The sequence below is a fragment of the Streptomyces sp. NPDC006296 genome (assembly GCF_040613235.1).
Classification (GTDB): domain Bacteria; phylum Actinomycetota; class Actinomycetes; order Streptomycetales; family Streptomycetaceae; genus Streptomyces.
In genome coordinates this window covers 57672-170302 of record NZ_JBEXRT010000004.1, presented here as the reverse complement: position 1 = coordinate 170302, position 112631 = coordinate 57672, and the positions used below count along the sequence as shown (strand labels likewise).

At 72.9% G+C, this 112631-nt stretch carries 99 protein-coding genes, 2 pseudogenes and 1 riboswitch (1 of these 102 only partly in view); of the genes and pseudogenes, 44 read left to right on the top strand and 57 right to left on the bottom strand.

Annotated elements, in window-relative coordinates:
• From ABZ172_RS04475 to ABZ172_RS04455, 5 genes are all read right to left on the bottom strand, one after another.
• Positions 1-351, bottom strand: partial view of an undecaprenyl-diphosphate phosphatase gene (locus ABZ172_RS04475; RefSeq protein WP_356880102.1) — the 5' end (the start) only. Its footprint begins 522 nt before the window's first position; 351 of the gene's 873 nt are visible here — the first part of the coding sequence; its start codon is at positions 349-351; its stop codon lies off the left edge, out of view.
• Positions 352-522: 171 nt separating this feature from the next.
• Positions 523-1266: a TVP38/TMEM64 family protein gene (locus tag ABZ172_RS04470; RefSeq protein WP_356880100.1), complete on the bottom strand. Its 744-nt coding sequence runs from the start codon at positions 1264-1266 to the stop codon at positions 523-525.
• Positions 1267-1472: 206 nt separating this feature from the next.
• Positions 1473-1685 (bottom strand): DUF397 domain-containing protein, encoded by a 213-nt coding sequence (locus ABZ172_RS04465; protein ID WP_356880098.1) that lies wholly within the window; start codon positions 1683-1685, stop codon positions 1473-1475.
• Positions 1682-2521 carry a helix-turn-helix transcriptional regulator gene (locus ABZ172_RS04460; RefSeq protein ID WP_356880231.1) on the bottom strand — a complete coding sequence of 280 codons (840 nt, stop codon included), beginning with the start codon at positions 2519-2521 and terminating at the stop codon, positions 1682-1684. Before ABZ172_RS04460 ends, ABZ172_RS04465 begins: the two co-directional genes overlap by 4 nt.
• A gap of 176 nt (positions 2522-2697) precedes the next feature.
• Positions 2698-3705, bottom strand: coding sequence for a MarR family transcriptional regulator (locus ABZ172_RS04455; RefSeq protein WP_356880096.1), 1008 nt, complete (start codon positions 3703-3705; stop codon positions 2698-2700).
• A 627-nt stretch (positions 3706-4332) separates the two neighbouring features.
• Between ABZ172_RS04455 and tuf the strand changes: the two genes are divergently transcribed.
• Complete coding sequence (gene tuf / locus ABZ172_RS04450) at positions 4333-5502, top strand: elongation factor Tu (protein WP_356880094.1); 1170 nt, start codon at positions 4333-4335, stop codon at positions 5500-5502.
• A gap of 100 nt (positions 5503-5602) precedes the next feature.
• Positions 5603-6448 carry a fused MFS/spermidine synthase gene (locus tag ABZ172_RS04445; protein WP_356880092.1) on the top strand — a complete coding sequence of 282 codons (846 nt, stop codon included), beginning with the start codon at positions 5603-5605 and terminating at the stop codon, positions 6446-6448.
• Here ABZ172_RS04445 and ABZ172_RS04440 read toward each other — a convergent pair.
• The gene (locus ABZ172_RS04440; protein WP_356880090.1) at positions 6410-7720 is read right to left on the bottom strand and encodes an MFS transporter; all 1311 of its coding nucleotides are present in this window, start codon (positions 7718-7720) and stop codon (positions 6410-6412) included. The genes ABZ172_RS04445 and ABZ172_RS04440 overlap by 39 nt on opposite strands.
• A 67-nt stretch (positions 7721-7787) precedes the next feature.
• Positions 7788-8819, bottom strand: coding sequence for a hypothetical protein (locus ABZ172_RS04435; RefSeq protein WP_356880088.1), 1032 nt, complete (start codon positions 8817-8819; stop codon positions 7788-7790).
• A gap of 109 nt (positions 8820-8928) precedes the next feature.
• Here ABZ172_RS04435 and ABZ172_RS04430 point away from each other — a divergent pair, with 109 nt between their 5' ends.
• Both ABZ172_RS04430 and ABZ172_RS04425 read left to right on the top strand, forming a co-directional pair.
• Positions 8929-9366 carry a DUF4442 domain-containing protein gene (locus ABZ172_RS04430; RefSeq protein ID WP_356880229.1) on the top strand — a complete coding sequence of 146 codons (438 nt, stop codon included), beginning with the start codon at positions 8929-8931 and terminating at the stop codon, positions 9364-9366.
• 128 nt (positions 9367-9494) lie between these two features.
• Positions 9495-10343, top strand: coding sequence for a DedA family protein (locus ABZ172_RS04425; protein ID WP_356880086.1), 849 nt, complete (start codon positions 9495-9497; stop codon positions 10341-10343).
• Positions 10344-10532: 189 nt separating this feature from the next.
• Here the strand turns inward: ABZ172_RS04425 and ABZ172_RS04420 are convergent, their stop codons facing one another.
• Entirely contained in the window at positions 10533-11066 is a 534-nt protein-coding gene (locus ABZ172_RS04420) for a gamma carbonic anhydrase family protein (protein ID WP_356880084.1), read from the bottom strand.
• Between the two features lie 151 nt (positions 11067-11217).
• On the opposite strand from ABZ172_RS04420, the gene ABZ172_RS04415 reads away from it, so the two are divergent.
• Positions 11218-11967, top strand: coding sequence for an acyltransferase (locus ABZ172_RS04415; protein WP_356880082.1), 750 nt, complete (start codon positions 11218-11220; stop codon positions 11965-11967).
• A 191-nt stretch (positions 11968-12158) separates the two neighbouring features.
• On the top strand, positions 12159-12743 hold the full coding sequence (locus ABZ172_RS04410; RefSeq protein WP_356880227.1) for an XRE family transcriptional regulator: 585 nt from the start codon (positions 12159-12161) through the stop codon (positions 12741-12743).
• A gap of 490 nt (positions 12744-13233) precedes the next feature.
• Here the strand turns inward: ABZ172_RS04410 and ABZ172_RS04405 are convergent, their stop codons facing one another.
• Positions 13234-14043 (bottom strand): AAC(3) family N-acetyltransferase, encoded by an 810-nt coding sequence (locus ABZ172_RS04405; protein WP_356880080.1) that lies wholly within the window; start codon positions 14041-14043, stop codon positions 13234-13236.
• A 46-nt stretch (positions 14044-14089) separates the two neighbouring features.
• Positions 14090-14506, bottom strand: coding sequence for a CoA-binding protein (locus ABZ172_RS04400; RefSeq protein WP_356880078.1), 417 nt, complete (start codon positions 14504-14506; stop codon positions 14090-14092).
• 82 nt (positions 14507-14588) lie between these two features.
• Between ABZ172_RS04400 and ABZ172_RS04395 the strand changes: the two genes are divergently transcribed.
• The 3 genes from ABZ172_RS04395 to ABZ172_RS04385 all read left to right on the top strand — a co-directional run bounded on the left by ABZ172_RS04395 (position 14589) and on the right by ABZ172_RS04385 (position 19561).
• Positions 14589-15215 carry a YigZ family protein gene (locus ABZ172_RS04395; protein WP_356880076.1) on the top strand — a complete coding sequence of 209 codons (627 nt, stop codon included), beginning with the start codon at positions 14589-14591 and terminating at the stop codon, positions 15213-15215.
• A 144-nt stretch (positions 15216-15359) separates the two neighbouring features.
• On the top strand, positions 15360-16526 hold the full coding sequence (locus ABZ172_RS04390; protein ID WP_356880074.1) for an exonuclease SbcCD subunit D: 1167 nt from the start codon (positions 15360-15362) through the stop codon (positions 16524-16526).
• Positions 16523-19561 carry an SMC family ATPase gene (locus ABZ172_RS04385; RefSeq protein WP_356880072.1) on the top strand — a complete coding sequence of 1013 codons (3039 nt, stop codon included), beginning with the start codon at positions 16523-16525 and terminating at the stop codon, positions 19559-19561. The genes ABZ172_RS04390 and ABZ172_RS04385 overlap by 4 nt, the downstream gene beginning before the upstream one ends.
• 75 nt (positions 19562-19636) lie before the next feature.
• Here ABZ172_RS04385 and ABZ172_RS04380 read toward each other — a convergent pair whose 3' ends face one another.
• The 3 genes from ABZ172_RS04380 to ABZ172_RS04370 form a co-directional block, all read right to left on the bottom strand.
• Positions 19637-20506: an ATP-grasp domain-containing protein gene (locus tag ABZ172_RS04380; RefSeq protein ID WP_356880070.1), complete on the bottom strand. Its 870-nt coding sequence runs from the start codon at positions 20504-20506 to the stop codon at positions 19637-19639.
• An 82-nt stretch (positions 20507-20588) separates the two neighbouring features.
• The gene (locus ABZ172_RS04375; protein WP_356880068.1) at positions 20589-22277 is read right to left on the bottom strand and encodes a DUF885 domain-containing protein; all 1689 of its coding nucleotides are present in this window, start codon (positions 22275-22277) and stop codon (positions 20589-20591) included.
• A 67-nt stretch (positions 22278-22344) separates the two neighbouring features.
• The gene (locus ABZ172_RS04370; RefSeq protein ID WP_356880066.1) at positions 22345-22872 is read right to left on the bottom strand and encodes an Lrp/AsnC family transcriptional regulator; all 528 of its coding nucleotides are present in this window, start codon (positions 22870-22872) and stop codon (positions 22345-22347) included.
• 59 nt (positions 22873-22931) lie between these two features.
• Here ABZ172_RS04370 and ABZ172_RS04365 point away from each other — a divergent pair, with 59 nt between their 5' ends.
• The gene (locus tag ABZ172_RS04365) at positions 22932-24149 is read left to right on the top strand and encodes a PLP-dependent transferase (RefSeq protein WP_356880064.1); all 1218 of its coding nucleotides are present in this window, start codon (positions 22932-22934) and stop codon (positions 24147-24149) included.
• Here the strand turns inward: ABZ172_RS04365 and ABZ172_RS04360 are convergent.
• Together ABZ172_RS04360 and ABZ172_RS04355 are read right to left on the bottom strand one after the other, a co-directional pair.
• Positions 24076-25578, bottom strand: coding sequence for a GNAT family N-acetyltransferase (locus ABZ172_RS04360; RefSeq protein ID WP_356880225.1), 1503 nt, complete (start codon positions 25576-25578; stop codon positions 24076-24078). The genes ABZ172_RS04365 and ABZ172_RS04360 overlap by 74 nt on opposite strands.
• A gap of 158 nt (positions 25579-25736) precedes the next feature.
• Positions 25737-27317 (bottom strand): alkaline phosphatase D family protein, encoded by a 1581-nt coding sequence (locus ABZ172_RS04355; protein WP_356880062.1) that lies wholly within the window; start codon positions 27315-27317, stop codon positions 25737-25739.
• A 277-nt stretch (positions 27318-27594) separates the two neighbouring features.
• On the opposite strand from ABZ172_RS04355, the gene sigJ reads away from it, so the two are divergent.
• Entirely contained in the window at positions 27595-28512 is a 918-nt protein-coding gene (sigJ, locus tag ABZ172_RS04350) for an RNA polymerase sigma factor SigJ (protein WP_356880060.1), read from the top strand.
• A gap of 324 nt (positions 28513-28836) precedes the next feature.
• Positions 28837-29604: a GntR family transcriptional regulator gene (locus ABZ172_RS04345; RefSeq protein WP_356880058.1), complete on the top strand. Its 768-nt coding sequence runs from the start codon at positions 28837-28839 to the stop codon at positions 29602-29604.
• An 88-nt stretch (positions 29605-29692) separates the two neighbouring features.
• Here the strand turns inward: ABZ172_RS04345 and ABZ172_RS04340 are convergent, their stop codons facing one another.
• A complete protein-coding gene (locus ABZ172_RS04340; RefSeq protein WP_356880056.1) occupies positions 29693-30850 on the bottom strand; it encodes an ROK family protein in 1158 nt (385 codons plus the stop codon).
• Positions 30851-31263: 413 nt separating this feature from the next.
• Between ABZ172_RS04340 and ABZ172_RS04335 the strand changes: the two genes are divergently transcribed.
• Entirely contained in the window at positions 31264-31701 is a 438-nt protein-coding gene (locus ABZ172_RS04335) for a hypothetical protein (protein WP_356880054.1), read from the top strand.
• Positions 31702-31764: 63 nt separating this feature from the next.
• Here ABZ172_RS04335 and mug read toward each other — a convergent pair whose 3' ends face one another.
• From mug to ABZ172_RS04305, 6 genes are all read right to left on the bottom strand, one after another.
• Positions 31765-32319, bottom strand: coding sequence for a G/U mismatch-specific DNA glycosylase (mug, locus tag ABZ172_RS04330; RefSeq protein ID WP_356880052.1), 555 nt, complete (start codon positions 32317-32319; stop codon positions 31765-31767).
• 19 nt (positions 32320-32338) lie between these two features.
• Positions 32339-33781, bottom strand: a complete 1443-nt coding sequence (purB, locus tag ABZ172_RS04325; RefSeq protein WP_356880050.1) for an adenylosuccinate lyase — start codon at positions 33779-33781, stop codon at positions 32339-32341.
• Between the two features lie 72 nt (positions 33782-33853).
• Complete coding sequence (locus ABZ172_RS04320; RefSeq protein ID WP_356880048.1) at positions 33854-34690, bottom strand: SGNH/GDSL hydrolase family protein; 837 nt, start codon at positions 34688-34690, stop codon at positions 33854-33856.
• A gap of 200 nt (positions 34691-34890) precedes the next feature.
• Positions 34891-35910, bottom strand: a complete 1020-nt coding sequence (locus ABZ172_RS04315) for a hemolysin family protein (RefSeq protein ID WP_356880046.1) — start codon at positions 35908-35910, stop codon at positions 34891-34893.
• Positions 35907-37244, bottom strand: coding sequence for a hemolysin family protein (locus ABZ172_RS04310; protein WP_356880044.1), 1338 nt, complete (start codon positions 37242-37244; stop codon positions 35907-35909). Before ABZ172_RS04310 ends, ABZ172_RS04315 begins: the two co-directional genes overlap by 4 nt.
• A 182-nt stretch (positions 37245-37426) precedes the next feature.
• Positions 37427-37873, bottom strand: coding sequence for a GNAT family N-acetyltransferase (locus tag ABZ172_RS04305; RefSeq protein WP_356880041.1), 447 nt, complete (start codon positions 37871-37873; stop codon positions 37427-37429).
• Between the two features lie 122 nt (positions 37874-37995).
• On the opposite strand from ABZ172_RS04305, the gene ABZ172_RS04300 reads away from it, so the two are divergent.
• On the top strand, positions 37996-38223 hold the full coding sequence (locus ABZ172_RS04300) for an antitoxin (RefSeq protein ID WP_356880039.1): 228 nt from the start codon (positions 37996-37998) through the stop codon (positions 38221-38223).
• Positions 38220-38591: a fic family toxin-antitoxin system, toxin component gene (locus ABZ172_RS04295; protein WP_356880037.1), complete on the top strand. Its 372-nt coding sequence runs from the start codon at positions 38220-38222 to the stop codon at positions 38589-38591. The genes ABZ172_RS04300 and ABZ172_RS04295 overlap by 4 nt, the downstream gene beginning before the upstream one ends.
• A 229-nt stretch (positions 38592-38820) precedes the next feature.
• Here ABZ172_RS04295 and bioD read toward each other — a convergent pair whose 3' ends face one another.
• The 3 genes from bioD to bioB are packed head-to-tail and all read right to left on the bottom strand — an operon-like array spanning position 38821 to position 42044.
• Positions 38821-39510, bottom strand: coding sequence for a dethiobiotin synthase (bioD, locus tag ABZ172_RS04290; protein WP_356880035.1), 690 nt, complete (start codon positions 39508-39510; stop codon positions 38821-38823).
• Between the two features lies 1 nt (position 39511).
• Positions 39512-40816, bottom strand: a complete 1305-nt coding sequence (locus tag ABZ172_RS04285) for an adenosylmethionine--8-amino-7-oxononanoate transaminase (RefSeq protein WP_356880033.1) — start codon at positions 40814-40816, stop codon at positions 39512-39514.
• Positions 40809-42044 (bottom strand): biotin synthase BioB, encoded by a 1236-nt coding sequence (gene bioB / locus ABZ172_RS04280; protein WP_356880223.1) that lies wholly within the window; start codon positions 42042-42044, stop codon positions 40809-40811. The genes ABZ172_RS04285 and bioB overlap by 8 nt, the downstream gene beginning before the upstream one ends.
• A 145-nt stretch (positions 42045-42189) precedes the next feature.
• Here bioB and ABZ172_RS04275 point away from each other — a divergent pair, with 145 nt between their 5' ends.
• Together ABZ172_RS04275 and ABZ172_RS04270 are read left to right on the top strand one after the other, a co-directional pair.
• A complete protein-coding gene (locus ABZ172_RS04275) occupies positions 42190-43338 on the top strand; it encodes an 8-amino-7-oxononanoate synthase (protein ID WP_356880031.1) in 1149 nt (382 codons plus the stop codon).
• Positions 43339-43600: 262 nt separating this feature from the next.
• Positions 43601-44032: an ATP-binding protein gene (locus ABZ172_RS04270; protein WP_356880029.1), complete on the top strand. Its 432-nt coding sequence runs from the start codon at positions 43601-43603 to the stop codon at positions 44030-44032.
• Positions 44033-44093: 61 nt separating this feature from the next.
• Here ABZ172_RS04270 and ABZ172_RS04265 read toward each other — a convergent pair whose 3' ends face one another.
• The 4 genes and pseudogenes from ABZ172_RS04265 to ABZ172_RS04250 form a co-directional block, all read right to left on the bottom strand.
• On the bottom strand, positions 44094-44564 hold the full coding sequence (locus ABZ172_RS04265) for a C40 family peptidase (RefSeq protein ID WP_356880027.1): 471 nt from the start codon (positions 44562-44564) through the stop codon (positions 44094-44096).
• Between the two features lie 3 nt (positions 44565-44567).
• Positions 44568-44764: riboswitch (cyclic di-AMP (ydaO/yuaA leader) on the bottom strand.
• A 341-nt stretch (positions 44765-45105) separates the two neighbouring features.
• On the bottom strand, positions 45106-45414 hold the full coding sequence (locus ABZ172_RS04260) for a hypothetical protein (protein ID WP_356880025.1): 309 nt from the start codon (positions 45412-45414) through the stop codon (positions 45106-45108).
• Positions 45415-45421: 7 nt separating this feature from the next.
• A pseudogene (locus ABZ172_RS04255) lies at positions 45422-45709 on the bottom strand (ATP-dependent Clp protease proteolytic subunit); the annotation flags it as partial.
• An 88-nt stretch (positions 45710-45797) separates the two neighbouring features.
• Entirely contained in the window at positions 45798-46790 is a 993-nt protein-coding gene (locus ABZ172_RS04250) for an ABC transporter permease (RefSeq protein ID WP_356880023.1), read from the bottom strand.
• A gap of 112 nt (positions 46791-46902) precedes the next feature.
• On the opposite strand from ABZ172_RS04250, the gene ABZ172_RS04245 reads away from it, so the two are divergent.
• From ABZ172_RS04245 to ABZ172_RS04210, 8 genes are all read left to right on the top strand, one after another.
• Positions 46903-47523: a TetR/AcrR family transcriptional regulator gene (locus tag ABZ172_RS04245; protein ID WP_356880021.1), complete on the top strand. Its 621-nt coding sequence runs from the start codon at positions 46903-46905 to the stop codon at positions 47521-47523.
• 139 nt (positions 47524-47662) lie between these two features.
• Entirely contained in the window at positions 47663-47965 is a 303-nt protein-coding gene (locus ABZ172_RS04240) for an urease subunit gamma (RefSeq protein WP_356880019.1), read from the top strand.
• A gap of 15 nt (positions 47966-47980) precedes the next feature.
• Positions 47981-48292 (top strand): urease subunit beta, encoded by a 312-nt coding sequence (locus ABZ172_RS04235; protein ID WP_356880017.1) that lies wholly within the window; start codon positions 47981-47983, stop codon positions 48290-48292.
• On the top strand, positions 48285-50006 hold the full coding sequence (locus ABZ172_RS04230; protein ID WP_356880015.1) for an urease subunit alpha: 1722 nt from the start codon (positions 48285-48287) through the stop codon (positions 50004-50006). Before ABZ172_RS04235 ends, ABZ172_RS04230 begins: the two co-directional genes overlap by 8 nt.
• 17 nt (positions 50007-50023) lie before the next feature.
• A complete protein-coding gene (locus tag ABZ172_RS04225; protein ID WP_356880013.1) occupies positions 50024-50689 on the top strand; it encodes an urease accessory UreF family protein in 666 nt (221 codons plus the stop codon).
• Positions 50690-50848: 159 nt separating this feature from the next.
• The gene (gene ureG, locus ABZ172_RS04220; RefSeq protein ID WP_356880011.1) at positions 50849-51526 is read left to right on the top strand and encodes an urease accessory protein UreG; all 678 of its coding nucleotides are present in this window, start codon (positions 50849-50851) and stop codon (positions 51524-51526) included.
• Entirely contained in the window at positions 51523-52305 is a 783-nt protein-coding gene (locus ABZ172_RS04215; RefSeq protein WP_356880009.1) for an urease accessory protein UreD, read from the top strand. The genes ureG and ABZ172_RS04215 overlap by 4 nt, the downstream gene beginning before the upstream one ends.
• A 151-nt stretch (positions 52306-52456) precedes the next feature.
• Positions 52457-54034, top strand: a complete 1578-nt coding sequence (locus tag ABZ172_RS04210; RefSeq protein ID WP_356880007.1) for an alpha/beta hydrolase — start codon at positions 52457-52459, stop codon at positions 54032-54034.
• Positions 54035-54272: 238 nt separating this feature from the next.
• Here ABZ172_RS04210 and ABZ172_RS04205 read toward each other — a convergent pair whose 3' ends face one another.
• From ABZ172_RS04205 to ABZ172_RS04195, 3 genes are all read right to left on the bottom strand, one after another.
• The gene (locus tag ABZ172_RS04205) at positions 54273-54983 is read right to left on the bottom strand and encodes a lysophospholipid acyltransferase family protein (RefSeq protein ID WP_356880005.1); all 711 of its coding nucleotides are present in this window, start codon (positions 54981-54983) and stop codon (positions 54273-54275) included.
• A 429-nt stretch (positions 54984-55412) separates the two neighbouring features.
• Positions 55413-55790 (bottom strand): polyketide cyclase/dehydrase, encoded by a 378-nt coding sequence (locus tag ABZ172_RS04200; protein ID WP_356880221.1) that lies wholly within the window; start codon positions 55788-55790, stop codon positions 55413-55415.
• A 16-nt stretch (positions 55791-55806) separates the two neighbouring features.
• Positions 55807-56070 carry an HU family DNA-binding protein gene (locus ABZ172_RS04195; protein ID WP_356880003.1) on the bottom strand — a complete coding sequence of 88 codons (264 nt, stop codon included), beginning with the start codon at positions 56068-56070 and terminating at the stop codon, positions 55807-55809.
• 158 nt (positions 56071-56228) lie between these two features.
• On the opposite strand from ABZ172_RS04195, the gene ABZ172_RS04190 reads away from it, so the two are divergent.
• On the top strand, positions 56229-56768 hold the full coding sequence (locus ABZ172_RS04190; protein ID WP_356880001.1) for a 2'-5' RNA ligase family protein: 540 nt from the start codon (positions 56229-56231) through the stop codon (positions 56766-56768).
• A gap of 23 nt (positions 56769-56791) precedes the next feature.
• On the opposite strand, the gene ABZ172_RS04185 is transcribed toward ABZ172_RS04190, so the two are convergent.
• The 5 genes from ABZ172_RS04185 to ABZ172_RS04165 form a co-directional block, all read right to left on the bottom strand.
• Complete coding sequence (locus ABZ172_RS04185) at positions 56792-56950, bottom strand: hypothetical protein (RefSeq protein WP_107103313.1); 159 nt, start codon at positions 56948-56950, stop codon at positions 56792-56794.
• A 67-nt stretch (positions 56951-57017) separates the two neighbouring features.
• Complete coding sequence (locus tag ABZ172_RS04180; RefSeq protein WP_356879999.1) at positions 57018-57968, bottom strand: cytochrome c oxidase assembly protein; 951 nt, start codon at positions 57966-57968, stop codon at positions 57018-57020.
• A 111-nt stretch (positions 57969-58079) separates the two neighbouring features.
• Positions 58080-59105, bottom strand: coding sequence for a 6-phosphofructokinase (locus tag ABZ172_RS04175; protein WP_356879997.1), 1026 nt, complete (start codon positions 59103-59105; stop codon positions 58080-58082).
• A 182-nt stretch (positions 59106-59287) separates the two neighbouring features.
• Positions 59288-60016, bottom strand: coding sequence for a glutamine amidotransferase (locus tag ABZ172_RS04170; protein ID WP_356879995.1), 729 nt, complete (start codon positions 60014-60016; stop codon positions 59288-59290).
• 34 nt (positions 60017-60050) lie between these two features.
• Entirely contained in the window at positions 60051-61289 is a 1239-nt protein-coding gene (locus ABZ172_RS04165; RefSeq protein WP_356879993.1) for a MurT ligase domain-containing protein, read from the bottom strand.
• Between the two features lie 114 nt (positions 61290-61403).
• Here ABZ172_RS04165 and def point away from each other — a divergent pair, with 114 nt between their 5' ends.
• Positions 61404-61955 carry a peptide deformylase gene (gene def, locus ABZ172_RS04160; protein ID WP_356879991.1) on the top strand — a complete coding sequence of 184 codons (552 nt, stop codon included), beginning with the start codon at positions 61404-61406 and terminating at the stop codon, positions 61953-61955.
• A 23-nt stretch (positions 61956-61978) separates the two neighbouring features.
• Here def and ABZ172_RS04155 read toward each other — a convergent pair whose 3' ends face one another.
• Positions 61979-62629, bottom strand: a complete 651-nt coding sequence (locus ABZ172_RS04155; protein ID WP_356879989.1) for a TetR family transcriptional regulator — start codon at positions 62627-62629, stop codon at positions 61979-61981.
• A 174-nt stretch (positions 62630-62803) separates the two neighbouring features.
• On the opposite strand from ABZ172_RS04155, the gene ABZ172_RS04150 reads away from it, so the two are divergent.
• A complete protein-coding gene (locus ABZ172_RS04150) occupies positions 62804-64030 on the top strand; it encodes an acyl-CoA dehydrogenase family protein (protein ID WP_356879987.1) in 1227 nt (408 codons plus the stop codon).
• A 94-nt stretch (positions 64031-64124) separates the two neighbouring features.
• Here the strand turns inward: ABZ172_RS04150 and ABZ172_RS04145 are convergent, their stop codons facing one another.
• From ABZ172_RS04145 to ABZ172_RS04135, 3 genes are read right to left on the bottom strand one after another with little or no spacing between them, the layout of a single operon-like run.
• Entirely contained in the window at positions 64125-64613 is a 489-nt protein-coding gene (locus ABZ172_RS04145) for a glutathione peroxidase (RefSeq protein ID WP_356879985.1), read from the bottom strand.
• A 44-nt stretch (positions 64614-64657) separates the two neighbouring features.
• Complete coding sequence (locus ABZ172_RS04140; RefSeq protein ID WP_356879983.1) at positions 64658-65197, bottom strand: GNAT family N-acetyltransferase; 540 nt, start codon at positions 65195-65197, stop codon at positions 64658-64660.
• A gap of 19 nt (positions 65198-65216) precedes the next feature.
• Positions 65217-65792, bottom strand: coding sequence for an XRE family transcriptional regulator (locus ABZ172_RS04135; RefSeq protein WP_356879981.1), 576 nt, complete (start codon positions 65790-65792; stop codon positions 65217-65219).
• Between the two features lie 146 nt (positions 65793-65938).
• Between ABZ172_RS04135 and ABZ172_RS04130 the strand changes: the two genes are divergently transcribed.
• Positions 65939-66370 (top strand): hypothetical protein, encoded by a 432-nt coding sequence (locus ABZ172_RS04130; protein ID WP_356879979.1) that lies wholly within the window; start codon positions 65939-65941, stop codon positions 66368-66370.
• On the opposite strand, the gene ABZ172_RS04125 is transcribed toward ABZ172_RS04130, so the two are convergent.
• The 3 genes from ABZ172_RS04125 to ABZ172_RS04115 all read right to left on the bottom strand — a co-directional run bounded on the left by ABZ172_RS04125 (position 66327) and on the right by ABZ172_RS04115 (position 70328).
• Positions 66327-67661: a chloride channel protein gene (locus ABZ172_RS04125; protein WP_356879977.1), complete on the bottom strand. Its 1335-nt coding sequence runs from the start codon at positions 67659-67661 to the stop codon at positions 66327-66329. The two genes, ABZ172_RS04130 and ABZ172_RS04125, sit on opposite strands and share 44 nt — an antisense overlap.
• A 130-nt stretch (positions 67662-67791) precedes the next feature.
• Positions 67792-69231, bottom strand: a complete 1440-nt coding sequence (locus tag ABZ172_RS04120; RefSeq protein WP_356879975.1) for a DUF2252 domain-containing protein — start codon at positions 69229-69231, stop codon at positions 67792-67794.
• Positions 69232-69368: 137 nt separating this feature from the next.
• On the bottom strand, positions 69369-70328 hold the full coding sequence (locus ABZ172_RS04115) for a DUF389 domain-containing protein (RefSeq protein WP_356879973.1): 960 nt from the start codon (positions 70326-70328) through the stop codon (positions 69369-69371).
• A 252-nt stretch (positions 70329-70580) separates the two neighbouring features.
• Here ABZ172_RS04115 and ABZ172_RS04110 point away from each other — a divergent pair, with 252 nt between their 5' ends.
• Positions 70581-70811 carry a DUF6011 domain-containing protein gene (locus tag ABZ172_RS04110; RefSeq protein ID WP_356879971.1) on the top strand — a complete coding sequence of 77 codons (231 nt, stop codon included), beginning with the start codon at positions 70581-70583 and terminating at the stop codon, positions 70809-70811.
• Between the two features lie 312 nt (positions 70812-71123).
• On the opposite strand, the gene ABZ172_RS04105 is transcribed toward ABZ172_RS04110, so the two are convergent.
• The gene (locus tag ABZ172_RS04105) at positions 71124-71999 is read right to left on the bottom strand and encodes an acyl-CoA thioesterase II (RefSeq protein WP_356879969.1); all 876 of its coding nucleotides are present in this window, start codon (positions 71997-71999) and stop codon (positions 71124-71126) included.
• A gap of 34 nt (positions 72000-72033) precedes the next feature.
• Positions 72034-74547, bottom strand: coding sequence for a DUF3516 domain-containing protein (locus tag ABZ172_RS04100; RefSeq protein ID WP_356879967.1), 2514 nt, complete (start codon positions 74545-74547; stop codon positions 72034-72036).
• Between the two features lie 157 nt (positions 74548-74704).
• Here ABZ172_RS04100 and ABZ172_RS04095 point away from each other — a divergent pair, with 157 nt between their 5' ends.
• Both ABZ172_RS04095 and ABZ172_RS04090 read left to right on the top strand, forming a co-directional pair.
• Positions 74705-75496, top strand: a complete 792-nt coding sequence (locus ABZ172_RS04095; protein WP_356879965.1) for a metal-dependent hydrolase — start codon at positions 74705-74707, stop codon at positions 75494-75496.
• 56 nt (positions 75497-75552) lie between these two features.
• Positions 75553-77088 (top strand): ATP-dependent DNA ligase, encoded by a 1536-nt coding sequence (locus tag ABZ172_RS04090; protein WP_356879963.1) that lies wholly within the window; start codon positions 75553-75555, stop codon positions 77086-77088.
• 52 nt (positions 77089-77140) lie between these two features.
• Here ABZ172_RS04090 and ABZ172_RS04085 read toward each other — a convergent pair whose 3' ends face one another.
• The 5 genes from ABZ172_RS04085 to ABZ172_RS04065 all read right to left on the bottom strand — a co-directional run bounded on the left by ABZ172_RS04085 (position 77141) and on the right by ABZ172_RS04065 (position 84726).
• Positions 77141-78496, bottom strand: coding sequence for an NAD(P)/FAD-dependent oxidoreductase (locus ABZ172_RS04085; protein ID WP_356879961.1), 1356 nt, complete (start codon positions 78494-78496; stop codon positions 77141-77143).
• A 145-nt stretch (positions 78497-78641) separates the two neighbouring features.
• Positions 78642-80423, bottom strand: coding sequence for an ABC transporter ATP-binding protein (locus ABZ172_RS04080; RefSeq protein ID WP_356879959.1), 1782 nt, complete (start codon positions 80421-80423; stop codon positions 78642-78644).
• Positions 80420-82357, bottom strand: a complete 1938-nt coding sequence (locus tag ABZ172_RS04075; protein ID WP_356879957.1) for an ABC transporter ATP-binding protein — start codon at positions 82355-82357, stop codon at positions 80420-80422. The genes ABZ172_RS04080 and ABZ172_RS04075 overlap by 4 nt, the downstream gene beginning before the upstream one ends.
• A 190-nt stretch (positions 82358-82547) precedes the next feature.
• Positions 82548-84002 (bottom strand): Gfo/Idh/MocA family oxidoreductase, encoded by a 1455-nt coding sequence (locus ABZ172_RS04070; protein WP_356879955.1) that lies wholly within the window; start codon positions 84000-84002, stop codon positions 82548-82550.
• A 277-nt stretch (positions 84003-84279) separates the two neighbouring features.
• Positions 84280-84726, bottom strand: a complete 447-nt coding sequence (locus tag ABZ172_RS04065) for a MarR family transcriptional regulator (RefSeq protein ID WP_356879953.1) — start codon at positions 84724-84726, stop codon at positions 84280-84282.
• A gap of 166 nt (positions 84727-84892) precedes the next feature.
• Between ABZ172_RS04065 and ABZ172_RS04060 the strand changes: the two genes are divergently transcribed.
• Complete coding sequence (locus ABZ172_RS04060) at positions 84893-86698, top strand: ABC transporter ATP-binding protein (RefSeq protein WP_356879951.1); 1806 nt, start codon at positions 84893-84895, stop codon at positions 86696-86698.
• Positions 86699-86722: 24 nt separating this feature from the next.
• Here the strand turns inward: ABZ172_RS04060 and ABZ172_RS04055 are convergent, their stop codons facing one another.
• Complete coding sequence (locus ABZ172_RS04055; RefSeq protein WP_356880219.1) at positions 86723-87784, bottom strand: NAD(P)-binding domain-containing protein; 1062 nt, start codon at positions 87782-87784, stop codon at positions 86723-86725.
• Positions 87785-87872: 88 nt separating this feature from the next.
• Between ABZ172_RS04055 and ABZ172_RS04050 the strand changes: the two genes are divergently transcribed.
• Positions 87873-88295, top strand: coding sequence for a YjbQ family protein (locus tag ABZ172_RS04050; RefSeq protein WP_356879949.1), 423 nt, complete (start codon positions 87873-87875; stop codon positions 88293-88295).
• 68 nt (positions 88296-88363) lie between these two features.
• Positions 88364-88699, top strand: a pseudogene (locus ABZ172_RS04045) (recombinase family protein); the annotation flags it as partial.
• Between the two features lie 67 nt (positions 88700-88766).
• Here ABZ172_RS04045 and ABZ172_RS04040 read toward each other — a convergent pair.
• The gene (locus ABZ172_RS04040) at positions 88767-89285 is read right to left on the bottom strand and encodes an RNA polymerase sigma factor (RefSeq protein ID WP_356879947.1); all 519 of its coding nucleotides are present in this window, start codon (positions 89283-89285) and stop codon (positions 88767-88769) included.
• A 93-nt stretch (positions 89286-89378) separates the two neighbouring features.
• Positions 89379-90755 (bottom strand): condensation domain-containing protein, encoded by a 1377-nt coding sequence (locus ABZ172_RS04035; RefSeq protein ID WP_356879945.1) that lies wholly within the window; start codon positions 90753-90755, stop codon positions 89379-89381.
• Between the two features lie 373 nt (positions 90756-91128).
• Between ABZ172_RS04035 and ABZ172_RS04030 the strand changes: the two genes are divergently transcribed.
• The 3 genes from ABZ172_RS04030 to ccrA are packed head-to-tail and all read left to right on the top strand — an operon-like array spanning position 91129 to position 105040.
• Positions 91129-99933, top strand: coding sequence for an amino acid adenylation domain-containing protein (locus ABZ172_RS04030; RefSeq protein WP_356879943.1), 8805 nt, complete (start codon positions 91129-91131; stop codon positions 99931-99933).
• Positions 99926-103759, top strand: a complete 3834-nt coding sequence (locus tag ABZ172_RS04025) for an alpha/beta fold hydrolase (RefSeq protein WP_356879941.1) — start codon at positions 99926-99928, stop codon at positions 103757-103759. Before ABZ172_RS04030 ends, ABZ172_RS04025 begins: the two co-directional genes overlap by 8 nt.
• Before the next feature lie 54 nt (positions 103760-103813).
• A complete protein-coding gene (gene ccrA, locus ABZ172_RS04020) occupies positions 103814-105040 on the top strand; it encodes a crotonyl-CoA carboxylase/reductase (protein WP_356879939.1) in 1227 nt (408 codons plus the stop codon).
• A gap of 75 nt (positions 105041-105115) precedes the next feature.
• Here the strand turns inward: ccrA and ABZ172_RS04015 are convergent, their stop codons facing one another.
• The 3 genes from ABZ172_RS04015 to ABZ172_RS04005 are packed head-to-tail and all read right to left on the bottom strand — an operon-like array spanning position 105116 to position 107521.
• Positions 105116-105784 carry a 4'-phosphopantetheinyl transferase superfamily protein gene (locus ABZ172_RS04015; RefSeq protein WP_356879937.1) on the bottom strand — a complete coding sequence of 223 codons (669 nt, stop codon included), beginning with the start codon at positions 105782-105784 and terminating at the stop codon, positions 105116-105118.
• A gap of 4 nt (positions 105785-105788) precedes the next feature.
• Positions 105789-107267, bottom strand: a complete 1479-nt coding sequence (locus tag ABZ172_RS04010; protein ID WP_356879935.1) for an AMP-binding protein — start codon at positions 107265-107267, stop codon at positions 105789-105791.
• Positions 107267-107521, bottom strand: a complete 255-nt coding sequence (locus ABZ172_RS04005; protein WP_356879933.1) for an acyl carrier protein — start codon at positions 107519-107521, stop codon at positions 107267-107269. The genes ABZ172_RS04010 and ABZ172_RS04005 overlap by 1 nt, the downstream gene beginning before the upstream one ends.
• A 407-nt stretch (positions 107522-107928) precedes the next feature.
• Here ABZ172_RS04005 and paaA point away from each other — a divergent pair, with 407 nt between their 5' ends.
• Genes paaA through ABZ172_RS03975 form a run of 6 tightly spaced genes read left to right on the top strand, consistent with a single transcriptional unit; the run spans position 107929 to position 112604 of the window.
• Positions 107929-108984: a 1,2-phenylacetyl-CoA epoxidase subunit PaaA gene (gene paaA / locus ABZ172_RS04000; RefSeq protein ID WP_356879931.1), complete on the top strand. Its 1056-nt coding sequence runs from the start codon at positions 107929-107931 to the stop codon at positions 108982-108984.
• The gene (gene paaB / locus ABZ172_RS03995) at positions 108981-109322 is read left to right on the top strand and encodes a 1,2-phenylacetyl-CoA epoxidase subunit PaaB (protein ID WP_356879929.1); all 342 of its coding nucleotides are present in this window, start codon (positions 108981-108983) and stop codon (positions 109320-109322) included. Before paaA ends, paaB begins: the two co-directional genes overlap by 4 nt.
• Positions 109306-110103 (top strand): 1,2-phenylacetyl-CoA epoxidase subunit PaaC, encoded by a 798-nt coding sequence (paaC, locus tag ABZ172_RS03990; protein ID WP_356879927.1) that lies wholly within the window; start codon positions 109306-109308, stop codon positions 110101-110103. Before paaB ends, paaC begins: the two co-directional genes overlap by 17 nt.
• Positions 110100-110600, top strand: a complete 501-nt coding sequence (gene paaD, locus ABZ172_RS03985; RefSeq protein ID WP_356879925.1) for a 1,2-phenylacetyl-CoA epoxidase subunit PaaD — start codon at positions 110100-110102, stop codon at positions 110598-110600. The genes paaC and paaD overlap by 4 nt, the downstream gene beginning before the upstream one ends.
• The gene (locus ABZ172_RS03980) at positions 110597-111772 is read left to right on the top strand and encodes a 2Fe-2S iron-sulfur cluster-binding protein (RefSeq protein WP_356879923.1); all 1176 of its coding nucleotides are present in this window, start codon (positions 110597-110599) and stop codon (positions 111770-111772) included. The genes paaD and ABZ172_RS03980 overlap by 4 nt, the downstream gene beginning before the upstream one ends.
• 43 nt (positions 111773-111815) lie before the next feature.
• The gene (locus ABZ172_RS03975; RefSeq protein WP_356879921.1) at positions 111816-112604 is read left to right on the top strand and encodes an SDR family oxidoreductase; all 789 of its coding nucleotides are present in this window, start codon (positions 111816-111818) and stop codon (positions 112602-112604) included.
• Positions 112605-112631: the final 27 nt, after the last annotated feature.

The following is a 112631-nucleotide window of genomic DNA, read 5'->3' as shown; positions in this document are numbered from 1 at the left end:
ACGCAGGTCGCGGAACGGGCCCTCGATCTGGTCCTTGAACGTCACGCCCAGCACGCCGATGGGGATCGAACCGATGATGACCAGCCATCCCATCTGCGCGTCGTGATCGCTGCGCATCGAGGAATTGGTCAGCGACCGGAACCAGGCCGAGAGGATCCGCGCGATGTCCTTGCGGAAGTAGATGAGGACGGCGGCCTCCGTGCCGATCTGGGTGATCGCGGTGAACGCGGCCCCCGGGTCGTGCCAGCCCGCGAAGGCCGCGGTCAGCCGCAGGTGCGCGCTGGAGGAGATCGGCAGGAACTCGGTCAGTCCCTGAACGAGGCCCAGGACGAATGATTCGAACCAGCTCATGGGGCTTAGGCCATCCCGGAGGTACTCATGCAACGGCCGACGGACGCGAAGGCCGTCGGCAACGTGCGGATGCGGTCAGAAAGGGAGACGGGACGCCACGGCCCCGGACATCCTCTGTCGGTTGCGCGCAGCGTATCGTCTGCGGGTGAACGGACTGCGGCCTGCCCCTGGCTAGGCCGCGCCGCCGGCCTCCGACCGGGCGGTTTCCGCTCCGGCCAGCCGGTGCCGCCTGCGCCAGGCGACCAGCGCCGCACCCACGCCGGACAGCACGATGAACGCCGTCGCCGCCAGGAACACCGGTGACGTCGGCGAGGCTGCCGAGCTCCCCGCGATCACGTACGCCGCCGTGTTCGGGATCGAGCCGATCCCGGTGGCCAGCAAGAACGGCGGGTACCCCATGCGGGAGGTCGCCGCACAGTAGTTCGCCGCGGCGAACGGCACGCCCGGGAACAGCCGCAGCGCCAGCATGGACCGGAACCCGTGCCTGCTGAGCAGCCCGTCCGCCGCCTTCAGGTACTTGCCGCGCACCAGCGTCCGGAGCGCGTCCTGCCCCAGCACCCTGCCGAGCAGGAAGGACACACCCGCACCCAGCACGGTGCCGGCCAGCGCCGCCGCCAGCCCGGCCTGGGTGCCGAACAGCGCCCCCGCGGCCAGATTGAGCAGCGGCCGCGGTACGAAGGCCACGGTGCACACGCCGTACGCGAGCCCGAACAGCATCGCCGCCGCGGACCCCGTCAGCTGAGGTGGCCAGCCGGAGGCCAGCAGCCGCTGTGGTTCGAACATCAGCATCGTGACGGCGGCGGCCAGCAGAACCGCCACGAGCAGGGAGAACCGGGACCAGGGGGAGAGCAGCGCCCTCGTACAGCGCACTGCGAGGCCACCGGAGGACCGTGTTGCGGGGACGGGGTCGAACATCTGGGGAGCGTAACCGAAACGTGTGTGTGATCGCCGTAATGTGCGGGCGGCGGACGACGGGTCACCCGGCCTCCGGCGGGGGACATCGGGCACGTTGCGTCGCCGGCCGGCTCGCCGCGAAGAGGCGGTCGCTTGGGGGCGGGCGAGGGCCCTGCCGCCTTCTGGGAAGCAGCAGGGCTCTCACTCGCAGTGGTGTGACACCGATGTCAGTGCGTTGGCCCCGACGCGAGGGCGACGAAGCCGCTCCAGGCTTCCGGGCTCAGCGTGAGAACCGGCCCGGCGAGGTCTTTCGAGTCCCGGACGAGCACGGCTGTGGGTGCGCTCGCCACCTCGACACAGTCGCCCCCTTCGGCACCGCTGTAGCTGCTCTTGAACCAGGCCAGTTCGCGAGCGGCAGCCGCAGTCTCCGCGATTTTCATAGCTCTCCCAGCAGTGTCTCGATGAAGCTCAAAGTCTCTCGCGGGGCGAGAGCCTGCGACCGGATAATTCCATAGCGGGCCGCTGCGAGACGGGCCTCGTCCCGGTTGGTCACCAGGCTGCTGCGCCCCTGGACCTCCGCGTACACCACCTGGTCGCCACCCTTGCGCGTGATCACCGTGAACGGCCCGTCCACGCCTGCGTTGTCCTCGCGATCCATCGGGATCACCTGGATCTCGACATTGCGTTGCCGGCCGGTCAGGAGCAGATGTTCCAGTTGGCCGCGCAGTACGGCTCGGCCGCCGAGGGGCTTGCGCAGGATCGACTCCTCAAGCACGAAGCTCATCAAGGGCGCAGGCCAGCGATTGAAGATCTTCTGCCGCGCCAGCCGTGCCGTCACGCGCTGCTCGATGGTTTCCACGTCCAGCAGAGGGCGCCGCATCCCGAGGAGCGCCCGTGTGTACTCCTCGGTCTGCAACAGACCCTTGACCACGTGGCTGTCGTACGCCAGGAGCTCCACCGCCTCCGACTCCAGCTTCGCCGCGTCGCGGAAGAACGCCGGGTACTGGGCTCGCGCCACTTCCTCCTTCAGCTCCTTGAGGACTCCCCGAGCGCCCAGCACCTCGTCGGCGCGGTCGATGAACGTGGCCGGTGGGATGCGCCGTCCCAGCTCGTACGAGGCGATCGTCGACGCCGCGTACCCCAGCTGGGCTCCCAGGTCCGCGCGCTCCACGCCCGCCGTCGTGCGGACCAGCTTCAGCAGCCGGCCGAACGCCATGACCATGCCTGTCCCAGGCTCGTCGTCCGGCTGCATCCCGGTCGTCCCGTCCGCACCCATGTCCGCGTCCATCGTCCCGCCCCGTAGGTTCCGTACCACTGGTCACCGCCTCCCGGACCAACGCCCGGCTTCGCTCCGCAGGCACGTCGCACCTCGTGTACAGGTCCGTCGCCCCGGTGTACAAGCGATGTGCTGTCTTCGCCCGGCGCACCCCGGCACCCCCCGGCGCGCCGGGTTCACGGGGCTCTCAACAGGTCCCGGAGACCGCCGACCAGCGCATGGACGTCGCGTTCGGCGGGAGCGCAGGCCGGGGCGGCGGGCGGCGCGCCCGCTGCCTCCGTGCGGCAGGAGCGGCACAGCCCGTCCGGAAATGCTTCGGGCTGCCCGGGCGCCCTGCACCGGGTGCACTCCATCAGCACACGGCGGACCTCGGTTCCGGGAGCCGGCGGTTCCGGGGGAGCGGGCAGCCGGGGCGGGATCTTGTCGACGAGGCGGCGGCGTACGAGGCCGACGGGCGAGCCGACCTGGGCGGGAAGGCCGGACACCAGGGCCTGGGTGAGGTAGTCCGTGCTGACGCCCCGCTCCAGCCATGCGGAGGCCAGTCCCTCCAGCACGGCGCAGTCGGCGGCGGAGAGGGCCAGGCGCGGATCGGTCCGGCCGAGCCGGGCGAGAGCGAGGTACGCGGGCGAGGGCCCGGTCGGCTCCGGTGCGGCGCTCCGCTGCTGCGGGACCGTGTGCGCGGGCTCGGGGTGCACCGTCGGCGCCGGAGTCTCCGCCGGAGCGGGCATGGCAACTGCGCCGGTGGCAGCCGGGGTTGTCCCGGTCTCCTGGGCGGTCCGCCGGTCCTCCGCCCGGGTGAAGGCGTCCCACCACTCATGGTCGCGGGCGGTGCGGGACCAGTAGGTCCGGGTGATCCAACGGCTCTGACCGCCGTCGGTGACCTGGCACCGTACGCGCCGCAGGTGACCGGCCACGCCCAGGGCCCGCAAGGCGGTGCCGACAGCCATCTGCCCGTACAACGGCAGTGCTTTCGCCAGTGACTTGACGTCCATGGCGCAGCCCTCGGGCAGGCGGTCGACGTATCCGGCGATGTACCGCTCCCGCCGCGGCAGGAGCGCGAAGTCGTCCGTGCGGGAGGGGCGTTGGTCCGGGGCCGAGCGTTTGCCGTAGCCGCGTCGGGCTCTGTCGTACGGGAGGGAGGATGCGGGCGTGCGCAGGGCGGAGCTAATGTTCTCGGCAGCCACGAGATCGGGTCCGTTCGATCTTGGGGTGAGACCCCGGCCCGGTGTTGATCGCACCGCGTCGGGGTCGTTTCGTCGTGGGCACCGTAAGCAGCCGCGACACTGAGCCGCAAGCCGGTCACGATTAGTCATACTTGCTGGCCGTGACGGGTCGGGGAGGGTGGGGAGGTCTGCCCAACCACCCTTGTTTCCCTACCGGACACCCACACCGCTCGAATCCCGGAGCCCGCGTCCCGACCCCCGGTTCCCGAAGCTCAAGCGTCGGGCGCCCGCCCCTCGGCAGGTCCCCACGAACGAGTGAGGCGCCCCCTCCCGATCCTCGAAGCTCGGGTGCCGGTACCCCGGGCGAAAACCGTTCGACGCCGTCGTGCCGCTCCGCCATCATCAGGGGCATGTTCCGGTACGCCTTCCTCGCAGCGCAGTCCGCAGTCGCGGACACGCCGAAGGCTGCCGTGAGCCCTGCGACCGCATGCGCGGCAGCAGCCGCCGACGCAGCGTTCGCCGCTGCCGCAGCGCCCTTCGGCGGCGCCCGAAGCTGACCCTCCCCCGACTGTCCGGCGGACCCCGCAAGGGGAGGGTCGGCGGGGCCCCGGGGTCTTCTCTCTCAGCTTCGAACACCAAGGACGAGCCATGCCCAAGACGGCATACGTGCGCACCAAGCCGCACCTCAACATCGGCACCATGGGCCACGTCGACCACGGCAAGACCACCCTGACCGCCGCCATCACCAAGGTGCTCAGCGACCGCGGCAGCGGCACCTTCGTGCCGTTCGACCGGATCGACCGGGCGCCCGAGGAGGCGCAGCGCGGCATCACCATCAACATCGCGCACGTCGAGTACGAGACCGACACCCGCCACTACGCGCACGTCGACATGCCCGGCCACGCCGACTACATCAAGAACATGGTGACCGGAGCGGCGCAGCTCGACGGGGCGATCCTCGTCGTGTCCGCGCTCGACGGCATCATGCCGCAGACCGCGGAGCACGTCCTGCTGGCCCGTCAGGTGGGCGTCGACCACATCGTCGTCGCCCTCAACAAGGCCGACGCGGGAGACCCCGAGCTCACCGACCTGGTCGAGCTGGAGGTCCGCGAGCTGCTCTCCGCGCACGGGTACGGCGGGGACACCGTGCCCGTCGTGCGGGTGTCGGGGCTCGGCGCGCTCCAGGGGGACCCGCGCTGGACGGCGTCCGTCGAGGGACTGCTGGACGCCGTCGACACGTACGTACCGATGCCGGTGCGCTACACCGACGCGCCGTTCCTCCTGTCCGTGGAGAACGTGCTCACCATCACCGGCCGCGGCACCGTCGTCACCGGCGCCGTGGAGCGCGGCACGGTGCGCGTCGGGGACCGTGTGTCGGTGCTCGGCGCGGACGTGGAGACCGTCGTCACCGGTCTGGAGACCTTCGGGAAGCCGATGGAGTCCGCCGAGGCCGGGGACAACGTCGCGCTGCTGCTGCGCGGGGTCGAGCGCGACCGGGTCCGCCGCGGCCACGTAGTCGCGGCGCCGGACAGCGTCACACCCAGCCGGCGCTTCACCGCGCAGGTGTACGTCCTGTCGGCCCGGGAGGGAGGCCGGACCACACCGGTGACCACCGGCTACCGGCCGCAGTTCTACATCCGCACGGCGGACGTCGTCGGGGACGTGGACCTCGGCGGGACGGCGGTCGCCCGGCCCGGCGACACGGTCACCATGACCGTCGAGCTCGGCCGTGACGTCCCGCTGGAGTCCGGTCTCGGCTTCGCGATCCGCGAGGGCGGACGCACGGTCGGCGCCGGTACGGTCACCGGCCTGCTCTGACGGACCACCCGTCCGCACCGCCCCGGGCCCCGGGGCGGTGCGGACGGCACCTCCCGCGGCGACGGCACGCCGCCGGTCCCGGGCCCGTCACAATGGGGGAGTGAACGAGCCGATACCCGTCATCCGCGACACCGACCACGGCACCGCCCGGCTGCTGCCCGACGTCGACCGGGAACGGGCGTGGCTGCTCACGGTCGACGGCGCCCCGCAGTCGTACGTCGACCTCGACGCGCCGGAACACCTCGAATTCGAGTACGTACGGCGGCTCGGTCACGTCGTGGACCGGGCCGGAGCGCCCGGTGCGCCGCTGGACGTGGTGCACCTCGGGGGCGGCGCACTCACCCTGCCCCGCTACGTCGCGGCGACCCGCCCCGGCTCACGGCAGAACGTCGCCGAGGCCGACCGCGGGCTCGCCGAACTGGTCGGCGCGCACCTGCCGCTGCCCGGGGGCGCCGACGTCACCGTGCACACCACCGACGCCCGGGCCTGGCTCGAAGGGGCGCCCGAGGACTCCGCCGATCTGCTGATCGCCGACGTCTTCGGCGGCTCACGGGTGCCGGCCCACCTCACCTCGGTCGAGTACGCGCGAGCCGTCGGGCGGGTCCTGCGCACGGACGGCCTCTACGCCGCCAACCTCGCCGACGGTGCTCCCTTCACCTTCCTGCGGTCCCAACTGGCCACCTTCGCTGAGGTGTTCGACGAGCTCGCCCTCATCGCCGAGCCGGCCGTGCTGCGCGGCCGGCGCTTCGGCAACGCCGTGCTGCTGGCCTCGCGCGCCCCCCTCGACCTCGCACCGCTCACCCGGCTCTGCGCCGCCGACGCGTTTCCGGCGCGGATCGAGCACGGTGCGGCGCTCACCCGGTTCACCGGTAGCGCCCGGCCGGTGTCGGACGGCGAGGCGGTGGCCTCACCCGAGCCCCCCGACGGAGCCTTCGGTATCGGCTGACGGGCGGGCCTGCTCGGGCACACCGACCCGCTTCACGCTGCTGCGGCGCGTCAGGTTCCGTACGTCCGGGACGAACAGGACGCCCGCGGTCACCAGCACGATCAGGGCGGCGCAGCCCCAGAGGGCCTCGCTGCGGCCGACGAGGTTCTCCACCGGGCCGGCCGCCGCCGTGGCCAGCGGCACCATCGCGACCGAACCGAACCAGTCGTACGCCGCGACCCGGGACAGCTTCTCCTCCGGGATCTCCTGGTGCAGGGCCGTCATCCAGGACACCCCGAACACCTCGATGGCGACACCGGTCACGAACATCACCGCACAGAGCGCGGTCACCGGCAGCGGGATCGCGAGGCCCGCTGACGGCAGGGCCAGCGGGAACACGCAGAGCGTCCCGGCCAGCAGCAGCCGCCGGGGCTTCCACCGCATCATCAGCAGCGCCCCGCCCAGCGTGCCCACACCGAAGGAGGCCAGGGCGAAGCCCCAGGGGCGGGCACCTCCGAGCTCGTCCCGCGCCACCAGCGGCCCGTACACCGCCTCCGCCGCCCCGACGACGGCCACGACCACGGAGAACTGCAGCACCACGGCCCACAGCCAGGGACGCCCGACGACCTCCTGCCAGCCCTCGCGGAGATCGGCGAGCAGCCCTCCGCCCGGCGTCCGGGCGGGGACGTGGCTCACGTCCAGGAAGGCCCGCAGCGCCCCGGCGACGGCGAACGCCGCCGCGTCGACCGCCAGCACCCAGCCCGGGTCCATGGCCGCGATCATGGCCCCGCCGAGTGCCGCGCCGCCGATGGCGGCGCCGTGCATCGACATCCGGAAGAAGGCGAAGACACGGGCCGCCTGCTCGGCGCTGACGCTGGACATCAGCATGCCCTCGGCGGCCGGAGCGAAGAAGGCCTGCCCGGTGCCGCAGAGCGCCGTCAGCAGCATCATCTGCCACAGCTGGGCGTCACCGGCGAGCACCAGCCAGGCGAACACCGCCTGCGAGACGCAGTTGAGGGTGTTCGCGGCCACCATCACCCGGTGGCGGGGCAGCCGGTCCGCGACCGCGCCGCCGATCAGCAGGAAGAGCACCAGCGGCGCCGTGCGCGCCGCGGCGACCAGCCCGACGTCGCCGCTGTCGCCGCCCGACTCCAGAACCGCGAACGCCGCCGCGATCAGCGCGCCGTTGCTGCCCAGGCTCGTGATGATCGCGGCGGCGGTCAGCAGACCGAAATTGCGTCCGGCCGGCAGCCGGCGCGGCGCGGGAGAAGGGGAGGGGGAGGCGGAGGTCACCAGGGGACTATCCCCGCCCCGGCCCCCTCCCGACAAATGGAATCTCCCGGTCCTGCGTGCCGGTGGCTCAGGAGGTGCCCTCCGCGGGCTCCGCCAGGCGTACCGTGCTCAGGATCTTCTGGATGGTGGCGTCCGGGAGTTCGTCGTCGACGCCGGCGTTCGCGTAGAGGATCCACGACGAGTAGTCGCCGTTGGAGTTCTTGAAGGTGAACGCGATCGACTTGCCGTCGGTGTCGCACTTGTTCTTGTTGGCGAGCCCGCTGGCGGTGGCCTTGACGACGCTGCCCGACAGACCCGACTTCGTCGTGTACTGCTCGGGCTCGCCCGTCTTGACCTTCGACTTCGGGTCCTCCTGGGCGTACGCGGCCCAGACCCAGTTGGCGGCCTCGTTCGTGGCGGCCTGGTCCGTGCTCTTGGCACCCTGGGCGCCCTTGGTGCCCACCCCGGCGAGGCTGGTGTCCTCCTGCTTGCCGTCCTTGTCGGTGTCGTCGCTGCACCACTTCGTCTTGAGGTGGGCAGGGGCGGAGAAGCCGACGGCCGGCGGACCCGTGGGGTCCTTCACGTCCTCGAAGCCCGAGATCACGCCGGTACCGGAGAGCTCCCAGTCACCCGGTACGTCGAACTGGGTGCCCCACTTGGGGTTGGTCACGACCTTCCAGCCCGGGACCGTGGGCGCGGCGTCCTCGCCGCCCCGCGGGTTCGCCGCGGGGGAGGACGCCGCCTCGGACGGCTCCGAGGACGGGGAGGCGGACGTCTTGCCGTCCGCCACGTCCGAGCCGCCCTGGTCGTCCTTCTTGTTCATGACGACGACACCGGTGACGACGGCCGCGATGACCACGGCGGTCGCCGCGAGGACCGCGACGATCGCCGTCTTCTTCTTGTCGTCCGGCTTGGGCCCGCCGGGCCCACCGGGTGCGGCGTACTGCGACACCGTGGGCTGCTGGTACGGATTGGGCTGCGGGTAGCCCGGCTGCCCCTGCTGCTGATATCCCGGCTGCTGATAGGGATTCGGCTGTTGGTACCCCGGCTGCTGGTACGGGTTCTGATTCTGGTCCTGCGGGTTCTGCTCGCCCCCGGGCGGCTGCTGTCCTGGCCACATGGCCAGTAACCATAGAGGTGAGGGGCGTCCTCTGCTACAGGCGCCCCTGTGAGGGGATGGTCAAAGCCTGCTACTGGCAAGTAACATCGCGGCCATGAGCACTGATGAGATGACGGTCGGCGAGATCCTGTCCGCGAGCGTCCCGATGGTCCGGACCCTTGGCATCACCTACCTGGAGACGACCGCCGAGCGCGCTGTCCTCTCGCTCCCCGACCACGCCGACTACCGCAACCACCTGGGCGGACCCCACGCCGGAGCGATGTTCACGCTCGCCGAGTCGGCGAGCGGCGCGATCGTCGTCGCCGCCTTCGGTGACCAGATGTCCCGGGCCGTCCCGCTGCCCGTCACGACGGAGATGTCCTTCAAGAAGGTTGCCATGGGCGAACTCACCGCCACCGCGGTCCTGGGACGTCCGGTGGCGGAGGTCGTCGCGGAGCTGGACGAGGGGAAGCGCCCGGAGTTCCCCGTGAGCGTCGAGATCCGTCGCGCCGACGGCGCCGTCACCAGCGAGATGAGCGTGGTCTGGACCCTGCGCCCGAACCGCTGACCGCACGGCGGCCGTCGCGGACCCCGGCCGGGGGCCGCGGCGGTCCCTCCGTCCGCCCGGCCCGGTAGGCTGCCCGCCGTGCACCCCGTGTGGTGTGCGGCGGCAGATTTCTCACGGGAGGACCGGCGATGCACGTCCAGGAGTGGCTCGAGACCGTACCCGCGGTCAGCATCTATCTCCTGGTGGGGGTGGTCATCGGCCTCGAAAGCCTGGGCATCCCGCTGCCCGGCGAGATCGTCCTCGTGAGCTCGGCGCTGCTGGCCTCCCAGCACGGTGACATCGACCCGTGGGTGCTCGGCGCCTGTGCGTCGGCCGGCGCGATCATCGGTGACTCGATCGGCTACGCCATCGGTCGCCGCGGCGGGCGCCCGCTGCTCGCCTGGCTCGGCGACAGGTTCCCCAAGCACTTCGGGGCGCCCCAGATCGCCCTGGCGGAGCGGTCGTTCGAGAAGTGGGGCATGTGGGCGGTCTTCTTCGGCCGTTTCGTCGCCCTGCTCCGGATCTTCGCCGGACCGCTGGCCGGTGTGCTGCGCATGCCCTACTGGAAGTTCCTGATCGCCAACGTGCTCGGCGGGATCGTCTGGGCCGGCGGCACCACCGCCGTCATCTACTCGGTGGGAGTCGTCGCCGAGGCCTGGCTCAAGCGGTTCTCCTGGCTGGGACTCCTGGCCGCCGTGCTCATCGGTGTGATCTCCATGCTGGTGCTGAAGAGCCGCGCCAAGAAGGCCGCGGACCAGGCCGAGGGCTCTGCGGCGGGGACCGGGCCGGAGGCCGCTCCGGCGGCGGAGGCCGAGGGGGCTTCGGCGGCTGGGGCTGGGGCGGCTCCGGCGGCTGGGGCCGATGCGGGCACCGAGGCCGTACCGGCGACGGGCGCCGGGGGCGTTCCTGCGGCTCCGGCCGAGGCCGGGGCTGACGCCGAGGCGGTTCCGACGGCGGCTCCCGGGGCCGTACCGTCGTCCGATCGTTCCGGGAGCTGACCGGGTCGGCGGGTTCGCCCCCGGCTGTCCGGGCGTCGTGTTCCTCGGGTAGTGGGCCCGTCCGCTCAGCCGTTGGGTGTGCGTGGTGGCCGGGGCCGTCCGGTCCTGCGGGTGACCGGCCCGGTGGGCCGTCGGCCGGGCTGCTGATCCGGCGGGTGCCGGGTGCCCGGCCCGTACCCGGCGGGGCCGTCAGCCCTTCCGGTGCGCCGCGCGGTGGGCCTTGGCCAGTTCCACGTAACCGGCCGCGTTGAAGGCGATGCCCTCGCGCTCCTCGGCGGTCAGCTCCCGCTTCACCTTCGCGGGCACGCCGGCGACGAGGGAGCCCGGCGGCACCTGCATCCCCTGCGGCACGAGGGCCTGCGCCGCGATCAGCGAACCCGCGCCGATACGCGCGCCGTTGAGCACGGTCGCCCCCATGCCGACCAGCACGTCGTCCTCGATCACGCAGCCGTGCAGGACGGCGTTGTGCCCGACGGAGACCCGGGCGCCCACCGTCAACGGGAAGCCCGGGTCGGTGTGCACGCTGCAGTTGTCCTGGATGTTGCTGTCCGGGCCCAGGGAGATCGGGCCGCAGTCGGCACGCAGCACCGCCTGGTACCAGAGGCTGGAGCCCGCGGCCATCGAGACCTCGCCGACGACGACGGAGGTCGGCGCGAGGAAGGCGTCCGGGTCGATGTCCGGCTCCTTGCCGCCGATGCCGGTGACCCATGCCTGCTCTGCCATCGCCTGCTCCTCCGGTGCGGTGTGGTGCGCGCTCGGCGCCCCGTACTCCGCACGAACCGTAGTGGACGGTCCCGGCAGCTCAGGCGGGTTGGGGTGAACATCACAGCGCACGCCGCCGGTGGGCTCCGGCCCGGCCGACTACCGTGAGCGGGTGGCGAAGAACCAGAACCTGCTCTCCTCCCTGGCCTTCCGGCGGCGTGAGCTCACGTCCCGCGCCGTCCACCGGGTCTGGGCGTGGGTGCAGGAGACCGGAGCGGTCACCGCACCGCACCCGGGGCGCCTCCGGTTCGGCCGCATCGGCACCGGAACCAGGCTCGCCTTCCCGCAGGGCACGGTCTTCGGCGAACGCTGGATCGAACTCGGCGACCACTGCATCATCGGCGAGCAGGTGACGCTCACGGCCGGGCTGATGCCCGACCTCGACCTCGGGGCCGACCCCATCCTGACGCTGGGCGACGGTGTGGTGCTGGGCCGGGGCAGCCACGTCATCGCCGACACCTCGGTGTCGATCGGGTCGGACACGTACTGCGGTCCGTACGTCTACATCACGTCCACGAACCACAGTTACGACGACACCGGCCGGCCGGTGGGCAAGCAGTGGCCGCGCATGGAACCCGTGGTGATCGGGCCCGGCTGCTGGATCGGCACCGGAGCGGTGATCCTCCCGGGGGCGCGGCTCGGCCGCAACGTCGTGGTGGCCGCCGGAGCCGTCGTGCGCGGGGAGGTTCCCGACCACGCGGTGGTGGCGGGAGCGCCGGCCAGGGTGGTCCGGAGCTGGGACCCGGAGAAGGGCTGGCAGCCGCCGCTCCGCACCCCCGCACCCGTGCCGATCCCCGACGGGGTCACCCCCGAGCAGCTGGCCGCCGTGGCGCTGCTGACCGAGGACCCGGCAGGAAGCTGACCGCCGCCGGGCGGTCCGACCGGGCGACCTCGGCGGCAGGCCCGTGTCCTGGACACCCGGTGCTGTCATCCCGGCTGTCATCGGGCGCCCCGCAGTACAGTGCGGTGTTCGGGCGGGTGCACCACACCGTAGTTCCCGATGCTCGACCTTCGCGTCGAAAATATTTGACCATCAAGGGTATGGGACGGAATGTGACCGACCTCGATCAGCTCACCCAGTCGCTCGCGCGGAACCTCAAGCGCTGGCGGGGAGAGCGCGGTTTCACCCTGGACGCCCTCGCGGCCCGCGCGGGGGTCAGCCGCGGCATGATCATCCAGATCGAGCAGGCGCGTACCAACCCGAGCGTCGGCACCACGGTCAAGCTCGCCGACGCCCTGGGGGTCAGCATCACCACCCTGCTCGACTACGAGCAGGGATCACAGGTGCGGCTGGTCCCGGCGAGCCAGGCGGTGCGCCTGTGGTCGACGGAGACCGGCAGCTCGAACACGCTGCTGGTCGGCACCGATGCCCGCGGCCCCGTCGAGCTCTGGTCCTGGCACCTGATGCCCGGCGACGGCAGCGCCTCCGACCCGCACCCCGAGGGCACGGTGGAGCTCCTCCACGTCACCTCGGGTGTGCTCACGCTGGTCGTCGACGGCGAGGCCCACACGGTGCCCGCCGGCACCTCGGCGACGTTCGAGGCCCATGTGCCGCACGTCTACCGCAACGACGGCACCGAGCCCGCCGATCTGACGATGGCGGTGTCGATCCCGCCGGTCCGCGCGGACGGCAGGTGAGCGGCACCCCAGCGGCAGCCTGAGCGGCCCCGTCGGACCGCCCGGGCAACTGGACGGCGTACGGGACGACGGGTGCGGGGCGCCCGCTCCCGAGACCGGGGGCGCGGGGGCGAGCCTGGGTGCCGGAAGACGGCTACCGCGAGCCGGAGTTCCGGAATACGCCTACCGCGATCCGGGGTTCCGGGTGATGGCTACCGCGATCCGGGGCTCCGGGCGACGGCTACCGCGAGCCGGGGTTCCGGGCGCAGGGAGTCGGCTGTCGAGCACCGGGCGCACCGGTGCACCGGGCGCACCGGCGTGCGCTGGCACGCGCCCGGACGGGCTGGCACCGCGCCCGGGACGGTCTGGCACCGCGCCCGGGACGAGCGCCGGTCCGCGCAGCAAGGGGCCGGGGTGCGGGGTCTGCGGCGCAAGGGGCCGGGGCGCCGGTCCGCGGCACAAGAATCCGGTGCGCAAAGGTCCGGGCCGCCGTGGTGACCCCGCGGGGCACTCAGCGAGCCTCGGGCCGGTGCTCCGCGAGCCAGCCCGTGGCGAAGTCCACGGCGGAGCGGAGCGGGAACAGCCGGCTGGGCGCCGCCCCCACCCGGCCCGAGGCCACCGCTCCGGTCCGGGCGCGGGCGAAGTCGTCCCCGAGACGCGCGAAGTCGCCGTCGTCCAGGGCGACGTCCTCGTACTCCCACCAGCGGCGCCCCCCGTCCGCCGCGACGACACAGCGGTAGCGGCGGCGGGGCGGGGACGGGCGTCGGTACTCCGCGAGGTGGAAGGCCGTGCAGCGGTCGAAGCCCGTGCCCAGCAGAAGGACCTGTGCGTCCGCGTCGTAGAGCCGGGCCAGCGGGGAGTCCTCGCCCAGGTGGCAGTCCGGCCGGTGCCCCGCGAGCAAGCGCGCGGCTGCCGGGCCGAGCGCGGCGAAGGAGGTCTGCGGATGGCCGCTGCGCCGCGCGCCCGGAGCCAGTCGCACCGCCTCCGCGAGCACCCCCATCGTCGGCGCGGGGGACACCCGGGGGTCGAAGGCCGGCATCGCCGCACGCACCGCGGCCCCGGCCTCCTCGTCCAGGCCGCGCACACGGTCCAGGTAGGCGCGCGAGGTGTCGGAATTCTCCGGGGTGAAGGAGGGGACCACCAGCGTCCCTCCCGACCCCAGAGCCCGGCTCAGCGCGTGCGCCATGTCCCCGGTGCCCCCGCCCGCGGCCCGCATCGAGGCGTGCACCATGAGGACACCGCCCCGGCGCACCCCCAGCGCGTGCAGCTGGGCGGCGAGATGCTCACCGCCGAGGGGGAGATGCCGTGCCACGGCGGACATTCTCCCCGCCGGGGGTGCCGGTGACACCCCGCCCCACGGACGGGGCTCAGCGCGCGGGGCTCAGCCTGGGTATCTCGATCGCCGGGCAGCGGTCCATGACCATGCTGAGGCCTGCCGCACGGGTGCGGTCGTACGCCTGCTCGTCGATGACACCGAGCTGGAACCAGACCGCCTTCGCCCCGGCCGCCACCGCCTCGTCGGCGACGGCGCCCGCCAGATCGCTGTTCACGAAGACGTCGACCACGTCGACGGGGAAGGGTATGTCCGCCAGCGAGGCGTACCCCTGCTCGCCGTGGACCGTCTCCGCCTTGGGGTGGACGGGCACCACCCGCTTGCCGAAGCGCTTGAGGACCCCGGCCACGCCGTAGGCCGCGCGGGAGGTGTTGCCGGACAGGCCGACCACCGCCCAGGTGTCGCCCGTGTCCTGGAGAATCCTGCGCACCGTCTCGTCGTCTGCGTACATGCCCGGACAACGGACGGCCCCGCCCGACCATTCCCCACGGGAGGGTGAACGTGCCGGACGGACCGGCGCATAGGGTGGTCGGATGCAGGAGGAGTACCGGACAGTCGCCGGGACGGGTGTGCACGAGACCGAGGTCAGCCGGTCCCGTTTCCTGTGCGCGCTCGCCCCCGCCGCCACCGAGCAGGAGGCGCAGGAGTTCATCGCGCGCGTCCGCGGGGAGCACCCCTCCGCCAACCACCACTGCTTCGCCTACGTCATCGGGGCCGACGCCTCCGTGCAGCGGGCGAGCGACGACGGGGAGCCCGGCGGAACGGCCGGCGTCCCCATGCTCCAGATGCTCATGCGCCGGGACGTGCGGTACGCCGTCGCCGTCGTCACCCGCTACTTCGGCGGTGTGAAGCTCGGCGCGGGCGGACTGATCCGGGCGTACGGAGGAGCGGTCGGCGAGGCGCTCGACGCGCTGGGCACGACCACCCGCCGCCGGTTCCGCCTCGCCGCCGTCACCGTCGACCACCAGCGCGCGGGCAGACTGGAGAACGACCTGCGGGCCACCGGAGTCGCCGTCCACGAGGTCACGTACGCCGAGGCGGTGACCCTCGCGATCGCGCTGCCGGACGCCGGGGTCGAGAGCTTCCGGGCCTGGCTGGCCGACGCCACCGCCGGGACGGCGACCCTCGAACTGGGCGGCGAGGCCTACGGGGATGTCTGAGACGGACGAGGGGCGCGGAGCGGCACCGCACCGGCGTGGCCGCGGGCGGCCCCGCGGACCGGTGGCGGACCGGGGAGCGGGTCCACGCCGGACCCGGGGGCGGAGGAGCGGGGACATGAGGATCGTGGCCACAGGAGCGGTGTCGTGAGGATTCTGCACACCTCGGACTGGCACCTGGGGAGGTCCCTCCACCGTGTCCCGATGCTGGACGCCCAGGCTGCCTTCCTCGACCACCTCGTCGCGACGGTGCGGGAGCAGGCCGTCGACGTGGTCGTCGTCGCGGGAGACGTCTACGACCGGGCCGTCCCGCCGCTGTCGGCCGTCCGGCTGTTCGACGACGCCCTGCACCGGCTCGCCGCCGCGGGGGTGCCGACCGTCATGATCTCCGGCAACCACGACTCGGCACGCAGGCTGGGTGTCGGCGCCGGGCTGATCGCCCGGGCCGGGATCCATCTGCGGACCGACCCCGACGACTGCGCCACACCGGTCGTGCTGTCCGACGCCCACGGCGACGTCGCGTTCTACGGGCTGCCCTATCTGGAGCCCGCACTCGTCAAGGACGCCCTCGGCGCGACCGGGACGGGACACGAGGCCGTCCTCAGCGCGGCGATGGACCGGGTACGGGCCGACCTCGCGGCCCGGCCCGACGGCACCCGGTCCGTCGTCCTGGCGCACGCGTTCGTGGCGGGCGGCGAACCCAGCGACAGCGAACGGGACATCACCGTCGGCGGGGTCGCCGCCGTCCCCGCGGGCGTCTTCGACGGCGTCGACTACGTGGCGCTCGGCCACCTGCACGGCTGCCAGCGGGTCACCGACCGCGTCCGCTACTCGGGCTCGCCGCTCGCGTACTCCTTCTCCGAGCACACGCACCGCAAGACGACGTGGCTGATCGATCTCGCCCCCGGCGGGGAGGTCTCCGCCGAACGCGTCGACTGCCCCGTACCGCGCCGGCTCGCCCGCCTCCGCGGCCCGCTGGACACCCTGCTGGAGGACCCGGCCCTGGAGGAGCACCGGGAGTCCTGGATCGAGGCCACCCTCACCGATCCGACGCGCCCGGACGAGCCGATGGCCCGCCTCCTCGAACGCTTCCCGCACACGCTCACCCTCGTGTTCGACCCCGAGCGCGCTCCCGACGACCCGCTCGCCTCGTACGCGCAGCGGCTCCGAGGACGCGACGACCAGCAGGTGGCGGAGGACTTCGTGGCCCATGTACGCGGCGGGAGCGGCCCCAGCGAGCCGGAGCGCACGGTGCTGCGCGCCGTCCTCGACGAGGTCCGGGTCGACGACGCCGCTGGGGAGGTGGCGCGTTGAGGCTGCACCGGCTCACCCTGACCGCGTTCGGCCCCTTCGGCGCCACCCAGGAGGTCGACTTCGACACGCTGTCCTCGGCCGGCATCTTCCTGCTGCACGGCCCCACCGGTGCGGGCAAGACGTCCGTGCTGGACGCCGTCTGCTACGGCCTCTACGGCACGGTGCCCGGAGCCCGGCAGGGACCCGGCACGTCGCTGCGCAGCGACCACGCCCCGGACGACCGGCCCACCGAGGTCCGCCTGGAACTCACGGTCGGAGGGCGCCGGCTGGAGATCACCAGGCGGCCCGCCCAGCCCCGCCCCAAGAAGCGGGGCGGCGGCTTCACGACCGAGAAGGCGCAGAGCTCGCTGCGGGAACACCACCCCGAGCACGGCTGGACGGCACTGAGCCGCTCCCACCAGGAGATCGGTGAGGAGATCGGCGGGCTCGTGGGCATGAGCCGGGACCAGTTCTGCCAGGTGGTGCTGCTGCCGCAGGGCGATTTCGCGCGGTTCCTGCGGGCCGACGCGGAGGCCCGCGGGAAGCTCCTGGGCCGGCTCTTCGACACCCGCCGGTTCGCCGCGGTCGAGGAGCGCCTGGCCGACCTGCGACGCACGGCCGAGGCCCGGGTGCGGGCGGGGGACGAGCAGATCCTCGCCCTGGCCCACCGCCTCGCGCAGGCCGCCGGTCCCGCGGCGGAGGAGCCGGTGCCCGAGGAACGCCCGGGCGAACCCGGGCTCGCCGAGGGGATCCTGGGCTGGGCCGCCGTCGCGCGCAGCGGCGCCGGTGAACGCCTCGACCTCGCCCGGTGCGAGCTGGCGGCGGCGGAGCGGCGCAACGACGCCGCACGCCAGGTGTTCGAGTCCGAACGCGAACGCGCCCGGCTCCAGCAGCGGTACGCGGAGACCCGCCGCCGTGCCGCCGTCCTGGAGGACCGCCGTGCGGAACGCGACCGCTGCCACGCGGAGCTGGCCCGTGCGCGCAAGGCCGACCTCGTCGCCCCGGCCCTCGACCTGCGCGAGGAGGCCGAACGGGCCCACCGCACCGCCGTCCGGGCGCTGGAGAACTCGCGGGCCGGCCTGCCCCCGGACCTCGCCGAGGCGGGACTCGACCAGCTGGCGGGCAGGGAGCGCGGACTCCGGGCGGAGCTGGGCGTGCTCGACGCCGCACGGGGCGCCGAGCGGCGCAGCCGGGAGATCGACGCCGAACGGGCCGGTCTGGAGCGGCAGTCCCGCGCGGACGACGAGCTGATCCAGGAGACGGCGCACTGGCTGGCCGGCTGGGACACCACCCACCGGAGCCTCAGGGAACGCGTCGAGACGGCCCAGGACGCCGCGACCCGCACGGAACAGCTGGCCGGCAGGCTCGACCCGGCCCGCAGAAGGCTGGAGGCCGCACGCCGGCGTGACGCGCTCGCCGTCCAGGAGGAGACCGCCGCCGCGGCCCTGACCACGGCACGCGAGGGCGCGGCGGACGCGCACGAGACCTGGCTGGCGCTGCGCGAACAGCGGCTGCGGGGCATCGCGGCGGAACTGGCGGCCCGGCTGGCCGACGGGGAGGCCTGCACGGTGTGCGGTTCGGCGGAGCACCCCGCCCCGGCCCGCGCCGAGGCCGGACACGTGGACCGGGCCACCGAGGAGGCGGCGCTCGCCGCCCACCAGCGGGCCGAACGGACCCGCGCGGAGGCCGAGGGCGGGCTGGGGGTCCTGCGCGAACGCCTCGCGGCGGCACGCGCCGAGGCCTCGGACCCGGGGGAGTCCGGGCCGGCCGGCGGGGCGCCCGCCACCGTCGACGGACTGCGGGACGCGGTGGACCGGCTGACCCGGGAGCACGCGGAGGCGCACCGGCTGGCCGCGGGGTCCCACGCGGCCCGGGAAGCCCTCGCCGCCGCGGAGCGAGAGCACCTCGGACGGCTCGACGACCGCCAACAGGCCGAGCGGCGCACGGCGGCCCGTACCTCGCAGCGGGAAGCGCTCGACCGTGAACAGGCCGCGCTGGAGGCCGAACTGGTCAAGGCACGGGGTGCCTGCGGCTCCGTCGCCGAGCACGCCGCGCTGCTGGAACGGCGGGCCGGACTGCTGGCCTCCGCCGCCGACGCCCTGCGCACCGAGAACACGACCGCCACACGTCTCAAGGACGCCGACGGCAGACTCTCCGACGCCGCCTTCCGGGCCGGGTTCGACACCCCGCAGGCCGCGGCGGCGCAGATCCTCGACGACACCGCGCAGCGGGAGCTCCAGCACCGCGTCGACGTCTGGCAGACGGAGGCGGCCACCGTCGCCGACCGACTCGCCGAGGAGGACGCGAAGGCCGCCGCCGGCCGCCCGCCCGCCGAACCGGACCGGGCGCGGGCGGCGTACGACCTGTCCGTACGGGCGCTGCGCGAGAGCGCCGCCGCGCACTCCGCCGCGCAGGAGCGCACCGCGGAGCTCGGCCGGCTCTCCCGCAGCGCGGAGGACCAGGTCCGCGCCCTGGGGCCGGTGCGCCAGGAGTACGAGCGGGTGGCCCGCCTCGCCGGCCTGACCGCGGGCACCTCCGCGGACAACGAGCGCAAGATGCGGCTGGAGGCGTACGTCCTGGCGGCCCGCCTCGAACAGGTGGCCGCTGCGGCGACGGTCCGGCTCCTGCGGATGTCGGCGGGGCGCTACACGCTGGTCCACTCCGACGACCGCAGCGGGGGCCGCAGGGCCGGACTCGGCCTGCACGTCGTGGACTCCTGGACGGGCCGGGAGCGCGACACCGCGACCCTGTCCGGCGGCGAGACCTTCTTCGCCTCGCTCGCCCTCGCCCTCGGTCTCGCCGACGTGGTGACGGACGAGGCCGGCGGTGTGCGGCTGGACACGCTCTTCATCGACGAGGGCTTCGGCAGCCTCGACGAACAGACGCTGGACGAGGTGCTCGACGTGCTGGACTCGCTGCGCGAACGCGACCGCAGCGTGGGCATCGTCAGCCACGTCGGCGACCTGCGCCGCCGCATCCCCGCCCAGCTCGAAGTGGTGAAGGAACGGGACGGGTCGGCCGTGGTCCACCGGACGGCCGGCGCCCTCGGCGGCTGACCGTCCGGCGGGGGAGACGGCGCGGACGCACGGCCGGTGCCCCCGCCGGACACGGGCCCTCCCGCCGAAGGCGGTTCAGCCGCCCGGGAGGCGGCGGAACAGGTCCTCGCCGTCGTCGCCGGCGGGCAGTCCGCTGACCTGGCCGTCGCCGACCTCCACCACCCGCCACGCCCCGTCCTCCCGGAGCGCCATGTCGGTGGTCACCCAGCGGCAGCCGAGCGCGCGCACGGCCTCACCGACGGCACCGAGGTCCGGTGCCGGAAGCCGGCCGGGAGTGTCCGGATGGGCGGTCACCCGCACGGCCTCGCCGTCCACCCACCACACCCGTGCCTCGCCGCCCGGCACGAACGGCTCGTACCCGCGCAGCACCACGCCGCCGGTCAGGAACTCGCCCTGCAACGCGAGGAACCGGCCGACGACGGCGGCCAGCCGCTCCGCGTCCGCCAGCTCCGGCACGAAGCACGCCTCGTGCCAGGCGTCCTTGCGGGACTTCACGAAGTCCTTGACGATGCCGGGGCCCGGCCCGAGCACCCCGACGAGGCGGGACCAGACGGCGGGATCCGCCACGGCGTCCTCCGCGGACACCGGACACCACACGCTGCGCGGCGTGAGCCCGCTGAACACCTCGTACCAGCCGGGGAGTTCATGGGCGGTGCGGTAGGCGCCGGCATCGGTCAGCAGCGCGCAGCCCCGGGCGGCGAGAGCCCGTCCGAGGTCCGCGTAACGGGCGCTCGGGATCATCCAGCCGCGGTACCAGTACGCCCCCGAGTCCCGCGGGACCCGGCCTACCGCGGCCCGCGCGTCCCCCGCGAGCAGCGCGTCGTGGTCGACCAGCACGGTCCGGGCGCCGACCCTCCGGGCCGCCGCCGCCTCCTCGGCGAAGACGGCGTCGGGACGCTTCGGACGCAGCGGATCGCAGCAGAACAGGAGACCGGGCGCCGTCATACCGACATTCTCCTCCGGACCGTGGGGAGGGACGGACCGGGGGGCCCGGTGACGGTGTCGACGGCCCCCCGGTCCGCGGTGGTCAGAGCGCGGACAGCTCGTCCACCAGGTCGTCCAGACCCAGCGAGCCCTGGGACAGGGCGGCCATGTGCCAGGCCTTCAGGTCGAACGCGTCACCGTGCGCCTTCCGGGCGTTCTCCCGGCCCAGCAGCCACGCCCGCTCACCCAGCTTGTAGCCGATGGCCTGTCCCGGCATCGACATGTAGCGGGTCAGCTCGCTCTCCACGAAGTCGGCGGGCCGGCCGCTGTGACTCCCGAAGAACTCCTGGGCCAGGGCCGGCGTCCACCGCTCGCCCGGGTGGAACGGCGAGTCCGCGGGGATCTCCAGCTCCAGGTGCATGCCGATGTCCACGATGACCCGGCAGGCACGCATCATCTGCGCGTCCAGATAGCCCAGGCGCCGCTCCGCGTCCGGCAGGTACCCCAGCTCGTCCATGAGCCGCTCGGCGTACAGCGCCCAGCCCTCGGAATTGGCGCTGACCTGCCCGACCGAGGCCTGGTAGCGCGACAGGCTCTCGGCCACGTGCGTCCACTGCGCGATCTGCAGGTGATGGCCCGGCACACCCTCGTGGTACCAGGTGGACACCAGGTCGTAGACCGGGAAGCGGGTCTCGCCCATGGTGGGGAGCCAGGTGCGGCCCGGCCGGGAGAAGTCCTCCGTGGGACCGGTGTAGTAGGGAGCGGCGGCACCGCCCGCGGGGGCGATCCGGGACTCCACCTTCCGCACCCGCTCCGCGAGTTCGAAGTGGGTGCCGTCGAGCGCCTCGATGGCCTCGTCCATCAGCCCCTGCAGCCAGACGCGCACCTCCTCCACGCCCTCGATGTGCTCACCGTGGACGTCGAGGTGGGCGAGCGCCTCCCAGGGCCCGGCGCCCGGCAGGATCTTGTCCGCCTCGGTCTTCATCTCGGCCAGCAGCCGGTGGTACTCGGACCAGCCGTAGGCGTACGCCTCGTCGAGGTCCAGATCCGTACCGTTGAACTGGCGGGCCCAGCGCGCGTAGCGCTCCCGGCCGACGGTGTCGGGCGCGCCCTCGATCGCCGGGGCGTAGACGTCCCGCATCCAGTCCCGGAGCGCCACCAGGGCGGCGGTCGCCTCCCCGGCGGCTCCGTCCAGCTCCGCGCGCAGCGAGCCGGGCCCCTCGGCCACGACGTCCTGGAAGAAGCCCGTGCCGCCGTCCTCACCGGCCCAGGCCCCGAGCTGACCGATGAACGTGGCCGTGGGGCGCGGGCCCCCGTACAGCTTCCGCTCCAGCCCCAGGGCGAGCGAGGCGCGGTACCCCTCCAGGGCGGCGGGCACCGCACGCAGCCGGTCCACGACCGCGGCCCAGTCCTCCTCCGTCGCCGTCGGCGTCGCCGTGAACACCTCACGGAGGCTGTGCGCGGGGGAGTGGATGTTGGAAACGGCCCGGAGGCCCTCCTCGGCCTCGATGACGGCGAGTTCGGCCGTGAGGCGCTCGCGCAGCAGCCGCGCGCACCGCCGCTCCTCCTCGGCCTCCGCGCCGGGCACCTGCTCCGCGGCGTCGAGCTCCGCGAGGGTCCGGCGGATCAGGGCGGCCGAGGCCGCATGGCCGGCGGGCGAGAAATCGGGCAGCCGGCGGGAGCTTTCCGCGACACCGAGATAGGTACCGGTGATCGGGTCGAGATCGATGTACGCGTCGACGTAGGCGTCGGCGACCTGGCGCGGGAGTGAGCTGCTCGATGTGTCTGACATGTGGACATCTTCCAACGCCGGGGCCCCTCACGTCACGGGGTACCGGACTTCGGTCCTGCGCGGTGCCTCAGGGCCCGCCGGAACCCGGCCGCGGCTCCGGCACCGAGGGACCCCGCGTGTCCGCGGCCGGCGGCATCAGCGGACCGCACTCCCACTGCTGGAAGATCAGCCTGGTCTCCACACGTGCCACCTCACGGCGGGAGGTGAACTCGTCCAGCACCAGCCGTTGCAGGTCCGTCGGGTCCGCGACCGCCACGTGCACCAGATAGTCGTCGGGGCCGGTCAGATGGAAGAACGCCCGGGACTCCGGAAGCGCCCTGATCCGTTCCACGAACGGCCCGATGAGCTCCCGGCGGTGCGGCCGGACCTGCACCAGCAGGAGCGCCTCCAGCCCGCGGCCGAGCCGCGCCGGGTCGAGCCGCAGCCGGTGCCCGAGGATCACACCGGACCGGCGCAGCCGCGCCACCCGGTCGAGACAGGTGGACGGAGCCACCCCGACCTCGGCGGCCAGCTCCCGGTACGTCGTCCGCGCATCGTTCTGCAGGAGCCGCAGAATATGCAGATCAACCGGATCGAGAGCGACGGAATCAGGCATCGGCCGAACGTAGCACGGCGTTCGAGCGCTACCGGCCGGTCACTGTTCAGTCTGACGCCATGGACTCCGAAGCCACCTCGCCCCGGTCCCCGTTCCGGTCCAGAGCGCTCGCCACCGAAGCCGTGCACGCCGGACGCGACGATCTCGCCGCCCAGGGCCTGCACGCCGCGCCGATCGACCTGTCCACCACCTACCCCTCCTACGACTCCCGGGACGAGGCGGCGCGCATCGACGCCTTCGCCGCCACCGGGGCCAGGCCCGACGGCCCGCCCGTCTACGCACGGCTGGACAACCCGACCACGGCCCGCTTCGAGACGGCCCTGGCCCGGCTCGAAGGCGCTGAGAGCGCGGTCGCCTTCGCCAGCGGGATGGCCGCGCTCACCGCCGTGCTGCTGGCCCGGGCGAGCCTGGGGCTGCGCCATGTCGTCGCCGTACGGCCGCTCTACGGGTGCAGCGACCACCTCCTGGGCGCCGGGCTGCTCGGCACCGAGGTGACCTGGACGGATCCGGCGGGCATCGCCGACGCGATCCGCCCGGACACCGGACTGGTCATGGTCGAGACGCCGGCCAACCCGACCCTGGCCGAGATCGACATCCGGGCCGTGGCGCACTCCTGCGGCACGGTGCCGCTCCTCGTCGACAGCACCTTCGCCACGCCCGTGCTGCAACGGCCCCTCGAACACGGTGCGCGGATCGTGCTGCACAGCGCCACCAAGTACCTGGGCGGCCACGGCGACGTGATGGGCGGCGTCGTCGCCTGCGACGAGGAGTTCGCCGCGACGCTGCGGCAGGTGCGCTTCGCCACCGGCGGCGTGCTGCACCCGATGGCCGGCTATCTGCTGCTGCGCGGCCTGTCCACCCTGCCCGTACGGGTCCGGGCGGCGTCGGCCTCGGCGGCCGAGCTGGCCCGGAGGCTCGCGGCCGACCCCCGCGTCGCACGGGTCCACTACCCGGAGGTGGGCGGTGCGATGGTGTCCTTCGAGGTGTGCGGGGACCCGCACCGGATCATCGCGGGAGTCCGGCTGATCACCCCCGCCGTGAGCCTCGGCAGTGTGGACACCCTCATCCAGCATCCGGCCTCCATCAGCCACCGCATCGTGGGTGAGGGAGACCGGCGGGCCGCCGGCGTCGTCGACCGTCTCCTGCGCATGTCGGTCGGCCTGGAGGACGTCGACGACCTCTGGGCGGACCTCAGCCGGGCGCTCAGCGACGCAGACGCTGTTCCGTCGGATCCGACGACGACGGCGACGCGTCCCGAGGGAGCCGCCCGGTCATAGACGGCTGTTCCGTCCGCGGCTGCTGTTCCGTCCGCGGCGACGACGGGTGTGACGGCGCCTCCGACCGGGTCACCGGTTCCGGCGCCGGCCGCCGGGCGGCAGCCGGGGTGAGCCGGGCGGTGATGACGAGGGTCCCCTCCTCGATCTGGTAGTCGAGGGGCAGCGAGAGCGCCCGCATGGCGGCGACCATCCCCGTGTTGTGGGCCTGCGTCACCGCGTACACGCTCTCGCAGCCCGCCTCGACGGCCAGGGCCACCAGCCGGCCGAGCAGCTCCGCGCCGATGCCCCGGCGCTGCCAGTCGTCCTCGACGAGGAGGGCCACCTCCGTCTCGTCGCCGTCCCAGAGCAGGTGACCGAGTGCCACCATCCGTCCCGAGTCGGTCTGCACGGCGAGCGTGCGGCCGAACCGAGGGCTCAGCAGGTGGTCCAGATAGCGGTCGGCGTCACGGACCGGACCGTGGTAGCGCAGACCGAGGGTGCGCTCGGAGCAGCGGCCGTGCATGGCCAGCGCCGCATCGAGATCGCTCCGGTCCGCGCGCCGCACGGTGATCTCGTTGCCCTCGGGCAGCGTCAGCACGTCCTCGCCGCGCGGCACGCGCGGGCCGAGCCGGGCGTCGAGCTCGACCAGGGCCCGGGCGCGGGCGAACTCGGTCGGGGTGAAGGGGAGATAGGGGCGCTCGACGCTGATGACACCGCCGGAAGGGTCGCGCAGCCGCATCACGGTGTCCTCCAGGACGCCCTCCACGGGCGCGCTCTCCCCGGTGGGGCGGCCGGTGAAGGACCGGGCCGGCAGCGAGTGGATGGTGCACCGGCCCAGCAGCTGGCGCAGGGCCAGCGGCAGTTCGGCGGCGTCCAGCGCGGTGCGCGTCGCGAGGCCGAGCACCCGGGTGGGGGTGTCCACCAGGTCGTGGGCGTCCGCCCGCTCGATCCAGGTGGCCGAGCCGCCCGCGGCGGAGATCTCCCGGGTGAGCTGCTGGGCCGGCAGCGTCGCCGGCGCCCGCAGCAGGAACTCGTCGACCGTGCCCTCGGCCAGCGGGTGGGTCTGCAGGGTGAGGATGTCGACCCGGTGCCGGGCCAGGGCCACGCACAGGGCGGCGAGGGTGCCGGGGGCGTCCTGCACCGTCGTCCGCATCCGCCACAGCACCGTCCCGGCCGCCGCGTCGGGGCCGGCGGAGGGGAGCTCCGCGGCGCCGGCGTCCGTATCGGGGTCCGGCGGTGCGTGGCTGTTCCGCCGTGCCCACCAGGTGTGGAACGCGGCCGTGGCGGCCAGGGCCACCGCCGAGGCCATGAGCAGGTAGGGGCCGTCCGGCTGGTGCCCGATCAGATTGGCGATCGCGTCCGCCACGGCCACGGCGGTGAACAGGGCGGCCAGCTCGATCAGGTCCCGCCGCCAGTGGTGCGGACGGCGGGCGCTCTTCGGGTACGTCACATCAGTCATGCCCTCACTGTGACCGAGCGGTGTTGCCTGACCACGAACGCACTGTGACCGATGGGTTACACCTGGAGCCGGCCCTCTCCCGCGGACCTTGCCGCGCCCCCAGGGTCCCCCTGACCTGGCACGATTCCCGCCCCTGGGCCGGCCGGCCGTCACTGCCCGGTGCGGCCCGGCTGCAGCACCCGGGTGAACAGGACCGTGCCGCCCTGAGCCCTGAGCCGGACGGTCAGCTCACCGCTGCCACCGTCGATCTCCACCTCGCCGAAATACTGCGGCTGCTCCATGGGGGACACGTTCGCCCGGTCCGGCGCCCGCACGAAGACCTGCTCCGGACCGAACGTGCCGTCCAGCGCGTTCGCGGGGAAGCCGCCCGCCGCCAGCGGGCCCGAGACGAACTCCCAGAACGGAGCGAAGTCCTGGAAGGCCGCGCGCTCGGGCGCGTAGTGCTGCGCCGAGGTGTAGTGCACGTCGGCCGTGAGCCAGACCGTACCGGTGATGCGCCGGTGCTTGATGTGGCGCAGCAGCTCCGCGATCTGGAGTTCCCGGCCCAGCGGCGCACCCGGATCGCCCTGCGCGACCGCCTCGAAGTCCGTCTCCCCGTCCGGGACCACCAGGCCCAGCGGCATGTCGGCGGCGATCACCTTCCACACGGCACGCGACCGGCAGAGCTCCCGCTTGAGCCACTCCAGCTGCTCGGCGCCGAGGATGCCCGTCGTGTCGTCCGGCCGGCGGTTGGGCGAGTTCGCGTTGCGGAAGGACCGCATGTCCAGCACGAACACGTCGAGCAGCGGACCGTGCCGCACCACGCGGTGCATGCGCCTCTCCTGCGGGGCGCCCTGGAGGGTGGGGACCGGGAAGTACTCGCGGAACGCCCGCACCGACCGCGCCGCGAGCAGGTCCACGTCCTTCTCGGTGTAGCGGGGGTCGTCCAGGATCTGCCCCGGGTACCAGTTGTTGCGCACCTCGTGGTCGTCCCACTGGACGATCGACGGGACCTGCGCGTTGAACGCCCGCAGATGCTCGTCGAGGAGGTTGTAGCGGAAGTTCCCGCGGTACTCGTCCAGGGTCTCGGCGACCTTCGCCTTCTCCGGGGTGGTGATGTTGCGCCAGACCCGCCCGTCGGGCAGCGTCACGCGGGGCTCGATGACCCCGTCCGCGTAGATGTTGTCCCCGCTGCACAGGAAGAAGTCCGGGTCCAGCCGCCGCATCTCGTCGTAGACCCGGTAGCCGCCGATGTCCGGGTTGATGCCCCAGCCCTGCCCCGCGATGTCACCGGACCAGAGGAAGCGCACCCCGTCGCGGCGCACCGCCGGGGCGGTGCGGAAGGTCCCGTACACCGGCCTGCCGGAGCGCCGGGGATCGTGCGGGTCCACGAGGGTGACCCGGTAGTGCACCTGCTCGCCGGCCGGCAGCCCGTGGAGCGGGGTCGTCCCGGTGAAGTCCGTACGGGGCCCGACCAGGGGGCCGTGCCAGGTCCGGGCGCGGCGGAAGGACTCCGTCGCGGACGTCTCCACCACAATCAGGGCGGGGCGGTCCGCGCGCACCCACACCAGCGCGGACGACGCCGTCACGTCCCCGACCTGCACGCCCCACCCGGCGCTCGGCCGGCCGGACAGCGCGAACGCCGGGGCGGCGGTGACCGCCGCGGGCACGGCGACCGCGGCCGAGGCCAGGAGCGAACCGCGCAGTACGGTGCGGCGGCCGGGGGCGGGTGTCAGCGGACGGTTCGACATCGATGCGCCTCCAGAAGGCGGGAGAGCTGCCGGCCCGGGGTGCGGCACCGGGCCCTTCCGTCCGATCCAGCCCGATCCGGACGAAGCGCTCCGGTCCCCGGCGGCGGCGAACACACCAACCGCGGATGAACAATGGACGCGCCCGCCCCGCGCCTCGGCCGCCGCCCGCCCCGGGTCCGTGCTCCGCGGCACGGTCCGGGCGCGCCGGTGCGGGCCGTCCGGAGGCGCGGCGGGAATCCCGCTGGACACCCGGCTGCACGTCGGCTGGGATGGACCGGTGACCGCCGACGCCCCGCCCGAGCCCTTCGAGGAGCACCGGGCCCTCCTCACGGGCGTCGCCTACCGGATGCTGGGCCGGATCACCGACGCCGAGGACGTGGTGCAGGAAGCCTGGCTGCGCTGGTCCTCGGCCGGGCGCGCGGACGTACGGGAGCCGAGGGCCTATCTCGTGCGCATCACCACGCGGCTGGCCGTCGACCGGCTGCGCCATCTGCGGTCCCGGCGCGAGGCGTACGTGGGGCCCTGGCTCCCCGAACCGGTGGTCACCGCGTTCGGCCCCGCCGTCCCCGACTCCGCCGAGCGCGCGATGCTCGCCGACTCGGTGTCGCTCGCCGTGCTCGTCGTCCTCGAGACGCTCTCCCCGCCGGAGCGTGCGGTCTTCGTCCTGCGCGAGGCCTTCGGCTTCCCGTACGCGGAGATCGGCGCCGCACTCGACCGGTCCGAGGCCGCCGTCCGGCAGCTCGCCGGCCGGGCCAGACGCCATGTCGAGGAGCGCAGACCGCGCTACGAGGTGGATCCGGCCGTGCGGCGGGACCTGACCGAACGCTTCCTCGCCGCGGCGTCCGGCGGAGACCTGGAGCGGCTGCTCGCCCTGCTCGCCCCGGACGTCCGCCTCGTCAGCGACAGCGGAGGGAAGGCGAAGGCCCCGCTGCGGATCATCGAGACCGCGGACAAGGTCGGCCGCTTCCTCCTCGCCGTCGCGCAGGAGCGGGCCGCCGAGGTGGAGGTGCGCCTCCTGGAGCTCAACGGCGGCCCCGCCCTGGTGTTCACCGCGGACGGGGTGGTGGACACGGTGTTCCAGACCGAGGTCGAGGGCGGCGTCATCCGGTGCGTGCACCTGATGCGCAACCCGGACAAGCTGGCCGGGGTGCGGGCGGGACTTTCGCGCCACGCCGACGGGGTTCCGCGGATCTGACGGGCGGCGCCCGCCCGACACGCCCCGGGGGCCCGCCCGGCACCTTCCCGCCCGTCCGGCGCGCCCCGCGGGCCCGCCCGGTGAGGGCGGCCGTGGACCTCCGTACGCCGGCGCCCCGCCCCGCCGGGCCTGCCGTGCACCCGTCCCACCTGTGCGCGAACGTCCTGTGAACGCTCTGGGGCAGTGCACCGATCCACAGCGTCACCGGGGGAGGATTGGTCTTGACCAAGGTGGTTCGCCGTCCTAAGGTCTGAGGGATAAGGCAGGAACCTTTCATAAATAGCGTCACGGAGAACACGCCACCGGGCGGATGCGGAGGACAGGGTGGGGACCACGCAGCCGGGGTCGGTGCAGGAGCCGAAGTACTGGCACCTCAAGACCGTGCTCAGTGAGGCACTGGACTCGGACTTCACGGTCGGGGAGGTCCTGCCCAACGAGCGGGACCTGGCCGCGCGTTTCGGAGTCGCCCGCGCCACGCTCCGCCAGGCGCTGGAGCAACTGGAGCTCGAAGGCAGGCTCCAGCGGCGCCGCGGCGTGGGCACGACCGTCGCCCCGCCCCGGGTCGGCGTGGCCGTCACCGGTGCCCGGCACAGCGGCGCCGCGGACGACGCCGACGAGGCCTGGCAGCCGCTCGACTGCACCACGGCGGAGGCCCCTGCCGCGGTCTGCGCCATGCTCGACGCCGACGCCGGGGAGCCGCTGCACGTGGTGCGCCGCATCCGCGTCGCCCAGGGCCAGGTCGTGGCCGCCGAGCTCCTCTACGTCCCCGCCTCCTCGGTGCCCGAACTCTCCGGCATAGAGGCGCCGTCCGGACCCGTCCGGGCCCGCAACGTGGTGCGGGAACTCCACCGTCTCGACCTCGTCGGCCAGGACCGGTCGGTCGAGCTCGGATCGGCCCGCGCCGACGACGCCAAGGAGCTCGACCGGCTCCCCGGCGCCCCCGTCCTCGTCGTCACCACCCGGTATCTCGCCCCCGCCGGCACCGCCGCCGTCTCCGTCGCCACCTACCGCGCCGACACCTGCCGGCTCACCTTCGGGGACTCCGGTGCGCTGGAGATCAGCCACGAGGAGCAGGAGCGCCGGGCGTCCTGACCCCGCGCCCGGTGGCGGGTCGCCGCCCCTCCGGGCGGGGCCCCGGTGCGGCACCGTGCCGCCGGTTCCTCCGTACGGCCCGTCGCGTTCAGCGGCGGGCCGTCACCGTGCCCTCCACCGTGAAGAGTTCCTCCTCCACGTGGTCCAGGGCCAGCCGCAGCGCACCGGTGGCGACGGCGGCCTCGCCGAGCAGCGACAGGGCCACCCGGGGAGGCCGCAGGCAGTAGCGGGCGAGCTCGTCGCGGAGCGGAACGAGGACACCGTCCAGGCCGGCGGCCCATCCGCCGATCACCACGAGCTCCGGGTCGAGGGCCAGCACCAGGGCCGCGACATCGTGCACCAGCCGTTGGATGAAGCGTGCGACGGCGGCCTGCGCTCCGGCGTCGCCGCTCCTGGCCTCCGCGAAGACCGCGGCCACCGCCTGCTCGTCCAGCGGGACGAGCGGGGTGTCCGTCGTCGAGAGCAGATGCTCCGGCGTGACGTCGCGCCCCAGGAGGTGCAGGGCACCGATCTCTCCGGCCGCACCGCCGAAACCGCGGTGCAGCCGTCCGCCGATCAGCGAACCCGCACCGGGGCTCAGGCCCGCCAGCACGAACACGATGTCGTCCGACCCGGTCGCCGCCCCCTTCCAGTGCTCCGCCACCGCGGCGGCGTTGGCGTCGTTCTCCACCAGCACGGGGCACCGGAAGGAACGCCGCAGCCGCTCACCGAGCGCGAGCCCCGTCCAGTCCGGCAACGCCGTGCCCAGCCGCACGGTGCCGTCCGCCTCGACGATGCCGGGGCTGCCCACGCCCACGGCACGCAAACTGCTCCGCACCACCCCGGTGCGCCGCAGCACATCGGCGATCACGGCTCTGACCTGGTCGATCCGGTCGTCGGCGCCCGCGGACTCGGAGACCTCGCGGGAGCCCGCGCCGACGATCCGGCCGTCCAGGCCGGACAGCAGGGCCGAGACCCGGTGCGGGCCGATCTCGACACCCATGAGGTGCCCGGCCTCGGCACGGAACCTGAAGCGCCTGGCCGGACGGCCCTGCCGCCGGGCTCCGGACCCGTCGGGCAGCGCCTCCACCACGAGCCCGGCGGCGAACAGCCCCTCGACGACGCCCTCGACGGTGGGCCGGGACAGACCGGTGATCTGCGTCAGATCGGTGAGCGTGGGCGAGTCCGCTCCGCGCAGGGCGTGCAGCACCACGGCGGAGTTGATTCTCCGCAGCAGAGACGGGTCCCCACCGGTCAGCCTGCCCACCGCGTGTCCTCCCAGGTCGTGCGCGTGTCTGCCGGATCGTACTCGCTGACCCCCGATGCGGCGACCAGCACGGGGAAGGAGCTCCGCGGGGCCCACGGCAGCGCCTCCACCCCGCCTGCGCGACGGGACCGGGACCGGCCGGACCGGACCGTCGGCGGCACCCGTCCCGGACGCGGTCGCGCCCGGAGCCGTGCCGAGCGGGACGAGCCGGGCCGGGTCGCGGCCCAGAGCCGCGCCAGGGCGCGCGGCCCACAGCCGTGCCGGGCCGTGCCGCCTCCGTCCCGATGCGGGCCGGCCTGTGGACCCGCGGGCGTCCGCCCGTCCGGTCCATGACCCTCCCGGACCGGGCGGCCGGGGCTGCTCCGCCGGCCGGGGAACGGCCAAGTGTCGGTACGGGAAGGTTTACTGACGGTATGACCACCGCAGATCACCTCCGCCTCATCGACGGGATGCGCACCGAGGAATTCCCCCCGGAGCGGGTGGCGTCGGCCTGCGGAGTCAGCGGTCCGGGCTACCACACGGCCCTGCTGCCCGACGCGGACCGACGCGACGAGGGGGACGAGGCCGACCGCCTCGCACGGCGTGCGCACCGCGTCGCCGCACACGAGGCGCTGCTCACCCTCCTGACCCTGCGGTGGGGAGAACCCCAGCCGGTCAGCCTGTGGAGCGCACAGGAACGGATGGCTGCGGGGGAGGCGATAGCCGAGCCCTGGGCCGGGCCCGTGGCGAGCTGCGAGCACCTGCTGCTGTGGCGTACGGAGGACCGGTGGACGGCGCTGGTGCGCTATCCGGACGACGACGGACCGGATGGCGAGCTGGGCGTCGTCGTCACCGTGGTGGACCCGCCCTGACCGGCGTACCGCTGCGGCACGCCCCCCGGAGCCGCCACTTCCCGACGGTGCTCCCGCCCGGTCCTACCGCGGGGCGTCCCCGGTGCCGTCGGCCGCCTCCCGCAGCCGGGCGTAGGCGTCCGCCATGCCGCTCACGGTCCAGTGCGCGTTCAGACCGCTCGGATTGGGCAGCACCCACACACGGGCGCCGCCGACGGTCCGTTCCTGCGGGCCGATCGGCGCGCGCCGGTCGCCGAACGCGGCGCGATAGGCGGTGACCCCGACGACCGCGAGCCAGGCCGGCCCCCAGGCCTCGACCTTGGCCGTCAGCAGGCGCCCGCCCGCACGGAACTCCTCCGGCTCCAGCTCGTCCGCCCGTGCCGTGGCCCGCGCCACCACATTGGTGAGGCCCAGCCCGTACCCCGGGAGCTCCCCCTGCTCCGAGGGCTTCAGCTGCCGGGGCGTGAAACCCGACCGGTGCAGGACGGGCCAGAACCGGTTGCCCGGATGGGCGAAGTGATGGCCCGTCGCGGCCGTCATGAGGCTCGGGTTGATACCGCAGAACACCACACGCGGACCGCCCGCGACCACGTCGGGTACGACGCGGTCGCGGGCGGCCGACAGCTCTTCGGGGGTCATCCGGCGGGGGAGCCGGCCGTCAGAGGATGGAGCCGGGAGCGTAGGCGGCGGCCGCCGGGTGCTGCTTGGCGATCTCCTCGATCCTGGACACCAGAGCGGCGATCTGGTCGCCCGCCGCACCGGTGAAGGAGAGCTTGTCCGCCATCAGGGCGTCCAGCTCCGCGCGGTCGAGGGGGATCCGCTCGTCGGCGGCCAGCTTGTCCAGCAGCTCGTTGCGCTCGGCGCCCTGCTCCCGCATGGCGAGCGCCGAGGCGACCGCGTTCTCCTTGATCGCCTCGTGCGCGACCTCGCGCCCGACCCCGGCCCGCACCGCGCCCATCAGCACCTTGGTCGTGGCGAGGAAGGGGAGGTAGCGGTCCAGCTCACGCGCCACGACCGCGGGGAAGGCACCGAACTCGTCGAGCACGGTGAGGAAGGTCTCCAGCAGACCGTCGAACGCGAAGAACGCGTCCGGCAGCGCGACCCGGCGGACCACGGAGCAGGACACATCGCCCTCGTTCCACTGGTCGCCCGCCAGCTCGCCCGTCATCGAGGCGTACCCGCGCAGGATCACCATCAGGCCGTTCACACGCTCGCAGGAGCGGGTGTTCATCTTGTGCGGCATCGCCGAGGAACCGACCTGGCCGGGCTTGAAGCCCTCCGTCACCAGCTCGTGCCCGGCCATCAGCCGGACGGTCTTGGCGACCGAGGAGGGCGCGGCGGCCAGCTGCACCAGCGCGGTCACCACGTCGTAGTCGAGGGAACGCGGGTAGACCTGGCCCACCGAGGTGAAGGCGTGCGCGAAGCCGAGGTGCCCGGCGATGCGCTGCTCCAGCTCGGCCAGCTTGCCGGCGTCACCGCCGAGCAGGTCCAGCATGTCCTGCGCCGTGCCGACGGGGCCCTTGATGCCGCGCAGCGGGTAGCGGCCGAGCAGGTCCTCCAGCCGGCCGTACGCCACCAGCAGCTCGTCCGCGGCGGTGGCGAAGCGCTTGCCGAGCGTGGTCGCCTGCGCGGCGACGTTGTGCGAACGGCCCGCCATGACCAGCTCGCCGTACTCCCCGGCGAGCCTGCCCAGCCGTGCGAGCACCGCCACCGTGCGGTCGCGCACGAGCTCCAGCGAGAGCCGGATCTGCAGCTGCTCCACGTTCTCGGTGAGGTCCCGGGACGTCATGCCCTTGTGGACCTGCTCGTGGCCGGCGAGCGCGTTGAACTCCTCGATCCGCGCCTTCACGTCGTGCCGGGTGACCTTCTCCCGCTCGGCGATCGAGGCGAGGTCGACCTGGTCGATCACGCGCTCGTAGTCGGCCAGAGCCGCGTCGGGCACCTCGATCCCGAGGTCCTTCTGAGCGCGCAGCACCGCCAGCCACAGCTGACGTTCCAGCTTCACCTTCTGCTCGGGGGACCAGAGGACGGCCAGCTCCGTGGAGGCATAGCGGCCGGCCAGGACATTGGGGATGCGAGGCTTCGCAGACACAGCAGTCACGTGTCCCGATTCTACTGGCGGTTTCTGCAGGTCCGCGCCGCGGTCCGGCATGTGGCTTCCTACGAAGGACCGTCAGCCGTCGAGCCGCCGCCAGCCCGTCACCGGGCCGGGGGCCGCCCCCTCGTCGGGGGTGATCCAGAACGCCTTCCCGAGCCCCGCGTCGAACTGGGCGCCGGCCCGGCCGTCACCGGACGAGCGTCCGGTCAGGCGCCGCCCGATCCAGGGCATCAGATGCTGCCGGGCGAACCGGACGTCATCGACCCGCCTGCGCGTCCAGCGCACCGGCACCGACGCGGGCACCGGGGTCCGCCAGTCGCTCTCCGCCGGCAGCCCCAGCGTCTGCCAGACGGCCTCGGAGACCCTGCGGTGCCCCTCGGCGGTCAGATGCAGCCGGTCGACGTCCCACATGCGCGGATCACCGAGCGACGGCGCTCCGTACAGATCGGCCACCAGTGCGCCATGGCGCTCGGCCAGCTCTCCGACCAGGGAGAACAGCTCCTCCATGCGCGGGCGGAAGCGTTCCATCACCGGACCGTTCCGGCCGGGGCTGCGCATCAGCACCAGGGTCCCGCACGCCGGTGCGAGGCGCTCCACCGCCTCCTCCAGCCGGCCGCGGACCATCCCCATGTCGCACTTCGGCCGCAGGGTGTCGTTCAGCCCGCCGACGAGGGTGATCACGTCCGGCCGCAGTGCGGCGGCGACCGCGACCTGCTCGTCCACGATCTGGCGGATCAGCTTGCCCCGGACGGCGAGATTGGCGTACCGGAATCCGGGGGTGCGGGCCGCGAGACGGGCGGCCAGCACATCGGCCCAGCCGCGGTAGGAACCGTCGGGCAACAGGTCCGACATGCCCTCGGTGAACGAGTCGCCGACCGCGACGAAACTGGTGTAGGAGGCATTCATTTCCATGGCGCTGCCGATCGTACCGCGACGAGGGTCCGCATCCGGGGCCCACGGCCGGTCTTCGGCCAGGGCCGGGACGCGGTCCGTCCGGTGCACGACCGGGGCGTGGGAGGGATGCGGGAGGGTGCACGGCCGGAACGGAGAAGGCGCGCGGGACGCGGAAGGGGCGCGGCCACGGCCGCGCCCCTTCGCTCATCGAACCGGTGTCAGCGGGTCTGCTGCCTGCCCACCAGCTCGCGCAGCACGTCCTCCATCGTGATCATGCCGGCCAGCCGGCCGTCCTCGTCGAGCACCGCCGCCAGGTGCGTCCGGCTGCGCCGCAGCGCGGTCAGCACGTCGTCCAGCGGGGTCGCCGCACGCACCCGGGCGATCGGCCGCAGCGCCGTCACCGGGAACGGAACGTCGCGCGGGGCGGCGTCCAGGGCGTCCTTCACATGGAGGTACCCGACGATGTGCTGCTCGCTGTCCATCACCGGGAAGCGCGAGAAGCCCGACTCGTGCGAGAGCCGCTCCAGCTCCTCCGGGGTCGTGCCGACCCTGGTGGACAGCACCCGGTCGACCGGGAGCAGGACGTCGCGCACCGGGCGACGGCCCAGTTCCAGTGCGTGCCGCAGACGGTCCGCCGAGCGGTCGTCGACGAGCCCGGAGTCCTCGGCGTCCTTGACGAGACGCGCCAGCTCGTCGTCGGAGAACGTGGCGGACACCTCGTCCTTCGTCTCCACCCGCAACAGCTTCAGCAGCGTGTTCGCGAAGGCGTTGATCGCGAAGATCACCGGCTTCAGCGCCCTGGCCAGGGTCACCAGCGGCGGCCCGAGCAGCAGCGCGGTGCGGGCCGGCTCGGCGAGCGCGATGTTCTTCGGCACCATCTCGCCCAGCAGCATGTGCAGGTAGGTCGCCACCGTCAGCGCGATGACGAACGAGATCGGGTGCACCAGCCCGTGCGGCACGCCCACCGTGTCGAAGACGGGTTCCAGCAGATGGGCGATGGCGGGCTCGGCGACGACACCCAGCACCAGGGTGCAGAGCGTGATGCCCAGCTGCGCCGCCGCGAGCAGCGCGGACACGTGTTCCAGGCCCCAGATGACGCTGCGCGCCCGCCGGTCCCCGGCCTCGGCCGCGGGCTCGATCTGGCTGCGGCGCACGGAGATCAGCGCGAACTCCGCGCCGACGAAGAACGCGTTGACCACCAGAGTCAGAAGGCCGATGAAGAGCTGGACGGCGGTCATCGTTCGTCCTCCGCCGGCTCGTCGTCACCGGGCAGCGGCGCGTGCAGCAGCGCACGCGCGGCGCGGTGTCCCGAGGCGTCCACCACGTCGATCCGCCAGCCCGCGAGCTCGACGGTGTCGCCGACCACGGGGATCCGGCCGACCTCGGTGGCGATCAGGCCGGCGAGCGTCTCGTACGGGCCGTCCGGCACCCGCAGCCCGATGGTGCGGAGCTGGTCGGTACGGGCCGCGCCGTCGGCGGACCACAGCGTGCGCCCGTCCGCGTCCTCGCCCGCGGGCGCCAGGTCGGGGGTCTCGTGCGGATCGTGTTCGTCCCGCACCTCGCCGACGACTTCCTCCACGATGTCCTCCAGCGTGACGACACCCGCGGTGCCGCCGTACTCGTCGATGACGACGGCCATCGCCAGCTTTCCGGAGAGGCGGTCCAGCAGCCGGTCCACGGTGAGGGTCTCCGGCACGAGCAGCGGTTCGCGGAGCATGTCCGAGACCCGCTTGCGGGGCCGCTGGTCCGCGGGAACGGCCAGTACGTCCTTGATGTGCGCGACGCCGACCACGGTGTCCAGGCTGCCCCGGTAGACGGGGAACCGGGACAGGCCGGTGGCCCGGGTGGCGTTCGCGACGTCCTCGGCGGTCGCCTGCACGTCCAGTGCGGTGACCTGGACGCGGGGGGTCATCACGTTCTCCGCCGTCAGTTCGGACAGGTTGAGGGTGCGGACGAAGAGCTCGGCGGTGTCCGCCTCCAGCGCGCCCTCCTTGGCGGAGTGGCGCGCGAGGGCCACCAGCTCCTGGGGGCTGCGCGCCGAGGCCAGCTCCTCGGCCGGCTCCAGGCCGAAGCGCCGCACGATCCGGTTGGCGGTGTTGTTCAGATGGCTGATGAAGGGCCGGAAGACCGCCGTGAACGCGCGCTGCGGGGCGGCGACCGTCCGTGCGACGGCCAGCGGCGAGGAGATCGCCCAGTTCTTCGGGACGAGCTCACCGACCACCATCAGGACCACCGTGGACAGGGCGGTGCCGATGACCAGGGCCAGCGAGGAGGACACGGCGGGCGACAGCCCGGTCGCCTCCACCGGTCCGCGGATCAGCTTCGAGATGGACGGCTCGGAGAGCATGCCCACGATCAGATTGGTGACGGTGATCCCGAGCTGGGCGCCGGAGAGCTGGTAGGTGAGGCTGCGGACGGCCTTGAGGGCTCCCGCCGCTCCGCGATCCCCGCGCTCCACGGCCTTTTCGAGATCAGCGCGCTCCACGGTGGTCAGGGAGAACTCGGCCGCGACGAACGCGCCGCAGGCGAGCGAGAGCAGCAGCGCCAGGAGGAGCAGGAGCACTTCGGTCATCGGTTCGCCTCCGTCCCGTGATCGGACGGGGGAGGGATGATCGCGCGAAGTCGGTGGTGTCGACTACTGGGGGGCTCGCCCATGGGCGGACGCTCACACCTTTCGAAAGGGTCGGACGGTCGAAGGATCAATAGTAAAGGATCAGCAAAAAGCCGGTCCGGCGTACTGTTCTGTGCAGGGTCTCAGGTCGCCGGCGGTCCCGGGTGAGGTCGGAGGGCCTTCACCCAGCGCCGCCAGTGGTCCTCGCGATGGTAACCAGCCGAGCCCCATGTGCGGTGCGCCCGCTCGTTGGCCTCCAGCACCATCGCGTCGATCCGCCGCCCGCCCACGGCGAGGAATCGTTGCTCCGCAGCGCTCATCAGGGCGGTGGCGACGCCCTGCCGACGGCAGTCCGGACGTACGGCCAGCCGGTACACGGAACACCGCCACCCGTCGAAGCCCGCTATGACGGTTCCGGCGATCCGGCCGTCGCGCTCCGCCAGGATCAGGGCCCCGGGGTCCCGCGCGAGGAGCCGCGCCACACCGTCCTCGTCGTCGGTGATGCTCGTGCCCTCCGCCGCCGCGCGCCAGAACCGCAGCACGGCGTCGATGTCGGAGGGGCCGGCGGGGCGCATGTCGAGGTCGGTCATGGTCCGACCCAAGCAGAGGGCGCGGGCGCCGGGCGACCGCATTCCCGGGCCGCCTCCCCGGCCGTCCGTGCGCGCCCCCGTTCCCCTTGCGGGTGCTAGCGGACGCGCGCTAGCGTGAGGGCGTGCCCAAGACTCAGCTGAACGTTCGAGTGGACGAGGCCACGGCCGAGGCGGCGCGACAGCGCGCCCTGCAGCGGGGGATGAGCGTGAACCGTTACATAGAGGAACTCGTCAAACAGGATGCGGGCGAGGTGGGACACACCTTCGTCGAAGCCGCGGCCGACTTCATGAAGCAGTACGAGTCGGTGTTCGCCGAGGAGTTCGGCCCGGAGCGCGAAGGCAGCCGTTGAACCTGCAGATCGACCTTTCCTGGCTGCTCATGGTCGCCGAGCACAAGACGCCCGGTGATCCGCAGGTCGTCGACTGGGGCGCGCTCGTCGCGGCCGTCAGCCGGCACGAGGCGGAGATCTTCGGCAGCCCCGTCTACAGCGATCCGCACTCCCGGGCGGCGGCCCTGCTGCAGCTCCTCCTGCACGTGCCCGCACTCGAACACTCCAACGCGATGTTCGCCTCCGCCGTCGCCTACGGCTATCTCATCGCGTCCGGCCTGAAGGTCATCACCTCCCCCGAGCAGGTCCGTGACCTGGCCCGGCTGGTGAAGGAGGGCAAGGCGGACGTCCGGATCATCGCCGAAGAGCTGCGCCGCTGGAGCCTCTGACCGGGACGCCCGGCGCGCTACGGCCCGCTGCGGCCGACCGGGCGGGGGGTTGCGGGCCTCCCAGGCTTCCCGCACCGCCCGCCGCGGCCGACCTTGCCGAGGCCTCCAGGCCCCCCGCCGCCCCCCGGCCGACGGCGTGGGGGAGCCCAGACGCACGCGGCCCCCTGGTACGGCCCGCGGCGGCCGGGCAGCCCGCCCGGTGTGTGCGCGGCCGGCCGTACGCCGCAGGTCATCCCGCGGGACGGTTCCCGCCCAGCTCCGGTGCCAGCCAACCGGCCGCCCTTGCACGGAAGTCGGCCGGTTCCAGCGCTCCGGCCCCGGCCGGCACCGCACCGAGCAGCGGAACGCCCGCGGCGACCGGCAGATCGGCCGTGTTGCAGCGCGCGGCCAGGTCCGGCTCGGCGGGCATGCTCCCCACCACGACCCCGGGGCAGGACAGCCCCCGGGTCCGCAGCGCCTCCGTGGTGAGCGCGGTGGCGTTGAGCGTTCCGAGGCCCGCGGGTGCCACCACCAGCACGGGCGCCCCCATCAGCCGTGCGGCGTCCGCGAGGGTGGCCCCCTGCTCGTCGTAGCGGACGAGCAGCCCGCCCGCGCCCTCGACCAGCACGAGGTCGTGCTCCGTCGCGAGCTTCTGGGCGGCCTCGGCGATCTCGTACGGGCGTACGGGCGTGAGGCCCGCTCGGCGTGCCGCGGTCTCCGGCGCCAACGGCTCCGGGAAACGGGCCAGTTCGACCGCGGTGACATGGGCGCCCGCCAACCGGGCCACCTCGGCCGCGTCCCCCGGTTCGCCCGGGGCGAGCCCCGTCTGGGCCGGCTTGAGCACCGCGACCCGGCGGTCCCGGGACGCCGCCGCCACGGCCGCGGTCACGATCGTCTTGCCGATCTCGGTGCCGGTACCGGTCACCACGAGGATCGTCATCTCAGCCCTCCTTCGCCGCGGCGCACACGGCCCGGCAGATCCGTGCCACGTCGTCGTCACCGGTCACATAGGGCGGCATCGTGTACACCATGTCGCGGAACGGCCGCAGCCACACGCCCTCACGGACCGCGGCCCGCGTGGCGGCCGCCATGTCCACCTCGTGGTCCAGCTGCACGACCCCGATCGCCCCCAGCACCCGTACGTCCCGCACGCCCGGCACGTCCGCGGCCTCGGCCAGCCCCTGCCGCAGGCCCGCGCCGATCCGCTTCACCTCCGCCTCCCAGTCCTGGCCCAGCAGGAGGTCCACGGACGCACAGGCGACCGCCGAGGCGAGCGGGTTGCCCATGAACGTCGGGCCGTGCGCCAGCACGGGCACGTCACCGCTGGAGATGCCCTCCGCCACCCGCGAGGTGCACAGCGTCGCCGCCAGCGTCAGATATCCGCCGGTCAGCGCCTTCCCGACGCACATGACGTCCGGGGACACCCCCGCGTGGCCGGCCGCGAACAGCTGCCCGGTCCGGCCGAATCCCGTGGCGATCTCGTCGAACACCAGCAGCACCTCGTGCTCGTCGCACGCCTCGCGGAGGACCCGCAGATACGCGGGGGAGTGGAAGCGCATCCCTCCCGCCCCCTGCACCACGGGCTCCACGACGACCGCCGCCAGCTCGTGGGCGTGGGCGGCCACCAGGTCGCGCAGATGCGCGACGTAGGCGTCGTCGGGCTCGGCGTCGAAGCCGTCCGGGGGAGCGTCCGCGAAGACCTGCCGGGGGAGGGACCCCGACCACAGCTCGTGCATCCCGCCCTCGGGGTCGCACACCGACATGGGCTGCCAGGTGTCCCCGTGGTAGCCGCCGCGCCAGGTCAGCAGCCGGTGCTTGCCGGGCCGCCCCGCCGAACGCCAGTACTGCAGGCACATCTTCACCGCCACCTCGACGGAGACCGACCCCGAATCGGCGAGGAAGACGTGCTGCAGAGGCTCCGGGGTGATCTCCACCAGCCGTGTCGCCAGCCGGACGGCGGGCTCGTGCGTGAGCCCGCCGAACATCACATGGCTCATCCGGTCCAGCTGCGCACGCGCGGCCTCGTCGAGCACCGGGTGGCCGTAGCCGTGGACCGCCGACCACCAGGACGACATGCCGTCCACCAGCTCGGTCCGGCCGTGGGCGGGTTCGGCGAGCCGGAGACGCACCCCGGACGCGGACTCCACGACCAGCGGCTCCTGCCGGCCCGGCATCGGGCCGTAGGGGTGCCAGACATGGGCCCGGTCCAGGGCACGGAGTTCGGCGGGGGCGAGCCGGTCAGGCATTGGGTGCGAGGTCCGTCCCGGCGCCGCGACGGCGCACCGCCACCAGATCGGTGCGCGCCCCCTGGCTCTCCGACCGCGAGGGCGCGGCGGCCTCCCCCGCACCCTCCCCGGCGGACCCGCCGCACGGACCGCAGGCGCCCTCGTGTGTCCCGCAGGCGCCGTCCTCGTGGGACCCGCAGGCACCGGGGGCGCCGTCCTCGCGGGACCCGCAACCGCCGGCGGCCGCACGGTGCCCGGGGAGCGTCGTGGTGTCCGCCCCCTCCACCTCGAAACCGGCATCCGCGATCATGTCGAGATCGGTCTGGCCGGACTGCCCCTCGGTGGTCAGATAGTCGCCCAGGAAGATGGAGTTGACCAGATTCAGGGCCAGCGGCTGCATCGACCGCAGATGGACCTCACGACCGCCGGCGAGCCGCACCTCGACGTCCGGGCACACGAACCTGACCATCGCCAGGATGCGCAGGCAGCGCTGCGGCGTCAGATGCCAGTCCTTCGCGAGCGGGGTCCCCTCCATCGGGATCAGGAAGTTGACCGGCACCGAGTCGGGGTCCAGCGCACGCAGCGAGAAGACGACGTCCACCAGGTCGGCGTCGGTCTCGCCCATCCCCGCGATCAGACCCGAGCACGCCGAGAGCCCCGCGGCCTGGGCCTGCTGGACGGTGTCCACCCGGTCGGCGTACGTGTGCGTGGTCGTGATGTCCCCGTACGTCCCCTCCGAGGTGTTCAGGTTGTGGTTGTACGCGTCGGCCCCCGCCGACCGCAGGCGGTCGGCCTGGCCCTCCGACAGCAGGCCGAGGCAGGCACACACCTCCACACCCTCGTTCTGCCCCTTGATGGCCTCGATCGTCTGCGACACCCGGTCGACGTCACGGTCGGTCGGCCCCCGGCCGCTGGCCACCAGGCACACCCGCTTGGCACCGCCGGCCACCCCGGCGGCGGCTGCCTTCTGCGCCTCGTCCGGCTTCAGCCAGGTGTACTTGAGGATCTCGGCCTTGGAGCCGAGCCGCTGCGAGCAGTACGAGCAGTCCTCGGGGCAGAGCCCGGACTTCAGGTTCACCAGGTAGTTGAGTTTGACGCGCCGGCCGAACCACTGGCGGCGCACCTTTCCGGCCGCGGCCACCACGTCGAGCAGTTCGTCGTCGGAGGTCGCCAGTACGGCGAGCGCTTCGTCCCGGGTCGGCAGTTCGCGCCGCAGCCCCTTGTCCACCAGCGTGTTCAGCAGGTCCATGGCCTTGATCCTGACGTACGGCACCGCCATCGGCCAAGGAGGAACCGGACAGGACGGCAGGCCGATGCTGTGTGTATTGCCACACCCTGGCCTGTTGCGCACCCGGCTAGGGTCTGTGAGCTGCCTACAAAAAAGGGACCTGCTCATGCCCTACGCCCCGTTCGACTGGATCGACGACGAGGCCCGGCGCCGCACGGACGCCGGACTCGTCCGGACGCTGCGCCCCCGGGCCCCGGAGACGGACCTGCTGGACCTCGCCGGCAACGACTACCTCGGGCTGAGCAGGCACCCCGACGTCACGGCGGCGGCTGCCGAGGCGGCACGCACCTGGGGCGCGGGCGCCACCGGCTCCCGGCTCGTCACCGGCTCCACCGCGCTGCACGCCGAGCTGGAGGACGAACTGGCCGCCTTCTGCGGCTTCGAGGCCGCCCTGGTGTTCTCCTCCGGCTACGCGGCCAACCTCGCCGTGCTCACGGCGCTCACCGGCCAGGACTCGCTGATCGTCTCCGACGCGGGCAACCACGCCTCGATCGTGGACGGTTGCCGGCTCTCCCGGGGCGCCACCGCCGTCGTCCCGCACGCGGACCCGGAGGCCGTGCGCGCGGCACTCCGGTCGCACACCGGACGGGCGCTGGCCGTGACCGACTCCGTCTTCTCCGTGGACGGCGACGCCGCCCCGCTGACCGCGCTCGCCGAGGTCTGCCGCGAGGCGGGCGCGCCGCTCGTGGTGGACGATGCGCACGGGCTCGGTGTCCTGGGGGAGGGCGGGCGCGGCGCGGTCGCGGCCGCCGGGCTGGCGGGCGGCGAGGGGATCGTCGCGACGCTCACCCTGTCCAAGTCCCTCGGCAGCCAGGGCGGAGCGGTCCTCGGGCCCGCCCGGGTCATCCGCCACCTGGTGAACACGGCCCGTACGTTCATCTTCGACACCGGACTCGCGCCGGCCGCCGCAGGCGCCGCCCTGGGCGCGCTGCGCGTCCTGCGCGGGGAACCCGGACGTGCGGCGCGGGTGGGCGCCGTCGCCGTCGAACTGCACGCCCGGCTGGTGGCGGCCGGGCTGACCGCCGTCCGTCCGGACGCCGCGGTCGTGTCGGTGCAGGCGCCCACCGCGGAGTCGGCGGTGCGCTGGGCCGCCGACTGCCGTGCGGCGGGGCTCGCGGTCGGGTGCTTCCGGCCGCCGTCGGTGCCGGACGGGATCTCCCGGCTGCGGCTGACCGCACGCGCCGATCTGACGCGGAACCAGATCGAGGCGGCCGTGGCGACGATCCTCGCCACCGCGCCGCTGCCGGTCGCCTGACGCAGTGCCGGGCGGTCCGGAGCGCCGTCCACGACATGAGCCGGCCCGGAGAGGGCTGCGGCCGCTCGGGGGCCCCGGGCGGTTTCCGGGCCCCCGAGGTCGTTTCCGGACACGGCCGGGCGGCGGAGTTCACCGGTTCGGGCGATGGACGGACGCCGATCTTGGTGGAAGCCCTTCATGCAGGACCGTTTCGGTGACAGTCTGGCGCGAAGCGCGATCCTGGCCGGCCCCGGGCCGGTCGGGCGGAAAGGACGGCATCGCCATGGCGGACCATCAGGAAGCACACGTCACTCTGCCGAGCGATCCGGTCTCGGTGTCCGCGGCCCGGAAGTACGTGGCCCGGGTGCTCGCGGAGTGGGGCCTCCCGGAGGACGGGGAGACCGCCGCCACCATCCAGCTGATCGTCTCGGAACTCGCCACCAACGTCGTCCAGCACACGTTCGGGCAGTCGCCCACCTTCACCGTGGACCTCCAGCTCGACCGGGACGCCGACTTCTGGCTCGGGGTGACGGACAGCCACCCCCGCCTGCCCCAGCGGCTGCCCGCCGCGGTGCGGCAGGACAACGGCCGCGGCATCATGATCATCCGGGCCCTGGCGAGGGAGCACGGCGGCCGGCTCAGCGTCAGCCCCACCCCGGAGGGCGGGAAGACCGTGTCCATCGCCCTGCCCTGGCCGGCGCCCACGCGGGCCTGAGGCCGCCCGGCACCCACGCGGGCCTGGGGCCGCCCGGCGGTGAGCCGGGCGGCGCGTCGGGTCAGCGCACCCTTCCGTACCAGACGCTCCCGGACCAGATCCGCTCCAGCCTGACCACCGCCCCGGCCTTGGGCGAGTGCCAGATCTTCCCGCTGCCGGCGTAGATGCCGACGTGGTACACCCCGCGGCCCGCGTGGAAGAAGACCAGGTCGCCGCGTTGCCGCTGCGACCTGGAGATGTGGCGGGTGGTGTTGTACTGCTGCTGCGCCGTGCGGGGAAGTTTCTTGCCGGCTTTCCCGAACGAGTAGAGGGTGAGCCCGGAGCAGTCGAACCGGTGGGGGCCGGTGGCGCCCCACCGGTAGGGAGCGCCCTTCTTCGACGCGGCGACGTTCAGTGCCTTCGTCGAGTGGGTGGCTGCCTCGGCGTAGTGCGTGAAGCCCGGGGCCAGCACGGTGGTCCCCACGGCGAAGGTCAGAACCCAGGCCGTACCGACCCGGGAGAGCAGAGACGGGACATGAACCTGCGCAGTCATGCGCAACCCTTCGTCAGCCGCCTGTGAAGGATGACCTGTCGGGTTCGGGCTGGCGAAGTTGCCCGGCCGCGTACTGCGGCTTCACCCCGAGGGCCGTCCGGACGTCCGGCCGGCCCGTTGTGCTCGGGTCCTCCACTCCTGCCGATCCACTTCTGTCGACCCGACATCCGGGCGGCGGCAGGACTCGGCGTCCGCCCGGACCGCCCCGCCGCGGCGGCGGGGGCTTGTCGTCCCAGGGATCTTTACGCACCGACTGCCGGATTTCCTGTCCGGATCGGCCTTTTGTGAGAGTCGTCACGATTCGTCCGATCGGGTGGACGCGGTCGGCGCGGAGCCGCGACGGCCGGCACCGACCAGCCGCGTACCAGCGACGGAACGATAAAATCCGTTCAGTGTCCGCGCTGGATGCGCAAGTTGGGCTGTCCCTCGGGAGGGGGACCGCCTACGCCGATCGAGCGAGCGGAATTCGTCGGCCCGTCGGGCGTGTCGCACAGGGGTGCCGAATGGGCGTATGTGTTCGGCGAGTCGGTGCGGGAACCGCTCAACTCGACGGCTCCGGCGGCAGGCCGACCCGCCCCGCGCGGCGTTCGCCGTCCAGCAGCCGCAGCGCCCTGGCCAGCGTGTCCGCATGGATCTGAGCCTCGCCCCGCTCGTGCATCAGCGTGAGCGAGTCGCGCAGGGCGACGGCTCGCGACGCGAGTGCCTGAGCCGCCCGGAGCGCTCCGTAGGTGTCGCTGCCCCGTGCGGGGTTGATCCGCCCGACCTGGTCGAGCACCTCCAGATAGCAGTCGATGAACTCGGCCTCGGCGCGGGTCAGTGCGGGGAGCGGAGGGAACCTGGGTGGGAGCATCGGGCGTTCACCTCGACGGATGCGGCGGCTGGGGCGGCGTGCGGTTCTCCAGGATGTGTTCTACCCGCCCGAACGCCGAGGCGGTCCCGGCGCCGAGGACGGTGTCCCGTCCGATGCCGACGCCGATCCGTCCCGTGGGACGACCCGTGCGGCGGGCCGGTGCGGGACGGGACAGCTTGCGCTCGCCCCTCAACGCACGGGCCTGCGAGCCGGGATCGGACGGCCGACCCCGCACCGGCTCGCCCGGCGCGGGTTGTTGAAGGAGTACCCGGACGCCGGGCGGTGCATGTCGGTGTGCCGTGGTCCCGAGGAACCTTGCCTCGTTGCCTCGTTGCCTCGTTGCCTCGTTGCCTCGTTGCCTCGTTGGGCGTTCCGGTGGGCCGTCAGCTCGTGAGGGCCGGCTCGGGACGGTGACCGGGGAGCGCGGCCGGGGCGTCCGCCGTCTTGCGGCGGCCCCCGATCAGCACGGCGGCCAGGCCCGGTGCGGCCCACGCCGCCAGGGTCAGCACGGCGCCGGACGCCGCGGCGCCGTCGAAGAACGCGACCGACCTCAGCAGCGATCCGCCCGCGCCCGGCGGCAGCCACTGGCCGATCATTCCCACCGGTTCGGGGAGCAGTTCGGGTGCGCTGGTGACGCCCGAGAAGGAGTTGCCGAGCAGCACCATCAGCAGCGCCCCCAGGCCTATGCCCTTCGTGCCCAGCAGCGCCGCCAGGCCCGCCACGGCCGACGCCATGGCGAGCACGGTGAGACCGATGGCCCCCGCTTCCGTCCACGGGGCGCCGGTGAGCACGCCCAGCCAGCCGTGCGCGATCGCCGTGGCGGCCACCCCCACCAGGGCCGACGCACCGACCAGGGTCAGGGCCGCACGGAAGCCGCGCAGTCCCGTGAAGGTCGCCAGGGCGCCCGCGGCCACGCCGGCCAGGGCCAGTGGCAGGATGCTCGCACCGAGGGCGGCCCCGCGCGGATCGGCCTGCGGCGCCGCGACGACGTCGGTGACCGGTACGGAGGTCCCGGCGGGTGCGGCCCCCTTGACCGCCTCGGTCAGCAGCTGGGCGACGACCGGGCCGGCCGCCGAGGCGGTGAGCAGCCGCGGCCCCTGCGGGGTGACGACCACGGCGCCGTATACGACCCGGTCCTCGACCGCTTCGCGGGCCGCGGCGGCGTCGTCGTACCGGTGGATCTCGAAGGCGCCCTCGCGCTGCTCGAACCGCTCCTGGAGCTGATCGGCCGCCGGCGCGGCCCCCGCGACCCCCACGGGCAGGCCGCGCGGGGCGATCCGAGCGGCGGGCCACGAGAAGGCCCAGAGGGCGAGCGACACGATCAGCGGGACGAGGAGGATGACCGCGACCGCACGGCGGTTCGGCGCAGCAGGCATGACGACTGCCTCCGATTCAAAGAGAAGGATCGTTCGTTTTGTACTACGCGGACACTGTGGCGCCGGTCGTGGAGAGTTGTCAAGAAGGAACGTTCGTTTTAGATTGGTGACCATGGCACGCGTATCCCAGGAGCACCTCGACGCCCGCCGCCGGCAGATCCTCTCCGGCGCCGCGCACTGTTTCGCGCGCAACGGTTTCCACGGCACGTCGATGCAGGACGTGCTGAAGGAGGTCGGGCTGTCCGCCGGGGCCGTCTACCGCTACTTCCCGGGCAAGGAGGACCTGATCGCGGCCATCGCCGACGAGGCGTTCGACAGTATCCGCCGGGCGTTCGCCGAGGCCGCCGAGCTCACTCCGCCTCCCACGCCGGACGTGCTGCTCGGCCGGGTGGTGCGGGGCGTCTTCGAGGGGCAGGTGTACGGCCTCGACCGCCGTACCTGCGCGGCCCTCGTCGTGCAGGTGTGGGCCGAGACCATGCGGAACGAACGGCTCGCGAGGACGCTGGGCGAGGGCTACGCGGGCATGCGCGAGGCCTGGACGACGCTGGTCGAGGCCTATCGCGCGGCCGGGCTCATGTCCTGCGACGTGCCCGCCGACGACGTCGCCCGCACGCTGATCGCGACCGCCCAGGGATTCATCGCGCAGGAGGCCCTGTTCGGCGGGGTCGAGCCCGAGGCGCTGGAGAACGGGCTGCGCGGCCTGATGTCCATGGATCCGCAAAAGATCAGTTAACGCGCCGGAAAAACTTCCGCCCTAACGTGCAATACCTGGCCGCGGAATCCTCTTCATCGTTCAACAGAGTGTTGAAGGCGGGATAGGGTCCCGCTGCGTCCGGGGCAGGTACCGGGCGGTGGACGAAGAGGGTGGAAGCGTGCAACTGACTCCGCACGAACAGGAACGTCTGCTCATCCATGTGGCGGCCGACGTCGCAGCGAAGCGCCGGGCGCGCGGACTGCGGCTGAACCACCCCGAGGCGATCGCGCTGATCACCTCGCACCTCCTGGAAGGCGCCCGCGACGGCCGGACCGTGGCCGAACTCATGGCGTCCGGACGGACGGTGCTCACCCGCGACGACGTCATGGACGGCATCCCGGAGATGATCCACGACGTCCAGGTCGAGGCCACCTTCCCGGACGGCACCAAGCTCGTCACCGTCCACGAGCCGATCGTCTGACGGGGGGAGCCGCCGATGATTCCCGGAGAGATCCTGTACGCGCCGGACCCGGTGCCCCTCAACGAGGGCCGCCCCGTCACCCGCCTCACCGTCCTCAACGCCGCCGACCGGCCGGTCCAGGTCGGCTCGCACTACCACTTCGCCGAGGCCAACACCGGCCTGGAGTTCGACCGCGGCGCGGCGCACGGGCTGCGGCTGCACATCGCCGCCGGAACCGCGGTGCGCTTCGAGCCCGGTATCCCCGTCGACGTCGAACTCGTCCCGCTCGCAGGCCTGCGCATCGTCCCCGGACTGCGCGGCGACACCGGAGGTCCCCTCGATGCCTGAGCTCAGCCGCCCCGTGTACGCCGACCTGTTCGGGCCCACCACCGGTGACCGCGTCCGGCTCGCCGACACCGATCTGCTCGTGGAGATCGAGGAGGACCGGTCCGGCGGCCCCGGACTGGCCGGGGACGAGGCCGTGTTCGGCGGCGGCAAGGTGATCCGCGAGTCGATGGGCCAGGCGCGGACCACCCGCGCCGAAGGCGCCCCCGACACGGTGATCACCGGCGCCGTCATCCTCGACCACTGGGGCGTCGTCAAGGCCGACATCGGCATCCGCGACGGCCGGATCACCGGCATCGGCAAGGCCGGGAACCCCGACACGATGGACGGCGTCCACCCGGACCTGGTCATCGGGCCCGAGACCGAGATCATCGTGGGCAACGGCAAGTTCGTCACCGCCGGCGCCATCGACGCGCACGTCCACTTCATCTCGCCGACCCTCGTCGACCAGGCGCTCTCCTCCGGCATCACCACCCTCGTCGGCGGCGGTACGGGGCCGGCCGAGGGGACCAAGGCCACCACGATCACCCCGGGTCCCTGGCATCTCGCCCGGATGTTCGAGGCGCTCGACGGGTATCCCGTCAACATCGGACTGCTCGGCAAGGGCAACACCATGTCCCGCGCCGCCATGCACTCCCAACTGCGAGCCGGGGCACTGGGATTCAAGATCCATGAGGACTGGGGCGCCACCCCCGCCGTCATCGACGCCTGCCTGGGTGTGTGTGAGGAGACCGGCGCCCAGCTCGCCATCCACACGGACACGCTCAACGAGGCCGGCTTCGTCGCCGACACGCTGGCCGCGATCGCCGGCCGCTCGATCCACGCGTACCACACCGAGGGGGCGGGCGGCGGGCACGCACCCGACATCATCAGCGTGGTCTCGGAGCCCTACGTGCTGCCCAGCTCCACCAACCCGACCCGGCCGCACACCGTCAACACCATCGAGGAGCACCTCGACATGCTGATGGTCTGCCACCACCTCAATCCGACCGTGCCGGAGGACCTCGCCTTCGCCGAGTCCCGGATCCGGCCCTCGACGATCGCGGCAGAGGACATCCTCCACGACCTCGGAGCCATCTCGATCATCTCGTCGGACTCCCAGGCGATGGGCCGCATCGGCGAGGTGATCCTGCGCACCTGGCAGACCGCCCACGTGATGAAGCGGCGGCGCGGCGCGCTGCCGGGCGACGGGGCCGCAGACAACCACCGCGCACGTCGCTATGTCGCCAAATACACCATCAACCCGGCCGTGGCCCAGGGGCTGGACCGGGAGATCGGCTCGGTCGAGCCGGGCAAGCTCGCCGATCTGGTGCTCTGGGACCCGGCGTTCTTCGGCGTCAAGCCGCAGACGGTGATCAAGGGCGGCCAGATCGCGTACGCGCAGATGGGCGACGCCAACGCCTCGATCCCCACCCCGCAGCCGGTCATGCCCCGGCCGATGTTCGGTGCCGTGGGCCGCGCGCCCGCGGCCAATTCGCTGAACTTCGTCTCCTCGGCCGCCGTCGAGGACGGGCTGCCGGAGCGGCTGGGCCTGGGCAAGGCGTTCGTCCCGATCACCAGCACCCGTGGCGTCACCAAGGCGGACATGCGGGAGAACGACGCCCTGCCCCGGGTGGAGGTCGACCCCGACAGCTTCGCCGTCACCATCGACGGCGACCTCGTCGAACCCGCACCCGCCGCGGAACTGCCCATGGCCCAGCGCTACTTCCTCTTCTGAGGACGGGACGGCAGCTGATGACGACACGCGCAGCCCTGCTCGTCCTCGCCGACGGCCGGTTCCCCGCCGGCGGCCACGCACACTCCGGTGGCGCCGAACCGGCCGTCAAGGCGGGCCGTATCAAGGACGCCCGGGACCTGGCGGACTTCTGCCTCGGACGACTCCACACCACCGGCCTCACCTCCGCCGCCCTGGCCGCCGCGGCGGCGCACGGCCTCGACCCGCTCGCCCTCGACGAGGCCGCCGACGCACGGACCCCCGCACCGGCGCTCAGGGCGGCGGCCCGCCGACTCGGACGGCAGCTGATGCGGGCGGCGCGGGCCACCTGGCCGAGCCCCGAACTGACCGCGCTCGCCGAAGCACGGCCGCGCGGCGCGCATCAGCCGGTCGTGCTCGGACTCACCGCCCGCGCCGCGGGCCTGGACCTCGTCGACGCCGCCCACTGCGTCGCCTACGAGACGGTCAGCGGCCCCGCCACCGCGGTGGTCCGCCTGCTGTCCCTCGACCCCTTCGAGGCCACCGCGGTCCTCGCCCGGCTGGCGCCCGCACTCGACGAGGTCGCCGGACGGGCGGCCGAGGCCGCACGGCACGGCATCGAGGCCCTGCCCGCCGCCTCCGCCCCCCTGCTCGACATCTCGGCCGAGGCCCACGCGGCCTGGCCGGTCCGCCTGTTCGCCTCCTGAGCCCCCGACCCGCCGTCCGACCCCTGCCGTCCGACCCCCGTACCTCCCCCCGTCCGACCCCCGTACCCGCCGTCCGAGCCCCGCCGTCCGACCCCCGTCCCCCCCCGTCCGATTCCCGGCCCCGCGCCGGGGATCCCGCCCCCATCCGGAGCCGCACCCATGCACCTCGACCACGCACACCACGGTCCCGCGGCCGTCAGCGCCGACGCCGCACGCCCCGACGGCACCCGGCGCGCCCTGCGCATCGGCCTCGGCGGCCCGGTCGGATCGGGCAAGACCGCCACTGTCGCCGCGCTCTGCCGCGCCCTGCGCGACCGCGTCTCCATCGCCGTCGTCACCAACGACATCTACACCCGCGAGGACGCGGCCTTCCTGCTCCGCAACGCCGTGCTCCCGCCCGAGCGCATCCAGGCCGTCGAGACCGGCGCCTGCCCGCACACCGCGATCCGCGACGACATCTCCGCCAACCTCGAAGCCGTCGAGGACCTGGAGGACTCCGTGGGGCCGCTCGACCTGATCCTCGTCGAGTCGGGCGGCGACAACCTCACGGCCACCTTCTCCAAGGGGCTCGTCGACGCCCAGGTCTTCGTGATCGACGTCGCCGGCGGCGACGACATCCCGCGCAAGGGCGGCCCCGGTGTCAGCACCGCCGACCTGCTCGTCATCAACAAGACCGACCTCGCCCCCTACGTCGGCTCCGACCTGGACCGGATGGCCCGCGACGCCGCCGACCAGCGCGGCGAACTCCCCGTCGTGTTCACCTCCCTGACCGGGCCCGACGGTGTCGCCCCCGTCGAGGCCTGGGTGCGGGCACGGCTCGCGGACTGGGCGGCATGAGCGTCACGGCCACCGCCCGGATCACCGCCGTCGCCGACGGACGGGGCTCCACCGCGCTCCCCGTGCTGGAGAGCGACGGACCGCTCGCCCCGCGCCGGACCAGATCGCCGGACCCGGGCCGCGCGCGCGTCACCGTGGTCGGCGCGATGAGCGCACCCCTCGGCGGCGACCGGCTCGCCGTCGAGGTCCGTGCCGAGGACGGTGCCCGGCTCACGGTGGACACCGCCGCCGCCACCGTGGCGCTGCCGGGGGCCGGGGACGCGGGCCACGCGTCGTACGCCGTACGGCTGTGCGTGGGGGAGGGGGCGGAGCTCCGCTGGCTCCCCGAACAGCTCGTCTCCGCCCGGGGCAGCGCACTCGACCTGACCACCCGGGCCGACCTGGCCCCCACCGCCCGGCTGGTGCTCCGCGAGGAGCAGGTCCTGGGCCGGCACGGCGAACCCACCGGCCGGCTCTCGACCCGCCTCACGGTGCGCAGGGCGGGACGGCCGCTGCTCGACCAGCAACTGGCGTACGGACCGGGCGCACCCGGCGGCTGGGACGGGGCCGCCGTCCTGGGCGGCCACCGGGCCGTCGGACAACTGCTCCTGGTCGACCCGGCGTACGCCGACGGCCTCCCCGCCGCGCGCCTGCTCGGCCCCACCGCGGCGCTCACCCCGCTGGCCGGCCCCGCGGTGCTCGTGACCGCCCTCGCCGCGGACGCCCGGCTGCTGCGGGCGGTGCTCGACGAAGCGCTGGAGGATCTGCTGAAGGACCGGGAGCCCCTCCGAACGGGCTGAGTCCGCTCAGCGGGGCGACGACACCGGTTATTGGTTCGGTAAAGAAACAGGTGTACGCCCTGTTCTCGGCAACCTCACAGACGAAAGGATCCTGCTGGACATACCAACCGGCGCCGCCACCCGCGGCGCGACACCTAGGGGGAGGCTCCAGATGAGACGCACAGCGATGCTCGGCTCGGCCGGCACTCTGATCGCGGGCACGCTCATAGCGGGGGCGATAGCCGCGCCGGCCGCGGGCGCCGACAGCCGCCACCACGGCGGCCAGGAGGCGCGCGGCGTGCAGATCGCCGCCGCCCGGGCCGCGAAGACCGGCATCGACTGGGCGGACTGCCCGGCCGACTGGGCGATCGCCGCGCCCATCCAGTGCGGCTGGGTCAGCGTCCCGCTCGACTACACCGAGCCGAACGGCAAGCAGATCAAGCTCGCCGTGGACCGGCACGTCAGCACGGGCACCAAGAGCGAGCGCCAGGGCGCACTCGTCTACAACCCCGGCGGTCCCGGCGGTTCGGGCATGGCGTTCCCGAAGCGCGTCGTCACCAAGAACCCGCTCTGGACCAAGGCCGCGCAGGCCTACGACTTCGTCGGCTTCGACCCGCGCGGGGTCGGCCACTCGGCGCCGATCTCCTGCGTCGACCCGCAGGAGTTCGTCAAGGCCCCGAAGGCCGATCCGGTGCCGGACAGCGAGGCCGACAAGCGCGCCCAGCGCAAGCTCGCCGCCGAGTACGCCGACGGCTGCGCCGAGCGCAGCGGCGCGATGCTGCCGCACATGACCACCCCCGACACCGCACGCGACCTGGACGTCATCCGCGCCGCGCTCGGTGAGAAGAAGCTCAACTTCCTGGGCGTCTCCTACGGCACCTACCTGGGCGCGGTCTACGGCACGCTCTTCCCGTCGCACGTGCGCCGGATGGTCGTCGACAGCGTGGTCGACCCCTCGAAGGACAACATCTGGTACCAGGCCAACCTGAACCAGGACGTCGCCTTCCAGACACGCTGGAACGACTGGAAGGCGTGGGTCGCCGCGAACGACGCCTCCTACCACATCGGTGACACGCCCGAGAAGGTCGAGCAGGCCTGGCTGACGCTGCGGGCCGCGGCCAAGAAGAGCCCGATCGGCGGCGTCGTGGGCCCGGCCGAGCTCATCGGCTTCTTCCAGAGCGCGCCGTACTACGACTCCGCCTGGGCGCCCACCGCCCGGATCTGGAGCGACTACCTCGGCGGCGACACCCAGGCGCTGATCGACGCCGCGGCACCCGACCTGTCGGACACCGCGGGCAACATCAGCTCGGAGAACGGCAACGCCGTGTACACGGCGGTCGAGTGCGCGGACGCGAAGTGGCCCACCGACTGGAAGACGTGGGACCGCGACAACACCCGGCTGCACCAGGACAACCCGTTCATGACGTGGGCCAACGCCTGGATGAACCTGCCCTGTGCCACCTGGCCGTCCAAGCAGCGGACACCGCTCGACGTCCGCACCGGCAAGGGCCTGCCCCCGGTGCTGATCGTCCAGTCCACCCGCGACGCCGCCACCCCGTACGAGGGCGCCGTCGAGCTGCACAAGCGTTTCCGCGGCTCCCGTCTCATCACCGAGAAGGGCGCCGGTTCGCACGGTGTCACCGGCCTGGTCAACCCCTGCGTCAACGAGCGGGTGGACACCTACCTGCTCACGGGGAAGACCGACCGGCAGGACGTGACGTGCACCCCGCACGCCACACCGAAGCCGTGACCACCCCCTGACGTGAGCGGGCGGCCGATGTTTCCCGGCGGCCGCCCGCTCACCCCTCCCGGCCGGAACCGTACTCGCCCCTTCCGGCCGGAACCGACTCACCTCGTCCGGTCGTACCGCTCCGGCCGGGCCTCCTCCGCCGCGTCGCCGAAGGGCGTCCCGCCGTGGCCCGGCAGCTTCGAGCACCTGCCGCCCGTCGAGCCGCACGGCCGGCCGTGCGACGGTCCGCGGCAGCGGCTCAGCGTGCCGAGCGCGGGGACCGCTTCGGCTCGTCGGGCTGCGCCGCCTTGGCCTTGACCGCGTACTCGTCGACGTACTCCTGTCCGGAGAGGCCGAGGATGGCGTACATGATCTCGTCCGTGACCGCCCGCACGGCCGCCTTCTGGTTCTCCAGGCCGGCGTAGCGCGAGAAGTCCAGCGGCTCCCCGAACCGGATCGTGACCCGCTTGATGCGGGGCATCTTCTGTCCGGGAGGCTGGATCTCGAACGTGCCGACCATCGCGCACGGCACGACCGGGACCCCGCTCCTGATCGCCATCACCGCGACACCGACCTTGCCCTTGTAGAGCCGGCCGTCGTGCGAGCGGGTGCCCTCCGGGTAGATGCCCAGCAACTCGCCCTTGTCCAGCACCCCCAGGCCCTCGCGGATCGCCGCCTGCCCGGCCTCCTTCCCCGACCGGTCCACCGGGATCTGCCCGATGCTGTGGAAGAACGCCGCGGTCAGCTTGCCCTTGATGCCCGGGCCGGTGAAGTACTCGGCCTTCGCGAGGAACGTGATCCGGCGCTTGAGGATCGCCGGCATCAGGAAGTGGTCGGAGAATGAGAGGTGGTTGCCGGCGACGATGGCCGCACCCTCTTCGGGTATGTGCTCCAGCCCCTCGATCCGGGGCCGGAACATCAACCGGAGCAGGGGACCCAGGACGACGTATTTCAGTACGTGGTAGAACACAGCTTCTCTCCTCGCCTTCCGGACCGGGCTGTTGGCCGCGTTCTGCCAGGTCGCACATGCTGTTGTCGCGCTCGGCCGACTCTCCGGTGCGGCCCGAGGGCGGTCCGGCCCTCCTCAGGACTCGTACCCGCTTCCCGCCACCTCACCTGACACACCATCAGGCGACGGCGTGCGTACACGTGCCGTCCCCCTCCGGCGGTCGATCGTAGCTTCCGGCGCGCGGGCGCCGGCATCCCGCACGGAGCGCACACCGGTCCCTCACGTCCCACGCGCCTCCGGGCGAGCCCCACACGTCGCTGGGAAGGGCACGCCCGGCGGCCCGTGCCCGACCCCGCTGCGCACGCCGGGCGGCATCGGGGCCAGGGGCCGGACGTGACGACGCGGGGCCCGTCGTCCGCCCCACCGGGACGGGGCACCCAGGTGCGCGGATCAGCCGCGCACCAGCCGGCCCAGGGCCCACCGGGCGGGCAGCATGTAGGCGGCCAGAGCGAGCGCCGGGCCCTCGGCGATCAGCTCCGTGGCCGATCCGCCCGGCCGTCGGAGCACCCGGTGGGTCAGCCGCAGCCGGACGGGGCCGAGGGCGACCCGCCACACCCAGTGCCACCGCGCCTCGTCGACGGACTCCACCACGAACGCCGCGGTGACCCCGAACAGGGAGACGACCTCGCCGCGCATACCCGCGGTCAGCCGCTCCCCGTCGGTGCGCACCGCCCGGATCTGCGGCGACCAGCTCGGCCAGCGCGCAGGGACGGCATAGCGCGACCAGGCGTCCTCGGGCTCCGCTCGCCCCGAGGCACGCACCCGCACGACCGCCACCGGTCCGCTACCCGACCCGGCCGACCTCGCCGTTGACGAACTCGTTGAGCGCCTTGCCCGGCCGCAGCGCCGCCGCACCGTCCTCCTGGTGGAAGCTGCCGAAGCCCACCAGGGTGACCGCACCGCCCGTCCTCAGCGTCTCGGCGATCGCACCGGCCCGGGCGACGGTCCCGAACAGGGCGTCGACCACCCGCCCCACCTGCTCGGGCGACAGCTCACCGCCGCCCGCCGTCCTGCGCCCCACCGCATCGATCAGCCCGGACCTGTCCATGCGAAGCACCCGCCTCTCGATGTCGGGACCCGCGGCCGGCCGGCACCGTACGCCGGATCCGTGCGGCCGCGTCCCTGCACGACACCACCATGCTGGCACCGCCCGGGCGGGCGCGCACGCGGCAGGCGCCCGGCGGCACCCGGCCGTATGCTGCCCGCGTGCACAGTGTGGAACTCCTGCTCGATCCCGTGACGGACCTCGCCGTCCGCGAGGCGTGGCAGCGCCTGGCACGGGCCGGACTCCCCAGCCTCGCCGCACACCGGCACCCGACCAACCGCCCCCACCTCACCCTGGCCACCGCGGACACCCTCGCCCCGGACACACGGGCACGGCTGGAGGAGGCGCTGGCCGCGCTCCCGCTCCCGGTCCGCCTCGACGGTCTGGTGCGCTTCCACGGCCGTCGGCACGTGCTGGCCTGGGCCGTCCGGCCGGACGACGCCCTGCTGCGCCTGCACCGCACGGTGTGGCGGACCCTGCGCGAGGCACCGGGAAGCGGTCGGCCCCACCCGCTCCACGCCCCCGGGCGCTGGGTCCCGCACCTCACGCTCGGCCGCGGCGCCCGACCGGCCGCCGCCGTGTCCGAGGCGGACGTGCTCCCACAGGCGCCGGGCACACCCCCCGGTGTCCTCACCGGCCGGTGGACCGGGGCCCGGACCTACGACGCGCAGAGCCGCACCACGGACCGGCTCGGCCCGTGAACCGCCCCGGTCCCGTACGCGTCTCAGGTGTCGCGGGTGGCGAGCATCCCCAGCGTGGCGAGCCCCAGGACCACCCAGCCGAACCACAGCCAGCCGTTGCTCCCCAGGGCCACGGTGTACGCCGTCACCGCGACCAGCGCGCCGACGGTGAGCACCCCCATCGTCTTCGTGGATCCAGGCATGAGCGCACGCTCCTCACCCGGCCGCACGGCCGTTGCAGCCATGGTCACCCCTCGGGCGGGCCCACCGCTACCGTCCGCGCGCCTGCAATGAGGCGAGATAGGCGTTGTACGCCTTCAGCTCCTGGTCACCGTCCCGGTCGGCGGCCCGGTCGGAGCGCTTCGCGGTCCGCTGCTCGGACCGGTACCACTGGAAGACCAGGGCGATCAGCACCAGCACCGACGGGATCTCGCTGAACGCCCAGGCGATGCCACCGGCCGCCGACTGGTCGGCCAGCGCGTCGATGCCGAGCGAGGCCGGCGGGTTCTCGTACGCCTTCACCATCGGCTGGGTCGCCATCATCAGCGCGATGCCGAAGAACGCGTGGAAGGGCATCCCCGCGAAGAGCTCCAGCATCCGCATCACGTACCCCGGCCGGTGCGGCCCCGGGTCGACGCCCATGATCGGCCAGAAGAACACCAGGCCGACCGCCAGGAAGTGCACCATCATCGCGATGTGCCCCGCCCTGGACCCCATCAGGAAGTCGAAGAGCGGCGTGAAGTAGAGCCCGTACAGGCTGGCGATGAACAGCGGGATCGTGAACACCGGGTGCGTGATCACCCGCATGTAGCGGCTGTGGAGCAGCTTGAGCAGCAGTTCGCGCGGACCCGTGCGGTCGCGCCCCGCCACGGGCAGCGCCCGCAGCGCGAGCGTCACCGGAGCACCCAGCAGCAGCAGGATCGGCGACACCATGCTGATCACCATGTGCTGCACCATGTGCACGCTGAACATGACCATGCCGTAGTCATTGAGCCCCGTGCACATCACCAGGGCGATGGACAGGCCACCCAGGACGAAGAACACGGTCCGGTTCACCGGCCAGCCGTCGCCCCGGCGCCGCAGCCGCGCCACCCCGTAGCCGTACAGAGCGAGGGCGACCACGCAGCCGATCAGGAAGAACGGGTCCGCGGAGAACGCGAGCCCGCGTCCCAGCGTGAACGGCGGCAGATCCATGTTCATGCCGTGCCCGCTGTGATCCATCAGTTCACTCCCGCTGGGGACGTCCCCGTTTCGTGCCGGTTGTCCGGTCCAGACTAGAACCGCCCCCGGCCGCAGGTGCGGCCGGGGGCGGTTCGCCGAGTGTCGGGGAGGTCAGAGCACGACCTGCGCCTCCGCGTACCGCTCGGCCGGGACCGTCTTCAGGGTCTCGACGGCCGCGGCCAGCGGAACCATCGATATGTCCGTGCCGCGCAGCGCCGTCATCATGCCGAACTCGCCCCGGTGCGCGGCCTCCACCGCGTGCCAGCCGAAACGGGTGGCCAGGACGCGGTCGTACGCGGTCGGAGTGCCGCCGCGCTGGACGTGACCGAGTATCACCGGGCGGGCCTCCTTGCCGAGGCGCTGCTCCAGCTCGCCGGAGAGCTGCGTCGCCACCCCGACGAAGCGCTCGTGGCCGTAGATGTCCTTCGTGCCCTGGTTGAACTCCATGGAGCCCTCGCGGGGCTTGGCGCCCTCCGCCACGACGACGATCGCGAACTTCTTGCCTTCCGAGAACCGCCGGCCGACGAGCTCGGTCAGCTCGTCGATGTCGAAGGGCCGCTCGGGCACGACGATGGCGTGCGCGCCGGCCGCCATGCCGGAGTGCAGCGCGATCCAGCCGGTGTGCCGCCCCATGACCTCGACGATCAGGACGCGCTGGTGCGACTCGGCGGTCGTCTTCAGCCGGTCCAGCGCCTCGGTGGCGACCCCGACGGCCGTGTCGAAACCGAACGTCACGTCGGTCGAGGCGATGTCGTTGTCGATGGTCTTCGGCACACCGACGATCGGCAGACCCGCCTCGGAGAGGAGGTTGGCGGCCTTCAGGGTGCCCTCGCCGCCGATCGGGATGATCGCGTCCAGGCCGAGATCGGCGACGTGGCCCCGCGCCCGCTCCACACCGCCGCGCAGGTGCGCGGGCTGGACGCGGGAGGACCCCAGGATCGTGCCGCCGCGGGCGAGGATGCCCCCGACCGCGTCGAGGTCGAGCTTGCGGTAGTCGCACTCCAGGAGGCCCCGCCACCCGTCGTGGAAGCCGATGACCTCGTCGCCGTGGTCGGCCACCGCACGGTGCACGACGGAGCGGATGACGGCGTTGAGGCCGGGGCAGTCGCCCCCGGAGGTGAGCACACCAATTCGCATTGCCCGGGAAACCTTTTCGACGTGGGCCGACCCCGGACCACGTCGTCCGGTTGGATCCCCGTCACCCTACCGGCGCGGAGTGGCCCGACCGAACCCGTTGTCCGACTGCTGGACGCCCACCGAATGTACACGGTCCGCACACGTGTGGACCGGCCCTCGGCAGGACCGGTCCACACCGTGCGTCAGGCGGGCTGGGTCGCCGCCGCGATCCGCTCGGCGCGCAGCGCCTCGTACCACCGGTCGTCGCTGGGCGGCAGCGCGTTGACGTCCAGCGCCAGCTTCAGCAGGTGGTCCGCGATCAGCGGGTTCCGTGCCAGCACCGGCCCGTGCATGTAGGTGCCGAACACGGTGTCGTTGTACGCGCCCTCCGTGCCGTCCCCGGTGCCGTTGCCCCGGCCGAGCCGCACCTGCGCGAGCGGGCGCGCGGACGGGCCGAGGTGGGTGACGCCCTGGTGGTTCTCGAAGCCGGTCAGCGGCGGCAGCCCCAGGTTCGGGTCGATGTCCCCGAGCACGTCGCCGACGCACCGCTCACCCTCGCCCCGGGTGGAGACGACGTCGAGCAGCCCGAGGCCGGGCTCCCGCTCGCCGAGGTCGTTGATGAACTCGTGGCCGAGGATCTGGTAGCCCGCGCAGACCGAGAAGATGATCGCCCCGTTCGACGCGGCCCGGCTCAGCCCGCCGTCACGGCGCAGCCGTTCCGACGCGAGCCGCTGCGGCCGGTCCTCACCGCCGCCGATCAGGTAGATGTCGCCCGACGTCGGGATGGGCTGGTCGCTGCGCACGTCCACGCGCGACACGTCGAGGCCGCGCTGGCGTGCCCGGCGCTCCACCACCAGGGCGTTGCCCTGGTCGCCGTAGGTGCTGAGGAGGTCGGGGTAGACCCACACCAGCCGCAGGCCGTTGTTGCTCATGCTTCGTCCTCTCCGGGGGGTGCCCGCGCGGGGGTCAGTTGCCGACACGACGGCGCAGATCCTGGAAGGCGGTGTAGTTGGCGATGACCTCGATGCGGCCGGGGGGCGCCGCCTGGACGGCCTCGTCCAGGTTCTCGCAGACCCGGAAGTCGAGTCCGGCCACCTCGAGCCGGACCGCCAGGTCCAGCTTGCGGTCACCGAGCACGAAGATCGGGTGACCGTAGAGCTGGGTGTAGTCGACGTCCCACAGCCAGGAGGTGTCGGTGCCGTCGGCGCCGCGGGCGTTCACCGAGAGGATGACCGGGGTCGGCGGCGGGTCGATCAGGGAGAACGTCTCCAGCCAGCCCGCCGGGTTCTTCGCCAGCAGCAGCCTGAGCTCGCGGCCGAGGAAGCCGACGACGTCGTAGCGGCCCGCGACGGCCTGCACCTGGTACATGCGCTCCAGCGCCACCTGCGGCGGCACGCCGAAGACCGCGGCCACGGCGGCGGAACTGGTGGCGTTGGCCTTGTTGGCCCGGCCCGGCAGCTGGAGGTGGATCGGCCACGCCGAACCGTGCGGGTCCAGGACGTAGTCGCCGTTCAGGGCCCAGCTCGGCGCCGGGCGGCGGAAGCCGCACTCACCGCAGAACCAGTCGTCCCCGGGGCGCTGCATCACACCGCCGCAGGACGGGCAGGACCAGGCGTCGTCCTTCCACGCCTGCCCTGCCGCCACCCACACCACGTTGGGGGAGGAGGACGCGGCCCAGACGATCAGCGGGTCGTCCGCGTTGGCCACGATCACGGCCTTCGAGCCCGACAGGCCCTCGCGCCACTTCTCCGCCAGCATCCGGGTCTCCGCCGCGCGGTCCAGCTGGTCGCGGGAGAGGTTGAGCAGCGCGATCACCTTCGGCGTCGTGTCGCGCGCCACCCCGGCGAGGTACTTCTCGTCGACCTCGATCACGCCGTAGCGCGCGTCCGAGCCGCCCGCCAGCGCGGAGGTGATCCCCGCCGGCATGTTGGCGCCCAGCGCGTTCGACACGACGGGGCCCGCGGCCCTCAGCGCCTCGGCGATCAGCCGGGTCGTGGTCGTCTTGCCGTTGGTCGCGGACACGAGGATCACGTCCAGGTGCTGCGCCAGCCGCCCGAGCAGGTCGGGGTCGAGCTTGAGCGCCACCCGGCCGCCGATCACCGATCCGCTGCCGCGCCCCGCGGCGCGCGACACCGCCGCCGCGGCCTTGCCCGCCGTCACGGCGAGCTTGGCCCGCGGCGACAACGGCTCCGTGTTGCCTGCCATCGTCCTAGATCCTCCTTGCGTAAGTCCGTGCCCAGCCTATCGATGTCCGCGGTGCCGACCGCACCTCGGCACCACGGGGAACGTGGAGGTCACGTGCAACGTACGCTTCTCCGCATGCGAAACCGCCCGATCCCCGGCAGTACCGGACGCGTTCGTGCCATGAGTCTGCTCGGCGCCCCGGTGCTCCACAGCCCGTGCGACGACGTCACCGACTTCGGCCCGTCCCTCGCCCGCCTGGTCGAGGACATGTTCGCCACCATGTACGCCGCGAACGGTGTGGGGCTCGCCGCGAACCAGATCGGCGTACCGCTCCGGGTGTTCGTGTACGACTGTCCGGACGACGACGTCCGGCACCTGGGGCACCTCGTCAACCCGGTCCTGGTCGAGGCGGACGGGGACACCGTACGCGGGCCGGAGGGGTGTCTGTCGCTCCCGGGGCTCGAAGCCGGCACCCCGCGCTTCGACCGTGCGGTGGTCGAGGGGCGGACGGCCGCGGGGGAGTCCGTGCGGATCGACGGAACCGGCTGGTTCGCCCGCTGCCTCCAGCACGAGTGCGACCACCTCGACGGCCGGGTCTACACCGACCGGCTGACCGGGCTGCGCCGCGCCAGAGCGCTGCGCGCGGCCCGGCGAGCGCCGTGGGCGGGCACCGCGGACGGCGGCTGAGGGGCCGCTGCGGTGGGCCGGTCTCAGAACCCCTGGCCGCCGGGGAGGTCGTTCGCGTCGGCCAGCCTGCCCCACAGCAGATCGGCGAGGCTGCGCACCAGTTGCTCGCGCGAGCACGGCCGGTCGCCCAGCCACCAGTCGCCGGCGGCGTGCATCATGCCGACGATGCCGTGGCCCCAGATCCGGGCCGTCTGCTCGCTCTCCGGGCCGAGGTCGACCCGCTCCACGATGACCTTGCCCAGCTCCTCGCCGAGGCGGCGCAGCAGCGGGGCGGAGTGGCGTCCGACGTCGAAGCCCTGCTCGGACGAGGGTGCCGCGTCGTCCGAGGGATGCATCAGGAAGCGGTAGACCTGCGGGCGCGCCTCGATGGCCGCGAGGTAGGTGTCCAGGGTCGCCTCGACGCGCCGGCGGCGCTCGGAGGGGGCGTCCAGGGCGGCCCGCAGGGCGCTCAGCAGGGCGTCGGTGTGACGCTTGGCGAGCGCGCGGTAGAGGCCGCCCTTGTCGCCGAAGTGCCGGTAGAGGATGGGCTTGGTGATCCCGGCCTCCGCGGCGATCGCGTTCATCGAGGCCTGCGGGCCGTCCCTGAGCACCACCCGGTCCGCGGCCTCCAGCAGCTCCCGGCGGCGGAGTCCGGCCGCTGTCCGCTGCCGTTCGGCCCCTCGTGTGGTCCCCATGTCGTTTCTCCCGCCCCGCCCGCTGTCCTGCGATCTCGTCACGCCCGGGCAACGTAACACCCTGGTCCGACGGGCGCGGATCGGTCGCTGACCGGTTGACAGAAGCTACTTGCTGGTAACAGACTGTTGTTACCGCTAGTAACACGGGTTGACCGGAAGCGCATGGAGGGAACCATGGCCGAGTTCACGCTCGAGCTCAACGACGACCAGAAGCAGGTCCGTGACTGGCTGCACGGATTCGCCGCCGAGGTGATCCGGCCGGCCGCTTCGGAGTGGGACGAGCGTGAGGAAACGCCCTGGCCGGTCATCCAGGAAGCGGCCAAGGTGGGAATCTACTCCCTCGACTTCTACGCCCAGCAGTTCTTCGACCCCACGGGCCTCGGCATCCCCATGGCCATGGAGGAGCTCTTCTGGGGCGACGCGGGGATCGCCCTGTCCATCGTGGGCACCGGTCTCGCGGCGGTCGGCGTCCTCGCCAACGGCACCGAGGAGCAGATCGGCACCTGGATCCCCCAGATGTACGGCGACGCCGACGACGTGAAGGTCGCCGCCTTCTGCTCCTCGGAGCCGGACGCGGGATCCGACGTCGCCTCGATGCGCACCCGCGCGGTGTACGACGAGGCCAAGGACGAGTGGGTGCTCAACGGCACCAAGACCTGGGCGACGAACGGCGGGATCGCCAACGTCCACGTCGTCGTCGCGGTCGTGGACCCGGAGCTCGGCTCCAAGGGCCACGCCTCCTTCATCGTCCCGCCGGCCACCCCCGGCCTCTCGCAGGGGCAGAAGTTCAAGAAGCACGGCATCCGCGCCTCGCACACCGCCGAGGTCGTGCTGGAGGACGTCCGCGTCCCCGGCCACTGCCTGCTCGGCGGCAAGGAGAAGCTCGACGAGCGCCTCGCCCGGGCCCGCGAGCGCGCCAGGTCCGGCGGCGAGCGCGTCAAGAACGCCGCGATGGCGACGTTCGAGGCGTCCCGCCCCGCCGTCGGCGCCATGGCGGTCGGGACCGCGCGCGCCGCGTACGAGGTCGCGCTCGACTACGCGAAGACCCGGACCCAGTTCGGACGCCCGATCATCGACAACCAGGGCATCGCCTTCCAACTGGCCGACATGCGCACCCGGATCGACGCGGCCCGGCTGCTCGTCTGGCGCGCCTCCTGGATGGCCAGCGCCGGCAAGCCCTTCACCGCGGCCGAGGGCTCCATGTCCAAGCTCTACGCGAGCGAGACGGCGAAGGCGGTCACCGCCCAGGCCGTCCAGATCCTCGGCGGCAACGGCTTCACCCGCGAGTACCCGGTCGAGCGCATGCACCGGGACGCGGCGATCTACACCATCTTCGAGGGCACGAGCGAGATCCAGCGCCTGGTCATCGCCCGCACCCTGTCGGGGATGCCGATCCGCTGACGGCCGTCCCGCCCGCCCCCGGCGCGGAGCCGGGGGTGCCCGCACCGCGTGCGGACACCCCCGGTGTTAGGGCGGATCCGGCCGTGCCGTCTCGCTAACGCGGCAGCTGCGCCTCGACGGCCGCCACGACCTCGGGCGCCTCCGGCTCGGTGTGCGGGCGGATCCGGGCGACGGGCTCGCCGGCCGGGGAGATCAGGAACTTCTCGAAGTTCCACTCCACGTCCCCGGCCTCGCCCTGCGCGTCGACGAGCTTCGTCAGCTCCGTGTAGAGCGGGTGCCGGCCCTCGCCGTTGACGTCCGTCTTCTCCAGCAGCGGGAAGCTGACCCCGTACGTCGTCGAGCAGAACGTCCTGATCTCGTCGGCGCTGCCCGGCTCCTGACCCCCGAACTGGTTGCAGGGCACCCCGAGGACGGTGAAGCCGCGGTCCGCGTACTCCTTCTGGAGCCGCTCCAGGCCGGCGTACTGCGGCGTGAGTCCGCACCGCGAGGCGACGTTCACCAGGAGGACCGCGGAGCCCTCGTAGGCGCCCAGGGTGGTCGGCTCGCCGGCGAGCGTCCGGAGCGGGATGTCGTGCAGCGTCATGGCGGATCTCCTCGATCGGGTGGCGTCGCCCCCCATTGTGGCGCTCACCGTCCGGAGGACTCCCGGCGGCCGAGCGTCCGGTAGTAGAAGGTGGTCGGCCGGAGCGTGCCGTGCGGGTCCGCGGCGTAGCCGGGGACGGAGCCGCACGCCGTCCAGCCGGCCGCGCGGTACAGGTGTTCGGCGTCGCTGCCCGTCTCGGTGTCCAGGACCAGCAGGGTCAGCCCCTCGGCCGCCGCCCACCGCTCGACGGTCGTCAGCAGGGCCCGGCCGATCCCGCGGCCGCGGGCGGAGGGCCTGACCATGAGCTTCGCGACCTCCGCGCGGTGACGGGCGTTCGGCAGGGCCGTCCTGACCAGCCCGACGGTGCCCGCCACCCGCGCGTCGTCCCGGGCGATCCAGACCTGCTCGGTCTCCGCATCGACGGCGGCGGCCCGCTCCCGCCACCACGCGGCGGCCGCCGACCGGTCCAGCGGGGCGAGGAAGCCCACCGACGCCCCGCCCGCCACGGCCTCGGTCGTCAGACCGGCGAGCTCGTCGGCGTACGTGACCAGTTCCGGGCCGGACACGGGGATGATCTCGGTCATCTGGCGGGTCCTCTCGCGTTCACGGCAGAACGGTCATCAGTGCGTAGCGGACCCGCTGCGGGCCCGGACAGCGGAAGTGGGAGGGGCCGCGCAACCGGAAGCGCAGGCAGTCGCCCTCGCGCACGAGGTGGACCGCCGCGTCGACGGTGATCTCGACCGTGCCCTCCAGGACCCAGACGTGCTGCTCCGCACCCGGCACCGGCGCGTTCCCGTAGGAGACGCCGGCGCCCGCGTCGAGTGTCCCCTCGGCGATCTCGGCCCGCAGCCCGGTGTGCTGCGGCGAGACGGAGCGGTGGACGAAACCCGCCCGCTCGTCGCGCCACACCGGCTGGCGGGCGGCCGCCACCAGCTGCGGAGGCCCCGCCTCCACCTCCAGCAGCAGCTGGGACATCGGCCGGCCGTAGGCGAGGCAGAGCCGCCCGAGAACGGCGGTGGTGGGACTCAGCTCGCCGCGCTCCAGCCGGGACAGGGCCGAGCGGCTCACGCCGGTGCGGCGGGACGCCTCGTCCAGCGACCAGCCGTGTTCGGTGCGGAGCAGGCCCAGTCGCGCCGCGAGCCTGGCGTCGACGGATCCGTGAGCCGTCCCATCGCTCATATCCGGGAGAATATCCCTGATCCGGGACAACTTCTCGGCCCGTGTGCCGACCCGGTGAGGGCGTGCAAGCCTGAAAAAAAGCCACACGGGCCGCACTGCCGGCACACGGGGTGCCGCGCACCGGCTGCACGACCGAGGAGGCCGACATGGCTGGAAGTGTGAGTGGGTCGCGAACGGGTCACGACGCTCCCGCCGGACGCGGGAGCGCCGCGTCCGGCTGGACCGTCTTCGCGGCAGTGATGATGATCTTCGGCGGGGCCATGGCCATCCTGGAGGGCATCTCCGCCATCGCCAAGGACAACGTGTTCGTCACCACGCAGAACTACGTGTTCCAGTTCAGCCTCACGGGCTGGGGCTGGGTGCACCTCATCCTGGGGATCGTCGTGGTCCTGGCGGGCTGTGCGCTCTTCACGGGGGCGCTCTGGGCGCGGGCCGTCGGCGTCCTGCTGGCGGGGCTCCTGGCGGTGGCCAACTTCCTGTGGCTCCCGTACTACCCGTTCTGGTCCATCGTGCTGATCGCGATCAACATCTTCATCATCTGGGCGCTGTGCTCGCCGCAGCGGGACGCTCGAACCTGAGCACCAGCACGTAGGAGACCACCACCGCGACGATCACGAGCGGCATGACGGTGATGCCCTGGGCCCCGAGCAGCAGCGTGGCCAGCAGGACCGAGGTCATCGGCAGCCGGAGCATGGCCACGCACATGGCCCCGATGCCCACCGCGAAGCCCGAGGTGGGGTCCAGGCCGGGCAGGTGCGACAGGGCCAGCCCGCCCGCGGCGCCCAGGAACATCGACGGGAAGATGGGGCCGCCCCGGAAGGCGCTCAGGGAGGCCGCGTAGGCGAGCGCCTTGCAGACGAGGAGCAGGAGGAGTGTCCCGACCGTGTACCCGGCGCTCCCGGCGAGCAGGCCGCCGAGAGCGTCCTGGCCGGAGTACAGCACCTCGGACGCGTTCCTGCCCGTGCTCTGGGCGTAGAGGAGCGCCAGCACGCCCACGGTGAGGCCCATGACCACGGTCGCGGCCACCCGCCGCTCCTCGACCCGCTCCTGGAGCGCCAGGGCCAGCCGCTTGACCCCGGTGCCCGCCAGGGCCGCGGCGACCCCGAGGAGCACGGCCCAGCCGAACTCGGCGAGTGCGGGCTGCGGCGCGTGCGGCACGTGGGGGAGGGCCAGGGAGTACGTCCCCAGGCCCGTCCACGACCCGAGCCCGATGAAGATCAGCGAACCGATGCCCGCGGCCAGGAGCCCGGGCACCAGGGCGACGCCGAGCATCATCCCGGCGAGTCCGGACGCCTCCATCAGCAGGAAGGCGCCGATGAGCGGCGAGCCCAGCAGGGTGCTGACGGCGGCGAAGCTCCCCGCCGCCGCCACCATGGCGCTCGCACCCGGCGCGATGCCCGGCCTGAGCAGGCGCACCGCGCACACGGCCAGACCGCCGCCCAGGGCGATGAGCGGGGCCTCGGGCCCCAGGACCACGCCGAGGCCGAGGGACGCCAGGGCGGCGAGCGCGATGCCCGGGAGCTGGGCGGCCGTCGGCGCCCCGGTGTTCGCGAAGCCCTCGGCCGGCCTGTGCCCGCCCGTCCCCGGCAGGTGCCGGATCGCCAGCGCGGTCAGCAGCCCCGACACGCCCAGTAGCGGCACCGGCCACCAGGACGGCGTCTCGTCGCCGAGGCCGAGTGCGCGCGGGAGGTCCGTGTAGGTCAGGTCCTGGAGCTCGTGCACCAGCGCCAGGAATCCGAACGCCGCGGCGGAGATGGGCACGCCGAGGGCCGCCACCATGATCAGGAGGACCGCGTACCCCCGGGTGCGGACCACCGCCATCGGGTCGGGTGCCGGCGCGTCGGGCGCTCCGGCCGATTCGGCCGACATGGTCATGGTCTCCTCGTGTCGGACCCCGCCCGGGCGCCTGACGGCCCGCCGGGGATCCCCACGGTGATACCACGATGTCCGGTTATGTCGGTGAAGTACCCGCGGTGTTCGCGGAACGAATCACCAGGCCCTACCTCGCGGCGACGCCGCCGTCGCCCGCCGCCGGGAGCCGGCCCGCCGCCACCGCGTCGACCAGGGCCCGGTGGTCCCTCTCGTTCTGGTCCGCGTACCGCTCGGCGAACGTCTCCAGCGCCCGGTCGAACACCTCGCCGTGACCCAGGTAGGCGGCGATGGCGATACGGTCGCCGGACCGCGCGTGCGCACGGGCCAGGGTCGTCCCGCACAGCTCCCCGAAGGCGGCCATGCCGCGCGGCACCATCTGCTCCGGCCGGGCGATGCCCTTCCAGTCGCGCAGTTGCCGCACGTAGAAGTCCCGCCGCTTCCCGTCGAACCCGTCCACCCGCTCCCACCCCAGGAAGATGTCGCCCGCGGCCTGCATCAGCCGCTGGCCCGCCACCACCCGCTCACCCTGGTTCCGGTACGCGCTCGCGCCCGCGTGCGGCGCCAGCACCGAGGTGTCCGCCTCCTTGGCCTGGAGGAAGAGCGGATCCCCGCCGTCCCTGCCCAGCAGGAGCAGGATCCAGCAGCGGGTCCCGACGCTTCCCACGCCCACGACCTTGCGGGCCATGTCCACCGGCCGGAAGTCCGCGAGCAGGGAACGCCGGTCCGACGGGAGGCTCCGGCCGTAGCTCCGCAGGAGCGCACGGAACTGCCCCTCCGTCGCCCGGCGTTCCGCGTCCGGCAGCAGATCCGCCAGCCGCACCACGAGGGGCGGGTCCGGTGCGATGCGCAGCCGCCCGTCGGCCACCTCGGTGAGCCGGGCGAACGCCTGCAGGCTGTCCCGGGTCCGGGCCTTCGCCGTCGCCCCCGCGACCCGTCTGCGGCCCGCGGCGGTCAGCTTGCCGGCGGCCGCCGCCCGGAGCCGCTCCTCGTCGATCTTCGCGTACCAGACGTCGAGGTTGCGCATGTCCGCGAACCGGATCATCGACTCCCGGTACGCCCGCACGGTGGCCCGCACGATCCGGGCCCGCTCCTTGTCCGTGAAGCCGTTCGCGCGCCCCGCGATGACGAGACTGGCCGCCAGCCGTTTGACGTCCCACTCCCAGGGGCCCGGCAGCGTCTCGTCGAAGTCGTTGATGTCGAAGAGCAGATGGCGTTCCGGGGAGGCGAGCAGCCGGAAGTTCAGCAGGTGCGCGTCACCGCACAGCTGCGCCCTGATCCCGGAGGCCGGCGTCCCGGCCAGGTCGGACGCCATGATCGCGGCGGCGCCCCGGTAGAAGCGGAACGGCGACTCGGTCATCCGTCCGTACCGGATCGGGACGAGCTCCGGCACCCTGGCCGCGGACTGCGCCTCCAGCAGGGCCAGCGGATCGGGGCGGCCGGCCGGTGGCTCGTACACGCGGTGGCTGGACCTGGGGACCCGCCGGCGGGCCGCCTTCCCGAGCGCGGCCCGTTCCTCGGGCGTCGCTCCCGGTACGGCGCGGAGCGGTGAGGTGCGTTCCCGGGGCATGGCGGTCCTCCTGACTGCGTACGACGCCTTCGGCGCGGCCCCCGCCTCCCATCATCCCGGCCCCGCCGCGTTCCGGCCGCTCGGCCGGCCCGGTGCCGGCCGGGCTCCCTCCGGTGCACGGGCCCGGGCGCGGGGGCTCAGGGCCGTCCGCCGCCGCGCGCCGCCTGCGTCCGGGCGACGTACCGCCAGATCCTCCGCTGGAACCTGAGCGCCAGAGCCCCCACCCCGATCAGCACGGTGACGTTGACCAGCAGCTGGACCAGGGAGCCGCACGCCTCGGACCAGCTCCCGAAGGCGACGGAGACGCTGAGGTCCGCCGCCGCCGGGATCGTCGTCACCGAGATGAACACCCCGAGCAGCGCCCCCGTACGGGCCTCGGTGAGCGACACGATGCCGACGACACCGGCCAGCGCCGCCACGGCGAACGAGAAGAAGTTGGGGGTGTTGATGAGGTTGGAGACGGGCCGCAGCCCCCGGTCGAACGCCTCCGACTGGAGGCCGAAGCCGCGGATGAGCAGACCGAAGAGCAGGGTGACCACCACCGTCAGCAGGAAACCCCTGCCCAGGGCGGAGAGCCCCGACCGCACCATGCCCCGTTCGCCCCTGTCGATGCCCAGCGCCACCGCCACGATCGCCCCGTACTCAGGGCCGACGACCATCGCGCCGACGATGAGGATCTGGGAGTTGGTCACGATGCCCACCGACCCGATCAGGCCCGCGACGACCAGATACAGGTAGAAGCTCGGCGGATACCTCCCGCCGGAGCGGATGCGCGCCTCCACCTCCTCCCAGACCGGCGCCCCCGCGAGCGCCCCGAGCCGCCGGGTCGCGCCCTGCGACGCCGGCCCCGGGAACGCCATGCCGACCTGTTCGACGACGAGGGACCCGTCGACGTCGAGCCGCAGTTCCCGCAGACCGCGCAGGACCCCGTTGCCGGCTCCGGTCAGCACGTCGCACACCACGGAGTCGCCGTCGGGGTGACGCGCGGCGCCCCGCAGCACGATCAGGTTCAGCACGTACGGATCGCCGGCCAGGAACTCCTCGACCCGCTCCGTCAGCTCCGGCGGACACACGGCACGCACATGGATCAGGTCCACGCGCCACCCCTGGGGCACCGGGCGAGCGCACGGGAGGCAGCCGCCGGACAGTGGCTTTCGCGGTGACATGACGGACATCGGACGGTCATGGGCCGTTACCCTCCCACAGCACCACCCGGTGCGGCGGGCGACCTGCGGACGGGCCGCGCCCCGTGTCGGCCGCCCTCCCGTCCTGCCTTCAGGTGACCTCCGGGGCTCCCGCCACCGCCGCGTCCCGCACCCGCTGTCGGTGCGGCTTGAGAGGATCGGTCCGTGGAATCTCCCGAGCCCTCTGCCGAACTCTTCCCCGCACCGCAGCCGGAGGCACGCCGCGACGAGGCCCGCCGCGCGGTGCGCTGCGCCCTCTGCGGGCGGCCCCTCACCGGTGCGGAATCGCGCCGCACCGGGCTCGGCCCCGCCTGCGACGCCAAACTGCACCCGGCGGGCCCGGAGATCCGGACCCGCCGCCACGAGGTGGACCAGGACGCGCTGCCCGGCACCTGAACGGGGCTGGGCGGGCCCGCGCGCCGGGTGCGGCCCCTGCGCCGGGACCGGGTCCCGTGCCGGGGGCGCCTTGCGCGGTGGGCCCACCGCGCCGGACAGCCCCCGTGTGCCGGGGTGGGTACCGCGCCGGTACCGGGCCCCGTGCGTGTGGCCCCACAGGCCGAGGCAGGGCCCACCGCGCCGGGCGGGCCCCCTTGCCCCCGGTGGCGCCTACGCGCCGGTACCGGGCCGCGCCCGGTGGGGCCTACGCGCCGGTACCGGGCCGCGCCCGGTGGGGCCTACGCGCCGGGACCGGGCCGCGCCCGGTGGGGCCTACGCGCCGTCGAGCCGGCGGAAGAGCCCCTCCTGCACCACGGACACCAGCAACTGCCCCTGCCGGTCGTAGATCCGCCCCCTGGCCAGCCCGCGGCCACCCGTGGCGATCGGCGACTCCTGGTCGTACAGGAACCACTCGTCGGCGCGGAACGGCCGGTGGAACCACATCGCGTGGTCCAGCGAGGCCATGTCGAAGCCGCGCGGCCCCCACAGCGGTTCGACCGGGATCCGCACCGCGTCCAGCAGCGTCATGTCGCTCGCGTAGGTCAGCGCGCAGGTGTGCACGAGCGGGTCGTCGCCCAGCGGGCCGACCGCCCGCATCCACACCGCGCTGCGCGGATCGGCGCCCTCGATCTCCTCGCGCGTCCAGCGCAGCCGGTCGGCGTAGCGGATGTCGAAGGGCTGACGGCGCGCCATCCGCTCCAGGGTCTCCGGCAGGCCCCCCAGGTGCTCGCGCACCTCGTCGGCGACCGTCGGCAGCTCGTCCGGATCGGGCACGATCCGGGCCGGCGGCAGCTGGTGCTCGAACCCCGCCTCCTCCGGGCGGTGGAAGGACGCCGTCAGATTGAAGATCGTCCTGCCCTGCTGCACGGCCGTGACCCGGCGCGTCGTGAAGGACCGGCCGTCCCGCACCCGCTCCACGTCGTACACGATCGGCACGCCCGGACGGCCCGGGCGCAGGAAGTACGCGTGCAGCGAGTGCACCGGACGGTCGCCGTCCGTGGTGCGGCCGGCCGCGACCAGCGCCTGACCCGCGACCTGACCGCCGAAGACCCGTTGCAGGGACTCCTCGGGGCTGCGGCCGCGGAAGATGTTGACCTCGATCCGCTCCAGGTCGAGCAGCTCGACCAGGCTGTCGGCGGGGTTCGTCATGCCGTTCTTCTCCACTCTCCCGGCCCGTCCGCCGTCACAGCCGGCCCACGGCCGTGACCCGGACGACGGCCCGGCCCTCCTCGTCGGAGGCCGCGAGATCGACCTCCGCACGGATTCCCCAGTCGTGGTCCCCGGCCGGGTCGGCGAACGCCTGCCACACCCGCCACACCCCCTGCCCGGGATCCTCGTCGATCTTCAGCAGCTTCGGGCCGCGCGCGTCCGGGCCCGTGCCCAGCTCCTCGTGCTCGTCCCAGTAATCGTCCATGGCCTCGCCCCACGCGTCCTCGTCCCAGCCCGCGTCGGCGTCCAGCTCACCCAGATCGCGTACCCGGTCCAGGGCGGCCAGCTCCACCCGGCGGAACATCGCATTGCGCACCAGCACCCGGAAGGCACGGGCGTTGGCCGTCACCGGCTTGACCTCGTCGGCCCGCTCCTGCGCCTGCTCGGCCGTCTCCACCTCGGGATTGGCCAGCTGCTCCCACTCGTCCAGCAGACTGGAGTCCACCTGGCGCACCAGCTCGCCCAGCCAGGCGATCAGGTCCTCCAGGTCCTCGGACTTCAGGTCGTCGGGGATCGTGTGCTCAAGGGCCTTGTATGCGCTCGCCAGATAGCGCAGGACGATGCCCTCGGTGCGGGCCAGCTCGTAGTTCGAGGTGAACTCCGTGAAGGTCATGGCCCGTTCGTACATGTCACGGATCACGGACTTCGGCGACACCGGGTGGTCGCCGACCCACGGATGGCTGCTGCGGTACACGTCGTACGCGTGCCAGAGCAGCTCGCTCAGCGGCTTGGGGTACGTGACCTCCTGGAGCCGCTCCATCCGCTCCTCGTACTCGACGCCGTCCGCCTTCATCCGGCCGACCGCCTCGCCCCGCGCCTTGTTCTGCTGGGCCGCCAGGATCTGCCGGGGATCGTCGAGCGTCGACTCCACGACCGAGACCATGTCCAGGGCGTAGGACGGCGACTCGGCGTCCAGCAGGTCGAACGCGGCCAGCGCGAACGTGGACAGCGGCTGGTTGAGCGCGAAGTCCTGCTGGAGGTCGACGGTGAGCCGCACGATCCGGCCCTCGGCGTCGGGGGTGTCGAGCTGCTCCACCACACCGCCGTCGAGCAGCGACCGGTAGATCGCGATGGCGCGGCGGATGTGCCGCAGCTGGGCCCGGCGCGGCTCGTGGTTGTCCTCCAGCAGGTGCCGCATCGCCTCGAACGCGTTGCCCGGGCGGGCGATCACCGCGAGCAGCATGGTGTGCGTGACCCGGAAGCGCGAGGTCAGCGGCTCGGGCTCGGACTGGATCAGCTTGTCGAAGGTGGTCTCCGACCAGGCGACGAAGCCCTCCGGGGCCTTCTTGCGGACCACCTTGCGCTTCTTCTTGGGGTCGTCGCCCGCCTTCTTGACGGCCTTCTCGTTCTCGATGACGTGCTCGGGGGCCTGCGCGACCACGAAACCGGCCGTGTCGAAACCTGCCCGGCCGGCCCGGCCCGCGATCTGGTGGAACTCCCGGGCGCGCAGCGTGCGCACCCGGGTGCCGTCGTACTTCGTGAGGGCGGTGAACAGCACCGTGCGGATCGGCACGTTGACGCCCACGCCCAGGGTGTCCGTCCCGCAGATGACCTTCAGCAGGCCCGCCTGGGCGAGCTTCTCCACGAGCCGGCGGTACTTGGGGAGCATCCCCGCGTGGTGCACCCCGATCCCGTGGCGCACGTAGCGGGAGAGGTTCTGGCCGAACTTGGTGGTGAAGCGGAAGCTGCCGATCAGATCGGCGATCTTCTCCTTCTCCTCCTTCGTGCACATGTTGATGCTCATCAGCGACTGCGCCCGCTCCACCGCGGCGGCCTGCGTGAAGTGCACGATGTAGACGGGCGACTGCCGGGTGTCCAGGAGCTCGGTGAGCGTCTCCGTGATCGGCGTCAGCCGGTACTCGTAGCTCAGCGGCACCGGCCGGGTCGCGGAGCGCACCACCGACGTCGGGCGGCCCGTCCGGCGCGTCAGGTCCTTCTCGAACATCGCGACGTCGCCGAGGGTCGCCGACATCAGCACGAACTGCGCCTGCGGGAGCTCCAGCAACGGGATCTGCCAGGCCCAGCCGCGGTCCGGCTCCGCGTAGAAGTGGAACTCGTCCATCACGACCTGGCCGATGTCGGCGTACCTGCCGTCCCGCAGCGCGATCGAGGCGAGCACCTCGGCGGTGCAGCAGATGACCGGGGCGTCGGCGTTGACCGAGGCGTCACCGGTCAGCATGCCGACGTTCTCCGTGCCGAAGAGCTTGCACAGGTCGAAGAACTTCTCCGAGACCAGCGCCTTGATCGGCGCGGTGTAGAACGTGACCTTGTCCTGGGCCAGCGCCGTGAAGTGCGCCCCCGCGGCCACCAGGCTCTTTCCGGAGCCCGTGGGCGTGGAGAGGATCACGTTGGCCCCGGAGACCACCTCGATCAGCGCCTCCTCCTGAGCCGGGTAGAGGGCGATCCCCTGCGATTCGGTCCATGACGAGAAGGCCTCGAAGAGGGCGTCCGGGTCGGCGGTCGGCGGGAGCTGATCGATAAGGGTCACGCCCCCCATCTTGCCTGTCTCCTGCCCGGATGAGGGAACCGGCGGATCCGACGAAGATCACGGACGATACGCTGCCCACTCAACTCGGCCGCCTCGCAGAGGCAATGGCGGCCCGGCCGGAGCACACGGCCGAATCACGATGGGGGCGGGAAGAACCATGATGGGACCGGCACATTCTCTGTCAGGTGCGGCGGCCTGGCTGGGGGTGGGTGCCGCGGCGGCCGCCGCGGGCCACACGATGCCCTGGCCCGTCCTGGTCGTCGGGGCCCTGATCACCGCCGGCGCGGCGCTCGCCCCGGACCTCGACCACAAGTCGGCCACCATCTCGCGCGCCTTCGGTCCCGTCTCCAAGGCGCTCTGCGAGATCGTCGACAAGCTCTCCTACGCCGTCTACAAGGCGACCAAGGGCACCGGCGACCCGCGCAGGACCGGCGGCCACCGCACGCTCACCCACACCTGGCTGTGGGCGGTCCTGGTCGGCGCGGGCGCCTCCTTCGTGGCGGTCACCGGCGGCCGGTGGGCGGTCCTGGCCATCCTCTTCGTCCACCTGGTGCTCGCCGTCGAAGGACTGCTCTGGCGGGCGGCCCGCGTCTCCAGCGACGTCCTCGTCTGGCTGCTCGGCGCGACCAGCGCGTGGATCCTTGCGGGCGTCCTCGACCAGCCCGGCAACGGCGCGGGCTGGCTGTTCGACGCGCCCGGACAGGAGTACATGTGGCTCGGGCTTCCCATCGTCCTCGGAGCGCTCGTCCACGACATCGGGGACGCCCTCACGGTCTCCGGCTGCCCCGTCCTGTGGCCCATACCGATGGGGCGCAAGCGCTGGTACCCGCTCGGCCCGCCCAAGTTCATGCGCTTCCGGGCCGGCAGCTGGGTCGAGGTCAAGGTGCTGATGCCCGCCTTCATGATCCTCGGGGGAGTGGGCGCCGCCGCCGCCCTCAACATCATCTGACGCGGTCCCGGAGCCTCCGGGGGGCGGTGGGCCCCACGGCGTAGCACGATGGCCGCATGCTGCTCGCCAGGCTCGCCCACGTCTCCCGCGAGGTCGCCGCCGCCTCGGCCCGCACCCGCAAGACCGCCCTGCTGGCCGGTCTCTTCCGGGAGGCGGAGCCGGACGACGTACCGGTCGTCATCCCCTACCTCGCCGGCCGCCTCCCGCAGGGGCGGCTCGGCATCGGCTGGAGCGCCCTGCGCGTCCCGGTGGCGCCGGCCGGCACCCCCACGCTCACCGTGGCGTGGACGCACGCGGAACTGACCGCGATCGGAGCCCTGGGCGGCCCGGGCTCACAGACCGCCCGCAAGGAGCGCCTGACCCTGCTGCTCGGCGCGGCCACCGAGGACGAGCAGCACTTCCTGCGCGGTCTGCTCACCGGAGAGGTGCGCCAGGGCGCGCTCGACGCCGTCGCCGTCGACGCCCTCGCGGACGCCGCGGGGGCACCGCCCGCCGAGGTGCGGCGCGCGGTCATGCTCGCCGGCGCCCTGGGCCCCGTCGCCCGTACGCTCCTCTCGGAGGGCCCCGGGGCCCTCGCCGCCTTCCGGCTCACCGTCGGCCGGCCGGTCCAGCCCATGCTCGCCCACACCGCCCGCTCGGTGGCCGAGGCGATCGACCGGCTCGGCCCCTGCGTCGTCGAGGAGAAGCTGGACGGCATCCGCGTCCAGGTCCACCGGGACGGCCCGCGGGTGGGCGTCTACACCCGCACCCTCGACGACATCACCGACCGGCTCCCCGAACTCGCCGAGTCGGTGGCCGCGTTCCCCGGCGAACGGTTCGTCCTCGACGGCGAGGTGATCGCCCTCGGACCCGACGGGCGGCCCCGGCCGTTCCAGCAGACCGCCGGCCGGGTGGGCTCCCGGCGCGACGTCGCCACCGCCGCGGACGCCGTCCCCGTGGTCCCCGTCTTCTTCGACGCGCTGTCCGTGGACGGACGCGACCTCCTCGACCTCCCCCTCACCGAACGCCACCGGGAGCTGGCCGCTCTCGTCCCCGGGCCGATGCGCGTGCGCCGCCTCGTCGTGGCCGACCCCGCGGACGGCACCGGGCGGGCGGCCGCGCTGGCGTTCTCCGAGGACACCCTGGCCCGCGGGCACGAGGGCGTCGTCGTCAAGGGCACCGCGGCGCCCTACAGCGCGGGCCGGCGCGGCGCCTCCTGGCTGAAGGTGAAGCCCGTGCACACCCTGGACCTGGTCGTGCTGGCCGCCGAATGGGGCCACGGCAGACGCACCGGGAAGCTCTCCAACCTGCATCTGGGGGCGCGCAGGGACGACGGCACCTTCGCGATGCTGGGCAAGACCTTCAAGGGGCTCACGGACGCCATGCTCACCTGGCAGACCGAACGCCTCCAGGAGCTGGCCACCGCCGACGACGGGCACGTGGTGACGGTCCGTCCGGAGCTGGTCGTGGAGATCGCCTACGACGGGCTCCAGACCTCCACCCGCTACCCGGAGGGCGTCACCCTGCGGTTCGCCCGGGTGCTGCGGCACCGCGAGGACAAGAGGGCCGAGGAGGCGGACACCGTCGCCACGGTCCTCTCCCGCCTCACCTGACACCGGCCCCGTCCCCCGGCCTGTGCGGGGGGACGGGGCCGGTGGAGGCGGGTCAGCCCCGCAGGTCCGCGGTGTGGGCGCGGATCTCCTCCGGGGTGAGGTAGGAGTCGGTGTACTCGAAGTCGCGCAGGGTCGCCTGCTTGCGGGACTGGAAGCCGGTGCGCACGAAGTCGTCCCCGGCGATCGCGTTGAGCAGCCAGTTCGTCATGACCCGGGTCTTGGCGACGTTCGTCCGCAGCGCCGCCCAGTGGTAACCGCGCGCCGCGGCCTGCGCCGGCATGCCCCGCAGCTCGATGCCCAGCGGCTTGGAGACGGCGTCCCGGCCGCCGAGGTCCACGACCAGCCCCAGGTCCTTGTGCACGTACGGCTGGAGCGGACGGCCCCGCAGGGACGCGATGATGTTGTCCGCCAGCTTGCGGCCCTGGCGCATCGCGTGCTGAGCGGTCGGCGGGCAGATCGCCCCGTCCCCCTTGGCCAGGTCCGGCACCGCGGCGGCGTCCCCGAGCGCGAACACCCCGTCGGCACCGGCCAGGCTCATCTCCGGTGTCACCGCGAGCCGGCCGCGCACGGTCTCGGCGTCGAGGGTCGCGATCAGCGGACTCGCCGCGACCCCCGCGGTCCAGATCAGCGTGCGGCACGGCAGCACACGGCCGTCCGTGAACGTCACCTTGTCCGGCCCCGCCTCCGCGACGGAGACACCGAGCGAGACCTCGATCCCGCGCTTGCGAAGGACCTCCAGGGCACTGACCCCGAGCTTGTCGCCGAGCTCCGGCATCAGCTTCGGCGCGATGTCGATCAGATGCCACTTGATGAGCTTCGGGTCCAGCCGCGGGTAGTGCTTCACGGCGTTGCTGGTGAGCAGTTGCAGACAGGCGGCCGTCTCGGTGCCCGCGTACCCGCCGCCGACCACCACGAACTGCAGCCGGGACGCCCGCTCCTCCTCGTCGTGACTGGCGTCGGCCAGATCGAGCTGGGAGATGACGTGGTCACGGATGTACGCCGCCTCGGCCAGCGTCTTCATCCCCCGGGCGTTGTCCACCAGCCCCGGGATGTCGAAGGTCCGGGTGACACTGCCGGCCGCGAGCACGATGTAGTCGTACGGCTCGTTGACGATCTCGTCCGTGATCTTCCGGACGACACAGACCTTCGCCTTCGTGTCCACCCCGATGGCCCCGCCGGGCACGATCCGGGTGCGGTGGCGCCGGCTGCGGCGCAGGGACACGGCGACCGACTGGGGGGTGAGCACCCCGGAGGCGACCTGGGGGAGCAACGGCAGGTAGAGCTGGTACGAGAACGGGGTGACGAGCGCGATGTCCGCTTCGCCGGGAGCGAGGGTGCGCTCCAGCCGGCGCACGCACTCGACCCCGGCAAAGCCGGCGCCGACAACGAGAATCCTGGGTCGTGCCACAGTGTGCGTCCCTTCTCGGGCTTACGCGGTCATCGCTCCCCTGCCCCGGATCCGGAGCCAGTCACTCCCTCATCCTCACCGCAGGCGGCGGAGTCCGCCTCCCGTACGGCGGCGGAGGGGCCGCCGCACGGGAGGCGGACTCCGCTCAGCCGTGCCAGGAGCGCCACAGCGCCGCGTACGCGCCGTCCGCCGCCACCAGCTCGTCGTGGCTGCCCAGCTCGCCGATCCGCCCGTCCTCGACCACCGCGATCACATCCGCGTCGTGCGCGGTGTGCAGCCGGTGCGCGATCGCCACCACCGTGCGGCCCTCCAGCACCCCGGCCAGCGAACGCTCCAGATGACGGGCCGCCCTCGGGTCGAGCAGCGAGGTCGCCTCGTCCAGCACCAGCGTGTGCGGATCCGCCAGGACCAGCCGGGCCAGGGCGATCTGCTGCGCCTGCGCCGGGGTGAGGGCCAGGCCGCCCGAGCCGACCTCCGCGTCCAGACCCCCGTCGAGTGCCTTCGCCCAGCCGTCCGCGTCCACCGCGGCCAGCGAGGCCCACAGCTCGGAGTCCGCCGCGTCCGTACGGGCGAGCAGGAGGTTGTCACGGAGCGAACCCACGAACACATGGTGCTCCTGGTTCACCAGGGCCACGTGCGTCCGCACCCGCTCGGCCGTCATCCGCGACAGTTCGGCGCCGCCCAGCGACACCGAACCCGCCCGGGGCGCGTAGATCCCCGCGAGCAGCCTCCCCAGCGTGGACTTGCCCGCCCCGGACGGCCCGACCAGCGCCAGCCGCGTCCCGGGCGGCACGTCCAGCGACACCCGGTGCAGCACGTCGACCCCGGCGCGGTACCCGAAGCGCACCTCGTCGGCCCGCATCTCCCTGCCGTCGGGGGCGACGAGACCGTCCCCCGCGGCCGGCTCGATCTCGCGCACGCCGACGAGCCTGGCCAGGGACACCTGGGCGACCTGGAGCTCGTCGTACCACCGCAGGATCAGACCGATCGGATCCACCATCATCTGCGCCAGCAGCGCCCCGGTCGTCAGCTGCCCGACGGAGATCCAGCCCTCCATGACGAACCAGCCGCCGAGCAGCAGCACCGCCCCCAGGATCGTCACGTACGTGGTGTTGATGACGGGGAAGAGCACCGAACGCAGGAAGAGCGTGTACCGCTCCCACGCGGTCCACTCCTTGATCCGCCGGTCCGACAGCGCGATCCTGCGGGAACCCAGCCGGTGCGACTCCACGGTCCGCCCGGCGTCCACGGTCTCGGCGAGGACGGCGGCGACCGCCGCGTACCCGGCGGCCTCCGAGCGGTACGCGGAGGGCGCCCGCCGGAAGTACCAGCGGCAGCCCACGACCAGCACCGGGAGTGCGATCAGGACCGCGAGCCCCAGCGGCGGGGCGGTCACGGTGAGCGCGCCGAGCAGCAGCCCGGCCCAGACCACCCCGATCGCCAGCTGCGGCACGGCCTCACGCATCGCGTTGGCCAGCCGGTCGATGTCCGTCGTGATCCTGGACAGCAGGTCCCCGGTGCCGGCCCGCTCCAGCACCCCGGGCGGCAGCCCCACCGACCGTACGAGGAAGTCCTCGCGCAGATCGGCGAGCATCTCCTCGCCGAGCACCGCCCCGCGCAGCCGCATCGTCCGGGTGAACACGGTCTGCACGACCAGTGCCAGCGCGAACACCGCGGCGGTGCGCTCCGGACGGAGGTCGGTGACCCCGTTCGAGAGGTCCTCCACCAGCCTGCCCAGCAGGTACGGGCCGGTGATCGACGCGATCACCGCGACGGCGTTGACCGCGACGAGGAGCGCGAAGGCCCTGCGGTGACGCCGCAGCAGGGCGTTCACGTACGCCCGTACGGTCGTCGGCGAACCGACCGGCAGGGTCGTCGCCGACTCCGGTGCGGCCGGGTCGTACTCCGGTGGTGCCAGGCGGGTCATGCGCGCTCCTCGATCTCTTCGGCCGCACGGGCCGGCCGGAGGCCGTCGACCGCGGTGCGTCCCTCCGGTGCGGCTGTACCCGCCGCCTCGTCCTCGGTCCCGCGCGTCACGACGGCCCGGTACCGGGGCTCGCTCCGCAGCAGCTCGCGGTGGGTCCCCGCCGCGACGACCGTGCCCCCGCGGACCAGCACCACACGGTCGGCCAGGTCCAGCAGCAGCGGCGAGGACGCGAACGCCACCGTCGTACGGCCCCGGCGCAGCCGCTCCACACCGGCGGCGACCCCGGCCTCGGTGTGCGCGTCGACCGCGGACGTCGGTTCGTCGAGCACGAGCACCTGCGGATCGGTGACCAGGGAGCGGGCCAGCGCGAGCCGTTGGCGCTGACCACCCGACAGGGACCTGCCCCGCTCGGTGATCCGGGTGTCCATCGGGTCGCCGTCCGCGTCGGCGGACGCCTGCGCCAGCGCGTCCAGCACATCGCCGCATCGGGCCGCGGCGAGGGCGTCCCGGGCCGTCACCGCGCCCGAGGACGGCACGTCCAGCAGCTCCCGCAGCGTGCCCGACAGCAGCACCGGGTCCTTGTCCTGCACCAGCACCGCCGCCCGCGCCGCGTCGAGCGGCAGTTCGTCCAGCGGCACCCCGCCGAGCAGGACCGAGGGCACCGGGCCGGGCTCCTCGTCGGCCTCGTGCCCCGCGGCCTGTCCGGCCTTCTCGGCCCCTTCGGTCTTCCGGACCCCTTCGGTCCTCCCGGTCTTCCTGACCCCTTCGGTCTTCTCGGCATCCTCGGCGTGACCGCCGAGCCGCTCCGCGAGCCGCCCCGCCGCGTCGGGATCGCCGCAGACCACGGCGGTGAACAGGCCCTGCGGTGCCATCAGCCCGGTCACCGGGTCGTACAGGTCGCCGCCGGACACCCCGGCGTCCGCCGTCGGGGTACGGGTGCCGCGCCGCAGCGACAGCACACGGACCGCACGCCGGGCGGACGGCCGCGAGAAGGAGTACGCCATGGCGATCTCCTCCACGTTGCGCAGCGGGAACAGCATCAGGGTCGCCGCGCTGTACACGGTGACCAGCTGACCGACGTCGATCCGGCCGTCCCGGGCGAGGACCGCGCCGTACCAGACGAGGGAGATCAGCAGGACTCCCGGCAGGAACACCTGGATCCCCGAGATGAGGGCCCACATCCGGGCACTGCGCACGGCGGCCTCGCGGACCTCCTGGGAGGCCCGCCGGTAGCGTCCGAGGAACAGCTCCTCGCCGCCGATGCCGCGCAGCACCCGCAGCCCGGCGACCGTGTCCGAGGCCAGCTCCGTGGCCCGGCCCGCCTTCTCGCGCTGCTGGTCCGCCCGGCGGGTGGCCCGGGGGAGCAGCGGCAGCACCGCCAGGGCCAGCACCGGCGTGGCGATCGCGACCAGCACCCCCAGGGACGGCAGGTAGAGGACCAGGCCCACACAGATCAGCACGAGCGCGGTCGCCGCCGCCAGGAAACGCGACAGCGCCTCGACGAACCAGCCGATCTTCTCGACGTCGCCGGTGGACACGGCGACCACCTCGCCGGCGGCCACCCGCCGGGTCAGGGCCGAGCCCAGCTCGGCCGTCCTGCGCGCCAGGAGCTGCTGCACCCGCGCCGCGGCGGTGATCCAGTTGGTGACCGCCGTCCGGTGCAGCATGGTGTCGCCGACGGAGATGAGGACGCCGAGGACGACGAGGAGGACCCCGGCCCGCACGAGGTCCCCGCCGGAACGGTCGATGACGGCCTGCACCGACAGACCGACGGCCAGCGGCAGGCCCGCGATCGCACAGTGGTGGAGCAGCCCCCAGCAGAGGGACTTGAGCTGCCCCCTGAGCTGGCTGCGCCCGAGCCAGAACAGGAAACGGGGGCCTGACCGCACGTCGGGATCGCCGGGATCCGAATACGGAAGATCGCGAATCTGCATGACGTCCCAAGGATCGGAAGCGGAGATCCGTGGTGGATCTCGTGGAACAGTGGGGGACCAAACCGTGCAAGGTTCGCTTCCCGGCCCCGTCCCGGGCAACCGAATTATTTCGGCGCGACGGCCCGTTCCGCCGTACGCCGGGGAGCCCCGCCACCGGTTGTGGTGACGGGGCCCTCCCGCGGACGGCGTCCTATTCGGCGGGCCGTGCGGAGTCCACTCCGGAACGGGCCTTCCGCCACTCGCCCCGGGTGAAGTCGGGGATCTGCTGGGGCGCCCCCTTGGCCCTGATCGACAGGTGGCTGAGCGGTACGGGCGCGGTCCAGGTGGCGGCGTCGTACACGTCGAAGTCGGGGGCGAGCCCGAGACGCATGCACTGCATCAGCCGGAACACCATCATGTAGTCCATCCCGCCGTGGCCCCCGGGCGGATCCGCCTGCTCCTTCCACAGCCAGTGGTCCCACTCGGCGTACGCCCCGAAGTCGGCCCACGTGTCGTCGGAGTGGTCCGGTTCCAGGTAGATCCGCTCCGGGTAGTCCTCGAACACCCCCTTGGTGCCGCCGAGGCTGTTGATCCGCGAGTAGGGGTGAGGGGTGGACACGTCGTGCTCCAGCCGGATCACCCGGCCCTTGGCGGTCTGGACGAGACTGATCGTCCGGTCGCTCTCGATGTAGGTCTCCTTCCAGCTCGGGTCGCCGGCGGGCATGTGCTCCTCGCGGTAGGCGGCGAGACCGAGCGAGGGCGTCCCGACACTCGTGATGCTGACCGCGCGGTCGCCGCGGTTGACGTCCATGTAGTTCGCGACCGGGCCGAAGCCGTGGTTGGGGTACAGGTCGCCCCGCAGGCGCGTGTGCCACAGCCGCCGCCAGGGCCCCTCGTAGTAGTCCGGGTCGAACATCAGGCCCCGCAGGTCGTGGTTGTACGCACCCGCTCCGTGCAGCAGGTCACCGAACAGACCGGCGTGCGCCATCCGCAGGACCCGCATCTCGTTGCGCCCGTAACAGCAGTTCTCCAGTTGCATGCAGTGGCGCCGGGTCCGCTCGGAGAGGTCGACCAGCTCCCACAGCTGGTCCAGCCGCAGCGCGATCGGGCACTCGACGCCGACGTGCTTGCCGTTCAGCAGGGCCGTCCTCGCCATCTCGAAGTGGAAGTCCCAGGGGGTCGCCACGTAGACGAAGTCGATGTCGCCGCGCGCGCAGAGGTGCGCGTAGTCGTCCTCGCCCTTGGTGTACACGGCGGGCGCCGGCCGGCCCGCGGCCGTCACCTTCGCGGCCGCCCGCTCGGCCTTGTCCTTCACCGGGTCGCAGACGGCGACGATCCGCACCCCGTCGACGGCGAGGAAGAGGTCGATCATGCTGCCGCCGCGGTTGCCGAGCCCCACGATGCCGACGCGTACGGTCGAACGCCGGTCGAAGCGGACCCCGGCCATGGTCGCGCCCTTGCGGACCGGAACGGACAGGGGATCAGGAGCGGAGCCCTGCTCCGCTGCCGATGCCGTCCCGGCGGCCCCCAGCCCGAGTCCGGTGCTCGCGGCCCCCACCGCGCCGGCCGTGCTGCGAAGCACGGAACGGCGGCTCGGCGCCCCGTCGTCCGTGGTCCGCGGGCCCTGGTCCCGGGGGGTGCGGTCCTGTGCTGCGTCGTCCTTCATCTGGCCTCCAGAGAGGGGAATGCGACGGTGCGCGTACGTTCCCGGGGGCCCGCACGGGCACGGCGGGACCCCGAACCTCGTTCAGGACCTTGGTGGTTGAGGCTGGTGTTGCGCAAGGGGGCGGTGAGCGGACCCCTGCGCCCGGACCGTGCTGGGTGGGGTACGTGGGGCGCGCGAGTCAAGTGATTCGGGTGAGTCGCGCGGGCCGGGTGGGTTACGCGGGACAGGGCACAGGAAGCGGGTGCCGCCCGGGTGCGCCGTCGGGCAGGAGGGACGCTCAGCAGCGGCGGCGGTCCGGCATCCCGTCGACCAGCGCGGTGAGCAGGCCGCCGAGCACCTCACGCTGCTCGGCGGTCAGCGGAGCCAGGATCTCCTCGGCGGCCGCCTTCCGTGCGGCCCGCATCGACCGGAGCACCGCCCGGCCCTCCTCGGTGATCTCGATGCGGACCACCCGCCGGTTGTTCGGATCCGGGGCGCGCCGCACCCGGCCGCTCGCCTCCAGGCCGTCGACCAGGGCGGTCACCGCCCGGGGGACGACGTCGAGCCGCTCGGCGAGATCGGCCATCCTCGGTGCGCCCTCGTAGTGCGCGGCCGTGCGCAGCAGACGGAACTGGGCCGGAGTGATGCCGACCGGCTCCAGCTGGCGGCTCTGGATGCGCTGGAGGCGGCGCGTGAGTCGCAGGAGCTGCTCGGCGAGCAGGCCGTCGGAGTCGGGGGAGTCCATGAGGGAACAATATCAGGACCTGGTTCATTGTGAAGAGGGGTAACAATGAGCTAGGCTCTCACGATCGGCCCGCCCTCCCGTCCGGACCTCCGAGTCACCTTCCGGGAGCCCGGGCCCCTGGCGCCTCACTCGCCTCACCCCTCGAAACGCACCCTCGAAGGAGCCCATGAAACCCGACGAACCCGCCTGGACACCTCCAGCCGCAGAGGACGCGCAGCCGCCCGCCGAGCTGCGCCGCATCTTCCGTCTCTTCCGCCCCTACCGCGGCCGGCTCGCCGTGGTGGGGCTCCTGGTCGGCGCCTCCTCCCTGGTGTCGGTCGCCTCCCCGTTCCTGCTCCGCGAGATCCTGGACACCGCGATCCCCCAGGGGCGCACCGGACTCCTCACCCTGCTGGCGCTCGGCATGATCCTCACCGCCGTGATGAACAGCGTCTTCGGAGTCCTCCAGACCCTGATCTCCACGACGGTCGGCCAGCGCGTCATGCACGACCTGCGCACCGCCGTCTACACCCAGCTGCAGCGGATGCCGCTCGCCTTCTTCACCCGGACCCGCACCGGCGAGGTCCAGTCCCGCATCGCCAACGACATCGGCGGCATGCAGGCGACGGTCACCTCCACCGCCACATCCCTGGTCTCCAACCTCACCTCGGTGATCGCCACCGTGGTCGCCATGCTCGCCCTGGACTGGCGGCTCACCGTCGTCTCGCTGCTGCTGCTCCCCGTGTTCGTCTGGATCAGCCGTCGTGTCGGCCGGGAGCGCAAGAAGATCACCACCCAGCGCCAGAAGCAGATGGCCGCGATGGCGGCCACGGTCACCGAATCGCTCTCGGTGAGCGGCATCCTGCTCGGCCGCACCATGGGCCGCTCGGACTCCCTCACCCGGGCCTTCTCCGAGGAGTCGGAGCGCCTGGTCGACCTGGAGGTGCGCTCCAACATGGCGGGGCGCTGGAGGATGTCGACCATCGGGATCGTGATGGCCGCGATGCCCGCCGTCATCTACTGGGCCGCGGGCTTCACCCTGCAGAGCGGTGTCACCGCCGTCTCCATCGGCACGCTCGTCGCCTTCGTCTCGCTCCAGCAGGGCCTGTTCCGGCCCGCCGTGAGCCTGCTCTCCACCGGGGTGCAGATGCAGACGTCCCTCGCCCTGTTCGCCCGCATCTTCGAATACCTCGACCTCCGGGTGGACATCACCGAACCGGAACAGCCCGTCCGGCTGGAGAAGGTACGCGGCGAGATCGCCTTCGAGGACGTCACCTTCAGCTACGACGAGAAGAGCGGCCCGACCCTGAGCGGCATCGACGTGACCGTCCCCGCGGGGAACAGTCTGGCCGTCGTCGGACCCACCGGATCGGGCAAGTCCACGCTGAGCTATCTGGTCCCGCGGCTGTACGACGTCACCGGCGGCCGCGTCACCCTCGACGGGATCGACGTGCGGGACCTCGACTTCGACACCCTCGCCCGCGCGGTGGGCGTGGTCTCCCAGGAGACCTACCTCTTCCACGCCTCCGTCGCGGAGAACCTCCGCTTCGCCAAACCGGACGCCACCGACGAGGAGATCGAGGCGGCGGCCCGCGCCGCGCAGATCCACGACCACATCGCGGGGCTGCCGGACGGCTACGACACCCTCGTCGGGGAACGCGGGTACCGGTTCTCCGGCGGCGAGAAGCAGCGGCTGGCGATCGCCCGCACCATCCTCCGGGACCCGCCCGTCCTGATCCTCGACGAGGCGACCAGCGCCCTCGACACCCGTACGGAACACGCGGTGCAGCAGGCCATCGACGCCCTGTCCCGGGGGCGCACCACGCTCACCATCGCGCACCGGCTCTCCACCGTCCGGGACGCGGACCAGATCGTCGTCCTGGACGAAGGCCGCGCGGCGGAGCGCGGCACCCACGAGGAGCTCCTTGCCCAGGACGGACGCTACGCCGCCCTGATCCGCCGCGACGGCGACCCGGTCCCGGCGACGACCTGAGGGCCCGCCCGGGGGCCCGTGCCGTCAGGCGGCCACGCCGTCCAGCAGCCCCTTCACCGCACGCACCGCCGCCCGGCCTGCCCGGTTGGCGCCGATGGTGCTGGCCGACGGCCCGTAGCCGACGAGGTGGATCCGCGGATCCCGTACGGCCCGGGTGTCCTCGACACGGATGCCGCCGCCCGGTTCGCGGAGCTTCAACGGGGCGAGGTGGTCGACGGCGGCCCGGAAGCCGGTCGCCCAGAGGATGACATCGGCCTCCACCGTGCGGCCGTCGGACCAGACCACACCCTCCGGCACGATGCGTTCGAACATGCGGAGCCGGTCGAGCACCCCCTGCTCGCGCGCACGCCGTACGGCGTCGTTGAGGGGAAGCCCGGTCACGCTCACCACGCTCTGCGGCGGGAGCCCGCGGCGTACCCGCTCCTCGACCATGGCCACCGCGGCCCGTCCCTGAATCTCGCCGAACGGCCCCTCCCGGAAGACCGGAGGGCGCCGCGTCACCCAGTACGTCTCCGACGCCACCTCGGCGATCTCCATGAGGTGCTGAGTGCCGGACGCACCACCACCGACCACGACCACCCTCAGTCCGGCGAACGCCTCGGGGCCCGGATAGTCGGCAGTGTGCACCTGCCGCCCGCGAAAGGTCTCCTGGCCCGGATAACGCGGCCAGAACGGCCGGTCCCAGGTGCCGGTGGCATTGATCAGGGCCCGCGCGGCGTACCGGCCCTCGGAGGTCTCGACCAGCAGCCGGCCGCCCTCGCCCTCCCGCACGGCACTCACCTCCACCGGGCGGTGCACCCGCAGGGCGAAACGGCGCTCGTACGCGTCGAAATAGGCCCCGATCACCTCCGAGGACGGCCTGCTCCCGTCCGCCCCCGTCAGCTCCATGCCGGGCAGCGCGTGCATCCCGTGCACCTTGCCGTACGTCAGCGACGGCCAGCGGAACTGCCACGCCCCACCGGGCCGGGGCGCATGGTCCAGCACCACGAACTCCCGGTCCGGCCGCAGCCCGGCCCGGCTCAGGTGGTAGGCGGCGGACAGCCCCGCCTGCCCGGCGCCGACGACGACCACGTCCAGCTCACGCACCCCGAAGTTGTTCACGTTTCTACCAACTGTGGCCGAGCCCCGGATCTTCCCGGTGAGCGGCCGGCCCCGGCGGCGAGAGAATGGGCCCATGCCCGACACCTTCACCACCCACCTGCTGAGCGTCACCACGGGGCGCACCGAGACGGTCGTCGACCTGACCGACGACTGCGCACGCTTCCTCGATCGCGCCGCACACGGCGGGGACGGCCTGCTCAACGTCTTCGTCCCCCACGCCACCGCCGGCGTCGCGATCCTGGAGACCGGAGCCGGCAGCGACGACGACCTCCTCACCGCCCTGCAGACCCTGCTCCCCGCGGACGACCGCTGGCGCCACCGCCACGGCAGCCCCGGCCACGGCCGCGACCACGTACTCCCGGCCCTCGTACCGCCCCACGCCACGCTGCCGGTGATCGGGGGGCGGCTGGAACTGGGGACGTGGCAGTCGGTGTGCCTGGTGGACACGAACATCGACAACGCGGACCGGCAGGTGCGGCTGAGCTTCCTCGGCTGACCAAGATCGTTCAGCCGGGGCGTGGCCGCCGATTCTCCGTACGATGCGCGCTCGAACGGAGAGAAGGAATGCGCGGTACGGACCTCGACACGATCGAGCGACCCTACGACGGATGCGGCACGTGCCTGCTCGGAGTGCGGCGACTGTCGCGCGTGAAGCTGGCGAGCTCTTCGCCTGAGCGCCAGCGAGAGAACGTACTCGCTGCCGCCGCCTCCGTCGGGGCCCACATCATCGGCTGGGCGGACGACGGGGAGGTCTCCGGCGCCACGGATCCCGTGACCCGACCCAGTCCGGGCCCGTGGCTCCGTGACGAGAGGGGACCGTACGACGGCCTGGTCGCGGCAGCGGTGCACCGGCTCGGCCGCAACGTCGTCGACTGCCTGAACACCTGCTACAAGATGCGGGACGAGAAGATCGACCGACTCACCAAGGGCAGGGACCAAGGGGCACTGAGCGGCGACCGGGTAGTCCCTACGCAGCCGACGGCTGCCACGCCTCCTGGAAGCGGCGGCGGGCCCGGTGGAGGCGGGAGCGGACTGTGCCTACCGGAAGGGAGAGAGTTTCGGCCATCTCCTCCTCGTTCAGGCCGTACACGCGCAGGGTGAGGATCTGGCGGTGAGGAGCGGACAGGCGATCCAAGACGTCGGTGATGTGGACGGCGTCCAGGGGGTTCGTTGCCCGGCCCACCTCCACCTGCGTGTACGCCGTCTCCGCGCCGCGTCGCTTCGCGGTGCGTATTGCCTCGCGCACCGTCACCGAGCGGACCCAGCCGTAGAACGCCGCCGGTTCGCGCAGCGATCCCAGCCCGCGATAGATGGCCAGCAGAGCTTCCTGCGCTGCATCGGCCCCGTCGTCCTGGGTGACGGACCGGCAGATGCGGGCGACATACGGGGCGACGTCGGCGAGCAGGCTGTTCATCGCGCGCTCGTCACCCGCCTGGGCACGCCTGAGCAGTGCTGGGAGAGTGGGCATGTCGCTGATGGGGTTCATCTCGAGGGAGCGCTCCTCAGGAAAGCCAGGGGGCAGGTGCGGCGAGACGAAGCAGGATGCGGCTCGCTGTGGTTCAGGTCGATCTGGTTCGGTTCAGCTTGCCGTCGCCGCTGCCGCCGCTGCCGCCACTGGTTCCGCGCCCGCCGCGAACGCGAGCAGGCCCTCCCGGACGTCTTGGCGGAACGCCCCCATGAACGACGCGCTGAAGCAGGAGGTGAAATGGGGGAATTCGACGGCCAGGCGGCCCTCGAACGACACCACACAAGCCATAACGGGACTGCGGCCCGCTTGCGGAAAGTAGTTCTCGCGAGCAGGGACGAGGCGGACATCGGTCGCGCGCAGGTCGTCGGGGAGGCGAGGACCGGGGACCACGCCCATGTTCGTGACGATCACTGTGCTCAGTTGCAGCGTCGGGTGGCGTGGGATCGCCGGTGTGATCCGGAGCTCCTTGACGTGGTCACCGTTGTGGATCGCATCCTTCAGGCGGGTGTGCAGGGTGCGCGCCAGCGTCAGCGGATCCGTATCGGGGGAGACCTCCACCGTCTGCAGGTGGGTGGCCACCGCGGCCACCATGACGGAGGCCGGCAGCGGTGGAGTCAGCCGGGAACGCAGGTCCACGGGTGAAAGGCAGCCCAATGTGCGGAGGGGGGTGGCGTCGCCGGCCAGGCGGAGGCGAGCCGCGCGCACGACCGCCGCGCTCACCAGCCCGTGCACGGAGATGCCGGCCCGGCGGGCCGCGTGGCGGATCCGGGCCGTTTCCTCCAGGCTCAGTGTCAGCCGCTGGGCCTCGATGAGGCCTTGGGGAGCGGGCTGCTCGGCCGTCGGGCGCGGAACGTCGTACGGGACGAGGCTCACCTGATGCGCTGCCGTCTGCTCGATGCGCTGTTCGAGGTACTCGGCCGTGTCCGCCTCCTCAGCGTACGGAAGCAACTCGCTTACAGGGCGGGGCCATGCTACGTCTTCGTCTTCTCCCGTGGAGTTTGCCGACGGGCCTCCCCCCGACAACAGGTTCCGGTAGGCGTCCCAGAGGCTGTTGTGCAGCGTGATGCTGCTGTGTCCGTCCGTGATCGTGTGGTCCACTACCAGGACGAACAGGTGGTCGTCCCCTTTCGGCTCGCTGACCAGTACCGCGCGGGTCAGCGGGCCGCCGACCGGAAGTGGGGCGTTCAGCTCCGCCGCGTAGGCGTCAGTAAGGTCTCCGGTACGCGTGAGCAACCGGGGCCGCTCAGCTTCTGCGAGCAGGCGCAGCACGTACCCCGACGGACCGCCGGGCGTGATCCGTGAGCGCAGGGTCGGGTGCGCGGTCGTGATGGTGTCGAAGGCAGCCGACAGGGCCTCTGTGTCGATGTTTCCGCGCAGGACGCAGGAGAGCACCGCTCTGCTTCGCTGGCTCACATACAGCGCCTCGGCGGGACACAGAGCACGCTCGGAGCCGCTCGGGCTTCTCGACCCGTTCGAGCTGTCAGTCATCTCGTCCATCGTTCTCCGCGCCCTCGCTTCCAGAGGGATGGCCAAGAAAGGGGTGATCCGGGCCGCCCATCCGTGATTTCCCTACGGTTTCCCTTCGGCAGGTATGCCCACACGCTGGTAAGCCCGCTTTAGGAGATTCACTAAAGTCGCTGCCGGCGGGTCGGCCTGTCTTGACCGCGGCCCGGCCGGTGAATCAGTGTTACGAGTCGTCAGAGCCGGTGGTGCGGTGTGTGATCCGAGTCTTCAAGCCCTCGGCGTGCGGCCCTCCCTCCTCCGCGCGTCCGACGTGCCGGTCGGACCGGCGATTCCCGTCCGATCGGGCCGGATGTTGCCCGAACCGTGTGATCACGGCTTGCCGCGTGAGGGATGCGCCATGTCACTGCACGAGGATGATCGTCGATCGTTGCCCCAGTACCAGCCGTTGATCGCGGCCCGGCCGCTCGACGGAGCCCGGCCGATCACCGGAGCCCAGGAAGGGCTTTGGTACGCGCAGCGGCTCTCCCCGGACAGTGCTGCCTATAACACCGGCGAAGCCGTGGAAATCTTTGGGCCTGTCGATTTCGACCTTTTCGAGAACGCGCTGCGACGCACCGTGGGCGAAGCCGACACATTCGCCCTGCGCTTTCTCGACACGGAGGACGGACCCCGATGCCGGCAGGAGGAACAGGGACCCGGCGACTGGTCATTGCATCGTATCGACCTCTGCGGCACGGACGATCCCGAGGACGCCGCCTGGGAATGGATCCGGGCAGACCTTGCGGCCCCGGTGGACATCGACAAGGGGCCGTTGTTCTCGCACGCCCTGCTGACCCTCGCGGCCGACCGGCATATCTGGTTCCTGCGGGCCCATCACATTCTGCTCGACGGTTACAGCTACAAGCTCGTCGGGCGACGGCTCGCCGACACTTACAACGCGTTGGCCTCCGGCGAGCAGCCCGCCCCGACCGTCTTCGCCTCCGTCGACCGGCTTCGGGCCGACGAGGCCGCCTACCTCGAATCCGACCGCTACGAGCGCGACCGCGCGCATTGGGCCGAGCGGCTGGACGGGCTGTCCGAGCCGGCCCGGCTCACCCGACGCACCGCCGCGCCGGTCGCCCCGTTCCTGCGCCGCACCGCAGAGCTGTCACCCGCCGAGACAGAAGAACTGGCCGCGGCCGCCGCCCGCCTCGGGGTCTCGCGCACCGACCTCCTCGCCACCGCCGTCCTTGCGTTCCTGCACCGGATGACGGGCGCCGAGGACTTGGTCCTGGGCCTGGCCACCATGAGCCGCCTGGGCAGCGCCGCATTGCGTACCCCGGGCACTGCCTCCGACGTCCTACCGCTGCGGGTATCCGCCGCCCCCGACGCTTCCGTTCAGGAACTGGCACGCACCGTCGCCGACGAACTGAAGGCGCTGCGCGACCACCAGCGTTACCGGGGCGAGTTCCTGCTTCGCGACCTCGGCCTGCTCGGCACAGGCCGCCGGATGTACGGGCCGGTCCTCAACATCGTCCCGTTCACCGAGTCTCTGGACTTCGGCGGGCACTCCGCCACCTGGCACCATCTGTCCGGCGGCGCCGTCCACGACCTGCAGCTCTCCGTCCGGCCCGGGACGGAGTCCGGTGGACTGTGGCTGGCCTTCGACGCCAACCCCGGGCTGTACGAGGAGGACGAACTCGCCCTCCACCGTGATCGATTCCTGTTGCTCCTGCGTCGGCTGGTCGCTGCTGAGCCGACCTCGGTCCTGCGGGATCTCGATCTGCTGTTGCCAGGGGAACACCCGCACGATTCGTCCGTTGACACCTCTCCCGTCACCGACACCCTCTCCGAGCTGTTCGAACAGCGCACTGCCGAAGCGCCGCGGCGGACGGCCGTAACCTGCGACGGCGACAGTGTCACCTACGCCGAGCTGGACGCCGAGGCCAACCAACTGGCCCGTCTGCTCGTCGAACGGGGAGCTGGACCCGGCCGGGTGGTGGCCCTTGCGATGCGACGGGGCCTCGGGCTGCTGCCCGCACTGCTCGCTGTGCTGAAGACCGGCGCGGCCTACCTGCCGCTGGACACCGGCCACCCGGCGGAGCGGCTGCGGCTGGTTGTCGAGGACGCGCGGCCGGTTCTGCTCGTCACCGATGCCGACCGCACGGACATGCCGTTCGCCGCAGGTGTTCCCGCGGTGTGCCTCCGCGATCCGAAGGTGCAGCGGGACCTCGCCCGGCGACCCGCGAACGTCCTGGCCGACGCCGAGCGAGGTGGCCCACGCCGCTCCTCCGACATTGCCTACATCATCCATACCTCTGGTTCCACCGGACGCCCCAAAGGCGTACCGGTCCCGCATGCGAACGTCGTCCGCCTTTTCACCGCCGCCGGGGAGTGCTTCGACTTCGGCGCGGACGACGTCTGGACGCTCTTCCACTCCTACGCCTTCGACTTCTCCGTGTGGGAAATATGGGGGGCCCTGCTGCACGGCGGCCGCCTGGTCGTGGTGCCCTATGCCGTCAGCCGTTCGCCTCGGGACTTTCTGGGGCTGTTGCGCGGAGAGGGCGTCACCGTCCTCAACCAGACGCCGTCCGCATTCGCCCAACTTATCGACGCTGACGTGGAGTTGCGTGCCGAAAGTGGATCGTTGCGCTATGTCGTCCTCGGCGGGGAGACGCTGCGGCCCGAGCGACTGCGCCCGTGGGCCGACCGGTACGGCATCGACCGTCCGGCGCTGGTCAACATGTACGGCATCACCGAGACCACCGTGCACGTCACGCACCACCGCCTCACCCGCGCAGACGTGGACGACCCCCGCAGGGGCAGTGTCGTCGGCACGCCTCTCGCGGACGTTCGGGTGTATCTCCTGGACGAGGCGGGGCGACCGGTGCCGACGGGGGCCACTGGCGAGATGTACGTGGCAGGGCCCGGAGTGGCCGCCGGATATCTGAACCGTCCCGACCTCACCGATGAACGCTTCATCGGCGACCCCTTCGGGGAGCCCGGCACTCGCATGTACCGCTCCGGCGACCTGGCGCGGCGGCGTGCTGACGGCACCCTCGAATACCTCAGGCGGGCTGACGCGCAGGTGCAATTGCGCGGTTTCCGTATCGAGCTGGGCGAGATCGAGGCGGTTCTCGCCCAGCATCCGCAGGTCGCGCGGGCCGCCGTCGTCGTCCGCCGCGCCGACAACGGCGCGCAGCAACTCGTCGCCTACGCGGTCCCGGCCGGGGACGCGGCACCCCACCCCGCCGACCTCCGCTCCCACACAGCCGTCCACCTTCCCGAGTACATGGTTCCGGCCGCCTGCGTCCTGGTAGAGGCTCTGCCCCTGACCGCCAACGGCAAGCTCGACGTCAGGGCTCTGCCCGCACCGGACTTCGCCGCGACCGCGGCCTCGGCCGGTACCCGTCCCACCACCCCCGACCAGTCCCTGCTCTGCCGGCTGTTCGAAGACGTTCTGCGGCTGCCCCCCGGCACGGTCGGTGTGGACGCCAACTTCTTCGACCTGGGCGGTGACTCCCTCTCCGCGACCCGGCTCCTGGCCCGGCTGCGCGCGGAGACGAGGATCGAGGTGCCCATCACCGCGGTGTTCGACGGGCCGACGCCGGCCGTGCTCGCCGAGTGGCTCACCGCGCAGGGCGAATCGGTCCGTTCGTTGCCCGCGCTCGGGGAAGTCGTCCGGCCGGAGCGCCTGCCGCTCTCCTTCGCGCAGGAACGCATGTGGTTCCTGATCCGGCTCGACGACGGTGCCGCCACGTACAACATCCCGCTCGTCGTGCCGCTGCGGGTGCCCGTCGACGCGGAGGCGCTGCGGGCGGCTCTCGGTGACGTCACCGACCGGCACGAGGTCCTGCGTACCCTGTTCGCCGAGCACGACGGGGCGTCCCACCAGCGCATTCTGCCGCCGGGGGAGCTCCGGCCCGTTCTGAGGTGCGTGGACTGCCCGACCGAGGAGGTCGGCACTCAGGTCATCGCCGCCGCGCGGCACCGCTTCGACCTGACCCATGAAGGCCCGCTCACGGCAGCCTTGTTCGGCGCCGGACCCGAGCGCACCCTGCTGCTCGTCCTGCACCACAGCGCCGCCGACGGCTGGTCCCTCCGCCCCTTCGCCGACGATCTGAGCATCGCGTACGAGGCGCGCCGCGCGGGCCGGGCGCCCGTCTGGGACGCGTTGCCGGTGCAGTACGCGGACCACGCCGTGTGGCAGCGGGCCCTCCTCGCCCCCGGGCCGGAGGGACCCGGGCGCCTGGAGCGGCTGACGGCGCACTGGCGTGAGACGCTCGCGGGCCTGCCGCAGGAGTGCACCCTGCCCGGCGACCGGCCGCGCCCGGCCTCCCCGCGCGGCGGCGGCGCCCACGTCACAGCGGTGGTGGACGCCGCACTGCACGAGGGTCTGCTGCGGCTCGCGGACCGGCAGAACGCCAGCCTGTTCATGGTCCTGCACGCGGCGGTCAGCGCCCTGCTCGACCGGTGCGGCGCGGGCGAGGACATCGTCGTCGGCACGCCGGTCGCCGGCCGCTCCGAACCCGCCCTGGACGAGGTGATCGGCCTGCTGACCAACACGCTGGTCCTGCGCGCCGACACTGCCGGGGACCCCGCGTTCCGCGACCTCGTCGCCCAGGTGCGCGCGCGCGACCTGCGCGCCCTCGACCACCAGGACCTTCCCTTCGATCGGCTGGTGGAGGAGCTGAACCCGCCGCGCCACCCGGCCCGGCACCCGCTCTTCCAGGTCATGCTGGCCCTGCAGAACAATGAGCGGGCCGTCCTGCGCCTCGACGGGCAGGACCTTCCGCTGCGGCCCACCGCCACCGGCACCGCCAAATTCGACCTCTTCGTCGACGTCCTCGAACGCTACGACGACGAGGGCGCGCCCGACGGTCTCGACCTGCACGTCGAGTACGCGACCGACCTGTACGACGCCGCGACGGCCGAGGCGTTCGCGCACGCGCTGCACGAGGTGCTCGCGGCCGCGTGCGCCGACCCGGACATCCGTGTCCACGCGCTGCCGGCGTTCCCGCCGCGCACCGCGAACCCCGCGACGGACGCCGACGCCCTGGCCGACGCGCTCAAGGCGGAGCGCACGGCCCTGTCCGTCCCCGGCATCCGCGACGCGCTCGCTCTGCCCGCACCCGGGAACGACGGCGGACCCCTGCGCCTGTACGTCGTGCCGGGCCGGGCGGAAGCGGCCGAGCGCGTCGAGCAACTCCTGAGCGGCGAGCTATTCACGAGCGGCGCGGGGAAGACCGCGGTCCGCGTCGTGGCGGTCGTCGTCCTGCCCCGCACCCCCGACGGTGCCGTCGACGCCGACGCCCTGCACGCCCTGCCTCTCGTCGACCGCACGGCCGCCGAGGCCTGGCGCGAGCGCCTCGCCTCTCTCCCCGGCGTCACCGCGGCCGACGTCACGGTGGAGGACATCCCCGGGGATCTGGGCCGCCGCCACGTCGGCACCCCGCGCCGCACCGGCCCCGCGGAGGCGACGGAAACGCCGGTCAGGAATGCGTCCTGCGCATCCCCGGTCCCGGCGTTGAGCGAAGGCCCCGAACTTGCCGGGCCGTCGGTGTCCGGCTGGGCGCAGGCCCTGGTCCGCGCCGCGGAGCGCCCGGACGGCGAGGTGGTGCACGTCCACGCCGACGGCAGCGAGCACCGGCGCGACTACGCGTCGCTGATCACGGAGGCGTCCCGTGTCCTCGGCGGACTGCGGCGGTCCGGGTTGCGTCCCGGTGACCGGGTAATCCTGCAGTGCGACGCGAGCGAGGACTTCCTCGCCGCGCTGTGGGGCTGCATCCTCGGCGGCTTCGTTGCCGTACCCCTGACCGTGCCCACCTCGTACGTCGTCCCCTCGGCGGCGCTGACCAAGCTGGAGGGCATCTGGAAGATGCTCGGCCGGCCCTGGATCGTGTGCTCCCCGGACCGGGAGGCGGACCTGCGCGACCTCGCGGCTCGGCGCGACTGGCCCGGTCTGCGGCTGACGACGGCCGACGCCCTGTGCGAGGCGCCGGAGGACCGCGACTGGTACGAGGCCCGCTCGGACGACCTCCTGCTGATGCTGATGACCTCGGGCAGCACGGGCCTGCCCAAGGCCGTCCGCCAGAGCCACCACGCCGTACTCACCCGCTCGGCCGCGACCGCGCAGCTCAACGGGCTCGGCGAGCACGACACCACGCTCAACTGGATCCCGCTCGACCACGTCACCGGAGTGGTCATGTTCCACCTGCGCGACGTCTACCTCGGCTGCCGCCAGATCCACGCGCCGACCTCCTGGATCCTGGAGGATCCGACGCGCTGGATGGACCTCGCCGACCGGCACGGGGCCACCGTCACCTGGGCGCCCAACTTCGCTTTCGGCCTCCTCGCCGACCGGGCCGCCCACTTCCTCGACCGTAGCTGGGACCTGTCGCCGATGCGGCTGGTCATGAACGCCGGTGAGGTCGTCGTGGCGTCCGCCGCGCGCCGCTTCCTGTACACGCTGAAACCCTTCGGGCTGCCGCAGGACGTGATGCACCCCGGCTGGGGCATGTCCGAGACCTGCTCGGTCGTCACGGACGCCGTGCTGTCGGCCGAACCGGACGGCTCCGACGCGTTCGTCAGCTGCGGCCGCCCCTACCCCGGGTTCGCCATGCGCGTCGTCGGTGAGGACGGCACCCTGCTCGACGAGGGAGCCGTCGGCCGGTTCCAGGTCCGTGGCGCCTCCGTGACCAGCGGTTATCACGACAACGCGGCGGCCAACGCCGAAGCGTTCACCGACGACGGCTGGTTCGACACCGGAGACCTGGCGTTCCTGCGCGACGGCGAGCTGTACATCACCGGCCGCGCCAAGGACGTCATCATCGTCAACGGCGTCAACCACTACAGCCATGAGATCGAGGCGTGCGTCGAGGAACTGCCGTGTGTCGTACGCAGCTTCATCGCGGCCGTCGCGGTGCGCTCCGACCCCTCGGCCACCACCGACGAACTCGCGCTCTTCTTCCATCTCGCCCCGGACCAGGACCCGGCCGCCGCGATGCGTCGCATCGCGGGCAAGGTGACCCGTGAGATCGGCGTCAGCCCCGCCTTCCTCGTCCCGGTCGCCCAGAACGCGATCCCGAAGACCGAGATCGGCAAGATCCAGCGCACCAAGCTGCGCAAGAGCTTCGAGGCGGGCGACTTCGACGAGGCGGTCCGCGCGGCCCAGCTGCTGATGGGCGCCGCTGCCACGCTGCCCGACTGGTTCCTGCGCCCGGTGTGGCAGCGGGCCGAGCAGCACCGCCCCCGCACGAGCGCGGCCGGACGGCACACCCTCGTCCTGGCGGACGTCGACCCGCCCGCATTCGGCCTCGCGCAGCAGATCGCCGAGGCAGTGCGGGCGGACGGCGGACTGTGCACCGTGGTCACCGGAGGGGCGGTTTACGAGCGGATCGACGCGGCGCGCTACCGGATCAGGACCACGGACGACAGCGATCACACGGCGCTGCTGCGGCAGTTGCACGCCGACGGGCGACCGGTCGACAGCGTCCTCCACCTGAACCGCACGGCGTCGGCGCTCACCGGCCCCGACTCCCTCCTCACGCTCGCCCGCGTCCTCGCCGCTCGGACCGGACAGCAGCGCCCCATCAGCTTGATCTACGTGACGGCGGGAGCCCAGGCCGTCGCGCCCGGGGACGACGCCGCCCCTGCGCACGCCATGGCCGGCGCCCTCCTGAAGTCGCTGGGAGAGGAGTTCACCTGGCTGCGCGGCGTGCACCTCGACCTCGACCCGGCCGCCACCCCGGACCCCGTAGCCGTCCTGCTTGCGGAGACAGCCGCGACAGCGCCCGACGCAGAGGTCGCATGGCGCGGCGGACAGCGGTACGTACGCCGCCTGGCCCCGCTGCCCGACGAGCCGCCGCGCGCCGAACTGCCCGAAGACACCGATGGGTTCCATCTCGTCAGCGGGGGTCTCGGCGGCGTCGGCAGCGAGGTCGCGGCGCATCTGGTGAAGACGCCCGGCACCCGCCTGCTGTTGCTGGGCCGCACTGCGCTGCCCGCCGAGGACAGCTGGCCGCGGCATCTGGCCCAGGGCGGGCCCGTGGCCGACCGCATCGAGGCGCTGCGCCGCCTGCGCGCCCTTGGCGAGGTCCGCTACGCGTGCGCCGACATCACCGACGACGCCCAGGTGCGGGCCGCCGTGGACGCTGCAGCCGAGGCGTGGGGCGTGCCCCTCACCTCGGTGCTGCACCTCGCCGGAGTCCGCGACGAGCGGCCCGTACGGGACCTCGACCTCGCCTCCTGGCAGCGGGCGCTCAAGGCGAAGGTGTCCGGCGCGTGGACACTGCACCACGTCGCCGCCGACCACCCAGTGACCTCCTTCACCACCTTCTCCTCCGTCAACGGTTGGTTCGGCGGCGCCATGAACGCCTCGTACGCCGCCGCCAACGCCTTCCTCGACGCCCTCGCCCTGCACCGCCGCGCCCAGGGTCTGCCCGCGCAGAGCCTGGCGTGGAGCCTGTGGAACGAGCGCGGGATGAGCCGCGGCTACGGTCTCGCCGCGCTCGGGGAGGCCCGCGGCTACCGGGTTCTCGACACCACCGCCGCGCTGCGCTCCTTCGACCTGGCCCGCACCCTGGACGAGCCGCATCTGCTCATCGGCGCAGACCGCAGCGCCCCCTGGGTACGCAGCCATGTCGCAGGCGAGGCACGGCAGGTGCGCCGCCCTGCCGCGCGGGTCGCCCTGGAGGAGGGCACCGATCTGGGAGCCCTGTACGACGCGGCGGCCGACGCCGCACGGGCCGCCGGACTCGGCGACGCCTGGGTGCTGCGTTCGGCGGGCAGCGCCGCCCAGCAGGCCGGCCCGGACAGAGGGGAGCGGCTGCGACGCCTGGAGAGCGAGCTGGCCCGGCTCTGGAGCGGCGTTCTCGGCTGCGACCGGGTCGGCCGGGACGAGAACTTCTTCGACCTCGGCGGCAACTCCCTGCTCCTGGTCGCCGCTCAGAGCGCCATCACCAAGGAGTTCGGCTGCGAACTCACGGTCGTCGACCTGTTCGCCCACCCCACCGTCCGCGACCTCGCCCGGCATCTGTCGACCCTGACGGAGGCCGGGACGGACACGGCCACCGGCAGGGCGACGGAGGAGCCGGCGGAGCGGCACGGACCCGCGGAGACCGAGCCGAGCGGTCTGGAGAAAGCCAAGGAAAAGGCAGAGCGGCAGCGCGCGGCACGGGCCCGCCGCGCCGCCCGGCACGGGAAGGACCGAGGGCATGCGTGAGACCCCCGTCCCGCAGGAGGGACAGGACGACTACGACGAGGAGGCGCCCGCCGTCGCCGTCATCGGCATGGCCGGACGCTTCCCCGGCGCCGACGACCTGGACGCCTTCTGGGACAACCTGGCGGCGGGCCGCGAGTCGGTACGGCCAGTCACGGACGAGGAGTTCCTCGCCGCGGGCGGCGACCCGGCCGATCTCGACGACCCCTCCCTGATCCGCATGGCGTCGGTCGTCGACGGCATCGACCGCTTCGACTCCGGGTTCTTCGGCTACAGCCCCGCCGAGGCCGCCGTCGTCGATCCGCAGCAGCGGCTGCTCCTGGAGACGGCCTACCAGGCGCTGGAGAACGCCGGATGCCTCGGCCCCGCCGCGGGAGAGGCGGCCGGCACGGTCGGCGTGTACGCGGGCAGCGGCGACAGCCGCTACTACCCGGGCCACGTCCACCCGCGCTTCGCCGGGCAGCCCGGATCGGTGGCGCTCGTGCACGCGGCCACCGCGAACTCCCTCGGCACCCTCGCCACCCGCGTCTCCTACGAGCTGGGGCTCACCGGCCCCAGCGTCTCCCTCCAGACGGCCTGCTCCACCGCGCTCGTCGCCGTGCACACCGCCTGCCAGGACCTCCTCGACTACCGGTGCGACACGGCGCTCGCCGCCGCGGTCTCCCTCAACCCCTCGGCGCAGCTCGGCTACCGGCACGTGCCCGACGGCCCGTTCTCGCCCGACGGCCACTGCCGCGCCTTCGCCGCCGACGCGGCCGGCACCTCCTCCGGCGACGGCGTGGGGGCGGTCGTCCTCAAGCGCCTGGAGGACGCCCTCGCCGACGGCGACCCCGTCCGGGCCGTCATCCGGGGCAGCGCCGTCAACAACGACGGTCGCCGCAAGGTCGGCTTCAGCGCGCCCAGCTCGGCCGGGCAGACCGAGGTGATCCTCGCCGCCCAGGCGCAGGCGATGGTCGACGCGGGCAGCATCGGTCTCGTCGAGGCGCACGGTACCGCCACCAAGCTCGGCGACCCCATCGAGGTGTCCGCGCTGACCGAGGCGTTCCGGCAGAGCACGGACGACACCGGGTTCTGCGCCCTGGGCTCGGTGAAGACCAACATCGGGCACCTCGGGGCCGCCGCCGGCATCGCCGGGTTCATCAAGGCCGTACTGGCTCTGGAGCACCGGCAGATACCACCGAACCTGCACTTCGACGAGGCCAACCCGCTGATCGACTTCGCCGCCGGGCCGTTCCGGGTGCCCACCGCCCTGGAGGACTGGGCGGCCGGGGACCAGCCACGCCGGGCCGCCGTCAGCGCCTTCGGGATCGGCGGCACCAACGCGCACGTCATCCTGGAGGAGGCACCCTCCGCCGCGCCCGCTCCACCCCGGGCCCCCGAGGACGGCGGCCGTCTGGTTCTCCCGCTGTCGGCGCGGACAGCGGGCGCGCTGCGGGGCCAGGCCGACGCCCTCGCCCGCCACCTCGACCGCCGTCCCGGCCTGCGCCTGGACGACGTCGCCCACTCCCTGCGCACGGAGCGGCCTGCGCTGCCCCACCGCCTCACCGTGACCGCAGCCTCCCGCGACGAGGCGCTGGCCGCGCTGCGCACCGCCGCGCCCGCCACCCCGCCCCGGACCGGTGAACCCGCCCGGGTGGCCTTCCTGCTGCCGGGCGGCGGCACCCAGTACCCCGGCATGGGCGCGGAGCTCTACCGCGGCCACGCCGTCTACCGCGACATCGTCGACGAGTGCGCGCGCATCCTGCGGCCCGTCCTCGACGCCGACCTGCGTACCACCCTGTTCGACGACCCGAAGCCCGACAGCACCGCCCTGTTCACGGGTCTCGTGGCGACCGAGTACGCGCTCGCCCGCACTCTCATGGAGGCCGGGGTCCGTCCGGACGCGCTCATCGGGCACTCGCTCGGGGAGTACACCGCCGCCTGCCTCGCCGGGACCATGGACCTCGACGCCATGCTGCCCCTGGTCACCGAGCGGGTCCGGCTCATCGCCTCGGCGGGCGGGGCGACGGTCGGCGTCGCGGCGCCGGCCGAAGAACTGCTGCCGCTCCTCGACGACGAACTGTCCCTCGCCGCGGTCAACGGGCCCGCCGCCTGCACCGTCGCCGGGCAGGCCGACGCGGTCGCCCGCTTCGAGGCCGAACTGACCCGCAGGGAAATCCCGTTCCGGCGGGTGCGCATCCCCGCCGCGGCCCACTCCCACGTCCTGGATCCGGTCCTGGGCACGTTCGAGAGCCACCTGCGCACCCTCACCCTGCGCCCGCCGCGCATCCCGTACGTCACCAACGTCACCGGTACCTGGGTCACCGACGCGGAGGCCACCTCGGTCGAGCACTGGCTCGACCACACGCGCCGTACCGTCCGCTTCACCGACGGCGTCGCGTCCCTGTGGGAGCGCATGGCCCCGGTCCTCGTGGAGATCGGTCCCGGCGACACCTTGACCAAGCTCGCCGCCGCCCAGCTCGCCGAGCACACCCCGGTCACGGTGACGACCATGCGCCACGCCAAGGCCGACGCCCCGGACGGCTTCGTCCTCACCGAGGCGCTCGGCCGCCTGTGGAGCGCGGGCGTGGACGGCGCGCTGCCACCGGTCCCGGGAGCCCCCGGGCGCGTACCCCTGCCCCCGTACGCCTTCGAACGGCGCCGCCACTGGATCGACGCCCCTGGCGCCCGTACGGACCCGGACGCGACGGACACCTCCGCTGCGGCGGCGAGTACGGGTCTGGCGCCGCGCCCCCGCCTGACGAACGGGTACGTGCCGCCGCGCACCGACCGCGAGGAGGCCGTGACCCGGTTGTGGGAGGAGACCCTCGGCATCGGCGGGATCGGTGTCAATGACAACTTCTTCGACCTCGGCGGCGACTCGATGCGCGCCGTCCTCCTCGCCGGCCGGCTCCGCATCGCCGGGGTGCTCGACGTGCCCGCTGCGACTCTGCTTGCCGCACCCACGGTGACGGGGGTCCTCACGGCCGCCGCCGGCACCGGCGCTGACTCAGCGCGCCCCGGGGCGGCCGCGCTGAGTCCACTCCTGCCGCTGCGCACGGAGGGAAGCGACGCGCCGCTGTTCTGCGTCCACCCCGGCGCGGGCGTCTCCTGGCGCTACACGGGGCTGCTGCCCCACCTGGGCGGCGAGCAGCCCGTGTACGGCATCCAGGCCGCCGGGCTCGATGGCACCCGCCCACCGGCGCCGGACGCCGCGGCCATGGTCGCCCACTACGTCGGCCTCCTCCGCGAGGTGCAACCGGACGGCCCGTACCGGCTGCTCGGCTGGTCCTACGGTGGATTTGTCGTCCATGCGATGGCCTGTGCACTGCAGGAGCAGGGGGAGCGGGTGGAGCTGCTCGCGATGCTCGACGCGCCCCAGCCACACGGAACTGCCCACGACCCGGATGCCGCCGAACGGCAGGTGGCTGCCCTCCTGACGCGGGTGGCGGGGCTGCCCGTCGAGCCGGGCGCGGACCTGCCGGACGTCGATGCCGTCCTCGACCTCATCGACGCGGCGGTCACGGCCGACCGGGCGAGTTCCCCGGTCACCCGCGCCGAGGCTGCCGCCGTCGCCGAGGTCATGCGCAACAACCTGCGCGTCGCTCCGCAGTTCGCCCCCGGCGTCTACCGGGGGGACGTGCTGTTCTTCAGCGCCGAGGAGGAGACGGACGGGACCGGGGACCTCGCGGTCATGCCAGGCAAGGCCGAAGCCTGGCGCTCCCACGTCGACGGCGCGCTGAACGACCACCGGGTGCCCTGCGGCCACTACGAGATGACCGAGCCCGGCCCCATCGCTCGGATCGGCGCGGTCGTCGCCAAGGCGCTGCGGCCGGCTGGCATCGCCTGAACTCTTGCTTCTTCACTCCGCCCCGTCACCCGCACCCGTTACGAAGGGCCTCCTGTGCACGCGACCCAGAACCTGTACGAACTCGGCGCCGCCCCGCCTCTCGGCACCGCACCCAAACAGATGCATGCCTCCCTCATCCGCCAGGAGCGCTACGGGCAGCCCATCGACGCCTTCCGCACCGAGGTCGTCGACGTCCCGCCCGTCGGCCGAGGGCAGGTGCTCGTCAAGGTGATGGCGGCCGGCGTCAACTACAACAACGTATGGGCGGCGCTCGGTGAACCGCTCGATGTCATCGCCGCACGCCAGAAGGCCGGTGGCACCGAGGACTTCCACATCGGCGGGTCCGACCTGTCAGGCGTGGTGTGGGCCGTCGGTGAGGATGTCCGGAGCGTGCGCCTCGGCGACGAGGTCGTTGTCCTCGCCAGCCGGTGGAACGAGGCCGCCGAGGACATCCGCCTCGGCGCCGACCCTGCGGTCTCCACCTCGCAGCGCGTGTGGGGGTACGAGGAGAACTACGGCTCCTTCGCCCAGTTCGCGGTCGTCGACGACTACATGCTGCACCCCAAGCCCAAGCAGCTGTCCTGGGCCGCGTCCGCCTGCTACATGGCCACCGCCGCGACCGCCTACCGCCAGCTCTTCGGCTGGGATCCGCACACGGTCAGGCCCGGCGACGCCGTTCTCGTCTGGGGCGGCGCGGGTGGCCTCGGCTGCATCGCCATCCAGCTCGTGAAGCATGTCGGCGGCATCCCGGTCGCGGTCGTCTCCAGCAGGGAGCGCGGCGAGTACTGCGTGAAGCTCGGCGCCAAGGGCTGGATCGACCGACGCGAGTTCGATCACTGGGGCCGGCTTCCCGACACCTCCGACGAGGAGGCGATGGGCCGTTGGCTGAAGGGGGCGCGCGCGTTCGGGCGACGCTTCTGGGAGGTGCTCGGCGAGCGCCGGGCCCCGCGCATCGTCCTCGAACACTCGGGCGCCGACACCGTTCCCACCTCCATGTACATGTGCGAGAACGGGGGCATGGTCGTCATCTGCGGCGGTACCACCGGCTACAACGGCGACGTGGACCTGCGCTTCCTGTGGATGCGGCAGAAGCGCCTCCAGGGCTCCCATGTCGCGAGCGCCCGCGAGGCCCGCGAGATCACCCGGCTCATCGACCAGGGCGTCGTCGACCCGTGTCTGTCCCGCACGTTCGCCTTCGACGAGATAGGCCTGGCCCACCAGCTCATCTACGAGAACCGGCATCCGGCGGGGAACATGGCGGTGCTGGTCGGGGCGCGGTGACCGGTGGGGTGACCCGCCGCCCGGGGCGTCACCCGCGCCCCGCCACCACCCGGCACTGCCGGGTGGTGGCCGCGATCACTTCAGTACGCAGCTGAAGACGCCCGGCCCGACCGGGATCACGCGGACGTGCACGGTGCGGTTCGGGGCCGTGCGAAGCGCGACGCGCAGAGCATCGCCGCACGACTCGGCCCGCAGGTCGCGCAGACCTCTCGCCCCCGTCCCGCCGGAGCCGAGTAGCGCCTTCCACGCGGCCTCCTTCGCCGAGAACAGCGCCGTCACCGACCATGCGCCGGCCCGTAGCAGCGCCTCCTCGTCCGCACGGAGTACCAGCCGTGCCGCGCCCTCGGGCAGCGGCCGCAGCTCCACGTCGCAGCCGAGCGGGGTGTCCCTGCCCGGCGCGCGGGCGACCGCGACCGCGACGCCCGCGCTGTGCGAGATCGACGCCGCCCGTCCGGGCGGGAACAGCGGCAGGCGGCCCGCCCGCGGAATCTGACCGCAGTCGAGCCCCACCGCGCGCAGGGCACGCCGGGCGGCCAGTCGCCCCGCAAGGAACTCGCGGCGTCGGTGCGTCGGCATCTCCGCAGCGGCAGCCTCCTCGGCGGGCCCGGCGGCCACCGCCAGCGGATCCGTGTTGAGGGCGACGCCGATACCGAGACCGGCCGCCGCGCACAGGGGCCGCAGCCGGTCGAGCTCAGCGATGAGCTGGGGCCGCGTACGTGCATCCGGACGGGGTTGCGCGGCCACGGCCTCAGGCCCGCAGCAGCTTCTTTATGATCTTCCCGGCGGGGTTGCGCGGCACCCGCTCGATGAACTCGATGTGGCGCGGCCGCTTGTAGGGCGCGAGTAACCCGGCTGTGTGGCGCAGTAGTTCTGGCGTACCGGTTCCGCTCTCCACCACGACGTATGCCAGCGGTACCTCGCCGTAGTCCTCGTCGGGCACACCGACGACCGCGGCGTCGCGGACGGCCGGATGGGTCATCAGGGCGCTTTCGATCTCCGAGGGATAGACGTTCTGCCCGGCCCGGATGATCAGGTCCTTGCTGCGGTCCACGAGGTGGATGCGGCCCTCCTCGTCCATGAGGCCGAGGTCACCGGTCTTGACCCAGCCGTCGAGGTAGATCTCCTCGGTGGCCGCCGGATCGTTCCAGTACCCCTGCATGAGGCCGGGCCCGCGCACGACCATCTCGCCGATCTGTCCGCGTGGCAGTTCCCGTCCGGCCGCGTCCACCGCGCGGGCGGACATGCCGGGCACCACGCGGCCGCAGGGGATGCGCGCGGTGACATCGCCGGGGGCGGGGTGCTCGTCGGGGCCGAGGGTGACGAACGGACCACCGACCTCGGTCATGCCGTAGACCTGGCGGAAACCGCAGCCGAGCCGCTCCACCGCCTCCGCGTACACGTCGAGGGGCATCGGGGCGGCACCGTAGAGGATTTCCCGCAATGACGACAGGCCCGTTCTGTGCGAACCCTTCGCCTGGAGCATGAAACGCAACATCTGCGGGACCAGCCACATGTGCGTGGCGCTGTGCCGTTCCACCGCAGCGAGGGCGCGCTGCGGGGTGAAGCCCGGCATCAGCACCACCGTGGCACCGGCGGCCAGGTAGGTCAGGGAGACGACCATGCTGCCGTGGTACAGCGGGCAGCAGTTGACCATGACGATGTCGTCGGTGGGGCGGGCCATGACCAGCCAGCCGAGCGCGATGGCCCGGAACGAGCCGGAGTCGACGGTGACCCCCTTGGCCTGCCCAGTGGTGGCCGAGGTGTGCAGCACGGCGATCGGGTCGCTGTCGGCCACGGCGGGCAGCTCCGGCTCCGTCGCGAGCGTGCCGAGCGCCTCGAACTCGGGCTTGTCGAGGGCCAGCCGGAACCGCACCGATGCCGAGAGCGTCGTGTGCCGGTCGAGCAGTTCCGACTCGCCGATGACGGCGGCCGCGCCGACCCGCTCGACGATCCCGGCCACCTCGGGTTCGGTCAGGCTGTGGTTCAGGGGCACGAAGAGTGCGCCGAGCCGGGCGAGCGCGAAGTAGCTCTCCAAGACCTCGATCCGGTCCTTGGAAAGCACGGCGACCCGGTCACCGTGCTCGATCCCCAGCTCCGCCAGACCTCGACCGAGTTCGGCGGTACGGTCGTGGAACTCGGCCCAGGTGACGCTGCGCCTCTCGTCGACCAGCGCGGTCCGGTCCGGGAAGCACTGGCGGTTGCGTTCGAGCAGCTGGGTCAGCCACATCACACACCGCCGGTGGCACCGGCGGCGGACCGCCCGGCCACGAACCGCTCGTAGTCGTCGATCGAACGCAGCTCCTCCATGTCCTCGGCGCTGATCTCGACCCCGAGCCGCTGCTCGACGAGCAGGACGAGACGCACCAGGTCACCGGAGTCGATCCCGCTCGCGGCGAGATCGGCCTCGTCACCGATGGCGCCGGGGTCGGCGTACTCGGCGGTACCGGTGAGTTCGACCAGCAACTCCCTGATGGTGCTCATGAGATCCCCTTTCGCTGCGGCACGCCTGCCGCTCTGCGGGCCTGATGTGTCACCTGAAGCAGAGGGGCGCGGGGCGCGTCACACTCCCTCGGTCAGGGCGTGATCTTTGTCACGTGGCCGTTGGGTGCGGGTGGGGATAGCGGGCCCCCCTCCCGTCCTCTCTCATGGCGGAGGTTCCGCCACGCGACCCCGCTCGTGGTCCGTGGTGACGTGTGGCGGCCTCTGGCCGCCCCTGGGGCGGTGTCGACGCTGAAAGGAGTGATGCGAGTGCCCAAGCAGTGCGTACGGGGTCCGGCCGGCTGTCGGCCCGGGGCGGCGGCGCGGGCCGGCAGCGAGGTGCCAAGCGGTACGGGAGTCTCGGGCGGCCCGGAGGCTGCAGACGCCCGGGGTGTCGCGGGCGGTCCGGTATGAGCACGCCGCAGACCTCAGAGGCCGTCGCACCGCAGCACGCTGATTCCCAGGGCGAGCCGCCGGTCTCCCAGGACGAGTTGCTCGCGCACTTCGACGCCCTCATCGCCGCCGGTGAGACGATCGAGCCGCGTGACTGGATGCCCGACGGCTACCGTCGGATGCTGCTTCGCCAGATCGCCCAGCACGCCCACTCAGAGATCATCGGCATGCAGCCGGAGGGTGCCTGGCTGACCCGGGCTCCGTCCCTGCACCGCAAGTCGGTGCTGATCGCCAAGGTGCAGGACGAGGCGGGCCACGGCCTGTACCTGTACTCCTCGGCCGAGACCCTCGGTGCGGACCGCGCCGAACTCCTGGACGCACTCCACCGGGGTCAGCAGCGTTTCGCGGCGACCTTCAACCACCCGGCTCTGACCTGGGCGGACACCGGCGCCATAGCCTGGCTGACGGACGGCGCCGCCGTCATCAACCAGGCTCCCCTGTGCCGGACTTCTTACGGCCCGTACGCTCGCGCAATGCGCCGCGTCTGCCAGGAGGAGGCCTTCCACGTACGGCAGGGATACGACCTGATGCGCGCGCTGTGCGAGGGGACGCCGGAGCAGAAGCGAATGGCGCAGGACGCGGTGGACCGCTGGTGGCTGCCGGCCGTGGCGCTGATGTTCGGCCCACCGGATACCGAGGTCGGCGGGGCCGACGCCCGCACCGCCGCGCTCGGCGCCGCCGTCTCCCGCCGAGCCATCGCCTGGGGCATCAAGCGTCACACGAACGACGAACTGCGCGGGCGCTTCGTCGACAGCGTCGTTCCGCAGGCCGAGCGGCTCGGGCTGACCTTGCCGGACTCGGCGATCCGCTGGAACGAGGAGCGCGGTCACTACGACTTTTCCCCGGTGGACTGGCAGACCTACCGCGACGCGCTCGGTGACGACACGCACTGGGCCCGGCAGCGGATCACGCATCGGCGCGCAGCGCACGAGGACGGCGCGTGGGTGCGGGAGGCGTCGGCCGCGTACGCCGCGCGGGAGGATGCCGACGGCTTCACGGAGGAGCCCGCATGAGCAGCACACGCGTAGGTACGAGCACGGAGCGGGAGGGCGCGCCCGCGTCCTGGGAGGTCTTCCTGCGACTCCGCCGGGGGCTGTCGCACCAGCACATGGGATCGGTCCGCGCGGACGACGCGGACATGGCCCTCGGCCGCGCCCGTGACCTCTACGTCCGCCGGGGCGACCCGCTGTCCCTGTGGGTGGTCCGCTCGGATGCTGTGCACGCGGTGTCTCCGGCTGAGCACGACCCCTACTTCGGCAACGCCCGCCACAAGCCGTACCGATACCCGGAGCAGTACGCCCCGCTGACCGGGCCGAACGAGAAGGGGCCCGACGGTGACCACGACCAGTGACACGGCCACGGAGACCGCCCGCACCGGCCCGGATCCCGATCTCGCCGCGCATCTGCTGCGCCTCGGCGACGACGCGCTCATCCTCGGTCAGCGGCTGTGCCAGTGGATCACACGGGCGCCGACGATCGAGGAGGACCTGGCGCTGTCAAACATCGCCCTCGACCTGGTCGGCCACGCCCGGACCTTGTACACCCGGGTCGGCGGGCTCGACGGGACCGACCGCACCGAAGACGACTACGCCTTCGCCCGCGCGGATCGCGAGTTCACCAACGCTCTTCTGACGGAGCTGCCGAACGGGGACTTCGCGGTGACCGTCGCCCGTCAGCTCGTCTACACCCACTACGCGGTCCTGTACTACGAGGCGCTGGCCGACAGCCCGGACCCCGACCTCGCCGGGTTCGGGGCGCGGGCCGCGACGGAGCTCGCCTTCCATCGGCGGCACGCCGACGGCTGGACGCGGCGCCTCGGCCTCGGCACCCCGGAGAGCGCCCGGCGCATGCAGGCGGGTCTGGACCGGGTGTGGCCCTACACCGCCGAACTCTTCGACGAGGACGACCTGGTGTCCCGCCTCGTCGCCGCCGGAGCGGTGCCCTCGTCGGCCCCGTTGAGCCCGTTGTGGGAGCGGGGGGTCGGCGAGGTAGTCGCTCGCGCCGGACTCACCGTTCCGACGCCCCGCTGGCAGGCCCGCGGCGGCCGCACCGGCCTGCACCTCGAGGAATTCGGACTGCTCATCGCCGAACTGCAGTCGGTGCGGCGCCAGTTCCCGGGAGGCACGTGGTGAGCACCTATCGCTGCTCCACCGAGGAGGTCCGGCTCCGGATCGAGGCCGTGCCCGACCCTGAGCTGCCGATGGTCGGCCTCGGCGACCTCGGCGTCGTCCACTCCGTGGCGCCGGACGCGGACGGAGTGCTGGAGGTGCAGATCACCCCGACGTTCCTGGGCTGCCCAGCCCTGCCCTCCATCACCTCCGCCGTCGAAGAGATCCTCACTGCCTGCGGCCACACCGACGGGCGTGTACGGCAGGTGCTCTCACCGCCGTGGACGGCGGAGCGCATCACCCCGGCCGGGCGGCAGAAGCTGGCGGCGCACGGCATCGCGCCGCCCGTGTCCTCCAACGAGCCAGGCGGTCCCGTCCTGGTCGCACTGGGCAGCGTGCCCTGCCCGCACTGCGGATCGCGGGCCACCCGGCCGCACAGCTCCTTCGGCGCGACCCGCTGCCAGTCGATGCTGCGGTGCACGGCCTGCCGGGAGATGTTCCCGTACATGAGCGCAGTGTGAGGCCCCTCTTGGACACCTTCGCCACCTCGGACGGCACTTCGGACACGGACGCCGGGGCTTCCGACCCCCGGGTAGTGCGGACCCGGGGAACGAGCTGGCACCGGCTGACCGTCACCGACGTGCTTCGGCTGACCGAGGAAGCGGTCGCGGTCACCCTGCACGTCCCCGACGACCTGCGGGACACCTTCGCCCACCGGCCCGGCGAACACGTCGTCGTCCGGCACCGCCGCGCCGGGTGCGAACTGCGCCGCAGCTACTCGGTGTGCCTGCCGCCCGGCGACCCGGACGCCTTCCGACTGGTCATCAAGCGGGGCGCCCCCAACGGCTTCGGCGCGTATGCCACGACCATCCTGGCCACCGGCGACACCCTCGAACTCGCCCCGCCAGGCGGCACCTTCGCTCTGCCGGCCCTGCCCGGCGCGCACCACGTGCTCATTGCGGGCGGCTCCGGCATCACCCCGCTGATCACGATGGCGGCGGCGGTGCTGCGCGAAGACCCCACCTGCCGGGTCTCGCTGATCCACGCGGTCCCCACGGCTGCGAAAGCCCTACTGGCGGACGAGCTCGCCGAGCTGAAGGACGCGTTCGTCGACCGGTTCACCGCGCTGCACGTCCTCACCCGAGAGGACCGCGGCAGCGAATTGGTCAGCGGGCGCGTCGACACCGCCAAGCTGCCACGGCTGCTTGCCGCGCTGGATGCCAGTCCCGGCCCTGGCACGACGTTCGCGCTGTGCGGTCCGGAAGGGCTGGTCACGGAGGTAGGACACACGCTGCTGGCGCAGGGCGCCGATCCGGCTGCGGTCCGCTCGGAGACGTTCACCTCAGCCTCCGGGACGCGGCAGAACCCGGCGCAGGGGATGCCTCCCCTGACGCCGCCGGCCGACGCCCGGCCCACCCGGATCACCGCTCTCTTCGGCGGACGCCGGACCGTCGTCACCGGGGAGCCGCGCGAGAACGTTCTCCTCGACGCGCTGCTGCGGGCGTACCCCGACGTGCCGTACGCCTGCCGCGAAGGCGTGTGCGGCACGTGCCGCGCCAAGATCCTGACCGGCGAGGTGGACCTCGGCGGCGGCCAATACGCCCTCGATACCGAAGAACTGGCGGCGGGCTACACACTCGTCTGCCGCGCCCGGCCGCTCACCGCCGAAGTCACGCTCGACTTCGACGCGTGACCGCTCCGGTACCCGACACACCCGTGCGTGACAGGAGACGAAGTTGACCACCGACATGAGGCACGAGGGCAAGACCGCGCTGGTCACCGGCGGCAGTCGTGGCATCGGCCGGGCGATCAGCCGACGCCTGGCTCGCGAGGGCGCCCTGGTCGCGATCCACTACGGACACGACCAAGCGGCGGCCGAGCGGACGGTCAAGGAGATCGGTGCCGAGGGCGGCCGTGCGTTCGCCGTCCGGGCCGAGCTGGGCGTGGACCGTGACGCCGCCACTCTGTGGGAGGCCTTCGACCGCGCTCTGGCCTCGCAGGAAGCCGGAACCGGCATGGATACGGGTCTGGACATTCTTGTCAACAATGCCGGGATCACCGTTCCGCGTACCATCGCGCACGTGACCGAGGAAGACTACGACCGGGTTTTCGCGATCAACACGAAGGCCCCCTTCTTCATCGTCCAGCGCGGTCTCGACCGGCTACGCGACGGCGGCCGGATCGTGAACGTCTCCTCCGTGGCCACCCGGGTCGGCTTCCCCGCGATCGTCGCCTACACCATGACCAAGGCCGCCTTGGACTATCTCACCCTCAGCCTCGCCACGGAGCTGGGCCCGCGCGGCATCACGGTGAACAGCGTCGCGCCCGGCTTCACCGAGACGGAGATCAACCCCACCCTCAGCATCCCGGAGATCCGGCAGCGCTACTCGGATGCCTCCGTCTTCGGCCGCCTCGGCCGGCCTGCGGACATCGCCGACGTCGTGTCGTTCGTGGCGAGCGACGACGCCCGCTGGGTGACCGGCCAGTGGATGGACGCCTCGGGCGGCGTCCATATCGGCGTCTGAGACTGCGGCCCGTCCACCGAACCGCCG

What these genes read in the sequence shown, in the direction of transcription:
- ABZ172_RS04155 (WP_356879989.1), bottom strand. Translation starts at nt 62,629, where the DNA reads ATGGGGACCACACGAGGGGCCGAACGGCAGCGGACAGCGGCCGGACTC.
- ABZ172_RS04165 (WP_356879993.1), bottom strand. Translation starts at nt 61,289, where the DNA reads ATGGCAGGCAACACGGAGCCGTTGTCGCCGCGGGCCAAGCTCGCCGTG.
- ABZ172_RS04435 (WP_356880088.1), bottom strand. Translation starts at nt 8,819, where the DNA reads ATGTGGCCAGGACAGCAGCCGCCCGGGGGCGAGCAGAACCCGCAGGAC.
- ABZ172_RS04140 (WP_356879983.1), bottom strand. Translation starts at nt 65,197, where the DNA reads ATGACCGAGATCATCCCCGTGTCCGGCCCGGAACTGGTCACGTACGCC.
- ABZ172_RS04380 (WP_356880070.1), bottom strand. Translation starts at nt 20,506, where the DNA reads ATGACGGCGCCCGGTCTCCTGTTCTGCTGCGATCCGCTGCGTCCGAAG.
- ABZ172_RS04320 (WP_356880048.1), bottom strand. Translation starts at nt 34,690, where the DNA reads ATGGAAATGAATGCCTCCTACACCAGTTTCGTCGCGGTCGGCGACTCG.
- ABZ172_RS04260 (WP_356880025.1), bottom strand. Translation starts at nt 45,414, where the DNA reads ATGCTCCCACCCAGGTTCCCTCCGCTCCCCGCACTGACCCGCGCCGAG.
- ABZ172_RS04075 (WP_356879957.1), bottom strand. Translation starts at nt 82,357, where the DNA reads ATGCAGATTCGCGATCTTCCGTATTCGGATCCCGGCGATCCCGACGTG.
- ABZ172_RS04460 (WP_356880231.1), bottom strand. Translation starts at nt 2,521, where the DNA reads ATGGGTGCGGACGGGACGACCGGGATGCAGCCGGACGACGAGCCTGGG.
- mug (WP_356880052.1), bottom strand. Translation starts at nt 32,319, where the DNA reads ATGACCCCCGAAGAGCTGTCGGCCGCCCGCGACCGCGTCGTACCCGAC.
- ABZ172_RS04370 (WP_356880066.1), bottom strand. Translation starts at nt 22,872, where the DNA reads ATGCCTGATTCCGTCGCTCTCGATCCGGTTGATCTGCATATTCTGCGG.
- ABZ172_RS04145 (WP_356879985.1), bottom strand. Translation starts at nt 64,613, where the DNA reads ATGACGCTGCACGACATCCCGCTCCGGACGCTCGCCGGCGAGCCGACC.
- paaA (WP_356879931.1), top strand. Translation starts at nt 107,929, where the DNA reads ATGAGCACGCCGCAGACCTCAGAGGCCGTCGCACCGCAGCACGCTGAT.
- ABZ172_RS04405 (WP_356880080.1), bottom strand. Translation starts at nt 14,043, where the DNA reads ATGTCCGCCGTGGCACGGCATCTCCCCCTCGGCGGTGAGCATCTCGCC.
- ABZ172_RS04395 (WP_356880076.1), top strand. Translation starts at nt 14,589, where the DNA reads ATGCAGGAGGAGTACCGGACAGTCGCCGGGACGGGTGTGCACGAGACC.
- ABZ172_RS04105 (WP_356879969.1), bottom strand. Translation starts at nt 71,999, where the DNA reads ATGACGAACCCCGCCGACAGCCTGGTCGAGCTGCTCGACCTGGAGCGG.
- ABZ172_RS04130 (WP_356879979.1), top strand. Translation starts at nt 65,939, where the DNA reads ATGGCTGGAAGTGTGAGTGGGTCGCGAACGGGTCACGACGCTCCCGCC.
- ABZ172_RS04095 (WP_356879965.1), top strand. Translation starts at nt 74,705, where the DNA reads ATGATGGGACCGGCACATTCTCTGTCAGGTGCGGCGGCCTGGCTGGGG.
- ABZ172_RS04365 (WP_356880064.1), top strand. Translation starts at nt 22,932, where the DNA reads ATGGACTCCGAAGCCACCTCGCCCCGGTCCCCGTTCCGGTCCAGAGCG.
- ABZ172_RS04425 (WP_356880086.1), top strand. Translation starts at nt 9,495, where the DNA reads ATGCACGTCCAGGAGTGGCTCGAGACCGTACCCGCGGTCAGCATCTAT.
- ABZ172_RS04150 (WP_356879987.1), top strand. Translation starts at nt 62,804, where the DNA reads ATGGCCGAGTTCACGCTCGAGCTCAACGACGACCAGAAGCAGGTCCGT.
- ABZ172_RS04180 (WP_356879999.1), bottom strand. Translation starts at nt 57,968, where the DNA reads ATGGATCACAGCGGGCACGGCATGAACATGGATCTGCCGCCGTTCACG.
- ABZ172_RS04195 (WP_356880003.1), bottom strand. Translation starts at nt 56,070, where the DNA reads ATGGACAGGTCCGGGCTGATCGATGCGGTGGGGCGCAGGACGGCGGGC.
- ABZ172_RS04335 (WP_356880054.1), top strand. Translation starts at nt 31,264, where the DNA reads ATGACCACCGCAGATCACCTCCGCCTCATCGACGGGATGCGCACCGAG.
- ABZ172_RS04005 (WP_356879933.1), bottom strand. Translation starts at nt 107,521, where the DNA reads ATGAGCACCATCAGGGAGTTGCTGGTCGAACTCACCGGTACCGCCGAG.
- ABZ172_RS04040 (WP_356879947.1), bottom strand. Translation starts at nt 89,285, where the DNA reads ATGAACCCCATCAGCGACATGCCCACTCTCCCAGCACTGCTCAGGCGT.
- ABZ172_RS04030 (WP_356879943.1), top strand. Translation starts at nt 91,129, where the DNA reads ATGTCACTGCACGAGGATGATCGTCGATCGTTGCCCCAGTACCAGCCG.
- ABZ172_RS04275 (WP_356880031.1), top strand. Translation starts at nt 42,190, where the DNA reads ATGCCCTACGCCCCGTTCGACTGGATCGACGACGAGGCCCGGCGCCGC.
- ABZ172_RS04235 (WP_356880017.1), top strand. Translation starts at nt 47,981, where the DNA reads ATGATTCCCGGAGAGATCCTGTACGCGCCGGACCCGGTGCCCCTCAAC.
- ABZ172_RS04310 (WP_356880044.1), bottom strand. Translation starts at nt 37,244, where the DNA reads ATGACCGAAGTGCTCCTGCTCCTCCTGGCGCTGCTGCTCTCGCTCGCC.
- ABZ172_RS04010 (WP_356879935.1), bottom strand. Translation starts at nt 107,267, where the DNA reads ATGTGGCTGACCCAGCTGCTCGAACGCAACCGCCAGTGCTTCCCGGAC.
- ABZ172_RS04035 (WP_356879945.1), bottom strand. Translation starts at nt 90,755, where the DNA reads ATGACTGACAGCTCGAACGGGTCGAGAAGCCCGAGCGGCTCCGAGCGT.
- bioB (WP_356880223.1), bottom strand. Translation starts at nt 42,044, where the DNA reads ATGGACCTGCTGAACACGCTGGTGGACAAGGGGCTGCGGCGCGAACTG.
- ABZ172_RS04250 (WP_356880023.1), bottom strand. Translation starts at nt 46,790, where the DNA reads ATGCCTGCTGCGCCGAACCGCCGTGCGGTCGCGGTCATCCTCCTCGTC.
- ABZ172_RS04090 (WP_356879963.1), top strand. Translation starts at nt 75,553, where the DNA reads ATGCTGCTCGCCAGGCTCGCCCACGTCTCCCGCGAGGTCGCCGCCGCC.
- ABZ172_RS04135 (WP_356879981.1), bottom strand. Translation starts at nt 65,792, where the DNA reads ATGAGCGATGGGACGGCTCACGGATCCGTCGACGCCAGGCTCGCGGCG.
- ABZ172_RS04210 (WP_356880007.1), top strand. Translation starts at nt 52,457, where the DNA reads ATGAGACGCACAGCGATGCTCGGCTCGGCCGGCACTCTGATCGCGGGC.
- ABZ172_RS04470 (WP_356880100.1), bottom strand. Translation starts at nt 1,266, where the DNA reads ATGTTCGACCCCGTCCCCGCAACACGGTCCTCCGGTGGCCTCGCAGTG.
- ABZ172_RS04375 (WP_356880068.1), bottom strand. Translation starts at nt 22,277, where the DNA reads ATGTCAGACACATCGAGCAGCTCACTCCCGCGCCAGGTCGCCGACGCC.
- ABZ172_RS04465 (WP_356880098.1), bottom strand. Translation starts at nt 1,685, where the DNA reads ATGAAAATCGCGGAGACTGCGGCTGCCGCTCGCGAACTGGCCTGGTTC.
- ABZ172_RS04065 (WP_356879953.1), bottom strand. Translation starts at nt 84,726, where the DNA reads ATGGACTCCCCCGACTCCGACGGCCTGCTCGCCGAGCAGCTCCTGCGA.
- ABZ172_RS04400 (WP_356880078.1), bottom strand. Translation starts at nt 14,506, where the DNA reads ATGTACGCAGACGACGAGACGGTGCGCAGGATTCTCCAGGACACGGGC.
- ABZ172_RS04265 (WP_356880027.1), bottom strand. Translation starts at nt 44,564, where the DNA reads ATGACTGCGCAGGTTCATGTCCCGTCTCTGCTCTCCCGGGTCGGTACG.
- ABZ172_RS04225 (WP_356880013.1), top strand. Translation starts at nt 50,024, where the DNA reads ATGACGACACGCGCAGCCCTGCTCGTCCTCGCCGACGGCCGGTTCCCC.
- def (WP_356879991.1), top strand. Translation starts at nt 61,404, where the DNA reads ATGCGAAACCGCCCGATCCCCGGCAGTACCGGACGCGTTCGTGCCATG.
- ABZ172_RS04315 (WP_356880046.1), bottom strand. Translation starts at nt 35,910, where the DNA reads ATGACCGCCGTCCAGCTCTTCATCGGCCTTCTGACTCTGGTGGTCAAC.
- ABZ172_RS04245 (WP_356880021.1), top strand. Translation starts at nt 46,903, where the DNA reads ATGGCACGCGTATCCCAGGAGCACCTCGACGCCCGCCGCCGGCAGATC.
- ABZ172_RS04025 (WP_356879941.1), top strand. Translation starts at nt 99,926, where the DNA reads ATGCGTGAGACCCCCGTCCCGCAGGAGGGACAGGACGACTACGACGAG.
- ABZ172_RS04355 (WP_356880062.1), bottom strand. Translation starts at nt 27,317, where the DNA reads ATGTCGAACCGTCCGCTGACACCCGCCCCCGGCCGCCGCACCGTACTG.
- ABZ172_RS04430 (WP_356880229.1), top strand. Translation starts at nt 8,929, where the DNA reads ATGACGGTCGGCGAGATCCTGTCCGCGAGCGTCCCGATGGTCCGGACC.
- ABZ172_RS04120 (WP_356879975.1), bottom strand. Translation starts at nt 69,231, where the DNA reads ATGCCCCGGGAACGCACCTCACCGCTCCGCGCCGTACCGGGAGCGACG.
- paaB (WP_356879929.1), top strand. Translation starts at nt 108,981, where the DNA reads ATGAGCAGCACACGCGTAGGTACGAGCACGGAGCGGGAGGGCGCGCCC.
- ABZ172_RS04420 (WP_356880084.1), bottom strand. Translation starts at nt 11,066, where the DNA reads ATGGCAGAGCAGGCATGGGTCACCGGCATCGGCGGCAAGGAGCCGGAC.
- ABZ172_RS04285 (WP_356880033.1), bottom strand. Translation starts at nt 40,816, where the DNA reads ATGCCTGACCGGCTCGCCCCCGCCGAACTCCGTGCCCTGGACCGGGCC.
- ABZ172_RS04215 (WP_356880009.1), top strand. Translation starts at nt 51,523, where the DNA reads ATGAGCGTCACGGCCACCGCCCGGATCACCGCCGTCGCCGACGGACGG.
- ABZ172_RS04270 (WP_356880029.1), top strand. Translation starts at nt 43,601, where the DNA reads ATGGCGGACCATCAGGAAGCACACGTCACTCTGCCGAGCGATCCGGTC.
- ABZ172_RS04070 (WP_356879955.1), bottom strand. Translation starts at nt 84,002, where the DNA reads ATGAAGGACGACGCAGCACAGGACCGCACCCCCCGGGACCAGGGCCCG.
- tuf (WP_356880094.1), top strand. Translation starts at nt 4,333, where the DNA reads ATGCCCAAGACGGCATACGTGCGCACCAAGCCGCACCTCAACATCGGC.
- ABZ172_RS04170 (WP_356879995.1), bottom strand. Translation starts at nt 60,016, where the DNA reads ATGAGCAACAACGGCCTGCGGCTGGTGTGGGTCTACCCCGACCTCCTC.
- ABZ172_RS04125 (WP_356879977.1), bottom strand. Translation starts at nt 67,661, where the DNA reads ATGTCGGCCGAATCGGCCGGAGCGCCCGACGCGCCGGCACCCGACCCG.
- ABZ172_RS04080 (WP_356879959.1), bottom strand. Translation starts at nt 80,423, where the DNA reads ATGACCCGCCTGGCACCACCGGAGTACGACCCGGCCGCACCGGAGTCG.
- ABZ172_RS04230 (WP_356880015.1), top strand. Translation starts at nt 48,285, where the DNA reads ATGCCTGAGCTCAGCCGCCCCGTGTACGCCGACCTGTTCGGGCCCACC.
- ABZ172_RS04050 (WP_356879949.1), top strand. Translation starts at nt 87,873, where the DNA reads ATGCCCGACACCTTCACCACCCACCTGCTGAGCGTCACCACGGGGCGC.
- bioD (WP_356880035.1), bottom strand. Translation starts at nt 39,510, where the DNA reads ATGACGATCCTCGTGGTGACCGGTACCGGCACCGAGATCGGCAAGACG.
- ureG (WP_356880011.1), top strand. Translation starts at nt 50,849, where the DNA reads ATGCACCTCGACCACGCACACCACGGTCCCGCGGCCGTCAGCGCCGAC.
- ABZ172_RS04305 (WP_356880041.1), bottom strand. Translation starts at nt 37,873, where the DNA reads ATGACCGACCTCGACATGCGCCCCGCCGGCCCCTCCGACATCGACGCC.
- ABZ172_RS04175 (WP_356879997.1), bottom strand. Translation starts at nt 59,105, where the DNA reads ATGCGAATTGGTGTGCTCACCTCCGGGGGCGACTGCCCCGGCCTCAAC.
- ABZ172_RS04185 (WP_107103313.1), bottom strand. Translation starts at nt 56,950, where the DNA reads ATGCCTGGATCCACGAAGACGATGGGGGTGCTCACCGTCGGCGCGCTG.
- ABZ172_RS04060 (WP_356879951.1), top strand. Translation starts at nt 84,893, where the DNA reads ATGAAACCCGACGAACCCGCCTGGACACCTCCAGCCGCAGAGGACGCG.